General features: G+C 39.3%; 102 protein-coding genes and 3 pseudogenes (1 of these 105 running past the window's edge). 46 read left to right on the top strand and 59 right to left on the bottom strand.

The features are described 5' to 3' along the window. The 11 genes from H6G68_RS10960 to H6G68_RS10910 form a co-directional block, all read right to left on the bottom strand. Positions 1-457 carry the 5' portion of a DUF4126 domain-containing protein gene (locus tag H6G68_RS10960; RefSeq protein WP_190906681.1) on the bottom strand. 89 nt of this gene lie to the left of the window's left edge, so 457 of the gene's 546 nt are visible here — the first part of the coding sequence; its start codon is at positions 455-457; its stop codon lies off the left edge, out of view. A gap of 209 nt (positions 458-666) precedes the next feature. Then, positions 667-2,310, bottom strand: a complete 1,644-nt coding sequence (locus H6G68_RS10955) for an acetolactate synthase large subunit (RefSeq protein ID WP_190906680.1) — start codon at positions 2,308-2,310, stop codon at positions 667-669. A 143-nt stretch (positions 2,311-2,453) separates the two neighbouring features. Continuing rightward, positions 2,454-3,821 (bottom strand): NAD-dependent succinate-semialdehyde dehydrogenase, encoded by a 1,368-nt coding sequence (locus H6G68_RS10950; protein WP_190906679.1) that lies wholly within the window; start codon positions 3,819-3,821, stop codon positions 2,454-2,456. A gap of 353 nt (positions 3,822-4,174) precedes the next feature. Beyond that, complete coding sequence (gene mutS / locus H6G68_RS10945; RefSeq protein WP_190906697.1) at positions 4,175-6,841, bottom strand: DNA mismatch repair protein MutS; 2,667 nt, start codon at positions 6,839-6,841, stop codon at positions 4,175-4,177. 148 nt (positions 6,842-6,989) lie between these two features. Next, positions 6,990-7,502 carry a hypothetical protein gene (locus tag H6G68_RS10940; protein WP_190906678.1) on the bottom strand — a complete coding sequence of 171 codons (513 nt, stop codon included), beginning with the start codon at positions 7,500-7,502 and terminating at the stop codon, positions 6,990-6,992. An 8-nt stretch (positions 7,503-7,510) separates the two neighbouring features. Further along, positions 7,511-8,761 (bottom strand): AAA family ATPase, encoded by a 1,251-nt coding sequence (locus H6G68_RS10935; RefSeq protein ID WP_190906677.1) that lies wholly within the window; start codon positions 8,759-8,761, stop codon positions 7,511-7,513. Positions 8,762-8,977: 216 nt separating this feature from the next. Next, on the bottom strand, positions 8,978-9,235 hold the full coding sequence (locus H6G68_RS10930; protein WP_190906676.1) for a hypothetical protein: 258 nt from the start codon (positions 9,233-9,235) through the stop codon (positions 8,978-8,980). Next, entirely contained in the window at positions 9,229-10,431 is a 1,203-nt protein-coding gene (locus tag H6G68_RS10925) for an AAA family ATPase (protein WP_190906675.1), read from the bottom strand. The genes H6G68_RS10930 and H6G68_RS10925 overlap by 7 nt, the downstream gene beginning before the upstream one ends. 57 nt (positions 10,432-10,488) lie before the next feature. Beyond that, a complete protein-coding gene (locus H6G68_RS10920; RefSeq protein WP_190906674.1) occupies positions 10,489-11,583 on the bottom strand; it encodes an AI-2E family transporter in 1,095 nt (364 codons plus the stop codon). A 108-nt stretch (positions 11,584-11,691) separates the two neighbouring features. Continuing rightward, positions 11,692-12,135 carry an NUDIX hydrolase gene (locus H6G68_RS10915; RefSeq protein ID WP_190906673.1) on the bottom strand — a complete coding sequence of 148 codons (444 nt, stop codon included), beginning with the start codon at positions 12,133-12,135 and terminating at the stop codon, positions 11,692-11,694. A 2-nt stretch (positions 12,136-12,137) separates the two neighbouring features. After that, positions 12,138-12,560, bottom strand: a complete 423-nt coding sequence (locus H6G68_RS10910; protein ID WP_190906672.1) for a hypothetical protein — start codon at positions 12,558-12,560, stop codon at positions 12,138-12,140. Between the two features lie 139 nt (positions 12,561-12,699). Here H6G68_RS10910 and folD point away from each other — a divergent pair, with 139 nt between their 5' ends. The 3 genes from folD (at position 12,700) to H6G68_RS10895 (ending at position 15,315) form a co-directional block, all read left to right on the top strand. Further along, on the top strand, positions 12,700-13,578 hold the full coding sequence (gene folD, locus H6G68_RS10905) for a bifunctional methylenetetrahydrofolate dehydrogenase/methenyltetrahydrofolate cyclohydrolase FolD (RefSeq protein ID WP_190906671.1): 879 nt from the start codon (positions 12,700-12,702) through the stop codon (positions 13,576-13,578). A 176-nt stretch (positions 13,579-13,754) separates the two neighbouring features. Next, positions 13,755-14,684, top strand: coding sequence for a geranylgeranyl diphosphate synthase CrtE (gene crtE / locus H6G68_RS10900; RefSeq protein WP_190906670.1), 930 nt, complete (start codon positions 13,755-13,757; stop codon positions 14,682-14,684). Positions 14,685-14,859: 175 nt separating this feature from the next. Then, positions 14,860-15,315 (top strand): divergent PAP2 family protein, encoded by a 456-nt coding sequence (locus H6G68_RS10895; RefSeq protein ID WP_190906669.1) that lies wholly within the window; start codon positions 14,860-14,862, stop codon positions 15,313-15,315. A 43-nt stretch (positions 15,316-15,358) separates the two neighbouring features. Here H6G68_RS10895 and H6G68_RS10890 read toward each other — a convergent pair whose 3' ends face one another. The 4 genes from H6G68_RS10890 to H6G68_RS10875 form a co-directional block, all read right to left on the bottom strand. After that, positions 15,359-16,057 carry a hypothetical protein gene (locus H6G68_RS10890; RefSeq protein ID WP_190906668.1) on the bottom strand — a complete coding sequence of 233 codons (699 nt, stop codon included), beginning with the start codon at positions 16,055-16,057 and terminating at the stop codon, positions 15,359-15,361. A 354-nt stretch (positions 16,058-16,411) separates the two neighbouring features. Then, positions 16,412-16,741 carry an MgPME-cyclase complex family protein gene (locus tag H6G68_RS10885; RefSeq protein ID WP_127056061.1) on the bottom strand — a complete coding sequence of 110 codons (330 nt, stop codon included), beginning with the start codon at positions 16,739-16,741 and terminating at the stop codon, positions 16,412-16,414. Positions 16,742-16,805: 64 nt separating this feature from the next. After that, positions 16,806-17,525: a SnoaL-like polyketide cyclase gene (locus tag H6G68_RS10880; protein WP_190906667.1), complete on the bottom strand. Its 720-nt coding sequence runs from the start codon at positions 17,523-17,525 to the stop codon at positions 16,806-16,808. Positions 17,526-17,653: 128 nt separating this feature from the next. After that, positions 17,654-18,376 (bottom strand): pyridoxine 5'-phosphate synthase, encoded by a 723-nt coding sequence (locus H6G68_RS10875; RefSeq protein WP_190906666.1) that lies wholly within the window; start codon positions 18,374-18,376, stop codon positions 17,654-17,656. 146 nt (positions 18,377-18,522) lie between these two features. Here H6G68_RS10875 and H6G68_RS10870 point away from each other — a divergent pair, with 146 nt between their 5' ends. The 3 genes from H6G68_RS10870 to H6G68_RS10860 all read left to right on the top strand — a co-directional run bounded on the left by H6G68_RS10870 (position 18,523) and on the right by H6G68_RS10860 (position 20,820). After that, positions 18,523-19,161, top strand: a complete 639-nt coding sequence (locus H6G68_RS10870) for a Uma2 family endonuclease (protein ID WP_190906665.1) — start codon at positions 18,523-18,525, stop codon at positions 19,159-19,161. A gap of 39 nt (positions 19,162-19,200) precedes the next feature. After that, entirely contained in the window at positions 19,201-19,899 is a 699-nt protein-coding gene (locus H6G68_RS10865; RefSeq protein WP_190906664.1) for a Uma2 family endonuclease, read from the top strand. 339 nt (positions 19,900-20,238) lie between these two features. Further along, positions 20,239-20,820, top strand: a complete 582-nt coding sequence (locus H6G68_RS10860; protein ID WP_190906663.1) for a pentapeptide repeat-containing protein — start codon at positions 20,239-20,241, stop codon at positions 20,818-20,820. A 173-nt stretch (positions 20,821-20,993) separates the two neighbouring features. Here the strand turns inward: H6G68_RS10860 and H6G68_RS10855 are convergent, their stop codons facing one another. Beyond that, positions 20,994-21,776, bottom strand: a complete 783-nt coding sequence (locus H6G68_RS10855) for an ABC transporter permease (protein WP_190906662.1) — start codon at positions 21,774-21,776, stop codon at positions 20,994-20,996. 250 nt (positions 21,777-22,026) lie between these two features. On the opposite strand from H6G68_RS10855, the pseudogene H6G68_RS27895 reads away from it, so the two are divergent. The 3 genes and pseudogenes from H6G68_RS27895 to H6G68_RS10840 all read left to right on the top strand — a co-directional run bounded on the left by H6G68_RS27895 (position 22,027) and on the right by H6G68_RS10840 (position 29,076). Next, a pseudogene (locus H6G68_RS27895) lies at positions 22,027-22,669 on the top strand (exopolysaccharide biosynthesis protein). A 251-nt stretch (positions 22,670-22,920) separates the two neighbouring features. Next, complete coding sequence (locus H6G68_RS10845; RefSeq protein WP_190906661.1) at positions 22,921-24,645, top strand: ABC transporter ATP-binding protein; 1,725 nt, start codon at positions 22,921-22,923, stop codon at positions 24,643-24,645. Between the two features lie 144 nt (positions 24,646-24,789). Beyond that, positions 24,790-29,076: a PAS domain-containing protein gene (locus tag H6G68_RS10840; RefSeq protein ID WP_190906660.1), complete on the top strand. Its 4,287-nt coding sequence runs from the start codon at positions 24,790-24,792 to the stop codon at positions 29,074-29,076. Positions 29,077-29,280: 204 nt separating this feature from the next. On the opposite strand, the gene H6G68_RS10835 is transcribed toward H6G68_RS10840, so the two are convergent. Beyond that, positions 29,281-30,243, bottom strand: coding sequence for a diguanylate cyclase (locus H6G68_RS10835; RefSeq protein WP_190906659.1), 963 nt, complete (start codon positions 30,241-30,243; stop codon positions 29,281-29,283). Between the two features lie 773 nt (positions 30,244-31,016). Between H6G68_RS10835 and H6G68_RS10830 the strand changes: the two genes are divergently transcribed. After that, complete coding sequence (locus tag H6G68_RS10830; RefSeq protein WP_190906658.1) at positions 31,017-32,240, top strand: bifunctional sterol desaturase/short chain dehydrogenase; 1,224 nt, start codon at positions 31,017-31,019, stop codon at positions 32,238-32,240. Positions 32,241-32,555: 315 nt separating this feature from the next. On the opposite strand, the gene H6G68_RS10825 is transcribed toward H6G68_RS10830, so the two are convergent. Continuing rightward, entirely contained in the window at positions 32,556-33,437 is an 882-nt protein-coding gene (locus H6G68_RS10825) for a 2OG-Fe(II) oxygenase (RefSeq protein ID WP_190906657.1), read from the bottom strand. Positions 33,438-33,791: 354 nt separating this feature from the next. Here H6G68_RS10825 and H6G68_RS10820 point away from each other — a divergent pair, with 354 nt between their 5' ends. The 3 genes from H6G68_RS10820 to H6G68_RS10810 all read left to right on the top strand — a co-directional run bounded on the left by H6G68_RS10820 (position 33,792) and on the right by H6G68_RS10810 (position 36,389). Continuing rightward, complete coding sequence (locus tag H6G68_RS10820) at positions 33,792-34,994, top strand: alpha/beta hydrolase (RefSeq protein WP_190906656.1); 1,203 nt, start codon at positions 33,792-33,794, stop codon at positions 34,992-34,994. Between the two features lie 43 nt (positions 34,995-35,037). Next, positions 35,038-35,442, top strand: a complete 405-nt coding sequence (locus H6G68_RS10815) for a hypothetical protein (RefSeq protein ID WP_190906655.1) — start codon at positions 35,038-35,040, stop codon at positions 35,440-35,442. 173 nt (positions 35,443-35,615) lie between these two features. Next, positions 35,616-36,389 (top strand): hypothetical protein, encoded by a 774-nt coding sequence (locus H6G68_RS10810; RefSeq protein WP_190906654.1) that lies wholly within the window; start codon positions 35,616-35,618, stop codon positions 36,387-36,389. A gap of 207 nt (positions 36,390-36,596) precedes the next feature. On the opposite strand, the gene H6G68_RS10805 is transcribed toward H6G68_RS10810, so the two are convergent. Then, positions 36,597-37,088: a DUF6174 domain-containing protein gene (locus H6G68_RS10805; protein WP_190906653.1), complete on the bottom strand. Its 492-nt coding sequence runs from the start codon at positions 37,086-37,088 to the stop codon at positions 36,597-36,599. A gap of 99 nt (positions 37,089-37,187) precedes the next feature. Continuing rightward, entirely contained in the window at positions 37,188-38,540 is a 1,353-nt protein-coding gene (gene tftA / locus H6G68_RS10800; RefSeq protein WP_190906652.1) for a hormogonium tapered terminus morphoprotein TftA, read from the bottom strand. A gap of 187 nt (positions 38,541-38,727) precedes the next feature. On the opposite strand from tftA, the gene dnaG reads away from it, so the two are divergent. After that, the gene (dnaG, locus tag H6G68_RS10795; RefSeq protein ID WP_190906651.1) at positions 38,728-40,611 is read left to right on the top strand and encodes a DNA primase; all 1,884 of its coding nucleotides are present in this window, start codon (positions 38,728-38,730) and stop codon (positions 40,609-40,611) included. A 618-nt stretch (positions 40,612-41,229) separates the two neighbouring features. On the opposite strand, the gene ureG is transcribed toward dnaG, so the two are convergent. The 7 genes from ureG to H6G68_RS10760 form a co-directional block, all read right to left on the bottom strand. Continuing rightward, positions 41,230-41,826: an urease accessory protein UreG gene (ureG, locus tag H6G68_RS10790; protein ID WP_190906696.1), complete on the bottom strand. Its 597-nt coding sequence runs from the start codon at positions 41,824-41,826 to the stop codon at positions 41,230-41,232. Positions 41,827-41,963: 137 nt separating this feature from the next. Beyond that, positions 41,964-42,647, bottom strand: a complete 684-nt coding sequence (locus H6G68_RS10785; protein WP_190906650.1) for an urease accessory protein UreF — start codon at positions 42,645-42,647, stop codon at positions 41,964-41,966. Beyond that, complete coding sequence (gene ureE / locus H6G68_RS10780; protein ID WP_190906649.1) at positions 42,628-43,065, bottom strand: urease accessory protein UreE; 438 nt, start codon at positions 43,063-43,065, stop codon at positions 42,628-42,630. Before ureE ends, H6G68_RS10785 begins: the two co-directional genes overlap by 20 nt. Before the next feature lie 132 nt (positions 43,066-43,197). Continuing rightward, on the bottom strand, positions 43,198-43,539 hold the full coding sequence (locus tag H6G68_RS10775) for a cupin domain-containing protein (protein WP_190906648.1): 342 nt from the start codon (positions 43,537-43,539) through the stop codon (positions 43,198-43,200). 170 nt (positions 43,540-43,709) lie between these two features. Further along, positions 43,710-44,102, bottom strand: a complete 393-nt coding sequence (locus H6G68_RS10770) for a hypothetical protein (protein WP_190906647.1) — start codon at positions 44,100-44,102, stop codon at positions 43,710-43,712. Between the two features lie 99 nt (positions 44,103-44,201). After that, a complete protein-coding gene (locus H6G68_RS10765) occupies positions 44,202-45,308 on the bottom strand; it encodes a DJ-1/PfpI/YhbO family deglycase/protease (RefSeq protein ID WP_190906646.1) in 1,107 nt (368 codons plus the stop codon). A gap of 99 nt (positions 45,309-45,407) precedes the next feature. Beyond that, positions 45,408-45,785 (bottom strand): DUF2267 domain-containing protein, encoded by a 378-nt coding sequence (locus tag H6G68_RS10760; RefSeq protein WP_127055857.1) that lies wholly within the window; start codon positions 45,783-45,785, stop codon positions 45,408-45,410. Positions 45,786-46,658: 873 nt separating this feature from the next. Here H6G68_RS10760 and H6G68_RS10755 point away from each other — a divergent pair. Next, complete coding sequence (locus tag H6G68_RS10755; protein ID WP_190906645.1) at positions 46,659-46,880, top strand: hypothetical protein; 222 nt, start codon at positions 46,659-46,661, stop codon at positions 46,878-46,880. A gap of 726 nt (positions 46,881-47,606) precedes the next feature. On the opposite strand, the gene shc is transcribed toward H6G68_RS10755, so the two are convergent. Next, complete coding sequence (gene shc / locus H6G68_RS10750; RefSeq protein ID WP_190906644.1) at positions 47,607-49,538, bottom strand: squalene--hopene cyclase; 1,932 nt, start codon at positions 49,536-49,538, stop codon at positions 47,607-47,609. A gap of 271 nt (positions 49,539-49,809) precedes the next feature. Here shc and H6G68_RS10745 point away from each other — a divergent pair, with 271 nt between their 5' ends. Further along, positions 49,810-50,991, top strand: coding sequence for a glycosyltransferase (locus H6G68_RS10745; RefSeq protein WP_190906643.1), 1,182 nt, complete (start codon positions 49,810-49,812; stop codon positions 50,989-50,991). Between the two features lie 379 nt (positions 50,992-51,370). Here the strand turns inward: H6G68_RS10745 and H6G68_RS10740 are convergent, their stop codons facing one another. Continuing rightward, positions 51,371-52,042: a 5'-methylthioadenosine/S-adenosylhomocysteine nucleosidase family protein gene (locus H6G68_RS10740; protein WP_190906642.1), complete on the bottom strand. Its 672-nt coding sequence runs from the start codon at positions 52,040-52,042 to the stop codon at positions 51,371-51,373. A gap of 39 nt (positions 52,043-52,081) precedes the next feature. Then, complete coding sequence (locus H6G68_RS10735) at positions 52,082-52,315, bottom strand: hypothetical protein (RefSeq protein ID WP_190906698.1); 234 nt, start codon at positions 52,313-52,315, stop codon at positions 52,082-52,084. On the opposite strand from H6G68_RS10735, the pseudogene H6G68_RS10730 reads away from it, so the two are divergent. The 5 genes and pseudogenes from H6G68_RS10730 to hpnH all read left to right on the top strand — a co-directional run. Next, positions 52,251-52,552, top strand: a pseudogene (locus tag H6G68_RS10730) (efflux RND transporter permease subunit); the annotation flags it as partial. The gene H6G68_RS10735 and the pseudogene H6G68_RS10730 sit on opposite strands and share 65 nt — an antisense overlap. 172 nt (positions 52,553-52,724) lie before the next feature. After that, entirely contained in the window at positions 52,725-55,469 is a 2,745-nt protein-coding gene (locus H6G68_RS10725; protein ID WP_190906641.1) for an efflux RND transporter permease subunit, read from the top strand. A 626-nt stretch (positions 55,470-56,095) separates the two neighbouring features. Then, positions 56,096-56,533 carry a DUF29 domain-containing protein gene (locus tag H6G68_RS10720; RefSeq protein ID WP_190906640.1) on the top strand — a complete coding sequence of 146 codons (438 nt, stop codon included), beginning with the start codon at positions 56,096-56,098 and terminating at the stop codon, positions 56,531-56,533. A 199-nt stretch (positions 56,534-56,732) separates the two neighbouring features. Next, the gene (gene hpnA / locus H6G68_RS10715) at positions 56,733-57,719 is read left to right on the top strand and encodes a hopanoid-associated sugar epimerase (protein ID WP_190906639.1); all 987 of its coding nucleotides are present in this window, start codon (positions 56,733-56,735) and stop codon (positions 57,717-57,719) included. 108 nt (positions 57,720-57,827) lie between these two features. After that, on the top strand, positions 57,828-58,847 hold the full coding sequence (gene hpnH, locus H6G68_RS10710) for an adenosyl-hopene transferase HpnH (RefSeq protein ID WP_190906638.1): 1,020 nt from the start codon (positions 57,828-57,830) through the stop codon (positions 58,845-58,847). Between the two features lie 152 nt (positions 58,848-58,999). Here hpnH and H6G68_RS10705 read toward each other — a convergent pair whose 3' ends face one another. From H6G68_RS10705 to H6G68_RS10685, 5 genes are all read right to left on the bottom strand, one after another. Continuing rightward, positions 59,000-60,043, bottom strand: coding sequence for a hypothetical protein (locus tag H6G68_RS10705; RefSeq protein WP_190906637.1), 1,044 nt, complete (start codon positions 60,041-60,043; stop codon positions 59,000-59,002). A 4-nt stretch (positions 60,044-60,047) separates the two neighbouring features. Further along, positions 60,048-61,145, bottom strand: coding sequence for a ParB N-terminal domain-containing protein (locus H6G68_RS10700; RefSeq protein ID WP_242045220.1), 1,098 nt, complete (start codon positions 61,143-61,145; stop codon positions 60,048-60,050). Between the two features lie 78 nt (positions 61,146-61,223). Then, a complete protein-coding gene (locus H6G68_RS10695) occupies positions 61,224-61,466 on the bottom strand; it encodes a hypothetical protein (protein WP_190906636.1) in 243 nt (80 codons plus the stop codon). Positions 61,467-61,483: 17 nt separating this feature from the next. Then, positions 61,484-61,960, bottom strand: a complete 477-nt coding sequence (locus H6G68_RS10690; RefSeq protein ID WP_190906635.1) for a GNAT family N-acetyltransferase — start codon at positions 61,958-61,960, stop codon at positions 61,484-61,486. Continuing rightward, a complete protein-coding gene (locus H6G68_RS10685) occupies positions 61,957-62,781 on the bottom strand; it encodes an FAD-binding domain-containing protein (RefSeq protein ID WP_190906634.1) in 825 nt (274 codons plus the stop codon). The genes H6G68_RS10690 and H6G68_RS10685 overlap by 4 nt, the downstream gene beginning before the upstream one ends. 141 nt (positions 62,782-62,922) lie before the next feature. Between H6G68_RS10685 and H6G68_RS10680 the strand changes: the two genes are divergently transcribed. Beyond that, a complete protein-coding gene (locus tag H6G68_RS10680; protein WP_190906633.1) occupies positions 62,923-64,842 on the top strand; it encodes a lipoxygenase family protein in 1,920 nt (639 codons plus the stop codon). 311 nt (positions 64,843-65,153) lie between these two features. Then, positions 65,154-65,678, top strand: coding sequence for a thioredoxin-dependent thiol peroxidase (gene bcp / locus H6G68_RS10675; RefSeq protein ID WP_190906632.1), 525 nt, complete (start codon positions 65,154-65,156; stop codon positions 65,676-65,678). Between the two features lie 157 nt (positions 65,679-65,835). Here bcp and H6G68_RS10670 read toward each other — a convergent pair whose 3' ends face one another. After that, complete coding sequence (locus H6G68_RS10670; protein ID WP_127055840.1) at positions 65,836-66,072, bottom strand: SPOR domain-containing protein; 237 nt, start codon at positions 66,070-66,072, stop codon at positions 65,836-65,838. A 552-nt stretch (positions 66,073-66,624) separates the two neighbouring features. On the opposite strand from H6G68_RS10670, the gene H6G68_RS10665 reads away from it, so the two are divergent. After that, complete coding sequence (locus H6G68_RS10665) at positions 66,625-67,623, top strand: cyanophycin synthetase (protein ID WP_190906631.1); 999 nt, start codon at positions 66,625-66,627, stop codon at positions 67,621-67,623. Between the two features lie 138 nt (positions 67,624-67,761). On the opposite strand, the gene H6G68_RS10660 is transcribed toward H6G68_RS10665, so the two are convergent. Together H6G68_RS10660 and glsA are read right to left on the bottom strand one after the other, a co-directional pair. Continuing rightward, positions 67,762-68,112: a hypothetical protein gene (locus H6G68_RS10660; RefSeq protein ID WP_190906630.1), complete on the bottom strand. Its 351-nt coding sequence runs from the start codon at positions 68,110-68,112 to the stop codon at positions 67,762-67,764. Between the two features lie 676 nt (positions 68,113-68,788). Further along, complete coding sequence (glsA, locus tag H6G68_RS10655; protein WP_190906629.1) at positions 68,789-69,757, bottom strand: glutaminase A; 969 nt, start codon at positions 69,755-69,757, stop codon at positions 68,789-68,791. A gap of 811 nt (positions 69,758-70,568) precedes the next feature. Between glsA and H6G68_RS10650 the strand changes: the two genes are divergently transcribed. Both H6G68_RS10650 and H6G68_RS10645 read left to right on the top strand, forming a co-directional pair. Beyond that, the gene (locus H6G68_RS10650; RefSeq protein ID WP_190906628.1) at positions 70,569-71,675 is read left to right on the top strand and encodes a septal ring lytic transglycosylase RlpA family protein; all 1,107 of its coding nucleotides are present in this window, start codon (positions 70,569-70,571) and stop codon (positions 71,673-71,675) included. Between the two features lie 129 nt (positions 71,676-71,804). Next, positions 71,805-73,496: a bifunctional pantoate--beta-alanine ligase/(d)CMP kinase gene (locus tag H6G68_RS10645; protein WP_190906627.1), complete on the top strand. Its 1,692-nt coding sequence runs from the start codon at positions 71,805-71,807 to the stop codon at positions 73,494-73,496. Between the two features lie 442 nt (positions 73,497-73,938). Here H6G68_RS10645 and H6G68_RS10640 read toward each other — a convergent pair whose 3' ends face one another. Next, positions 73,939-74,130, bottom strand: coding sequence for a hypothetical protein (locus H6G68_RS10640; protein ID WP_127055834.1), 192 nt, complete (start codon positions 74,128-74,130; stop codon positions 73,939-73,941). A 203-nt stretch (positions 74,131-74,333) separates the two neighbouring features. On the opposite strand from H6G68_RS10640, the gene sodB reads away from it, so the two are divergent. The 4 genes from sodB (at position 74,334) to H6G68_RS10620 (ending at position 78,911) form a co-directional block, all read left to right on the top strand. Then, the gene (gene sodB, locus H6G68_RS10635) at positions 74,334-74,933 is read left to right on the top strand and encodes a superoxide dismutase [Fe] (protein WP_071191799.1); all 600 of its coding nucleotides are present in this window, start codon (positions 74,334-74,336) and stop codon (positions 74,931-74,933) included. Between the two features lie 381 nt (positions 74,934-75,314). Then, positions 75,315-77,045 (top strand): asparagine synthetase B family protein, encoded by a 1,731-nt coding sequence (locus H6G68_RS10630; RefSeq protein ID WP_190906626.1) that lies wholly within the window; start codon positions 75,315-75,317, stop codon positions 77,043-77,045. Positions 77,046-77,049: 4 nt separating this feature from the next. Next, positions 77,050-78,309, top strand: coding sequence for an AAA family ATPase (locus H6G68_RS10625; protein WP_190906625.1), 1,260 nt, complete (start codon positions 77,050-77,052; stop codon positions 78,307-78,309). Between the two features lie 17 nt (positions 78,310-78,326). Next, the gene (locus H6G68_RS10620; RefSeq protein ID WP_190906624.1) at positions 78,327-78,911 is read left to right on the top strand and encodes a hypothetical protein; all 585 of its coding nucleotides are present in this window, start codon (positions 78,327-78,329) and stop codon (positions 78,909-78,911) included. 24 nt (positions 78,912-78,935) lie between these two features. Here the strand turns inward: H6G68_RS10620 and H6G68_RS10615 are convergent, their stop codons facing one another. The 4 genes from H6G68_RS10615 to H6G68_RS10600 all read right to left on the bottom strand — a co-directional run bounded on the left by H6G68_RS10615 (position 78,936) and on the right by H6G68_RS10600 (position 83,937). Then, positions 78,936-80,240, bottom strand: coding sequence for a toprim domain-containing protein (locus H6G68_RS10615; RefSeq protein WP_190906623.1), 1,305 nt, complete (start codon positions 80,238-80,240; stop codon positions 78,936-78,938). Positions 80,241-80,429: 189 nt separating this feature from the next. Continuing rightward, entirely contained in the window at positions 80,430-81,641 is a 1,212-nt protein-coding gene (locus H6G68_RS10610) for a diaminopimelate decarboxylase family protein (protein WP_190906622.1), read from the bottom strand. After that, on the bottom strand, positions 81,611-83,314 hold the full coding sequence (locus tag H6G68_RS10605; RefSeq protein WP_190906621.1) for an asparagine synthetase B family protein: 1,704 nt from the start codon (positions 83,312-83,314) through the stop codon (positions 81,611-81,613). Before H6G68_RS10605 ends, H6G68_RS10610 begins: the two co-directional genes overlap by 31 nt. Positions 83,315-83,316: 2 nt before the next feature. Beyond that, complete coding sequence (locus H6G68_RS10600) at positions 83,317-83,937, bottom strand: DUF3859 domain-containing protein (RefSeq protein WP_190906620.1); 621 nt, start codon at positions 83,935-83,937, stop codon at positions 83,317-83,319. An 87-nt stretch (positions 83,938-84,024) separates the two neighbouring features. Here H6G68_RS10600 and H6G68_RS10595 point away from each other — a divergent pair, with 87 nt between their 5' ends. The 3 genes from H6G68_RS10595 to H6G68_RS10585 all read left to right on the top strand — a co-directional run bounded on the left by H6G68_RS10595 (position 84,025) and on the right by H6G68_RS10585 (position 86,461). Further along, the gene (locus H6G68_RS10595; protein WP_127055828.1) at positions 84,025-84,231 is read left to right on the top strand and encodes a hypothetical protein; all 207 of its coding nucleotides are present in this window, start codon (positions 84,025-84,027) and stop codon (positions 84,229-84,231) included. 72 nt (positions 84,232-84,303) lie between these two features. Beyond that, positions 84,304-85,326: a phosphoribosylformylglycinamidine cyclo-ligase gene (purM, locus tag H6G68_RS10590; RefSeq protein WP_190906619.1), complete on the top strand. Its 1,023-nt coding sequence runs from the start codon at positions 84,304-84,306 to the stop codon at positions 85,324-85,326. A gap of 448 nt (positions 85,327-85,774) precedes the next feature. Beyond that, positions 85,775-86,461 (top strand): PHP domain-containing protein, encoded by a 687-nt coding sequence (locus tag H6G68_RS10585; protein WP_127055826.1) that lies wholly within the window; start codon positions 85,775-85,777, stop codon positions 86,459-86,461. 288 nt (positions 86,462-86,749) lie between these two features. Here H6G68_RS10585 and H6G68_RS10580 read toward each other — a convergent pair whose 3' ends face one another. Both H6G68_RS10580 and H6G68_RS10575 read right to left on the bottom strand, forming a co-directional pair. After that, positions 86,750-87,289 (bottom strand): retropepsin-like aspartic protease family protein, encoded by a 540-nt coding sequence (locus tag H6G68_RS10580; protein ID WP_190906618.1) that lies wholly within the window; start codon positions 87,287-87,289, stop codon positions 86,750-86,752. 449 nt (positions 87,290-87,738) lie between these two features. Then, complete coding sequence (locus H6G68_RS10575) at positions 87,739-88,128, bottom strand: hypothetical protein (protein WP_127055874.1); 390 nt, start codon at positions 88,126-88,128, stop codon at positions 87,739-87,741. A gap of 261 nt (positions 88,129-88,389) precedes the next feature. On the opposite strand from H6G68_RS10575, the gene queA reads away from it, so the two are divergent. Then, positions 88,390-89,574: a tRNA preQ1(34) S-adenosylmethionine ribosyltransferase-isomerase QueA gene (queA, locus tag H6G68_RS10570; protein WP_190906617.1), complete on the top strand. Its 1,185-nt coding sequence runs from the start codon at positions 88,390-88,392 to the stop codon at positions 89,572-89,574. Positions 89,575-89,914: 340 nt separating this feature from the next. Beyond that, positions 89,915-91,018, top strand: a complete 1,104-nt coding sequence (locus H6G68_RS10565) for a tetratricopeptide repeat protein (RefSeq protein ID WP_190906616.1) — start codon at positions 89,915-89,917, stop codon at positions 91,016-91,018. 185 nt (positions 91,019-91,203) lie between these two features. Here the strand turns inward: H6G68_RS10565 and H6G68_RS10560 are convergent, their stop codons facing one another. Further along, entirely contained in the window at positions 91,204-91,899 is a 696-nt protein-coding gene (locus tag H6G68_RS10560; protein WP_190906694.1) for a potassium channel family protein, read from the bottom strand. 206 nt (positions 91,900-92,105) lie between these two features. Next, on the bottom strand, positions 92,106-93,440 hold the full coding sequence (locus H6G68_RS10555; protein ID WP_190906615.1) for a TrkH family potassium uptake protein: 1,335 nt from the start codon (positions 93,438-93,440) through the stop codon (positions 92,106-92,108). A 117-nt stretch (positions 93,441-93,557) separates the two neighbouring features. Between H6G68_RS10555 and H6G68_RS10550 the strand changes: the two genes are divergently transcribed. The 7 genes and pseudogenes from H6G68_RS10550 (at position 93,558) to H6G68_RS10515 (ending at position 100,442) form a co-directional block, all read left to right on the top strand. Beyond that, the gene (locus tag H6G68_RS10550; protein ID WP_190906614.1) at positions 93,558-94,400 is read left to right on the top strand and encodes a methyltransferase domain-containing protein; all 843 of its coding nucleotides are present in this window, start codon (positions 93,558-93,560) and stop codon (positions 94,398-94,400) included. Positions 94,401-94,480: 80 nt separating this feature from the next. Beyond that, on the top strand, positions 94,481-95,422 hold the full coding sequence (locus H6G68_RS10545; protein WP_190906613.1) for a homogentisate phytyltransferase: 942 nt from the start codon (positions 94,481-94,483) through the stop codon (positions 95,420-95,422). 4 nt (positions 95,423-95,426) lie between these two features. Then, complete coding sequence (locus H6G68_RS10540) at positions 95,427-95,894, top strand: tetratricopeptide repeat protein (protein ID WP_190906612.1); 468 nt, start codon at positions 95,427-95,429, stop codon at positions 95,892-95,894. A 3-nt stretch (positions 95,895-95,897) separates the two neighbouring features. Further along, positions 95,898-97,657 (top strand): annotated as a pseudogene (gene cobA, locus H6G68_RS27890) (uroporphyrinogen-III C-methyltransferase). 137 nt (positions 97,658-97,794) lie between these two features. Beyond that, positions 97,795-98,406 (top strand): dephospho-CoA kinase, encoded by a 612-nt coding sequence (gene coaE / locus H6G68_RS10525; RefSeq protein WP_190906609.1) that lies wholly within the window; start codon positions 97,795-97,797, stop codon positions 98,404-98,406. Beyond that, positions 98,403-98,819, top strand: a complete 417-nt coding sequence (locus H6G68_RS10520) for a hypothetical protein (protein WP_190906608.1) — start codon at positions 98,403-98,405, stop codon at positions 98,817-98,819. Before coaE ends, H6G68_RS10520 begins: the two co-directional genes overlap by 4 nt. A 222-nt stretch (positions 98,820-99,041) precedes the next feature. Continuing rightward, positions 99,042-100,442, top strand: a complete 1,401-nt coding sequence (locus tag H6G68_RS10515; RefSeq protein WP_190906607.1) for a TldD/PmbA family protein — start codon at positions 99,042-99,044, stop codon at positions 100,440-100,442. Positions 100,443-100,667: 225 nt separating this feature from the next. Here H6G68_RS10515 and H6G68_RS10510 read toward each other — a convergent pair whose 3' ends face one another. The 3 genes from H6G68_RS10510 to H6G68_RS10500 form a co-directional block, all read right to left on the bottom strand. After that, on the bottom strand, positions 100,668-101,483 hold the full coding sequence (locus H6G68_RS10510; protein WP_190906606.1) for a Tab2/Atab2 family RNA-binding protein: 816 nt from the start codon (positions 101,481-101,483) through the stop codon (positions 100,668-100,670). 233 nt (positions 101,484-101,716) lie between these two features. After that, a complete protein-coding gene (locus H6G68_RS10505; protein WP_190906605.1) occupies positions 101,717-102,736 on the bottom strand; it encodes a tRNA dihydrouridine synthase in 1,020 nt (339 codons plus the stop codon). Between the two features lie 180 nt (positions 102,737-102,916). Then, positions 102,917-103,234 carry a hypothetical protein gene (locus H6G68_RS10500; protein WP_190906604.1) on the bottom strand — a complete coding sequence of 106 codons (318 nt, stop codon included), beginning with the start codon at positions 103,232-103,234 and terminating at the stop codon, positions 102,917-102,919. A 79-nt stretch (positions 103,235-103,313) separates the two neighbouring features. Between H6G68_RS10500 and H6G68_RS10495 the strand changes: the two genes are divergently transcribed. Beyond that, positions 103,314-103,526: a hypothetical protein gene (locus tag H6G68_RS10495; RefSeq protein ID WP_190906603.1), complete on the top strand. Its 213-nt coding sequence runs from the start codon at positions 103,314-103,316 to the stop codon at positions 103,524-103,526. Positions 103,527-103,647: 121 nt separating this feature from the next. Here H6G68_RS10495 and H6G68_RS10490 read toward each other — a convergent pair whose 3' ends face one another. The 4 genes from H6G68_RS10490 to holA form a co-directional block, all read right to left on the bottom strand. Then, positions 103,648-103,824: a hypothetical protein gene (locus tag H6G68_RS10490; RefSeq protein ID WP_190906602.1), complete on the bottom strand. Its 177-nt coding sequence runs from the start codon at positions 103,822-103,824 to the stop codon at positions 103,648-103,650. Positions 103,825-103,879: 55 nt separating this feature from the next. Beyond that, the gene (locus H6G68_RS10485) at positions 103,880-104,710 is read right to left on the bottom strand and encodes a squalene/phytoene synthase family protein (protein ID WP_190906601.1); all 831 of its coding nucleotides are present in this window, start codon (positions 104,708-104,710) and stop codon (positions 103,880-103,882) included. Positions 104,711-105,248: 538 nt separating this feature from the next. Beyond that, the gene (locus H6G68_RS10480) at positions 105,249-105,725 is read right to left on the bottom strand and encodes a DUF4168 domain-containing protein (protein ID WP_190906600.1); all 477 of its coding nucleotides are present in this window, start codon (positions 105,723-105,725) and stop codon (positions 105,249-105,251) included. A gap of 153 nt (positions 105,726-105,878) precedes the next feature. Further along, complete coding sequence (gene holA / locus H6G68_RS10475) at positions 105,879-106,868, bottom strand: DNA polymerase III subunit delta (protein ID WP_190906599.1); 990 nt, start codon at positions 106,866-106,868, stop codon at positions 105,879-105,881. A 108-nt stretch (positions 106,869-106,976) separates the two neighbouring features. Here holA and H6G68_RS10470 point away from each other — a divergent pair, with 108 nt between their 5' ends. The 3 genes from H6G68_RS10470 to H6G68_RS10460 all read left to right on the top strand — a co-directional run bounded on the left by H6G68_RS10470 (position 106,977) and on the right by H6G68_RS10460 (position 110,084). Then, positions 106,977-107,765, top strand: a complete 789-nt coding sequence (locus H6G68_RS10470) for a DUF1868 domain-containing protein (protein ID WP_190906598.1) — start codon at positions 106,977-106,979, stop codon at positions 107,763-107,765. A gap of 382 nt (positions 107,766-108,147) precedes the next feature. Further along, on the top strand, positions 108,148-108,942 hold the full coding sequence (locus tag H6G68_RS10465) for an endonuclease/exonuclease/phosphatase family protein (protein WP_190906597.1): 795 nt from the start codon (positions 108,148-108,150) through the stop codon (positions 108,940-108,942). Positions 108,943-109,130: 188 nt separating this feature from the next. Next, positions 109,131-110,084 (top strand): hypothetical protein, encoded by a 954-nt coding sequence (locus tag H6G68_RS10460; RefSeq protein ID WP_190906596.1) that lies wholly within the window; start codon positions 109,131-109,133, stop codon positions 110,082-110,084. A gap of 29 nt (positions 110,085-110,113) precedes the next feature. On the opposite strand, the gene H6G68_RS10455 is transcribed toward H6G68_RS10460, so the two are convergent. The 5 genes from H6G68_RS10455 to H6G68_RS10435 all read right to left on the bottom strand — a co-directional run bounded on the left by H6G68_RS10455 (position 110,114) and on the right by H6G68_RS10435 (position 115,028). Beyond that, a complete protein-coding gene (locus H6G68_RS10455) occupies positions 110,114-110,758 on the bottom strand; it encodes a Uma2 family endonuclease (protein ID WP_190906693.1) in 645 nt (214 codons plus the stop codon). Positions 110,759-111,100: 342 nt separating this feature from the next. Further along, on the bottom strand, positions 111,101-112,891 hold the full coding sequence (gene typA, locus H6G68_RS10450) for a translational GTPase TypA (RefSeq protein ID WP_190906595.1): 1,791 nt from the start codon (positions 112,889-112,891) through the stop codon (positions 111,101-111,103). A 169-nt stretch (positions 112,892-113,060) separates the two neighbouring features. Next, a complete protein-coding gene (locus tag H6G68_RS10445; protein WP_190906594.1) occupies positions 113,061-113,525 on the bottom strand; it encodes a type II toxin-antitoxin system VapC family toxin in 465 nt (154 codons plus the stop codon). After that, positions 113,526-113,789 (bottom strand): hypothetical protein, encoded by a 264-nt coding sequence (locus tag H6G68_RS10440; protein ID WP_190906593.1) that lies wholly within the window; start codon positions 113,787-113,789, stop codon positions 113,526-113,528. A gap of 42 nt (positions 113,790-113,831) precedes the next feature. Then, a complete protein-coding gene (locus H6G68_RS10435) occupies positions 113,832-115,028 on the bottom strand; it encodes a ribonuclease III domain-containing protein (RefSeq protein ID WP_190906592.1) in 1,197 nt (398 codons plus the stop codon). Positions 115,029-115,343 lie beyond the last annotated feature (315 nt).

Below are 115,343 nucleotides of genomic sequence, written 5' to 3'. Positions count from 1 at the left end.
CTTTTCGGGGATCATCGACGGCACAAATCACCAGTACAACACACAAGCTATCTTGAAGAAATACTGCCCACAGTGGTAAGCCACGCAAGCGATAAAACCAACCTGATAGAACTAGTTGCAGTACCAAAGCCAATAAACCCCCGATTAAGGCAATTAACCAGCTGGGAGTTGCTGTGGCCGAAGCCACTGCTAACCCCATAATTGCTCCCACAAAAGGAGACAACAATAACTGAACTTGTTGTACTATTCTTTGCCCAATCAGCTTTTTGGAAGCAAATAACTCAAAACATGACCAACTGGTGAGTAGCCCAATCAAAAGATGGGGTGAAATGTTGGATAAAATTGGTACTTGAGACCAGAGGGTACTGCCCTGTAATAAGCCAATGATTAGCAAGGGCGTACCTACTCTCATTCCGGCAGATGCTGACGCAGACAGTGTGGCAAGGATTTCAATCATCTGTATATCCCTAGCATTAATAATTCAGTCAAGGGGCTGGATTAATATTTACTCTTCCTAAAAATAGGTTGCCCACAAAACTGACAGAAATTAGCATTGCTATAGTCTCTAAAAATTTTTACCCATTGGGCTAGGTGATATCAGACAGTTTATACCTGCAATCACTGTTAGACCCCAGAATCCCCACATTTGAAGTGCGGAATGTGGAATCAAAGTTCACAATGTAAGTCACCAGCTTTTTGGGTAAAGCGACGATTTTCCCGATAATCTACTCGACAATCTATCACCGCAGGCACATCTTGAATTAAAGCTTCTTTGAGTACAGGAATTAAATCAGTAGCAGATTCCACTCGATAACCTTTTAAACCCATACTTTCAGCAAATTTGACAAAATCAGGATTACCAAAATGCACAAAAGAAGAGTTACCTTTACCAAATTGATTTTCTTGTTTCCACTCAATTAAACCATAGCCACCATCATTAAAAATTAATGTGACAAAGGGTGTACCTACACGTAAAGCCGTTTCTAATTCTTGGCAATTCATCATAAAACCACCATCACCAGTGGCCGCAACAACTTTCCGTTCAGGATTCACAAGTTTTGCAGCTAAAGCGCCAGGAATTGCGATTCCCATAGCGGCAAAACCATTAGAAATAATACAAGTATTAGGACTATGGCAATGATAATGTCTCGCAATCCACATTTTATGTGCGCCTACATCAGAAATAACAATGTCATCAGGCCCCATTACTTGCCGTAAATCATAAATTAATTTTTGCGGTTTAATAGGAAAGCTATCATCATGGGCATATTCTTCGTAATCAGCGCGAATATTAGAACGTAAGCTGATAGCGTAGGGGTTAGGTTTACTCTGTCTGTCTGCTAATTTTAAGAGTTCATTCAATGAATCAGAAATATCTCCCACTACTTCTACTTTGGGAATATAACTACTGTCAATTTCTGAAGAAGTTGCCGCAATATGTACAATCGGAATATTTCCAGTAGGATTCCATTTTTTGGGAGAAAATTCAATTAAATCATAGCCAATAGCTATGACTAAATCTGTATTATCAAAGCCGCAGGTAATAAAATCTCGTTGTTGTAATCCCACTGACCACAAAGCTAAGGGATGAGTATAGGGAATCACTCCTTTACCCATAAAAGTATTAGCAACGGGAATATTCATTTGGGTAGCAAATTGCGTGACAGCATCACTAGCTTTGGCGCGAATTGCTCCATTTCCAACTAAAATGATGGGATTAACTGCCTGGGAAATTGCGGCAGCAGCAGCGCGAATACTCGCAAAAGAAGCATAGGTTTTTTCGCTATTATCCTTATGTAAGGGTTTGCCTTCTACAGGCATAGCCGCAATATTTTCAGGTAAATCAATATGAACTGCACCGGGTTTTTCGGTTTGCGCTCGCTTGAATGCCTTCCGCACAACTTCAGGTGTAATACTCGGTCGTACAATCTGCTTATTCCACTTAGTTACAGGTGCAAACATTGCCACCAAATCTAAATATTGATGGGATTCAATGTGCATTCTATCTGTTCCCACCTGCCCTGTAATTGCCACTAAAGGCGCACCATCTAGGTTGGCATCTGCCACCCCAGTCATTAAATTAGTTGCCCCTGGACCCAGAGTAGAAAGACATACTCCCGCTTTTCCAGTTAACCTACCATAAACATCGGCCATGAAAGCTGCACCCTGTTCATGACGAGTAGTAATAAATTGAATCGATGAATTTTTTAAGGCTTCTAGAACGTGTAAATTTTCTTCACCAGGAAGTCCAAAAACATATTGCACTCCTTCGTTTTCTAAGCACTGGACTAACAATTCTGCGGTATTCATTTGATTTCCTCAAAACTAATAATTAATAGGGAATAGGGAATGGGGAATAGGGAATAGGGAATAGGGAATAAGTAGGAAATTCACCAATTACCAATCACCAATCACCAATCACCAATCACCAATTACCAATCACCAATCACCAATTACCTAACCCAAACTGTCTTAACATTGACAAATTCGTGTATGCCTTGAATACTTAATTCTCGGCCATATCCAGAACGCTTAATCCCACCAAATGGTAATCGAGGGTCAGATTTAACCATGCTATTAATAAATACTGCACCAGCTTCAATTTCTTGAATTAGGTGATTTTTCTCTTCTTCATTTGTAGTCCAAGCACTTGCACCCAAACCAAAGGGTATGTCATTAGCTAATTTAATTGCAGCATCAATATCCCGAACCCGGAATAACAAAGCTACGGGGCCAAAGAATTCTTCCTTGGCAATTTGTGAGTCTACAGGAATATCTATGATAATTGTGGGCGGATAAAAGTTCCCCGGACTATGTGCTAAAGGAGATCCACCTGTGAGGATTTTTCCACCACTTTTTACGGCTGTGTTTACCTGTTGGTGTAAATCCTGGAGAATATCAGGAGTTGCTAGGGGACCTAAATCTGTATCTGGTTCCATAGGATCGCCAACTTTTAGAGATTGGAATTTATCTAACAGCAGTTTTTCAAATTTATCCGCAATTGTTTCCTCTACAATAAAGCGTTTAGCTGCAATACAAGATTGTCCATTGTTTAACATTCGCGCTGTTACTGCGTTGGTAACTGCTGCTTCTAAATCTGCACTTGCTAAGACAATAAATGGGTCACTGCCCCCCAATTCTAAGACAGTTTTTTTAATTTGTTTACCAGCAGCAGAGGCAAGAGAAGCACCTGCGGGTTCACTGCCTGTTAATGTAGCAGCTTTCACCCGTTCATCAGCCATTAAGTCAGCAACTTTGGCAGCACCAATTAACAGAGTTTGAAACACACCTACTGGAAAACCCGCGCGACTGAGAATGTTTTCGATTGCCAAAGCACACTGCGGCACATTAGAGGCGTGTTTGAGTAAACCAACATTTCCTGCCATCAATGTCGGTGCTGCAAAGCGGAAAACTTGCCAGAAGGGAAAATTCCAAGGCATGATGGCGAGAATTGCACCCAAGGGCTGATAACGGACAAAACTATGATTAGCATCGGTTTTGATAGTGACATCAGCTAGGAAACCTGGTGCATATTCGGCATAATAGCGACAGACGAGGGCGCATTTTTCCACTTCAGCTATAGCAGCTTTGAAGGGTTTGCCCATTTCCATAGTCATCAATTGGGCAAAATCTGCCTTTTCTTGTTCTAAAATTGTTGCTGCTTGTTGCAACCAGTGCGATCGCTCAGAGAAACTAGTCTTACGGTACTTCTCAAAGGCCTGTTGTGCCAAATCTAATTTGGCAGCAATTTCTCCATCCTTTAGCGGCTCAAAGGTTTTGATAGTTTCCCCATTGGCGGGATTAATGGTGGCGATAGCCATGACCTGACCTCCCGTTAAAAAATAGCTTGAGGTAGCTTCCTAGTGTTACACAGATTAATCACGGAAGCTACCACCAAATTTTAGTCTTTCAGTCTAGAACTTTTTGAGTCATGCTCAAGAATCTGAATAAAATCTTAACGGCTCTAACGGCTGCTCTCATTCTCACCAGCTTGACTGGTTTACCAGATGCTTTCTCCTGATCAAGGAACTGTCCCATCTCTTCTCAAAATCTTATAAAATCTAGATTCCGGTTTTTCACACTGCATCAAAAAATAACCTGTCAAAAATGCCCGAAACATATTTTGGGTAAGGATTACGGGGAATGCGTTCGCGGGACTTGTGAGAAATGCGGGTTAAAGTCCTTCACGCAAACCCATGGCAATTTTACTATGCTTTTCAATTTGTCCCATTACCTGTTTTGCCCGTTTAATTACCACCGCCGGTAAACCTGCTAATCTTCCTGCTTCTATCCCATAGGATTTATCAGCACCACCGGGTTGAACTTGATGTAAAAAGATAATTTGGTCAGGTAACTCTTTTACCGTAACTTGATAATTAGCAACATTAGAAATAATAGTAGCCAATTCATTTAACTCATGATAATGGGTAGCAAAAATAGTCCGAGATTTAATATCAACAGCTAAATATTCAGCCACAGCCCAAGCTATTGATAACCCGTCAAATGTTGCTGTCCCACGCCCAATTTCATCTAATAAAACCAAAGATTGAGCAGTTGCATGATTGAGGATATTTGCAGTTTCATTCATTTCCACCATAAACGTAGATTGACCAGTAGCTAAATCATCTACAGCCCCAACACGAGTAAAAATGCGATCGCATATTCCCAATTTAGCAGAACGCGCCGGCACAAAACTCCCCACCTGTGCCATTAATTGAATTAACCCCACCTGTCTTAAATAACAACTCTTCCCACTCGCATTTGGCCCCGTGAGAATCACCAAATCAGGAGAAAATAAACTCTTCTTCCCTTCTTCCTTCCCTTCTTCCTTCTCTTCTTTCTTCGCGTCCTTTCCTTCGGAACGCTGCGCGAACGCGCCTTCTCTTCGAGACGCTTCGCGAACGCGGTTCGTTTCCTTCCCTCCTAACTCCGTCGAATTCGGGACAAAAAACCCAGCAGGTAAAGACTGTTCCACCACCGGGTGACGACCATCAATAACCGCAATTTCCCGTCCTGTCAGCATTTCCGGGCGACAGTAACCTTGATGTACAGCCAAATCAGCCAAACCACATAATACATCTGCGGCGGCGACAGCGCGGGAAATATTGCGGATTATTTCGGCATGATTGCCCACTTCATCCCGTAATGCGTCAAAAATCTCATATTCCAACTGATTTAAATCATCTCGCGCTGTGAGAATTCGCGCTTCTCGTTCTTTCAAATCAGGAGTAATGTAACGTTCCTCATTTGTCAGAGTTTGTTTGCGAATGTAATTATCGGGAACTTGGTCAGATTTACTGCGGGAAATACTGATATAATAACCAAAACTTTTATTAAATCCTACCTTCAAAGTCGGGATTCCCGTTCTCGTTCTTTCATCAACTTCTAAATTTGCAATCCACTGTTGATCACTTTCGACAGTAGCTTTTCTTTCATCCAAAAGCGCATTAATTCCTGCCCGAATTAAACCACCTTCTTTGAGATGTATAGGTGGTGATTCTACGATGTGAGCGTGTAACTTTTCTGCTAGTTCTTCTAGGATGGGTGGAACTTTTTGTAAAGCTTTCAAGAAAGGGGAATGAGCATCTTCAACTAAGCGAGATAATTCAGGTAAACGGGAGAAAGAATCAGCTAAAGCCACTAAATCCCGTGCATTAGCTCTACCAGAAGCTGCTCTGACTGTTAAACGTTCTAAATCGTAAATTTGCCTTAATAACTGCCGCAAATCTTGACGCAAAGGGGTATTTTCTACTAATTCTTGAATAGTATCTTGGCGGGATTTAATTCCTTTAAGATCAAGTAGCGGTTGTAACAACCATCTTCTTAAAGCCCTGCTGCCCATTGCGGTGCGAGTTCTATCTAACGCCCATAATAGGGAACCGTGAAATGTGCCATCACGGACTGTTTGAGTAATTTCCAGGTTACGGCGGGTTTGATGATCGACAATTAAATAATCAGTCAGGGTATAGGTGCGTAATAATTGCAGGGAGACTGGATTGGCTTTTTGAGTATCTTCGATGTATTCCAAAAGACCACCAGCGGCGCGAACTGCGAGGGGAAGATGTTCGCAACCCAAACCTTCAAGCGATCGCACTTTGAATTTCTGTAATAATTTACTTCTAGCTTCGGCTTGGGAAAAGGGAACTTGCGATCGCAAACTATAACAAAATGTAGGTGGTAAACATTGGGGAAGAGAGGGCGAAGTTTCCCCTGGACGCAGTAAACTACCTAAATCGGGGGCGTTAGTGGGAAACAGCACTTCGGAAGGTTGTAAACGCATTAACTCCTGCGTCAGATGTTCTAAATCACTACCTTGAGATGTGAGAAATTCCCCAGTTGATATGTCTGCATAAGCTAAACCCCAATGATTGACAGCAATTACCACAGCCGCAAGGTAATTATTACGACTTGCTTTCAGCATTCCCTCTTCTAATAAAGTCCCAGGTGTGAGAATGCGTGTTACTTCTCGCTTAACTAAACCAATAGCATCAGCCGAGTCTTCTACTTGGTCGCAAATTACCACAGCGTAACCTTTTTCCACCAGCAGGGTTGTGTAGCGTTCCCAAGCGTGATGAGGTACACCAGTCATAGCGACACGTCCGACTTCACCACCGTGTTTACTGGTTAAAACTAATTCTAGTTCTCTGGAGATGGTGACAGCATCTTGGAAGAAAGTTTCAAAAAAATCACCTACTCTGTACAGCAGCAACGCATGAGGATATTTATCCTTGACTTCTACGTAGTGCTGATACATTTTACTCAGTTTGCTACGGTCTTCTACCAGATTTGTATCGGTAAGTGGTGTGTTTGGGGGATTTGGTTCTGGTGTGGAAGTCGTCATGGTAGATGCTGAGAATTTAGGCACAGATTAGGCACTCTATGCGATCATAGCTTGATGTGGGGTGCGATCGCTTAAGGTTTTTTAATTTTTTTCTCACGCAGAGGCGCAGAGGCGCAAAGAGGAAGAGAGAGATTATGATCTTCTGCTACTACTGCGTGCGGCGTTTTCGTGGGGGTGTAGCTGGTTCATAAGCTTTAAGTCCACCATCACCCGTAAAAATTTCCACTTGGAATGTACTACTAGTTTTAGCGTAAAATTCAGCCACAGTCTTAATTGTCGCGTCTCCAATAGAAATCTTTCTAGCTGCTAGAGTAGGCCATTCAGCAGCCAACTGTTTTAATTGTTCGGTGTTCCAAAGTTCACCCACTTGAGTTGTAAAAATTTCCCAAGGTATAACGCCATCTGCTACTTTCATTAAAATAGTAGAGAAAGTTTGAGCAATTTCATATCGGTTAGATTTGGCTTGGGCAATATGATTACCAGTTTCTATAATAGTTGCTAATGGCAGTATAAACTTCGTTCCTTGTTTTTCTTCTTCTTCAAAACGAAATTTAACTAGTTTTTGATCCCATTTTTCATTATCATTACCACAGGTTTCTTTACCAGAAACACCAAGATAAACACAAAGTATTGATGTATCAATAATCAGAATCTTTCTCATAATATGCTTTACTTTTGATTAGAAAGACTCTTTTCAATTGCGCCTTTAGTGGCTAATCTTCCCAAAGTACCTGATGCTAGTAACAGGGGCAGATTTTCAATATCTTCTAAAAGTGTAAGTTTACTTTCTCCGGTTTCAGAATCTCGATGTGCAACAACTACAAAGGGAACTATTTCCGAACCAAAAGCATCCAGTAAAGCTGGGTTATGGGTAGTTAGTAAAATATCAATATTGCGTTTACTACCAATTTCTTTTAATATTTTCACCAGTAATGCTGCGCGGGAAGGATGTAAACCATTATCTATTTCTTCAATTACAATTTGACTACCTTCTGGGCGTGTAAGTAATGCTGTGAGTATTGCTAAAAAGCGTAATGTTCCATCTGACATACTTCTAGCATCAATTTCTGTAATTTCTCCAGGTTTCCATTCTTCCTGACAATAAAGCATCGCATCTGTTTTCAGTCTTCCTACTGGTTCCGCAAATACTTTTTTAATATCACCTTCTGGTAAATCTTTGATGTAGTAAGATAGATTTGATTCAACTTCTGCTTTTTGTTCTTCTGGTAATGCTGCTAAAACACCAGCTATATTTGAAGCATCGCTTTCTATGTTTTCAGAAAGTCGTGAAAAATCACGCATTTTGGAAGGAATGGGATTTAAAATTAGAATATTTGCAATTGTTGGACGAATTACATTATTAATTAAAATAGACAAGTTTTTATCATTAAAGTCAAATTTCCTTTTATGCGATTTTTCATTTTCATCATTTAGACCATCTATTCTGAGGTTAAAAAATTGACCTATTGTACAGCTTTGATAATTTGCTAAATAACTTCTAACTACAAAATTATATCCATTTAGAGAAAAAGATTGGCACAAAATACGATTATTATCTTGATAATCATAGACAGTTATATTTTCTTCTAGAAGATGAACAGGATTGTCTGTACATACTTCAATGGAGTGAAGATAATCAATTTTATTATTATCTCCCTGAATTAGTGTCTCCAAGGTAAATCGGTATTCACCTTGATAGCCAGCCCATTCTAAACCACCACGAATCGAAGAAAGTGTTTTATCTCCTGCTAAAGCTGTTTCAATGTTTTCACCATTAGCTATTCTTTGTAAAAATTCCAAAGCTTCAACCACATTAGATTTACCACTTGCATTAGTTCCAATCAGAACCGTTAAAGGATCAAGGGGAAGTTCAGCATAACGGAAGCTTTTCCAATTTTCGAGAATGAGTTTTTTTAGCATAATCAACACCAAATATATTTTAGTTTAATCAAGCAGGGAATTAATTCCCTGTCTCATAGCTGAAGTCGGTTTTAACCGACTATTTCTATCTCCATAAATTATAATATATATAGTAGGTTTTAACCTACTTGAACTATTAGCAAGGAAATTCATTTCCTTGCGGGTGTAGCAGCTAACAGAAGAATTTATATACTTTTAATATAAATCAAATTTTCCTTATTCTGCGTCAGTGTTATTGGTTGATATAGTCATTTTTGATATGATGGTTGTAAAAATGCGATCGCAATATGGAGAACCTTGACGAACCTTAGCTGCATCTAGCAATTTTAACAGTTTATAAACATGATTTATCTTGTGACTTCTTGCTATATCAGCAATAGGTTTTAAAAAATGACTAAATCCTTCTTTAATCAATTTTTTTGTACTTTTAGTATCACCACCACCTTCTATATAAATCCGAATTTCCTTTACCATCTATTTCCTCCAATTTCCCCCATGCGCCAAAGTTCACCAAGAGTATAGTTCTCTAACCATTTTTTTAGTCTTTCAGGTTCAAGCCGACGGAGGTGAGTTCCTGTATCATCTCGTTCACAAACTATCACTGATTCAGGATATTCACCCAAAGCAGAAACTAAAGTATCAGAGTGAGTAGTCACAATTAATTGTGTTCTCTGAGAAGCTTCTATTAACATTTCGGCAATTGTTGGTAAAATATCTGGATGTAAACCAATTTCTGGTTCTTCAATACAAATTAAAGGTGGTGGAGTAGGATCTAAAAGTAAAGCCATTAAACATAAATAACGTAGTGTTCCATCTGATAAACGAGTTGCAGGAATTGGTTGAATTAAACCTTCTTCACGAATGAATATTTGTACCGTACCGCCATATATTCTCACATCTAATTCTTCTGCTTCTTCATAGAATTTTTTCAAACTTTCAATAATTTTTCTATTACCTAATTGATATTTTAAATCATTTAAAACCAGACCTAAATTACTGCTATCTTCTAATAAAGGATGTTGGGGTAAATCAGCTTTTTGAGCATTTCTTGGTTCTGAATATCGTCCCATTTGCCAATGACGATATAAACCTATCTTAGAAAATTCTGTACTCAGATAAGAAAGTTCAGGATATAAATCAGGATCTTTCCTCTGAGATAAAACTGACTGATCTGGAATTAAGTCTTCTCTGCGGAGATGTCTTTCAAATCTTTCACTATCATCCTTAATCTTATTGATATTTAAGACAGGACGGCCATTTTGATAACGATAATAAAAATATACATCTTTTTGACCTTCATAAGCTTCTTCATTTTGGAGAAATTCATCTACTAATTCCAGCCTTTGTCCTACTTCTGTTAGACTTAATTGGTAATGTAAATTTTTTTCGTGTCTTTCTGGATAATTTAAGATCACATCTATATTAGCTATAGAACTACTTTCCTTACCTTTCCATAAAAATTCATTGATACCTCCACCTTGCCGAAATGGTGCTGGTAAATCTGTTGGCGTTGCTTTTAAAATACTAATAGCTTCTATTAAATTAGACTTCCCAGCACTGTTACGACCAATTAGCACATTTAGCGGTTGTAATTCAATTTCTTCCCCCTCACTTCCATAGGAAAGAAAGTTTGTTAATTTAATTTTGTGAATAAATCGTTTACCGTCCATTTACTTCTCCTATTTACTCATTTAAACTTTATTAAAATTTTCACCCTCAAACAAACCTCAGCGAACCTCTGCGTTAACCTCAGCGCCCCTCTGCGTTTCAATTACCTCCTCAACCTTCCTCAACTCACCCACCCGCCAACTATCAGCAACATCCTTAATAAAACTAGCGATAGGAATAGCCACCAACAAACCCAAAACACCGCCCAACTTCGCACCCAACAACAAAGAAATCACCACCCAAACTGGATTTAAACCAGTCAAACTTCCTAAAAGACGTGGTGCGACAATATTAGAATTTACTTGATCAATAGCCACAGCAATAGCCGCAACTTCTACACCTTCCCAAAAATTTTCTAAAGCCACCAACAAACTAACAATACCAATACCAATCCCTGTACCAAAAGGGAAAAGAGAGAAAAAGCCAATAGCAATTCCAAAAAGTAAAGCTAAAGGAACTCGCAGCGCCACAAATGCTAATGTTACTGTCACCGCTAAAACAGCCCCTAATGTCGCTTGTCCGATGAAATAATTTTGGAAATCTTCCCGGAGTAATTCCCTCACTTTTGTACCGATATGGGGCGGAAACCATTGATAAATTCCATCCCACAAACGTTCACCATTCAATATCAGGTAAATAGTTAATACTACCGCCAGCACAATATTAACTAAAACCCCAATAGTATCAAAAGCAAAACCCAGAATTTTACCAGTAAAAGACTGAAATTGATTAGAAATTCTTTCTAGGATTTGAGTGGCTAAACCACTGACATTTACAGGTAACTGTTGTGTAGCTGCCCAATTGAGGAAAGCATCTAATTGTTGATTCCCTGAATCAATCCAAGCAGGGAGAATATTAACGAATTCATTAAGCTGTGCAAAAATTAGCGGCAGCAAGATAACTCCTACAGCCCCTAAAATAACTACAGCTAATAGTAATACTCCCACAATTGCTAAGTTACGCGGTACACCACGTTTATGAAAAAATTTAATCGGATAATCCAAGACAAAAGCTAGTAAAATAGCACTAGCAACTAAACTTACCAAAGGTTGAAAATACTGTACAACCTGAATTAATAACCAACCGTTAAGAATGGCAACGGGAAAGGCTAATCCCACACTTAACCAGCGGGGTAGTTTGTTGACTGTTTGCATTAGGTTCACTCCACCACATTTATAAGTTTATTGGGGTATCAGATGACTGCTTCCCTGTGTAATATCATTGTTTTATTAACTTAACCTCTCCCTCTTGCAGCAGATTCTTTAATTGCTTTCGGGAAAACTTTTGTTAATAAAGTCCAGCATAATGCGTTGGTGCATATCTCCAAATGGCCGCACTTCACCGGCTATGGAAGAATAACAACTACCCTGACGAATATCATCTGGTGTCAATAAACCCATATCCCAGCCTTCGTTTAGCACTAATTGATCTAATCCCACTAATAAAGGTGCTTGAAAAACATGGCGAATGGCTTTTTCATTGGGATAAACGCCAAATTTGGTAAAAGAAGGTAACTCATAACCGATTTCTTCGATAATTTCTCGCACAAGTGCTATCTCTGGCGTTTCACCGGGTTCGAGATGTCCGCCAAACAGCCCCCAAGATCCAGGATAGTTAATACCGGGAATGTCGTCTCGCAATTGCATGAGACATTTGCCATTTTGGTAGAGAATAGCGATCGCTACATGGGGTACTTGATTGCTCATAATTATTCTTCTTCTAGGTAAACTTCCCCGTACTCTTTGCCAGCTAAAGGGATACTTTGGTATCTTACCTTACCCTTAAATATTACCTGCTGTCCCACTTGGAGATTGTTTTGATGAGTGAGAACCCAGATTTTGCCTGTTGAGTCGTTAATTTGATAAGCTTTCTGCTTAATTAGGGGAGCTTCCTTCTCTACCTTACCTTGGATGTAAACTGTAGCCTGATTCTTTGGTGCTGGTTTAATTTCTCGAATCGGCGTGGCATTAGCACTAAGTATCAGATTACTGGTATTAGTACCAGAATTTCTCGAATTACTACAACCATAAAGTTCAAATACCAGCAAACAAGCCAATACTAGATAACAGAACCTTAGAGAAGAAATTTTTGCTTGTTGCCTCAAACCAAGCCATTTAAATAATTTTTCCATTTATGCTTACCTTATCGCCAGGTTCCATTTATCCTAGCCATAGATTAAGCTGTTGGGCTGACAAATTGAACTTTTCAGCAAGCTTCACTTGGGGGCTGCTAGGGATTTAAAATAAAGGCCGATCCTCTCTGCAATTGTCATGGAAACAAAAACTGCCAAAATGCTCGATGGTAAAGCATTAGCGGAAAAAATTCACAAAGAACTAGCTGCTACTATTGCAGAATTAAAACCCAAAATCGGTCGTCCCCCAGGTTTAGCAGTGCTAATGGTTGGTGATAATCCAGCCTCAGCAGCCTATGTCCGCAACAAGGAAAAAGCCTGCGCGAAAGTGGGTATTACCTCCTTTGGTAAGCATTTTCCTACCGACACTACCTTCACAGAACTAGAAGCGGTAATAGCACAACTTAACCAAGATGAACAGGTAGATGGAATTCTGGTACAGTTACCTTTACCTGGTCATTTAGATAGCATCGCTCTTTTACATCAAATAGAACCCGACAAAGACGCAGACGGACTACACCCGGTTAACTTAGGACGACTGGTGCGAGGGGAAGCAGGTTTACGCAGTTGTACCCCAGCTGGTGTCATGCGACTACTGGAAGAATATAAAATTCCCCTGGAGGGAAAACAGGCAGTAGTGGTAGGACGGAGTATTTTGGTAGGTAAGCCCATGGCCTTGATGCTATTAGAGGCTAATGCTACAGTTACTATCGCTCATTCGCGATCGCAGGACTTAAAAACTATCACCCAAAATGCTGATATTCTCATTGCAGCAGCAGGTCTTCCCGGACTAATCACTGCTGATATGGTGAAACCGGGCGCTGTTGTGGTAGATGTGGGGATAAATCGTCTCACTGATAGCAGTGGCAAAAGTCGTTTAGTCGGTGATATCGACTTTGCAGCAACTGCTAGGGTGGCAGAATATCTTACCCCAGTCCCTGGTGGCATTGGACCGATGACAGTCGCTATGTTATTGCAAAATACAGTATCTAGCTATTTACAAGCCACAAGCCATTAAGGAGTGATAATTCCTCACTAACTGTGCCGATTTTAGATTTTTTGTAACTGCCCCTAGTTTCAACTATGGAATAAATCTAAAATCCAAAATTGAATCATGAGTGAGTGTTTATGCCCCAGCACACCGTAAAATTGTCACACATATCTCAAGCAACCGAAAATTTTAGGATCTGAAGAATGGTAGCAACGGATAACTTTCAAAAAACAGCAGAAGCAGCCAGGTTTAACCTTGCTGCCTATCTCAAAGAACGACAAAAGCTGTGCGAAACTGCCCTGGATTTGGCGATTCCTGTCGTTTACCCAGAAAAGATTTACGACGCAATGCGTTACTCCCTCTTAGCCGGTGGTAAGCGCGTGCGTCCCATTCTTTGTCTGGCTACCTGTGAAATGATCGGTGGCACAATCGAAATGGCCATGCCTACAGCTTGTGCTGTGGAAATGATCCACACTATGTCGCTGATTCATGACGATTTGCCAGCAATGGATAATGACGACTATCGTCGCGGTAAATTGACAAATCACAAGGTCTACGGCGAAGATATTGCGATTTTGGCAGGGGATGGCTTATTAGCCTTAGCTTTTGAGTTTGTCGCTACCCAAACACCCCAAAATGTCCCTAGAGACCAAGTTTTGCAGGTGATTGCTCGTCTCGGTAGAGCGCTGGGAGCGGCTGGTTTGGTGGGCGGTCAAGTGGTAGATTTAGATTCAGAAGGTAAGTCAGATATTTCCCTGGAAACTCTGAATTTTATTCATAACCATAAAACCGCCGCCCTGTTAGAAGCTTGTGTCGTTTGTGGCGGAATTTTGGCCGGGGCATCAGCTGAAAATATCCAAAAATTAACTCGTTATTCTCAAAATATTGGCCTGGCTTTCCAAATTATCGATGATATTCTGGATATCACTGCTACCCAAGAGCAACTAGGCAAAACCGCAGGTAAAGACTTAACAGCCGAAAAAGTCACCTATCCCAGCCTGTGGGGAATTGAAGAATCACGTTCTAAAGCACAACAACTAGTTGAGGCAGCTTGTACAGAATTGGCATCCTTTGGAGAAAAAGCCCTACCTCTCCAAGCGATCGCTCATTATATAGTTAGTCGCAATCACTAGCGCCATTTGTCAGCAGGCAAAAGGCAGAAGACCGCTATGCTGAAGGATTTCCAAAATATCTATCTGTAAGCGTGATTTCTGCTTTGCTAGGTAGATTTGGGATTTTGAGTTCTACCAAACATCGTTCCTCAACACACAACCGCTGCTCATAATTTAATCACCTAACCAAAATACCATGCAGGACATAGGCGACATTTTCAACAACCGGGTGCTGCTGGTTGCCCTTGTAGCTTGTTTTGTTGCTCAAGCATTAAAACTCATTGTTGAGTTAGTCAAAAATCGCAAACTGAATGTGCGTGTTTTAGTGACAACCGGCGGAATGCCCAGCGCCCATTCAGCTTTAGTGACAGCCCTCGCAGCTGGTGTTGGACAAACTATCGGTTGGGCATCTGCTGAATTTGCTTTAGCTACTATTTTTGCCATCATCGTCATGTATGATGCAGCTGGAGTTCGCCAAGCCGCAGGTAAGCAAGCTCGAATACTCAATCAAATGATTGATGAGTTATTTGATGAAAAACCAGACTTTAGCCAAGACAGGCTCAAGGAACTACTTGGACATACTCCCGTTCAAGTCATAGCTGGTTCTGCTTTGGGTATAACTATTTATTGGTTGGCTAGGACTGCTTATTAGTCATTGGTCATTGGTCATTGGTCATTGGTCATTGGTCAACTGATTACTTTACACTTACCACTGAGCGCAGCAACATCACTTTTTTTCCATCTGCTAAGAGGGCAAAAAAACCATTTTCGCTCAGTTTTTGTAATGTCTTGTATGCTTCTTGTTGATTGGTCGTATAAACAGCTAATAAGTAAGGGCGCTGTCCATAGGAAACAAGACCTACATTTCCTCCTACTGTTTTTTGCACACTGCTTGCTATTTCCGGGCGGTTGAAATAATCTACCAGTACGGCAAAACCATCTCCTAAGACTTTGGGATTATAGCTGACTGTCTGAGATGGTATTGTTGCTGTTGGTATTGTTGTTGTTGGTGTTGTTGGTGTTGTTGGTATTGTTGCTGTTGGTGTTGTTGGTCTAGTAGTAATAATGGCAGACAAGCCCACAATATTGTTAACATACTTAGCCCAGCGGTTGGCATCATCAATTTTGTTAAACCCACCAATCCGCGTTACTGTTTCGTTAAGATATTTGCAGGTAACGGTCTTGAGATCAGATGGTAAGGCGCTACGCAACTGTTTTTGATTATTAGCTGTGGGACTGACTACTAATAAAAGATACTCTCCTGCACTGGGAGGTTGACAAGTAGGAAGAGTTTGTTGAGCAGCAACTGGACTAATGCTACCAATGAAGGGAGCTATCGCTAATAATAAAATACTGGGTAAAGTCGGAAATCTTTGCACAAACTGTATATACATAAAATTGTAGGTTCTCAAAATATTTCTCAAAATCTCTTTTCTCTAGGGACTTCCAAATCAAAAATATCTAGTTCCTTTGGGTTCAATATTCCTAGATTTGCAGTAGCAGTAGGAGATCAATTAAATGAATATTTTTAATTGATCTGCTCTACTTACGTAAGCGCCCAGAACATAATATATAGCCGTGGACAGGGTGGTTAGGACATCAATTGATAATGAAACTCCCATTACAAGAGGGTTTTACTCCTGACTCCGGTCACTGAGCGTAGTCGTTCGCGAAGCGTCTCGTTCACGTAGTGTCTCCGACAGGAGAAGAGAAGTGCTGACTCCTGACTCCTGACTCCTGCCATACTATTATGAAACTGGAGTTAACGTAGCTAAAGCATCAGGAATCGTTGCTGAAGGCGCTTTAAATTCCCCGGTGATGACATATTCTAGGCGCAATTTCAACCAAGTAATAAATTGTGAGTTGGTAGAAATAATTGCCACAGGAGGCTTAGGACACTTCGCTTTTATATTTGCCAATTCCGGTGCTTCCAGAAAAGCTGGTTGCTTGACTAACCAAAAATCAATTTGTTTTTCTTGTTCGTGGTAATGACGGGTGCGTTCCTTCAAAACTTCGTGTATTGGTTCTTCTTCGAGCAGAAAGTGTTGACTAGCCAAAACGTAATAGTATGTTTGCATCTTCATCCCTTGGTTACTATTTAATAATTTATAGGGTACAGGAGTCTGACTGTACCCTAATAAGTTAACTTTTCTTTAATCCCTTAAACCAAGAACTGAAGGGACAGCCACCACCCTTATTTTCACTATTTACCTGTTTACCACCTGCTGTCAGCTTTTCTAAGAACAGGTTGTTGTCAAAATAGTGTTCTAAGGAAAGAACCTTTAAATCATCGGTTACATGAGCTACACTCATACCAATAATTTCTACGGTTTCTCCAGTCGGTGCAAAGTCTTTATATGCACCCTGAAAATGTCCCCAGTGTCTCCACTTGAATGTAACATTAGGTGGACCAGAGTAAACTTCCAACACTTCCCAGGGAAAGCCTTGCGGAAATGTACTGTGGAACAGTTTAGCTGATGATTCAAAACTTTCTTCTGAAGCTTTGTAATGTTGGGAATCAGCCATAAAGAGATTGTAAGTACCTTGGGCAGATAAATCTGCTGCTGTATACTCCTTACCTCCGTTGGTACTTACACGAAGCTGATCATTCACCACAGATAACCATTGTTGAGGGTTACTTTTGAAAGATACCTCCATTTCAAAGGTTCTGACCAAGTTTTGGACGATCGCTTCTAGTGTACCTTCAACATGATTGCGGGTACTTTCTTTAGCCAGATTTTCTTTGGAACGGCTATAATCCGGTGGTGTCTGATAACGCCATTCCGCATGGGTACTGTATGCAATCACTGTATCCCGATCCTGTACCCAAAGAGGCAGGTTGTTAGACTGTGTGGAGGTCATAGAAGTCTGAATTTACAAATGTGACTCTAGATTTTTCAGGAATTACGCAGCTAACACCCCTCTAGTGTGAGGAGGCAGGGGGCAGGGGGCAGGGGGCAGGAGGCAGGTAAATATTTACCAATTACCAATTACCCATTACCAAGTATGGCTTGTTTCATCTCTCGGACGGCTTTTTCTATTCCTACTAAAGCTGCCCGACTGATGATAGTATGACCAATGTTGAGTTCTTCCATGCCTGGAAGCGCCGCCACAGGGTAAACATTCCAGTATGTGAGTCCGTGTCCAGCATTTACTCGCAACCCTGCTTTAATCGCTTTTTCACAGCCTTGAGCCAATAATGCTAATTCCCGCTGGCGGGTTGTTTCGTCTTTAGCCTCCGCATACTGCCCTGTGTGCAGTTCAATAAACTTAGCTTGCACCTTGACAGAAGCTTCAATTTGCGCTGATTCAGCATCAATAAACAGACTCACGGGAATGGCAGCATTTTGCAGTTTATCAACTATCTCTCCTATTCTAGCAATTTGCCCGACAATATCCAAACCGCCTTCTGTGGTTACTTCTTCGCGTTTTTCGGGTACTAATGTTACATAATCGGGTTTGATGTCGAGGGCAATTGACAACATTTCATCAGTAGCAGCCATTTCTAAGTTTAGGTGCGATCGCACCGTTTGCCTTAAAATTCGCACATCTCTGTCTTGAATATGTCTTCTGTCTTCCCGTAAATGTACGGTAATTCCATCTGCACCTGCTAATTCTGCCAACACCGCAGCCGCTACGGGGTCGGGTTCTACTGTCCGTCTGGCTTGGCGAATGGTAGCGATATGGTCAATATTTACACCTAGTGTTGGCACGCCTGGTTTCTCCTATTTCACTGTCTTCAGATGTTGATTTTACAGGAAATACCAATTGGGTGGTGAACGTGAAAGTTAGATTGTTATTTTTGGTCGTATTCTTAAAGAAAGACAATTCTCAAAAAATTGACAATCTCTGAGGCAATATGCTTTTAGAACTGCAACAAATTATTGTCAACCCAGGCCAACAAATGTTACTCAAAGATATTAGTTGGCAGCAATTAGAAAATATTTTAGAAGAAATGGGAGAAAGGCGTGCAGCACGTATTTCTTATAGTGATGGCTGGTTAGAAATTATGGTTCCTTTACCTGAACACGAAAAAGATAAAGAACTTATTGGTGATTTAGTTAAACTTTTATTAGACCAACTGGAAATTGATTTTGAGCCTTTTGGTTCTACAACACTTAAAAATGAGAGAATGCGACAAGCCGTAGAACCAGATACCAGTTTTTACATTCAAAATCAAGCTGCTGTTATTGGAAAAAATCGGATTGACTTAAATATAGATCCACCACCAGATTTAGCTATTGAAATTGATATTACTTCTCGCACTCGATTTGATAATTATGAAATTTTGGGAGTTCCTGAACTTTGGCGATATAAACAACAAGGTTTGGAGATTTTTTTGTTACAAGAAGGAAAATATGTAAAGTCCCAATCTAGTCCTAACTTTCCTAATATCCCCATTGTGGAATTAGTTAATGAGTATGTTCAGCAGTGTTTAACTATTGGGAGAAGTCAAGCGATGCGGAATTTTAGGAGTTGGGTTAAGGATAATTTATAATAGAAATTTACGGCTTGATGAAAAAGGTGATAATTGCTCATGACTACCGAAAACAATCTAGCCATTGTGGACTGGGAATCCCATAACCCACCTACAGATTTAATATTTGATGATGGTGAACCCTTGGAATCAAATCGACATCGTATTGCCATGAATGTTCTGATTCGGTCATTGCAGCAGGCTTGGTGCGATCGCAATGATTATTTTACTGGGGGCAATATGTTTATTTACTACAGCAGTACCCAGATTCGGAATCGTGATTTTCGTGGCCCTGATTTTTTTGCTGTTCTCAATGTTGATGGTACAAATTCTAGACAAGGTTGGGTAGTCTGGGAAGAAGATGGTCGCTATCCTGATGTGATTGTGGAATTAATGTCACCGTCTACAGCAGGAATAGATAAGGGAATTAAAAAAGACCTTTATGAACAAACTTTCCACACCTCAGATTATTTTGTCTACGATCCTTTTGATTCTAATTCTTTACAAGGATGGCATTTAGATGATAATCAACAATATCAGCCTTTAATCGTTAATGAAAATGGTTGGTTATGGTGTAGACGTTTGGGTTTTTGGTTGGGAACTTGGGAAGGAACTATAGATAGAGAAACTGCGATTTGGGTGCGGTTTTATGATGTTGCTGGAAATCTAGTTTTATTACCAGAAGAAGCAGCTAAATCACAAGCAGCTAAATTGGCTGCTAGATTAAGAGAACTGGGTGAAAATCCAGATATGTTGTGATGTAGCTTCAATGTAGGTTGGGTTGACGCAAGGAAACCCAACATTAATCAACTATAATTAACTGTAAAAATATTTCTACATTATCAATATCCGCCTCAATTATTGATAATTTGATAGAATTTAAACCAACACAATATTTTGATATTTTTCACTCACGCCCCACATAGTCTGCAAATTCTAACTTAATATTCAGTCGTAGTTGGTGATTTGGGCTTCTGCTAGTTGTCCTGTGGGGAGGTCGGTGATTTGGAGGGTTAGGTTGAAGGTGGGGTCGAAGAGGGTTTGCCAGAGATTGAGTGAGTTATCTTTAAATGTGTTAGTTGATGCGGAGGTGTATAGATGAGGATAACTGTTGAGGAATTGCTTCAACGGTATGCTGCTGGGGAGAGAGATTTTAGAAGGGTTAACCTGGAGCGGATGGATTTGAGTGGAATTAATTTGCCTGGAGTTAACTTCAATAGAGCTGATTTGACTGAAGCCAACCTCAGTAGGGCTAATTTGTCTGAAGCCAAATTGAGGGATGCTTGGCTCCATCAAGTTAACTTGGAAGGGGCTAACTTGTCCAAAACTGATTTGACTTCTGTTGTTTCTCAGGAAGCCAACTGGAGAGGAGTCAATTTGGATGGTGCTTTTTTGCAACAAACTTACCTTGTCTCCGTTGATCTGGAAGGGGCTACTTTCCGAGGTGCCGAAATGAGTAATGCCGAGTTCCAGCACTGCAATATGAGAAACGTCAACTTGGAAGGAGCTACTTGGGATATGCTTGATATCGGAGGGTTGTTTAACGTTGATTTGACTGGAGCTATCGGGGAGCTTGACCTTGGCGATTTTATTGGAGTTGGTATTATTTTGCCCAATGGAGAGTTCCTCGAAGCCACTTGGGAGTTCATTGATAGAAAATGGAGAACTAAAGGAAACTGATGAAAACTGAGTTTCAGTATCTGCTAAAAGAGATGCGTTAAGTATAAAACTTGTATTACGACGGGCTTCGATAGTGGAATCGCAATTCCTCGTAGGTTGGGTTGAGGAACGTTCACGTAGTGTGCCGGAGGCATAACCCAACATTAATCAACTATAATTAACTGTATTCATAACTAACTTGAAGCACTAGTATAAAAACGTAATGCAAACCGCCAAAACCAAGCGGAAACCCAAAACAACACTGCCGCTAATACTACTGCACCTATCAACCAGGTAGATTCACCTTGACCTAACATCGCTTGAGCAGGAACGGTTGTTAAAAATGCTACTGGAACTACAAAGGTAAAAAATACGCGATAAGCGGCGGGATAAGCTATAATTGGATATCTTCCAGCTTCCAAAAACCCTCGTAAAACTTCCGTAACGTTGTATATTTTAACGAACCAGATAGTAGTTGCCCCCAGCATAAACCACAAGCTATAGAGAATCACTAAACTGCAAAATAACGGCAATATACTACTCAGGTACTTTTCGATTCCTAAACCGAGGCGTTTACCTGCATAGCCAATAATGATACAGCCAAAGATTAAATCTGGTAGTCCCCACGGTGATAGGGTGTGAGTGGAAAGCCAAAACTGACTGCGGATAGGTTTTAATAATACAAAGTCTAATGTCCCTTCCTGGACATGACGGACAATGCGGTTTAAGTTGGGAGCTAGGAAAGTGGCAGAAAAGCCTTGGAGTAATGTAAAAATTCCCAAGACTATCAAAGCTGCTTCCCATGACCAGCCACTAAAAGTGTAGCCAGTGCGGTAAAACAAGAATAACCCAAATACACTACCCGCTAGATTGCCTATGCTGCTGAGGGCGGCTAATATAAAGTTAAGGCGATATTCCAATTCGGCTGCGATCGCTGCACTCCAAAAAAGCCGTAGCACTTTCAAATATCTTTGCATCTTGCTTGTCTAACCCCGTGTATGCCGAATATAAGATAACTTCATCTAAACTTAATATTATTCTGAAAAATTACATATACATAGCGTTAAGATGTTGGATGCCACTTTTTAGCGAGTTAGATTCTATGCACTGGGTTACTTTGAGGTATAGGGAATTATCTATGCTGAATCTGGCTTCAGGTAAGATTTTTTTTGATGTATAACAAAAACTGAATTGTAATAATTTCTAACAAGATTCTGAAAAGATTATATGGCTAAACTTTCTAACGAATTACAACGCTATTTTTTTGAAGAAGAAAGACCGTAAAAAGTAACTTTGGCAGATATTTTGCTATTAGCTGGAGAAAGAATTTTTGGGTTTTTGCTGGTGATTTTGTCTCTACCTTCAGCTTTACCAGTTCCTGCACCTGGTTATTCAACTCCTTTTGGTGTGCTGATTTTTCTGTTAGCTATACAGTTAATTGCAGGTGCGAAAACCCCTTGGCTACCTCAGAAGATGTTTAATCATCCTCTACAACTATCTACAGTTCAAGGATTTTTGAAAGCGGGACTACCTTGGTTGTGTAGGATTGAAGCGATAGCGAAGCGCTCCGTAGGAATCGCACGTCCACGTTTATCCTATATCTATTGGTAGTGCGATAGCGAAGCGCTCCGAAGGAATCGCTCTCATGGCCATTTCCATGATGATTCCCATCCCTGGAACCAATACTCTACCCGCAATGGGCATTTTCGTGACAGCCTTTGGTTTATCAGAAGATGATGGTGCTATTAGTTTAGGCGGTTTAGTCCTCTGTGTGATGGGAGCAATTTTAACTACCTCAATTCTGTTCGCTTTGATGTGGGGTGGTTCTAGTTTGTTAGATGTGATCAAAACTTGGGAAGGTAGGGATTGAGGAGATGGGGAGATGGGGGGACACGGTGACACGGTGACGCGGAGAGTTTGTTTGATCAGCAATTAAGTAGAGTAAAACCCTCTTTCTCCCTGCACCCTGCACCCTGCCCCCTGCCTATTTATTCCCTGTTCCCTGTTCCCTGTTTACGAATTACAAATTACGTATCCCTAGCGGGACCGGAGGCACTATTACGAATTACCAAAAACTGGTAGCTTCAAACAAGGGAAAAATATTTTTTTGGAAGTTAAGACTTGAAAACACGTTCTAATTATTGGTTATTGTTACCCTATATCCGCACCCAATGGGAAACTGTCGCTAAGGGATTTGTGGGTATTTTGGGATATGTATTGGCAACTTTAACGTTAATTAATCTAGCGGGTAAATTGGCAGTTCCCTTTGGACAGGGTAATGTAGTAGCGATCGCTCAATTAGCAGGAGTCTGTGCTTTAGTATTTCTTGTCCGTGGTTTTTTTCAGTCCATGCAAGATTTATACATGGCACGTGCAGCTTTAAGAATTGCTTTTAATCTCCGTCAACAGGTTTACTCACATTTACAAAAGCTCAATCTCAGCTATTTTGAAACTGCAAAAGCTGGTGATTTATCTTATCGTCTCACCGAAGATGTTGACAGGGTTGGGGAAGTTATCAATAAGCTTTTTCATGATTTTGTTCCCTGCATTTTGCAATTAGTAGCAATTCCCATTTACATGATTTACTTGAATTGGCAACTCACGCTGGCTACAGTGATTGTTGCGCCAATTATGGGAATTTTAATTGGTTGGTTTGGGGAACGTTTACGTAAATATTCTCTCAAAAGTCAAAATCGGATTTCCGATTTATCAGCTATTCTCACAGAAGTATTCAGCGGTATTCGTTTAATTCAAGCTTTTGCCGCAGAAGACTATGAAATTGCTAGATTTAGTCATGAAGCAGAACGCAGTTTAAGAGCTAAATATTCAGCAGAAAAGTTAAAAGCAATTCAAATTCCCATTGTGGGATTTTTAGAAGCTTTAAGTGCTTTATCTTTACTGATGGTAGGAACTTGGCAAATTTCTCAAAACAATTTAACAGTAGGAGCGTTTTTCAGTTATTTAGCAGCAGCAGCTTTGTTAATTGATCCCATCGGACATACTACTAATAACTATAATGAATTTAAACAAGGAGAGGCATCAGTTGACCGGGTTTTTGAGTTGTTAGCAATTCAACCAACAGTCTTAGAAAAGCCAAATGCAATTAGTCTTCCGGCTGTAAATGGCAAAGTTGAATATCGTGATGTGACCTTTGCTTATAAAGTCGGTGAACCTGTATTAAATAATATTAATTTATTAGTAATGCCAGGTCAAGCGATCGCACTTGTAGGTGCTTCTGGTGCTGGTAAAACTACTTTTGTCAATCTTTTACCCCGATTTTATGATCCTGAAATTGGGAAAATTTTCATAGACGGTGTAAATATTCAAGATGTCACCTTAAATAGTTTAAGAAAACAAATTGGGATTGTTCCCCAAGAAACAATTATGTTTTCGGGAACAATTGCCCAAAATATCGCTTTTGGACAAAAAGCTTTTGAACTCAGCACAGTGGAAGAAGCAGCGAAAATTGCTAATGCTCATCAATTTATTCAGCAACTACCAGAGGGTTATAATACTTGGGTAGGTGAGCGGGGTGTGAATTTATCTGGGGGACAAAGACAGAGAATTGCGATCGCACGTGCTGTACTGTTAAACCCGCAAATATTGATACTAGATGAAGCGACATCTGCCTTAGATTCTGAATCAGAAGCCTTGGTACAGGAAGCTTTAGAAAGATTGATGGCAAACCGCACAGTATTAATTATAGCTCATAGGCTATCGACGGTTCGCAAGTGCGATCGCATTTTAGTGTTAGAAAAAGGGCAAATTGTCGAATCGGGAAATCATCAAGAATTGTTAGCTTTAGAAGGGAGATATGCGCGGTATTATGCTCAACAATTTTCTTAGTCATGCACCATCTAAGTAGCCATCATGAACTGCGTACACCAGGACACATGAAAAACTTCTTATCCCCCTCCACGAAACAGCGGGGTTAGGGGTGGGGTCTTATTTTCAAGTCAGGTTGTAGGAATATCTTCTCAGGGGTTGATTATGGAATCTACAACACCGTCACTAGATTATTTCACTCAAGATTGTATTCAACGCCACTTTGTTGTTGTCAATCCAGATGCATTCCTACTGGAAGCAGTACAAATGATGAGTCAAATAGGGAAGACTGACTCTAGCTCAGATTCTCTGTACACCAGTTGCTTTTTTGTCTTAGATAACCAAAAATTAGTTGGCTTACTAACAGAACGAGATTTAGTGAAACTAGCTGCACAAGAGCGCAATTTCAGAACAACCAAAGTTGCGGAAGTCATGACAAGGGAGTTGATTACCTGTCAAGAATGGCAAGCAAAAGAGCCAATCACAGTCATAGAATTACTCCGACAGCATCGAATTCGCCATTTACCAGTTCTCAACGAACAGGGACAACTGGTGGGATTGGTAACACTGAGTAGCATTCACGCCATGTTGCAACCTGCAAATTTACTCAAGTGTCGGTATGTCAAGGAGGTAATGACAGAAAATGTAATTCATGCTCCTCCTACAGCTACGGTGCTGGAATTAGCGCAACTGATGTCCTCTCATCATGTCAGTTGTATTGTGATTGGCAATCTCGTTGCACCCAGGAAAATCCGTCCTTTGGGCATCATCACAGAACGGGATATTGTTCAATTCCAAATCCTGGAGTTGAACTTGAGCAAATTGCCATGTGAACAGGTAATGAGTTCCCCTCTGTTTTTAGTGAATCCTGATGATTCCCTCTGGAACACTCATCAAGCAATGCAGCACCACAAAATTCGGCGATTTGTTGTCGCTAATAACGAAGGTTATCTGGTAGGAATTTTGACACAGACAGGCATCTTACAATCTGTAGATGTTAAGGAACTGTACCAAGTTATTACCCTATTACAAGAACAGGTGCAGCAGCTAGAGAATGAAAAAGTTAATTTGCTAAAACGCCTTAATTCTGATCTCAACGAACAAGTTAGCCTCAAGAAAGCCAAGCTACAAACGCAGACTCAACGCAATCAACTTATAGCCGATACCGCTTTTCGCATTCGTGCCTCTTTAACTTTAGAAACAATTCTCCACACAACCGTAACAGAAATCCGGGAATTACTACAGGTTGAGCGTGTAGTTATTTATCGCTTTTATCCTTCAGGGGGTGGACAGGTAATAGTGGAGTCAGTGGAGACACCCCAATGGTCAATTTTAGATAGGATAATTAAAGGTGAGTGGTGCGAGACAAATTGGCTAGACCTTGAGCAACACAAATGTTCTAAAGCTATTGCCGATATTCATCAAGCTAACTTGAGTCCTTGTCACATTGAATTCTTAACACAGTTTCAAATCAAAGCCTATTTATTAGTCCCAATCATATTAGATAATTCACTTTGGGGATTGCTGATTGCCCACAGCTGTATAGATGTGCGTCAGTGGCAACCTGATGAAATAGAGTTTCTAGAACACCTATCAATACAAGTAGCCAATGCTATTCAACAAGGAACTTTACTAGAGCAAGTCCAAAAAGCGAATATAGAACTGGAAGCGAAAGTAGCCGAAAGGACTACTGAATTACAAGCCGCAAATCAACGTTTGCAACAAGAGTTAGTCCGCGCTCAACAAGCCGAAGCCGCACTGAGGGAAAGAGAGGCAACAGTGCGGAGCTTTTATGATTCTGCACCGATGATGATGGGTGTGGTGGAACTACTAGATGATGACATCTTACATCTATCTGATAACTCTGCATCTGCTCAATTTTTCAAGACTACCCCAGAGCTACTGCAAAATCAACTTGCCAGTCAAATGGGTACACCTCCAGAATATATTCGCCTCTGGATAACTCACTATCGAGAGAGTCAACGCACAGGTCAACCAGTTCGGTTTGAATATCAACACACCACAGATGGAAAAGTAAAATGGTTGTCTGGAACAGTTTGTTACATTGGCCTTGCCAATAGCAATCGCCCTCGTTTTTCTTATGTTCTCGATGATGTCAGCGAAAAAACGCGGCTTGAAGCCGAACGCAAACATACAGAATCAGCCCTCCGTGACAGCGAACAACGGTGGCAACTGGCTCTACGTGGCAGTAATGACGGAATTTGGGATTGGAATCTGCAAACCAACGCAGTTTTCTTATCAGACCGTTGGAAAGAAATGCGTGGTTTTCAAACCCATGAGTTAACTGACTTTATGGAGAAGTGGTTCAGGCACATTCATCCAGAGGATATAGAAAACGTCAGCCAGAGGCTTAACGATCACCTCAACCGAAAAACACCATTTTTCAGCGTAGAGTACCGTGTACAGCGCCGAGACGGCAGCTATATGTGGATTCTTGATCGGGGGCAAGCACTCTGGGATCAAGCAGGTAATCTCATGCGAATGGTAGGCTTAGAAACTGATATCAGCTATCGCAAACGAGCCGAAGCCGCACTGAGAGAAAGTGAGCAACGCTATAGAATTTTAGTCACCCATGCACCCGTTGGGATTTTTCAAACTGACGACCAAGGTAACTGCTCGTATATCAATCCCCGTTGCTCAGAATTGACCGGAATGTCCATGCTAGAGGCTCTAGGTAAGGGCTGGATTCAGGCACTTCATCCCGATGACCAAGAAAAGATTATGACTGAATGGAATAGCGCTATCCAACAAGGGCGTGCTTTCTCAATGGAATATCGTTACTGTAAGCCTAATGGAGAGATCATTTGGGTATCTGGCCAAGCGGTAGCTTTATCCAATGAAGCAGGTGAAGTTATTCGCTACTTTGGAACTGTTATGGACATAACGGCTCGCAAACAAGCTGAAGAAGAACTGACCCTGAAAAACTTGGCACTGGAGGAAGCAAAACGGCAAGCAGAAACTGCTAACCAAGCGAAAAGCGAATTTCTTGCGAATATGAGTCACGAAATTCGTACTCCGATGAATGCTATTTTGGGTTTTGCCGACTTATTACAATCTGCTGTCACAGAAGCTCCTATCGCCGCTTATGTTGAAGCAATTACTACCAGTAGTAGAACTCTACTCGCATTGATTAATGATATTCTTGACCTTTCTAAAATTGAAGCTGGCAAACTTGAACTCCACTATGAACCTATAGATTTACGGGCATTAATTCAAGAAATATTACAAATATTTAACCCAACTGCAACCGCAAAGAATTTAATTCTTCGCTCCAATATTGAGGACACATTACCTCAAGCTGTTTATATTGATGAAATTCGTTTGCGCCAAATTCTTTTTAATGTTGTCGGCAATGCGTTGAAGTTCACCGAAAAAGGACATATTCAAATATCTATTCGCGCTCATCCCTATTGTACAAATAATGTCGAAAAAATCTGGTTAGAAATTGCTGTTGAAGATACAGGTATTGGTATTGAACGTAGTCAACAAAAGAGCATTTTTGAGGCTTTTGTTCAAAGTGCCGGACAAAGCAACCGCAAATATGGAGGTACAGGTTTAGGACTAGCAATCACTCAACGATTAATTAATATGATGGGGGGAATGGTGACAGTCCAAAGTGAATTGGGAATAGGTAGTATTTTCACTTTCGTTTTTCCAACAGTTTCACCTGCGCTTGAGTTGACACAAATAGTTACAGAATCTTACCAAGATGACCATTTGAACCAATTCAACCCCAGTACAATTTTAGTTGTGGATGATGTAGATTCAAATCGGGAATTAATCAAGGGATATTTTGATAAAACTCATCATCTGGTTCTGCTTGCAGAAGATGGACAAAAAGCCATTCATTTAGCTCAATTACACCAACCCGATTTGATTTTGCTGGATATAAAAATGCCCTACATGGATGGAAAAGAAACCGCAAAACATCTCAAACAAGATGAAGAAACCCAAAATATTCCTATAGTGATTATCACTGCTTCATCTCAGCCCCAAGAGCAGTATGAACTTGAGCGAATCTGTCAGGGGTTTTTATGCAAACCTATTAGTCGTATCCAACTTTTAACAGAACTGAGGAAACATTTACAACCGCTGAGTATAGTTGAAAATCAGAATCAATCAGATAGCTTTCACAGTCATATTAATAGTCATAAATTATTAAGAGTTCCGATAAATTTATCAGAATTATTAATTAAATTAGAACAAGAAGAAGAAATGGTCTGGAATACTTTACGTAAAACTCTTAAAATTCGGCAAATAAAGCAGTTTATTCAACGATTAGAGGCATGGGGACAAGAGTATGACTGTCAATTATTAGTGGATTATGCTAATTCTCTGCACAGTAACTTGGATGCTTTTAATATGGATCAACTACCATTAATAATGGAGCAATTTCCATCTGTACGAAAAGCACTAGAAACTTTGATTTAAAGAAATCACGCAATTTTGGATTTTAGATTTTAGTCTGTAGTGTACCCCTTTGGAGAAGCAAGCTACAGCCCTACTTTTTTAATTTTGTCCGACTACTTATAGCAACAGACAGGACGGTTAGGACACCAACTGATTATAAAACCTAGACACCAAAAGACTCTTCAGACTGTCCCCTGTCACCTGCTATATATCCAACTTCTTTCCCTATTCCCTATTCCCTGCTGTATCAGCAATTACGCGGTTGCGTCCTTGATTTTTGGCTTGATAAAGTGCCTTATCGGCTCGTTGAATGATAGTATCAATAGTCTTGTCTGCCGAGTTATAGCTGGCTATACCAATACTGACTGTAATTGATACTTTTTTTTCTCCGACAAAAATATATTGATTGTTAATATTTTCTCGGATACGTTCAGCTACTATTATGGCTGCATTGATATTCGTTTCTGGTAATAATACTACAAATTCTTCACCTCCAAATCTACCAAAAGAATCTACTTGACGCAAATAACTGAGGACAGTTTTGGTCATGAATATAATGACTTCATCTCCTATACTATGTCCAAATGTATCGTTAATTCGTTTAAAATAGTCAATATCTATTAAAAGAACAGCAAAAGACAAATAATATCTTTGACTACGCTTTATTTCTTGTTCTGCTATCATTAAAAGATAACGACGGTTCCAAACCCCAGTCAATGGATCTGTATTGGCTAATGTTTCTAATTTTTTGACCAATTCTCCTTGTTCATGTAATAATTTTTTCAATTCTTGCCGTGAATATTTTAGTTCTAAATGCATTCTCACACGAGCTAGAAGTTCCGCTGCATAAAAGGGTTTTGTAATGTAATCAACTGCTCCTTTTTCAAAAGCTTGCAGCAAATGATCTTGTTGTTTACTAGCAGAAATAAAAATAATCGGAATTTCCGATAATTCAGGATTATTTTGAATTTGTTCACATACCTCTAAACCATCCATTTCTGGCATCATTAAGTCTAATAAGATTAAGTCTGGACGAGCCGATTTGGCACGTTCTAAAGCTTGATTACCATTGGATACTAAGGTATATTCATAGCCAACTTTATCTAGAATATTGGCTATGACTTGCAAATTTAGTTTGACATCATCGACCACTAAAATTAAACAATCTTCTGGATTAAATAATGTCATAATATAGCAATCCTGTCTGTGTGAAAATAAGTTTGAAAAGCAGATAAGCTGTGGAGCATGAAGAAAAAATAATTATGACCACATGATTAAGAAAAACTTGAATTTTTATCTAAGTCCCGTTAATCAGCAAAATATAGATTATACAATTTTGTTGGGTATGTTAACTGTCGAATATCAATTGCAGACTGTCTAGTTGACCCGATTAGTTGGAACGCTTTAGTTCGGCAGTCCCTAACCCGCCATAATTATTCATATTTAATAATATTTATTTTTATGAATAAACTAGTAAAGTTGATACTTGATTTTGTTAAACTTATCAAAAAAGATATTTACCCAAGTTGCTGGTACCGCAGGGCAGAATTAAAAATTAAAAAATTTAAAAAGCAGATTGTATAAGCTTTTCAGGGATTTTTAATAGTTGGTTGACGGCTACCCTTGTGTACTAGTCATCTAGTTTAGGCTGGTAATGGGTAATTGGGAAAAAGGTTTAATTCTTGATTAAACTCCGTTGTCTTCCTGTCAAGAGTCACCTGTGCTGATTCAAAAGTGACGACTTCATACACTTAAGTACTAGCGCATTTAAATACATTCCAATATTATTGAAAGCGATTTATATATTTAATCCTCGCTTTGTAGTGACATGGATTGGGCAGGAAGCAAGCATATTCAAAACCTCAAAAAATTGGGGATTGGAAAAAAATTTTACCCATTACGTCTTACCTATTATCTATTATGAAGAATAATTAAGAATAAATGGTGTCAACAAAAACGTGATGAGACTGGCTGAAAGCTTAACAATTGATTGGGTTTTAGTAAACACCTGCGTGCAGTTTGCGGCTTGGGGGTTATTCTCCCTATTACTCGCAGAAATATTAAGGGACAGCTACCATGCTTTGTGTCACCAGGTAACTTGGCTGGCTAAATGGCACAATAAGCACCATGCGGCTTATCGTCGGGATTTATCGTTAGTTTCCCAGAAAGCTTATCTGGATTCCCAGCTTTACCATGACATATTAGAGTCGAGTTTACTGGTAGTCATATTAACAGCACTTGCCTTACTCGGCCAGCAATGGGGGTTATGGTTGGGAGTCATCTATGCTGTAACTTTTTTGTATGGTGCATCTGGGCGCTATTTCCAAGGAACCATTGATACAGACTACAACCACCTACCTGGACCTTTGCAGACAATTCCTTCCGTTTGGCTGGTGAATAGAACTTATCATTGGCGACATCATTTTGATGATGTTAACGCTTATTACAGTGGTGTCTTTCCTTTAGTGGATAAAATATTGGGAACAGGACTTTCTGTCAAAGGTAAAACCGTGGCTTTGACGGGTGCATCTGGTGCTTTAGGACAAGCATTAGCGGCAGAATTGCTGAAGCACAATGCTACAGTTGTGGCATTAAGCACCAATCCCGACAAAATACAGCCGCAAGCTGGGGTGAAAGTGCTGGCTTGGGAATTGGGTAATGAAGCGGAACTACAAGCCAGATTAGAGAAAGTGGATATTCTAATTATCAATCATGGCGTGAATGTTTATAGCGATCGCACTTCGGCAGCAATTCAAAATTCCTATGAAGTGAACACCTTTTCGGCGTTGCGGTTGATAGATATATTTTCTGCAACTGTTACAGGCCCATTCGCCAAAGCAACTAAGGAAATTTGGGTGAACACTTCTGAAGCGGAGGTTTCCCCAGCCTTGAGTCCCCTGTATGAACTCAGTAAAAGAGCCTTAGGGGATATTATTACTCTCAAGCAGCTAGATAGAGTTTGTGTAATTCGCAAGTTAATCTTGGGACCGTTTAAGAGTCAACTAAATCCTTATGGTGTGATGTCAGCAACCCAAGTAGCACGAGGGATTTTGTTTTTAGCCAAGCGGGATTTTAGGAATATTATTGTCACGGTAAACCCGCTGACATATTTGCTGTTTCCCATCAAGGAATTTACAACTTGGTTGTATTATCGCATTTTTAGTAAAACCTTAAAAACTGACTGATTTTACAGCAATTAGCATTTAAATAAGCCATCTTGTAGAGAAATTTCCTAATCTCTACATGGTGGTATGGCGTAAGCCATTGATATAGCAATTACCATTCAAATGAGGTACAAGCTGTAATAATTAAACGCAGCGAAAAGTTCCTCGAAGCCGGGTTTCCCGGCGTAGGAAACTTTTCAAGACAGATGGACGCAGATAAACGCAGATGATTTTGTACTTCACCAGACTAGGAAACGCTATAAAACCTAGATGCCAAAAGACTTTTCACACTGTCACCTGCAATACTTAGAAATTGGTTGTTCATTCATCGATTTTTTATTGCCAAAGAATATGCTTTTTTTGTGATTCTGAAAAATTTTCTGCTAATAAAGTTAAGTCTTCATAGGGCAAGGATATACTACTATAAAATGAATGCTTTTTACTTCGGGGTGTATAATCAAAAAAGAGAGTAAATCTATCTGATGTTATGGGTATTTTCCCACGATGAAATATACTGTCTGTAGCAGCAAATATCACTGTACCGTTAGAACCAAGACATGAATTATAATTTTCCGAAGATATAACCTCTTGCATGGTTTTGTCGAGAATATAACCACATACATATTTTAAAGAATGAGCTATGTGTGAAGTTAAAGACTGAGAAATATATTGAAATGGTCCTTGGTTCTCATCAACATCATTTAAATAAATGATAATTTTCATGACCCTTCGAGCTTCACTATCTATATGCCATAATCTTGAACCTTTCTCTAATTGATTGGTGATATCTCTACGAAAATATACACCATGATAGGCTACTGGAAAACCAAAGTAATTCTCAACAATGTTAAGTAAACGTTGTTCTAGTCCCCACAAAAATATTTCTGGATATTGCATTATTTGCCGGGAACTAGCATGAAAAACAAATTGTTTTTCATGACTATGAACATTTTTTTCTAATCTGGGCATAATATTTTTTACGCCATCTAGTAATCGATAGGTAGATGGTATAGCTAATTCTTCTAATGAAGTAATTACAACACCTTCCTTTTTCATTGTATTTACTAAATCAAGATCACTTTTTGAAAGATGAGGCAGATTGATAATATGTTTTTTTACTGCTTCTTGATAAGCTAATTCACCTTGATATCGTATCAAGGGAATTGTATTAATCTTTTTTAAGAGTTTATTGTGAGCTATCTGGTGAAGTTTATACATTATTTTGTATCCTCAGATTAATTTAGATGTAAATATAACTATTGCAAGCAATTTAATTATCTTTCTTTAGTTAGAAAGGTACTTGATTTTGAATAAGTAATCGGCATTATGGCTGGTAATTATTGCTATTTAATACCTTTTCGGTTGTGATATAGTTAACTACAAAATTAAATTATATGTATATGGATATGTATATGGCGGTAAAAATGACACCAATTGAGAGCATAATTATCACAGAGCAATACACGCAAGGCTGATTTTGTAGATATTTCTATTCCCTTCGCATTGGCGTAGTCTATCAGTATGAATCAACGTCAAAAATGGTATAAAATAGACTAAATTGGTTGATGTTAAATGTTCTATCAAAGTAAAATATTGTTTTCCTTGCTCGCATTATTACTAAGTTTAATTAGTCTATTCCTCAGTGCTTGGATTATTATTCCTGCTCCCAATATGTTTTTACTTAAACTGGCAGTAGGAGCGCCAGAAGTTAGTCCTTGGTTGTTGATATTAAATGTACTTTCTTTATTGCTTTCTTTTTTTGGGATTCGTCAGCGTAAAATACAGCGTCTGGCATACATTTTTAGCTGCATAGGATTGTTATTTTGTTCATTGGTGCTAGTGAATATTACAACAACTCAAATGCAAATAGAGCAAGGGATGAAACAAGGGTTAGGTGCCAATTATTTAGACAAAATTCCTATCCAAGTCAGCACCAAGATGCAACCCAGTCCTTTTAGTTTAATTAATACTTTCCGAGGTATTCCATTAGGTAAAACTCGTCATCAAACCGGGATTATTTTTGCTAATCCGGCAGGAATGGCTTTAAAAATGGAAGTTTATCAACCTCAAGCAGTGGGGAAATATCCAGCGCTGGTAGTCATTTATGGTGGAGCTTGGCAATATGGCAATCCTCATGCAAATTCTGAATTTAATCAATATATTGCCAGTCGCGGATATACGGTATTTGCTATTGATTATCGACACGCACCCGAATATAAATTTCCGGCTCAATTAGATGATATAAATACAGCCCTAAATTTTATTCGCAAACACGCTGCTGAATATGAAGCAGATTCAGAACGCATGATATTATTAGGACGTTCTTCGGGAGCGCACTTAGCGATGTTGGCGGCTTATCAACCAAATGCACCATCTATTTTGGCTGTGGTAAACTATTACGGCCCTATTAACTTAACTGAAGGATACAAATCACCACCACATCCTGATCCTATTAACAGTCGCGCAGTTTTAAAAGCATTTATTGGTGGCTCTTTAGCAGAATTTCCTCAACAGTATAAAATTGCTTCACCGATAAATTACGTTACTCGTTCTTTACCACCAACTTTATTAATTTATGGTAGTCGTGATCATTTAGTAGAAGCGCGATTTGGTAGACAGATGTATGAGCGTTTACATAACTCTGGGAATACTGCGGTTTTTCTAGAAATTCCTTGGGCTGAACACGCTTTTGATGCGGTTTTCAATGGTGTTAGTAATCAATTAGCGTTATATTACACTGAAAGGTTTTTGGCTTGGGCTTTGTTTAGCCAGTAATTTCAGCATCTTGATCATCAAATTTTACAATTTTTAGAAGCATATGGTGCGGTTGTTTGTGACAGTGATTTTAGTTTTGTTAACAGCTTGTAGTAGTATTGTATTGCTACCGACTTATGATTTAGTCCAAAAAGCGATCGCACTCCAGGTAGAACAAACCCAACAGCAACTTAGCCAAAAGCTAGATTTAGACTTCCAAGCATTTGACATCCAGGGACTTTCAATTACTCAACAAAAACCCCTAACGATTGAAAATTTACCTGCTTACCGTGTGCGCGGAACCTATAATCTCATAGTCAAATTACCAAAACGCAGCTTTACCCAAGCGCAAAAACCCTTTGAACTTTATTTGCAAATTCAGAAAGAAGGTAAAAGCTGGAGGTTGCTGCTTCCAGACAAAAATAGTCAAAATACTCACCCAATTTGGCGTAGTTATCTGATTCTTTAGTTGGTGTGTGCTACTGCAAAAACTATCACAAGTAAGCAGACTAAAAACTCAAGTTCAAAATCCCAAATTTCTATAATTACCATGTGCTATTAGAAAAACCAGCACAGGGACAGAAGTATAACAGCTAACCTGTAGCCATGATGGGGATAACTGTTTTACCAAAGATAAAAAATATGTATTTCAACTTTTTTATCAGTTCTATTGTGGGAATTGTTGTCACAGTATTACTAGCTTTTGGGGTTTTGCAATGGTTACATATACCTGCTGGTAATTTTCTCGATTGGGTAATTGGTGGTGCAAGTTTTTGGTGGTTATTAGTAATTGTCACAGTTCCCTGGAATGTGCATTTTCAAGCTAAAGAAGTTTTAGTAGAAGCAGCAGAATCAATTGAAAAAAATATTCCCGTAGATGAAAAACAAGTTAAGTATGTGAAAGTTTTGGCAAAGCGTTCCTTCTGGCTGGCAATTGGTTTACACTTAATTTCAGCCGTTGGTCTTTATATCTTAGCCGCTACTGGTATTAGTGCTGTAGGATATATCAGTTCTGGTGCAGCTTTGTTATTAACTTTACTGCGTCCAGCTATCAGCGCTTATGAATATTTGTATGCTCGGTTGAGAATGATTCGCCAAGCATTTACTTATCCTCGTGAAGATATTTTGGAACTTCGGAATCGCTTTTCTGAAATTGAACAAAAAATCCAATCTTTAGAAGATCAACTCAATCCAGAACAGTCTTATTCTTTAGTAGCTAATCAACAACGGTTTTCGGAAGAAACCCGCCGAGAACTAGCGCGAATTATGGCTAATTTAGAAGAATTACGGGCTACAAATCAATCTGAACATGAACGTCTATCGAGAGAAGCCAGAAATGCGATCGCACAACTTTCTAGTGATGGACAATTTCTCGATCATGTTCGGGAAATTATCAGATTCTTTAAATCAGCGTGAACATACAGCAGGAAACAGCAGTAAAACCAGCTTTTTATTTACCTTTGTAACTAAATCTTGTATTTCATTTGCCTGGAATACGCTGTAAATTAAATGATCACAATCATGAAAATTAATACAGAGACGGTTCCGGAAACGTCTCTATAGTATTTCCAAGTTAAACAGGTTTTAATTGATAAAGCCTATTGTGACAGCGAAATAGATGAGTTATTGCAGCACCTTAAAATTTTCAACTGTCAAATATAATTCTTCATCTGCCATCTGTGCGCTATAATCAATGTTAATTTGAGTTGGGTAGCCAAGTTTGGGGTTGTATTTCACCGTCAAACTATCTGCTTTACGAGCGATCGCATCTTTAACTACACTAAACAGTTTAGGGATAGTATCATATTGTTTGAATAATTCTGGATCAACAGGGTTGCCAGTTTCTACAGAAATCACAGAAGTTGTCATACCATTATTAACTTCAATAATCACAGGTCCTCTAGCTTCTTTTGTGCAGAAACAACTTCGCGTCAATTGATAGCTATATTTAGATACATTTTGACGATTCCATAGTTTTTTATTAATTCTTAATTTTTTGACATTTGAGTTAGATGATTGTGCTTTTGCTACTTGAATAGGTGGTTGAGAAATTAATGGTAAATACGACCCAAAAGAAATTAGTAATCCCGCACCGATAGCAATAGGTAAGCGCATAAAAATCCTCGTCTGTTGTAAATAATATTTGTGATTTGAGTACATTGGTATAGACGAGCTTTAGGTGCAGAAGTTTCAGAAATATCTCAAATTCATCAATCAAAGCAATCCGGCTGATTCATAAAGTCGTTTAAATAAGGCTTTAATTTTTGTACCATAATCTAAATCTGCTGACCATCTTCCTGATAGTTTATCAACTGATGGAGCAATACCCCTGGTGACAAATCTAAATCGGGGATCTACTTCTTGTTGTACTAAAGGTTCTAAACTGGCGTAGGCTTTCAAATGTTGAATATGCGCTCTGACACCAATTCTGGCACTAGGAAAAGATGCTGCTTGTGCGCCACCACCTATCGCTCCTAATCCAGCAAAGTTATTTTGTTGAGGTTTGACATCACCACCAAAACGTAAGAATCCAGTTTCTAAACACATTTGACAAAAGGCAAGATCATGGTTTACTCCTTCGAGAGCAGCTTCTTCTCGATAAAGTTTCGGCACATCAGGAAACTGGGTCAAGGCGTTTTCATTATTGTTCTTTAAAAAGATTTGTAGCTGTATTTCTGAGGTATAGCCATAGGCAATAATTTTGTCACTCTGTCCTGGAGAAACTGTTGAAATTGAGCGTAATTTGACAGCACTATTGGCACTATCCCAGGCAACAGAAATATTAAAATCTCGAAGTTCTATGGCTTTGATATAAACTATGCGGCGATAGGTAATACGGCGGACATTAGGCGATTTTGATAAATCAAGCCCTAACCGATCTACTAAATCAATGGGGATATAAGAGTTGCCATTAATCAGTACTCCTTGCTCTGCGTAATTTTGTCCATTGATATTGATATTAATTGGTGGATAATTTGGTTCTACGGGACTTCCAGGATTGGGATCAACTGCTCGACTCCAAGCTATTAATCCATCAACAATTCCTAAAGCAAAATCACGGCGACGAGTTTGTAGTAAAGTTCGATCATCTGGACTGCTAATAAAACCTACTTGTAGTGATAATGCAGCGATCGCAGTCTGACGACAAAATCTTAAACTACCTAAGCCACTATCTGTATCAGGTTTAACGCCACGATTGGGTAATTGAGGCACACGGCGCAACAATCCCATCAGCAACATCTCTGCATTTTGCTTGCGGATATTGTTGTTGGCAATATAGAAAACACTAGCCCCCCGGACACTAGGACTACTAGCCGCATCAGAGTGAATTTCTACCGTCACATCAGTGGAACGAGCGCGAGAATTAATCCAGGTAATAGTTTGAGCAGCACTTAAATCATCAGGAACAGCTAACACTTCCACAGTCCGGGATCTCAGTTCTGTAACAATCAAATCCCGTAAAAGAATCATTTCTTTCGCTTCAGTAGTACCACCTGCGATCGCACCAGAATCAATTCCGCCCGCTTCTTTGCCCCCATGCGCCGCCGAAATAAAAATACGTCCCATTTTTGATGTTTCCCGTTGTTAAGCTCTTTTCTTTTGCAATTTTATCGATTATTCGGGTTCTCACAACAAGAATATAATAGTCATTAGTCATTGGTCATTGGTCATTGGTCATTGGTCATTGGTCATTGGTGATTCCTCCGCGTCCCCGTCCCCACCCCGCGTCCCCATCCCCCCCATTACCTAAAAAATGCAAATCCCCCGCTTACATCCAGACACAGTTGAAGAAGTCAAACTCCGTGCTGATATTGTTGATGTGGTTTCGGAGTATGTAGTCTTACGGAAGCGCGGAAAAGATTTTGTCGGTTTATGCCCTTTTCATGATGAGAAAAGCCCCAGTTTTACTGTCAGCCCCAGTAAGCAAATGTATTATTGCTTCGGTTGTCAAGCTGGAGGTAACGCCATTAAGTTTGTCATGGATTTGAGTAAACGCCACTTTACGGAAGTAGTACTAGACTTAGCGCGACGTTACCAAGTCCCTGTACAAACCTTAGAACCAGAACAAAGGCAAGAATTACAGCGCCAGTTATCTCTGCGTGAGCAGTTGTACGAGGTTTTGGCTTCCACAGCCCAATTTTATCAACACGCCCTCAGACACACGCAGCAACAAAAGGTAATGCAGTATTTACAGGAGAGTCGCCAACTTAAAGAAGAGACAATTCAACAATTTGGTTTAGGTTATGCACCCTCTGGTTGGGAAACCCTGCATCGGTATTTGGTGGAAGATAAACGTTACCCAGTGCAATTGGTGGAAAAGGCGGGTTTGATTAAACCGAGGAAAGAAGGAGGTGGATATTATGATGTATTTCGGGATCGGTTGATGATTCCTATTCGTGACGTACAAGGGCGAGTAATTGCTTTTGGTGGGAGAACACTGACAGATGAACAACCCAAATATTTAAATTCCCCAGAAACAGAACTTTTCAGTAAAGGTAAAACCTTATTTGCTCTAGATCAAGCTAAAGACGGAATTGCTAAACTAGATCAAGCTGTGGTAGTTGAGGGATACTTTGATGCGATCGCTCTCCATGCTGCGGGAATTAATAACGCCGTCGCTTCTCTGGGAACAGCTTTAAGCATAGAACAAGTCCGTCTACTCTTGCGTTACACCGATTCTAAACAACTAGTACTCAACTTTGATGCTGATAAAGCTGGAACCAACGCCGCCGAAAGAGCGATCGGTGAAATTGCGACATTAGCATATCAAGGCGAAGTGCAATTAAAAATTCTTAACTTACCCAACGGTAAAGATGCTGATGAATATTTACATAGTCATACAGCAGCAGATTATCAGCAATTATTAACCAACGCCCCATTATGGTTAAATTGGCAGATTGACCAAATTATTCAAAATAGAGATTTAAGACAAGCTACTGACTTTCAACAAGTCACGCAACAAATAGTAAAACTCTTGCAAAATATAGTTAATAGTGATACTCTTAATTACTACATTTCCTACTGTGCAGAAATACTCAGCTTAGGGGACGCTAGACTTATTCCTCTAAGAGTTGAGAACTTACTAACTCAAATTGCTCCTACTAAGGTACAAAGCCCAAGTGCAAGAGTACGCAAACAGGAGCCTAAAACGCCAAAGCTATCTCTAGTAAATACAGAACGTAGTCTACTAGAAAGAGCCGAGGCGTTATTATTACAAATTTATCTCCATTGTCCAGAACAACGTCAAGTAATAATTAACGAATTAGAAGAGCGAAATTTAGAATTGAGCCTTTCTCATCACCGTTTTTTATGGTTACAGATTTCCGAATTAACAGACGAAGCTGATTTAATTTCCAGTTTGCAAAATCGATATTTAGAATTATCAGAAGAATTAGTATTAGTTGCTCATTTATTTCATTTAAATGAGAAAACAAAACTTGATATAATACGTACTCCTCATGTTGTAGAAAAAATTCTTGTATGTATGGAAAAAATGATAAGAGAAAAACGCTATCAATACTTTTGGGAACAATGGCAACAAACTGGCTCTACAGTTTATGGTGAAGCCTTTACATCTGAAAAAAAGCGACTCCGAGAACTAGATAAACAACGAGAATTTTCGATTACAGAATTGTAATCTAGCAAGAAATAGGGAACAGGGAATAGGGAATAGGGAATAGGTTTGAAAGTTGTGTAGTTGTGTAGGGTGGGCAATGCCCACAAAAACGGGAGCATCCCAATTTTGCAAAAATATACGCAACTAACCCAAAAAACCTGTTTTACCTCTTACCTATGCCTTCGGCACGCTACGCGAACGCGCTCTTCGCGTCTATCCCTACGGGACGCTACGCGAACGCGGTTCGTTTATTTTATGCTTTGTATTCAGTTGGAAGCTCAGATAAAAAATAAACTTACACATTTGGGATGCTCCCACAAAAACTAGACAAACAACGATAATTTTCGATTACAGAATTATTGTAATATCACAGGGAATAGGGTTGAAACTATAAACGGTGTTAGTCGTATAGCTCACCAAAACCCGCTTACGGTGGGCAATGCCCACCCTACTTATATTTCAAAAATCAAATAGGATTGCTATATAAAATTTGTGAAAGTTTTATAACTCAATAGAGTTCAGCTAAACAATTTCTTCCTTTTCTTCCTTCTCTGTGTCCTCTGCGCCTCTGCGGTATGGCTAACGCCACGCTTCGCGAACGTTAAAAAAAAGACTTTAACAAAGAGTAATAGTCTTATTTTAGCAAATGTGCGTGGTAACAAATTCAATGACATCTGCTAAACCGGCTTGAGTTTTCAAATTCGTAAAAATGAAAGGTTTTTCATCGCGCATTTTTTTTGCATCTCGTTCCATCACACCTAAATCAGCACCAACATAGGGTGCAAGGTCGGTTTTATTAATAACTAATAAATCAGATTTAGTAATACCTGGGCCACCTTTGCGAGGAATTTTATCACCAGCAGCCACATCAATCACATAGATTGTTAAATCAACTAATTCAGGACTAAAAGTAGCAGCTAAATTATCACCACCACTTTCTAAAAACACCAAATCTAAATCTGTGAATTTTTCTTCCAGTTGTTCAATTGCGGCTAAATTCATGGAAGCATCTTCGCGGATAGCAGTATGGGGACAACCTCCTGTTTCTACACCCAAAATGCGATCGCTCTCCAACGCCTGAGAACGCACCAAAAACTGGGCATCCTCTTGAGTATATATATCATTCGTCACTACTGCTAAGTTATATTGTGCGCGTAAAGCCTTACACAAAGCATCAACTAAAGCCGTTTTCCCCGAACCCACTGGCCCTGCTACCCCAACTCGAAATGTATTCATAAAATTAGTCATTAGTTATTAGTTATTAGTCATTAGTCATTAGTTATTTGTGAAATTATCAAATATTCCCTATTCCCTATTCCCTATTCCCTATTCCCTGTCACCTGTCACCTGTCACCTGTCACCTATTCCCTGATTTAACTTCTAAACAACCTAGTATACTGGGTTTCATGCTGCATACTAGCCAAAGATAACCCCCAACTACAACAAGCCAAATCATCATCCTCCAAAGCCAGAATTTCCACCATTGCAGCAGTTAATAATTCTTGTAACCCAAGTAATAATTCTTGTCCAGCAGTTTGACCTAGAGGAATAAGTTTAACTCCCGCAGTAATTAAATTATTTGCCCAACTATGGAGATATGCTAATGATGCAACTTCTGTGCTAATTTGCCAATGAGCGCCAGCAATGCCAAATGCGATCGCATAATTGCAAGGATAACCCACAGATGTAGCTAATGGTAAAGTTGCTGGTGCGAGTTTACCTAATAATTGTATGAGCGATCGCCCCATTTGCCAACTAGAAGCGCGTAACTCTTCAGTATCTCTCACCGCAGATAACCACAAATTCCATCGACGTAAAGCTTCCACATCATCGATATTAGCAGCATTGAACCCTCTTACCATTACAGCGGTATCTAGCCGAATTGACCCATAACGTAACTCAGCTTCTAACCAATGTTTGAGATTTTCCACATTAGCAATAGTGCCATTTTCCACCAACATTTCCAAACCTTCTGAATAGCTATAAGCTCCCACCGGTAAAGCTGGACTAGCTAATTGTAAAATAGATAAAAAATTACTATGAGTGAGAATGTCCATAAGCTCCTAATTCTGGTTGAAAAGGTATAACTTCTTCCTTAATTTCTAAACCTAATTGTGTCAACATAGCCTGTAAAACTGCATCAGGTGACAAGCGTAAATAAGTTGGAGTAATTTCTACAGGTACATGACGATTTCCCAAATGATATGCAGCCCTTAATAATAAAGGTGTGGCAGCAAACACAGTCAAAACAGGTTCAGGTTTAGCAATAATTTTGATTAAATTACTTTGACTTTCATCAGCGAGAATATCACCATCATGTAAAACCGTACCTCTCGGTAAACGCAAAAACACAACTTTACCATCCTCCAATGTAAATCGGTGACGGCTGCGGGTGCGTTCTTCTGCGGTGAGTGCGAGAGTTAAATTAACTACAACATTGGAGTCAGTTCGTTTATATTGCGTCAAAGTTAGCATAATTTATTCATCAATACATATCTTGATGAATTTTAAACCTTTCTTGTCCCACAAAACTATAAATCTATAAAAAACCTCCTTACTTATTAAGTAAGGAGGCTAGTAATTAGATATTTAAACTATTTAAACAGTTTAATGTTCATCTCTTGCATGAATGTGAGCCGGCGGACTAGTCGCCTCAATTGCAGTAAATGGTTCCAGAATCTTATAAGAATGCCTCGCACCCTTTGGTACTACCCAGGAACTTCCCCTTTCCAACACAATTTTTTGTCCCTCAATATCCAATTCCGCCCGACCATTAATTACAAACCCAACAGTTTCATATTCTCTTTGAGTTGGCTGCTTATCATTTTCTGGTTGTTCGTCTTCCCACAAACGCATGGAAACATTTTTACCAGAGGCAAGATACTTCTGACCGAGTTGACCTTTTGGAGAATAGGCAGAATCTACTTTTTTAACACTGGTATCACTCATGTTTTTACCGCCACAATTAATCAATGTGAATTCAGAAATATGCCAGAAAGTTGTTAACTGACTTGAAATTAAGACCCCACCCCTAACCCCTCCCCGCTGTTTCGTGGAGGGGAATAAGAAGTTTTTTTTCATATGTTCTGGTGTATGCAGTTCATGATGGCTACTTATTGTTATTTTGATTTTTCAGGGACATTTTCTTGATAAAAACCGCGTCGATTACCCGTAATTGGCTCTACAGTTTTTTCAACATTTGTTTTTACATCTTCTAAAAACTCTTTTGTCGCATCGGGAACTGGTTCATCAAGATTTAGTCTTTCTTTGATGTTTTCAGCCGTCTCTTTCAGTTTTTTCGGAGCGTTTTCTACTGACTTGTCATTTCTGATTTTTCCCGTGTCGGGAGTACCTTTGTAATAGATACCTTCTGGAGTTTTCACAGTATCTGCTTGCGCCAGAGAATTACTATAATTCAAAGCAGGGAAACCGAAAAAAGTAAAAGTCACCAGAGAAATTACCACAATCGAAGGGAAAAATTTTCTTTGTAGAAAATTCAAAAACTGATTCATAAAAAACCTCAAATGTATGATATTTTGACTCAACATTTAACTTGACCACAGATCAAATCAAAATTTTGGATGTTTTGATTACTCTCCAAAATCTCAAATCTAACCTAGAGTAACAGCCGCCCCAGAAGTTGGTGTAGGAGGCTTAATACCAGCAGCAATCCGCGCCCGATAAAGTTCTATTAATCGCTGTTCATCTTTACCTAAATCGTTGTGAATTTCTTTGAAAATTGCTGTGGCTACGGGGTCAGTATACATTGCCGACAAATTGCTAAGATCACCAATACCTGTTTGGATATCACCTAATGCACAACGTATTTGATAGATATCATCACTACCAGTTAAGGCTGTTTTAAATTGGGCATATTGATTAGCGATATTAGCAGCCAAAGATGGTTTTTCGTGCAATATATTCAGATAAGTTTCCAGCTTTTTAATGTGGTGCTGTTTATTCAAAATCATTTCTTGAAACAGCGCGCTTACTTCCTGATCAGATTCTTTTTCTAAATAATGTTCTAAAGCTTCCATCGAATAACGTTCACCAGCTAAAGCCGTATTCAAACCTTTCAGAATTTCATTCTTTGTTGAACCACCCCAAGCATCAGCTAATTTCCACCATTCAGCACTTGTGTCTTTCTCATCAGGTAATCCAGCCTCTTTACCACCATAACCCAAACGATTTAATAGTGCTGTTGTAAAAATTGCCAAGTCACCAGGTTCACGGGATGTAATTAAATTACCGTCTACAACTACTGGCTCATCTATATAATTTGCTCCAGCATTACTGATGTCTTTGCGAATAGCAGTAAATCCTGTTATTTGTTTATCTTTGAGTAAATCACCTTCAATTAAAACTTGTGGTCCATGACATACAGCAGCTATCAATTTACCTTGCTTCATTGCTTCTCTGACAAAGCAAACTGTATTACAATTAAGCCGCATTTTATCAGGAGCCATACCACCAGGAATTACTACCGCCGCGAATTCATCAACTATAGCTTCTGTTGTGGTTGCATCAGCTTGTTTGCTCAGTTTTCCTCGTTTACCTTTATATTTTTCATTCATCCGAGAACCAAGGACTACTACCTCAATTCCGGCTTGCTTTAATCCATTATAAGGTACTATAAATTCTAGATCTTCTACTCCTTGTTCAATGAGAATAGCGACTTTCTTATTACCAGAATTACTCGAATTATTATTGTGTGTCATGGATTTACCCCTGGTTATTTGTAAGGATGAGTTGAAAAATTGTTATTGATACCAAAAAGATGTGATGATATTTGATGAAATTTATTGCTATCTAGGTAGTTAAATAGCAAATAATTCTTCGTAATCATGTGAGAAAAAACTATGAAATTTCAGAAACTTTTCTGGTGTAATAGCATTTTGTAGCACCGCAAAAACCGCACGTACATGAATAGCGCTGGTAGTGGGGTCTATATTTTCTTTTTGACTTGCACGCTCAATAAATTCTTGCAAATGAAATGATTGATTAGCTTCTATCTCGCGCTCACGTAAATATTGACCTAATGCTTCTGGTAGTTGTGCAGCTAATTCTTGTATTTCATCATTAGGAATAAGTTCCTTAATGGTTGCTAATGTAGCTTGAGTAGCACGTTCAGCCTCTTCACGAGAATTAGATTGGGTTAGACTTTGTACATGAGTAATAAACTCTGTGTATTCCATTTTTCACCTCCGTTGATAAAAACTAATCATGTAAATAACGTAAGTTGCTCGTTAGGGAAAAGGTGAATTTTGACGAAGAAACAAAGGATTTAAATAATCTTCTTACCCACTTAGCAATTACTAACTGAATTAAAAGCAAAATTAACTAAGAGATAAACACAGAGTAAACACTATGCTTGTTACTCTGTGGTTGCGGTTGTGATGATTGGGGCAGCTGCACCCTTAAATCCTTACGCCCTTTGCTTCTTATTGACTAGTTTACGTTTATTTATATTTAGCTTCATCTGTCTTGGGACTGGTTTAAATATGCTAGTTTGTAAATTACAAATCTATCTTTTTATAGTGTTTTTATAAACTACTACTTACTAATAAAAATAAAAATGGAGACCTTAAAAAGTGTTAATTCTTTGGAAGAGAAAGTTTTACAATGTAAGTTTAATTACAAATTATGAGATTCTCACTGCTGCTGGAGGTTGTATTTTAACGAATTATCGGGGGTTTAAATCTCCGTCACAACCATTAATTACGAATGATTTGAAGTAGTATGGCGTAATTAAACTTTAGATAGAGCTAATTCCCAACCAATTCCCTACTAGGAGAGAGATTTTATATTTAAGGCTCTACCGTATTTGTTATTTAATTGGTATTACTTTAAAAATACACTCCTCTGTCTGAGCTTATCAAGACTTAAACTATATCTCGCTCGATGAAAATCCCTGTCTAAATAATAGCTAAGTTTTGAGAGTATGTATGATTATATAAAACTGTGTTGCTTCTAGTTGCATATCGTATTGACTTACTGTTATTAGTTTTTCTACTATTTAAATTAAACGCGGCTTTAGCAGTTCTAATAAAAGTAAGGATACTTCTACAATGTCTAATCTATTATTCACCAATTTACCTGTTGAACAACAAGAAATTATAGTGGGTGGTGCTGATTCTGATAGCGGTATAAACTCTGCTACTGGCAACCCTAACATAATTCCCGATGTTGTGAACAGCAGCTTATCAAACTTTTTTGACGTGAACAATTTTTTAGGTAGTATGAATGGATTATTAACTAGTTTTATCCCAAATTCAGTTCCGTTGGGTTGACGCAAAGAAACCCAACATTATTAAACCTGATTATCAAAAATTTTGTTGGGTTGCGCTGTCGCTTAAGAGGTTGTTTGAAAAGTATTAGATGAAACCAATAATTTCCAAGAACCTAACCCCCCAGCCCTACCCCTCCCTGACCCTCCTGCCCTACAAGGGGAGGGAAGCGGAACAACTTTTGTTAGCTGGAATGGGGGTTTCAAAGCCTCTCCCCGCGTCGGGGAGAGGTTTGGAGAGGGGTTTATTTATATAGCAGGAGTCAGGAGTCAGGAGTCAGCACTTCTCTTCTCCTGTCGGAGACACTACGTGAACGAGACGCTTCGCGAACGACTACGCTCAGTGACCGGAGTCAGGAGTAGAACCCTCTTGTAGTGGGAGTTTCATTATCAATTGATGTCCTAACCACCCTGTCCACGGCTATACATTAAAAACTTTTAAAACATCCTCTAAGCCAACCTACATTGCTTATCTTATATTGATGATATGGCATCAAGTAATTATAGGTTGATTGTAGGATTAATTGTCTGATAGCGTAGCTTGGCGTAGCCATATCAGGTTTAACAGAATTTGAAGATTAATAGGATTTTGTATTTATCAAAAGCAGTTTTATGAATCAATGAGAAGGGGGAAAATGTAAAGACGTTACCCTGCGGGAAGCTTCCGCTACATGAAAAATCTCTACAGTTTTCCTCCTTTCTGTCACCTGTTAACTCTATTTCTTAATAGTTAACCTATAATTGCTTGATATCGCCCCAACGCAATTAAAGGAAAATACTGTTGATAGAGGTGATACTTCAAATAAAAATGACAAGGAAAACCCGTTCCTGTAAAGTATGATTCATCCCAAGTACCATCAGATTTTTGAGTTGTTAATAGATAGTTGATTCCTTTTTCAAGGCTATCAGTAGCTAATTTACCCGTTGCTTCACCTGCGGCTATTAAACCAATTAACGCCCAAGCCGTTTGGGAAGCTGTGCTGTCTCCTTTTCCTTTAAGGTGGGAATCGTTGTAACTAAAACAAGTTTCCCCCCAACCACCATCATTATTTTGAACTTTGACTAACCAAGCTGCACCTCTTTCTATATTTACTTCATATTTTTGAGGATTTATCAAAGCTAAAGCTGATAAAACGCCACTAGTTCCATAAATGTAATTTACTCCCCAACGTCCAAACCAACAACCTTCTGATTCTTGTTCATCTAATAGATAAGTTAGCGACTTTTCTAAATTCTCTGGTTTAATTGATAAATTACAAGCCCCCAACATTTCTAATACTCTAGCAGTGACATCTGCTGTATTGGGATCAATCATGGCTTTCAAATCACCATAAGGTACAGAATTAAGCCAATCTTGATTATTATCTACATCAAAAGCTGCCCAACCTCCTGGTTGACATTGCATCGATGCTATCCAATTTAAAGCCCGATTAATAGCTTGTTTTTTTAGTTCTTCATTTGGCAATTTTGTTTGATGTAAAGCCATGACAACCACAGCCGAATCATCAACATCGGGATAGAAGCGATTGTCAAATTCAAACGCCCACGCGCCGGGTTTTCCTTGGTGATTTTTAACAGACCAATCACCATAATCTAAAATTTGTTTTTCTATTAACCATTCTCCAGCTTTCACCACCGCAGAATTATCTGGTGAAACTCCAGAATCAATTAAGGCGCGAATCGCCCAAGCTGTATCCCATACAGGTGAAACACAAGGCTGTACGCAGTAATTATTTTCTGTTTCTATGACAAAATTATCAACTGCTTTTAAACCCCGATATACAATCGGGTCGTTAGCGTCGTAATTTAAACACTTTAAAGCTAATAAGGAATTCAACATGGCGGGAATAATTCCCCCCCAATCTCCTGTAGCTTCTTGACGTTCTAAAATCCATTTTTCTGCGGCTTTAATTCCTTCTTCTCTAAAAGGTACAAAATTTAAGCTTTCTGCTAATTTAAAACCATCATCGAGGATGTTAAATATATCCGACCAATCACCATTTTTTGGTAATTCCCATTTGACATTATTCACACCTTCGGAATATAATTCATCTAAATTGATCGGGTTGTCAATTTGAAAGATGGGTTTACGATCAAAGACAATTAATAATGGTACTGTACTAGAACGCGCCCAACTAGAAAGTTCATAAATATTAAATGGGAAATTATTGGGTAACAGCATTACCCAAGATGGTAAAGAAGGAAGTCCGCGCCAATTGTAACAGCCAATTAATGCCAGATGTAACTTGGTAAAAATGCGAGTTTTGCTGATTCCGCCTTTTTCTAGAATCAGAGATTTCGCTTTCACCATTGCGGGATCATTTGCGGGTACACCTAACAACCTCAACGCCATATAAGCTTCTACGGTTGTACTCAGTTCCCCTCCATCACCATAAAACAGTTCCCAACCGCCATGTTCTCGTTGTTGCGATCGCAGATATGCTTCAACTTTGTGTAAAGGTCTGGTTTTGTCTGTTCCCCAAATCTTATGCAGCAGAACGGCTTCAGACGTGATGGTAACATTAGATTCTAACTCCGCCCACCAGTAACCATCTGGATTCTGAATTGAAAGCAGATGTTTTTGACTCGCTGCGATACCTTCGGTCAGCTTCGCTATCGCTTCAGTAACTTGCTTGACTTTCACCCTGTCTTGTGTATACATCAAATACTCGCCTCAGCACCAATACTTAATAATATCGTATCCGGTTGGGCTGACGCGGATATGGGGTGATGGGGTGATGGAGACGCGGGTAGGGGAAGACGCGGAGACAGTGGGACGCTCTTACGCGGAGAGTTTGTTTGATCAGCAATTAAGTAGAGTAAAACCCTCTTTCTCCCTGCACCCTGCCCCCTGCCCTGCCTATTTATTCCCTGTTCCCTATTCCCTGTTCCTGTAGTATTCTGTCTGAGTCACTGAGAATTTGCAATAGGTCATGGCGGCAATTGTATTGGGGTTGATGCTTTTATCCTTGGCAATTTGGTTATTTTTACTGATGTTTTGGGGGCAGTTTTGGCGAGTAGATCAACAGTTAGAGACAAGAAAAGAGGTTACACAAAAATACTTACCGACGGTGTGTGTGGTAATTCCAGCGCGGAATGAAGCTGATGTCATCCCGATTAGTTTGCGATCGCTCCTCCTCCAAGACTATGCTGGTAATTTCCAGATATTTTTGGTAGATGATCAGAGTACAGATGGTACAGCCAACTTTGCCCAAGGAGTAGCCTATGCCGTCAACAAACCCCAGCAATTGCATATTGTCTCTAGTCAAGATTTACCTCCTGGTTGGACTGGTAAACTCTGGGCTATGGAACAAGGTGTACAAGCAGCTATAAAGACCTTTCAGGAAACATCCCTACAATTACCCGACTATTTTTTACTTACTGATGCAGATATAGAACATGATCCCAGCAACCTGCGGCGATTAATTACCAAAGCCGAAGAAGACAACTTAGACTTGGTATCTGTCATGGTGCGACTGCGTTGTCAAAGCTTTTGGGAACAATTGTTAATTCCTGCTTTCGTCTTCTTCTTCCAAAAACTCTACCCATTTCGCTGGGTAAATAACCCCAAAAAAGCCACCGCCGCCGCTGCGGGAGGATGTATCTTAATTCGCCCCGAAGCTTTAAACAGAATTGGTGGTTTGCAAATAATTCGCCAAGCCTTAATTGATGATTGTTCTTTAGCACAAGCCGTCAAATCTAGTCAAGGGCGCATTTGGCTAGGATTGAGTACCGTAACTCACAGCTTACGCCCTTATGATTCCCTGAAAACGATTTGGGATATGGTAGCCCGTAGTGCCTATACTCAACTCAATTATTCTCCCTTTCTGCTCATTGGCAGTGTGTTGGGAATGATTTTAGTTTATTTATTGCCACCTCTAGGAATTATCCTTGGTTTAATATTGGGGAATTGGGCTATTACCCTCACAGCCTTAACAGTATATTTATTGATGACTTTTGCTTATTTCCCGATTATCCGCTTTTATAAATGTATCCCTTGGTTCGCCTTCAGCTTACCAATAATTGCCCTTTTCTATACCTTAATGACCGTAGATTCCGCCATCCGTCACTGGCAAGGGCGTGGTGGTGCTTGGAAAGGCAGAGTTTATCCGTAACTAGGGCTTGCTGTTCGCGTAGCGTGCCGTAGGCATAAAAGTCTTTTCGTGAGGGCTAGGAGTCAGGAGTCAGGAGACGCTTCGCAGACCTTCGGTTCAGGAGTCAGGAGGAAGAATAAGAAGGAGGTAAGAATAGTCTCGAATCTGTAAAAGTGATAGGTAAATGAATGGTTTCAACGCCTATTCCTTGCACCTGATTCATCCTTTTCAACCCTGAAAGTGTTAATATATAAAGGTTTTTGGTTTATTCAGCAAGCCCTACTTATCTTCTTCCTTCTTCCTTCTTCCTTCTTTCTTCGCGTTCTTCGCGTCTATCCCTACGGGACGCTCCGCGAACGCGGTTCATTTAATCCGTATTCTTCCAGTGGGAAGTGCCTAACTATAAATTTGTAGATGAATCAGCAAACAGTAATTGAGTTATTTCCGTTAAAACTTTGAGTCCTCTCAAAGATCCACGAATGAGTCGAGTAGCGGCTATAGGTTGACGCAGTAGCTGCCAAGCTAGAGGTAAAACTTGCAATGAACCGTCAGGACTAATAGCTGATGTCAGATTAGGTATATCGTGAGCAGCATCATCGCTAACTACTCGCAGTATGGCCACAGATACCCCAATTTGCTGGAAAAATTCCAAGGCTGTAAATCCTTCCATATCTACGACATCAGCCCCTGATATTTTACCCAAATCACGCTTTTCTGCCGCTGACCAAATCACGCGATCGCTCGTTAAGCCTTTAACAAAAGACACATGATCCCCAATTTTGGTATGTATATCTGCGGTGAAGGAGCGATCGCACTCTTGCAGATTTTCTTGAAAAAGGCACTTTTGATATAAAACAATATCTCCAACGGTGTAACGCTGATTTAAACTGCCACACAAACCCATCATCAGCACTCGATTTTCTTGATGATGGGGAATATTTTTTAAGTATTGTCGCAGTGGCTGCATACCCACGGGAATTGCTAAGACTTTTGGTTGGGAACTGGTGACGCGACTTAAACCACGACATACAGCTTTGTATTCTGCACCCTGTGGGACTAAAATTGTGTGCATAAGCACTAATCACATTAAAAAGTTTTAAACTTCGGGCAATTATTGTAGCATGACCTTAGCTAGTGTTCCTGCTCCCCGACTATTGGCGCAAGCAGAACCAGGACAACTACCAGAACCAGGAAGGCTACCGGGACAAGGAGAAACGAACATAAAAGGCCAAAGTAATTCCTCTTTTGCTGCTGCTTTAGCTGCTTTAGCTGCTTCATCATCTTCAATTCCTATTCCCAATCCGTTAAATGATTCGCGGGATGTCGCTAAGAAACTGGAAGCCATGGTGAGAAAGTGTCTACAGTAGAAACTGTGTTTACTGCTGTGGCTTCTCGTGAAGGTGAGCCGATACGTACGTTGTATGTGAAGCTGAAAAAAGAACGAATAATTGTAACGTCGGCACTGCAAGACCAACTTCGCTCTAATTTGCCTAATCTGCCTGGGGTTACTCTAAGTGTAGAAGATATTCCATTTGTAGATATGGGGGGTCAGAAACCTTTACAGTTGGCTTTACAAGGTAATGTTTTTTAAATTAGACATCGGCACTGCAATCCGCGCGATAGCGTAGGTATCGCTCATCTTCCACCATCCAGAACACTAGGATGTAGCCATTTGGAAAACTGACCAAAATGTGGGTCATTAATGTAGCATGACTAAATGATTGTGTCAGCGGTAGAATGATTGATTTTCCAAGATGGTACAGACTAATAACTCAAAATCCGCACGCGAAGTTTTTAATATCTCCAGATGGGCAATTAAATTTTCGTGGTTGACGGTATGTTTTTGGATAGCGGTGACAGTAGCGGGTATTCTCGCTTTTGGTTCTCTAAAGTACGCTTTGTTTCCAGATATTACCTTTCCGGTGGTGGTGGTAAATGCCCAAGCACCCTTAACTTCTGCTTTAGATACAGAAACCAAGTTAACTAAACCACTGGAAGAAAGCCTCAAGTCTCTGGAAGGAATTGATAATATCCGTTCCTCAACTTATCCGGGGCAAAGTGCTGTAAGCCTGTTGTTTGCAGTTGGTACAGATTTAGAAACTTCTACTAACAAAACGAAGAGCGCACTGAAGGAGTTAAAACTACCTGAAGGAGCTAATTATAAGATTATCCCTTTAAATCTGAATGAGTCATCAGTGATTAGCTATGCCATTGAGAGTCAGTCAGGAAATTTAGGTGAGTTGCAGAAATTGGCCAATGAGAAAATTTTACCAGCGATCGCTAAATTGCCAGGAGTTCTCAAAGTCTCACTTTTGGGCGCTCCTCCAAAATCTCCTCCTCTCAATGCCACCAATGCAACTGCGGCTTTAACAGGGGGAGCAAATTTAATCAGATTTAATGGTCAAGATGTACTAGCATTTCAAGTCATCAAGCGTGGCGATGCTAACACTTTAGAAGTAGTGAGTCGAGTCGAACAGGAAGTACAAAACCTGCGTTCTACTTTAAAAGATGTCAAACTTACCCTAGCAGCTACCCAAGCAGAATATATCCGCCAAGCTACCAAATCAACCATAGATGCGTTGATAGAAGCTATCATCTTGGCAGTTGTAGTAATTTTCCCATTTTTATGGAATTGGCGAGCCACTTTGATTTCTGCTTTGGCAATTCCCACATCTTTGTTAGCGACGTTTATCGTCATGGCGATTTTCGGCTTCAACCTAGAAACAATTACGTTGTTAGCTTTGGCTTTAGTTATTGGCAGCGTCATTGATGATGCCATCATTGATGTAGAAAACATCTTGCGGCACATCGAAGAAGGGCAAAGTCCCCGCGAAGCTGCACACTTAGCTACCGATGAAATTGGCTTAACAGTCGTCGCCACAACTGCCACAGCCGTAGCCGTATTCTTACCTATTGGTTTGATGGGTGGAGTAGTTGGGCAGTTTTTTGAGCCATTCGGAATTACAGTTTCCGCCTCCTATATTGCTTCTACATTGGTAGCTCGGACTTTATCACCAGTTTTATCTATTTACTGGCTCAAACCAGCTGCAAAAACTTCCCAACGCAAAGAAAATAAAATTGGAGTTTATTTTACCGACGCTTATCGAAATTTACTCTCTTGGTCTTTAAACCATCGCAAAATAGTTATTGCCTTAGCTGTACTCAGTTTTATTGCCGGAATTGCCATAATTCCCTTTATTCCCAAAGGATTTATCCCCAAATTAGATCGCGGTGAATTCAATATTACTTACACTGCACCTCTGCCGAAAATGCCGGATTTGGCAGCGTTGCAGCAATTAGGAGATAGGAGGCAGGGAGCAGGGAGCAGGGAGCAGGACAGCAGGGAGCAGGGAGCAGGGAGCAGGGAGCAGGGGGGAAATAACTTCCCAGTCCCCCAATCCTCAATTCCTATTCCTAACCCTCTGAATGACTCTTTAGAGGTGGCGAAAAAACTAGAAGCAGAGGTGAGAAAATTCCCAGATGTGGAAACTGTTTTTACTACTGTCGGTTCTCGTGGGGGTGAGCCAAATAAGGGAACTCTCTATGTCAAATTGAAAAAAGACCGCACGATTAAAACGGCAGAAATACAAGACCAGTTACGCCAAACTTTGCCTAAACTTCCTGGTGTGACTACCAGTGTGGAAGATATTCAATTTGTGGATACTGGTGGAGAAAAACCTTTACAGGTAGCACTTCGCGGTAATGACCTCAAAGCTTTGAATCAAGCGGCTAAGTCTATTAAAGATCGCATTACTAAAATCCCAGGATTTGCTGATGTCACTGTTACAGGGGACACAAATAACGAGAGTCAGGTTTTTCAAATTGAACGACTGAACCAGCAACGGGTAGCATACATCAGTGCTAACTTGGGTCAGGGTTTAACTTTGGGTGATGCTACAGACAAAATAGTTGCGGAAGCTAAAGGAGTTTTACCTGCTGATATCACCTTAGGTTTAGGTGGAGATTCTGCCCGACAAAATGAAGTTTTTGGTAGTTTTATTTCAACGTTGATTTTATCGGCGTTGTGTATCATCGTTGTGTTGATTCTACTGTTCAAAAGCTGGGTAGATCCTTTGGTGATTGGCGTTTCTTTGCCTTTAGCTGTGGTGGGAGCGATGTTAGCATTGCTCTTGACTAAGAGTGATTTTGGCATGATTTCGCTGATTGGTTTTGTGTTCTTGCTGGGACTGGCAAATAAAAACGCTATTGTTTTGGTAGATTACATTAATCAATTACGCCAAGCAGGTTTAGAACGCACGGAAGCAATTCTCAAAGCTGGGCCAGTTAGACTTCGACCAATTATGATGACTACTGTCTCTACTCTTTTAGGGATGTTACCGATAGCTTTGGGTTTTGGTGCGGGTTCAGAATTGCGATCGCCTATGGCTGTGGCTATTGCTGGCGGTTTGGTGACTTCTACTATCCTCAGTTTGATTGTTGTACCTGTAGTCTACGCCATCTTAGATGATTGGTTTCCCAGGAAGAAGATGACTCAATAACAGCTTTTAGGGTGCGTCAAAAAGTTAATTTTACAATTCACTAATTGTAAAAATTGACGCACCAAATTCAATTGTCTGATAGCGTAGCTTGGCGCAAGCCATATCAGGATGTCCAGGATTTGAGGATTTACAGGATGTTTGTGTTATGATTTTTTCGTCTGAATCCTGATTCCGACGTTTTCAAGTTTCAAAAAAATTTCAAAATTTCAAAAAAAATTTCGTTTTTTGGGGTCTAACCCCGTTGACTTTTTTGCCTAGACTTGATATTTTGATAATGGGAATGTGTGCATTAATAAAAATTTTGCTTACACTCTATTATATTAATATAACTATCCTACCACGTTGACCCCGACTGCAACCCCTAAAAAAAACATTTTTTTTTGAAAAAACTTATTAAAAATGAATAAGTATATAAAATATACTTATTAGATAGAATGATGCTCAGGTGGTTCATAGAACCTGAAAATCCTGATTCTGACATGAGTTAAAATTGAATTAGGAATAAATAAACTTAGGACTTACGCAAAACAGAACCAAAGTAGCGGTAATTCATGAATTACCGCTACACAGGAATAAGGTTTTCAGTCACATCTTGCGTAAGTCCTAAAACTGATGAAACTTAAAAAATGAACACCTTGGAAATGTACACAAAAGACTTCCATGCTTGGACACAAGCACAAGTTAATTTACTAAAAACACAACAATGGGATATATTAGACACCGTTAACCTGATTGAAGAATTGGAAACCTTGGGAAGAAAAGAAAGACAAGAAATCAGAAATAGATTAGCGGTGTTATTAGGACATTTATTAAAGTGGCAATTTCAAGCAGAGAAACGTACTAATAGCTGGTTAAGTACAATTAAAGAACAACGGATTCAAATCAAATTACTTTTAGAAGATAGTCCTAGCTTAAAACCTTATTTAGAAGAACTTTTTCTGACTGCTTATGAACTAGGTTTAGCTTTAGCAATTAGAGAAACTAAATTAGGTGAACAGGTATTTCCCGATCTATGTCCTTACACTTTAGAAGAAACTCTCAATTCCGATTTTTTACCAAATTAGTTATACATTATATAGCAGGAGGCAGGAGGCAGAGGGCAGGAGGCAGGAGGGAAAGCCTTATTATATCTAAGTTTCAAGGATTAATAATGTCCTAATTATCCTGGCTACAGCTATAGTAATTCAACGCAAAGATCCCTGACTTCTTGAAGGTCGGGGATCTGAAATAATAATGAAATCTTGAGGAGTGAGAGGTCATTGAATGCGGGCTTTTGTGACTGGTGGTACTGGTTTTGTAGGTTCTCATGTAGTGCGATCGCTGTTGGAGTCAGGATACAACGTTACAGCTTTGGTGCGTTCGAGTAGTAATTTGGGGAATTTACGGGGTTTAGAGATAGATATTGTTAAAAGTGATTTAAATGATCCGCATATCTGGAAACAGATGGAGGGTTGTAACTACCTGTTTCATGTCGCTGCTCATTATTCTCTTTGGCAAAAAGACCGAGAATTACTCTATCGTCATAATGTGGAAGGAACGCGCAATCTCTTAGCAGCAGCCCAAAAAGCTGGAATTGAACGCACTGTTTACACCAGTTCTGTAGCGGCTATTGGAGTGGGAAAATCTGGTCAAGTTGTTGATGAAACCCATCAGAGTCCTGTAGAGAAGTTGGTGGGAGACTACAAAAAGTCTAAATTCCTAGCTGAACAAGTAGCGATCGCAGCTGCGAAACAAGGACAGGATATTGTGGTAGTTAATCCTAGCAGTCCCATTGGAACTATGGATATTAAACCCACACCCACAGGTGATATTATCCTGCGGTTTTTGCGACGACAAATGCCGGCTTATGTAGATACGGGTTTGAACTTTATTGACGTGAGAGACGTTGCTAGAGGACATTTGCTGGCTTTAGAAAAAGGGAAATCAGGCGATCGCTATATTTTAGGTCATCAAAACCTCAGTCTCAAGCAACTGCTAGAAATACTCTCCGACATCACAGGATTGAAAGCACCGCAAATATCCGTTCCGGCTTTGTTACCTTTAACTGTGGCATGGGTAGAAGAAAAAATACTCGCACCTTTAGGAAAAACCCCCTCCGTCCCCATAGATGGAGTCCGCATGGCACAGCAACCAATGTATTATGATGCTTCCAAGGCCGTCCGCGAACTTAGTCTACCTCAGTCCCCTCTGAATGTAGCACTCAAGGACGCTGTTGATTGGTTTGTGTCTAATGGTTATGTGAATAGGTGACAGGTGACAGTAAGAAGACAAGAGTTTATTCTTCCCAATTACCAATTACCAATCACCAATTACCAATCACCAACTTAAGTGGTGTTATCAACAGAGGAGAATAGTTAAATGGCGATTAATCTACAGCAAGCAATTGATATTGGGAAGTATTTAGTTACGCAGCGTCTATTAGGGCGTAAACGCTTCCCTCTGGTATTAATGTTAGAACCGCTTTTTCGATGCAACTTAGCTTGTACCGGTTGTGGAAAAATCCAACATCCCACAGAAGTACTCAAACAAAACCTTACCCCAGAACAGTGTTTTGCTGCTGTGGAAGAATGCGGCGCACCTGTGGTTTCTATTCCTGGAGGAGAACCCTTATTACATCCGCAAATTGATGAAATTGTTAAAGGTTTAGTTGAACGCAAGAAATATGTTTACTTGTGTACCAATGGTTTGTTATTAGAAAAGAGTCTCCATAAATTTCAACCTTCTCCTTATCTGAGTTTCAGCGTTCACCTCGATGGAATGCGAGAATGGCATGATAAATGTGTAGATAGAAAAGGCGTTTTTGATGTTGCTGTCCAAGCTATTCGTGCTGCTAAAGCTAAAGGTTTTCGTGTCACTACTAACACGACTATTTTTGAAGGTTGCGATATTCAAGAAATGCAGGAGTTTTTCGACTTTCTAGAAACTCTGGGTACTGATGGAATGATGATTTCTCCTGGTTACGGTTACGCATGGGCCCCAGATCAGGATCATTTTCTCCAAAGAGAACAAACTCGTGCTTTATTCCGTGAAATTCTCACACCTTACACATCTGGTAAGAAAAATTGGAATTTTAATCACAATCCCCTATTTTTAGATTTTCTCATTGGTGAGAAAGACTATGAATGCACTCCTTGGGGTAGTCCTAGTTATAGTGTTCTCGGTTGGCAAAAACCTTGCTATCTCTTGAATGAAGGATACTATACAAGCTTCAAACAGTTGTTGGATGAGACTGATTGGAGTAAGTACGGACGCGCTAGTGGTAATCCTAAATGTGCTGATTGCATGGTTCATTGTGGTTATGAACCAACCGCAGCGATGGATGCTATGCAACCGCAAAATATAGTCCGTTCTATGGGGACTGTGTTTGGTAGGGGGTAATTTTAAGATTGTCTGAATCAGGATGAGCAGGATTAAAGGATGTACAGGATAAAATAATAGTTGAATCACATTTTATCCTGTTTATCCTCAAATCCAGTAAATCCTGATTCAGAAGATGAAAAGTTTCTGATTTCTTTAAATTTTATGCGATATCAAGTTAATAAGTCTTGATTGGCTTTATAAAGTTCTTGAACTATTGTTAGCATATCAAATATTAAAAGATTCCAATCATCAATTGATTTGGGTAATAAATCATTCTTTTGATTTGGACGCAAATGAACGATTTGATTTCTAAGCTTATATAAATAAGATCCAGAATTAATATTGTGTTTTTTGGCATATTGGTAATTTATACTTATTGATCCGAGTAGCTTATTTAAGGAATCTTCTAATTTAGGTTCTAATTTTGTAGTTTCATAAAAATCACTATAAAAATTCTGGAGAGATTTACCTGTCAATGCCAATTGATCATAAAAAGCCTTTAAAAAATAGAGTGGCTGTAATGCTTCTATGCACCTGTACAAATCCAAATAAGCAAATTTAAAATCAGAAGCTACATAACTCGCTAAAATATTTTCAAAAGGAATATATTTATTCCCATTTTCAAAGGTATTTTTAAACTCTTGCAACACTTCTGTACTATATGGTAGCAAACAATAACTATTGCTTTCGGTTAAAGCAATGCCTGTAATTTGATTTAATTCTTCTTTTTGAGTAAATCTGTCAATTATTTTATATAAAGCAATTCTTGGAAAGAAATCTTTTAGCGTATATCCATTAATTTCTTCCTCAATATTAACTGATTTAAATTCTTCTCCATTTCTAGTTTTCTCAGTTTTCCATTCGTTGTCCAAAATTTCTTCTAATATTGATATGTCAGCATCTTTTTTAATAGATAAGTCTAATTCGTCAATAATGACTACCCAAGCACCTGAATTAAGAGTTTCTTCTTGCAAAAAACTTGGAAATTGAGATGAAAATCCCCGATTGACTAATACCAAATAATGAGAATTTTGACAAGTTAGCCACGCACTATAAAAATCAGGAAATAAACGTATTTTATTGTCAATTTTTAGATGTGTTAACCAATCTTCAGAAGTATCATCACCATAAATGCTATAATTTCCTTCTGTATTAATGAGAGCTTTAATTTTTCTTACGACTCTTTTGATTGATTCTGTAATATTTCTGCTCATAGTTTTAGTACATTTTATTCCAGCAAACAGCAAAAGAGTTGATTTCAGGTTCAGAAAAAATCACTTTAAATCCATCCAAAAAAGCCTGTCCGTGTTTATCTTTAGGCAGAAACCGGATCTTTTCTGTCAAAATATCCAAAGCTAGAAAGTAAAAATTTTCCTGGATATTCTGAGATTTAATCTTATCTCGTACTTTATTTAATTTAATAATTAAATCTTGAAAATTATGTTCTACTTTTTCATGTTCTTTTTCCATATTACTTCCCAATAAACCAAATATTTTTTCTGCACAAGCTACCATAAAACTAACTCTTACATTTTGATTAGTGAAAACATAGCGATCTTCAATTTCTGAAAGTAGCTGATCAATTTCAATCATGATTGTAAAAACTTCTTCAAATTTATAAATTGTGCGTCCTGATTTTTCTCTAATTAAACTCATGATGTCTAAAGCAGCATGATATTCAGCTAATTGTTGCTTTTTATCAATTCTAAGTTTTCTGGAAGTAAATGCTAAAAATAGTTCCACAATTTCCGACTGTTTATATAAATTTCTGGCAATCAAATTATCTAAATGAGGAATGTCATATCTCCATTTCTTGAGAATTGGTTTAAAAACTACCTCCAATTGTTTATCAAGTCCCCAAGGAATTTGACCAGAATTAAGTATTAGCATTCTATATAATAAAGCTGATTCATCTTGAGTAAACCAAAATTCAACACGAATATTATGATAAAGATACATAGCATCTTCTAAGGCTTGTATTCTTTGCATACCATCTAAAATGCTAATCTTTTCTTGATTTTCAATCAACCTAAAAAAATTATCTTCATTTATTATTTCTGTGTCACAAATAATTCCTAATACAATAGGAGGTAGTATTCCCCCTTTTCGCAAATCTTCGACCATTTGATTACGAATAATTTTCGCAGACCTGCTTTGCAAAACTTCTCTCTGCTCATCAAGGTTGCCTTTTTCTTCATGAATAGGTTTAACAAATTCTAGAAAATCAGGGATGCTAACTACTGTAAGCACAGAGTAGCAATTAAGATTTGTATCTTCTTGAATATCAATTATTTTGAATTTCATAGATAGATCCATATTTTGTGGTACTCAAATTATATCTTACCAGTTTCCTGATTGAGTAAAGCTAAAATAGCAGAAGCATCGACAACAACTTCACTCACTTAAACTCTCCAATCGTCTTTCCTGAATTAACTCTTCAGAAAGGTTTCTACTAGCAGGAATATATTTTCTAAAAAGAGCCTGAGCATTTTGCACAGAAGTCTGGATGCTATCCTGAATTGGTTTATCTTCTATTACAAGCACAGCATCATATTCCCCCACTGGCATATCTACAGGAGAATTAACTAATAACTTACCATCGCCTGTTATGGTTACTTTTATTCCTAATGCTCTCATAAAACCTCTAACCTTTTTCACCCTTCATTTAAATTCATCATCATCTCGTAAGTCGCTACATTAAATCCATTAGCTTCAAATAGCTTCTTAGCAAATTCGTTTTGTGCAGCCACTTGAAGTATCAATATTCGTGAACCTAACTTCTTTGCCGCATCTATTGAAGCATCTAACAGCAATTTTCCTGCTCCCATTCCCCGCACCGATTCATCAATGTAAATATCATGAAGCCATGCTGATTCAGGGGCAATATCAACCAAACTGCTTTCTTCTAACCTTGTAAATGAGTAACCAACAATTTCATTTTCTGCTTCCAGAACTAACACAACTGCTTTTGGGTTGACAATCTCTGCTGCAAAAAAATCAAAAAGCTGTTCTTGATGATTTTCAAATTCAACAAACCTTAAAGGATTGAAATTTTTATGTTGATGAACAAGTTTAAGTGCGTACTTTAGCACACATTGATGATCATTTATGGTTGCTTGTCTAATTATCATTTCTGCCAAGTTCGACTATTTGCTTGTTTACTAAATTGCCCTTTCGGAAAAAGTCGCTGTTCTAATTCTTCATAACTGCCTTCAAAATCACATTTTCCATAAAGTGGACATTGACGACAATAAACGCCTTTAGTGTAACGTTCTAAATTCTCGCGGTTGAAGAAATAGGGTTTGTGGCTAAATGTACTTGCTACCCACTGCCATGACATATTATTACTGGCTGGATCACCATCAAGCAAGTGCTGTAAAAACCATTTTGCACCAGCTTGCCATTGAATACGTCGCCAATGGACAATATAAGCGGCTAACCACATTCTGATGTGATTGTGCAGGTAGCCAGTTTCCTGTAACTCTCGGCTAAAGCTGTCAATGCAAACGCTACCAGTAGTTCCTGTTGTAATATCTTGGGGTAAGGCTGCTGCATAGTCTGCTAATTTGTAGCCAGTTTTGTATTCTTCTTGATTTTGCCAAATACCGTTTCCTAGTTTGATGTATAGCCTTTGCCAATAATCACGCCAAGCTAATTCGGTAATTAGTTTAGTTGCTTCGTCGGAATTCTGGACTTTATCAAGAATGTAATCTCTAATTTCTCGCAAACTCAAAACGCCATAACGAATATAAGGTGATAGTCTTGTGACTGCACCCGTTAAAAAATTACGTGTTTTAGCGTATGATACTGGGTCTATTTTATGTAATATTTGTTTGGCGGCTTTCCGTCCCCCCACAGTGATGCTGATGTGATCATCTCGCTCTGCGGCTTGGGGAAATTGTTCGCGCAGATACGCTACTAATTCTTCACGACTGGTAAAATCACGTAACATAAATTTATTGGTTTAGACTTAATTGTAGTGCCAATCTCGATTAGCAAGCGTTTAGATGGTAATACCCATTTTAAACATGATTGCCTCAAGTGGAACGTCCCTAGCATTATTTACAATCTAAAATCTAAATAGGAGTAAATTATGACAAAATACACATCTTTAAAGGAACAACAAGGTTACTATCGCTATCATCCCTATGGCTTAGAACAAAAGGGTTCTGCACGGTTATTTCCCTACACTGGTGAAGATGGTACTGTGCGCTACGTCTTGACTAAGATTTATCAAAATCTTCTCCAACAGGGAAAACTCTCAGAACCTTGGAGTTTGTTGCTGACAGAGGTAGAGAAAAAAGTTAGCAAGTTAGAGGAAGATTGGTTAAATATATCAACTTTGTTAGTAGACTGCGAAGTTTTTCAGTCGGGATGGTTTAATTTTAATCTACCACCAAATGAACAATTTAATAGTAGTTATATCCGCGAAAGAAAGAAGTTATTACAAACGATAATGGCTGTAAATAAAGCAGTCGCAACTGTAGATAAAAATCTACCTACACTCACAAGAAATGAGCAGCAAAGAAAGTTATTTTTTCAAGCTTTAGCAAAGGATGGTATTAATCCTCCCATTGTGAGTATAATTCATCAACGGGATGGGGGTTTAAGCGATAAGGAATTTGTCCGGCAAAGAGTAGCTGGTGCAAATCCTACAGTATTGCGACGAGTGCAAGCAATTGATCAAGGTTTTCTGCAAGCTTTGGCTACTCAACCTTACAAGTTAGTTAATAACGGGGCGATAGATTTAATCAAGTCTGCAAGTGAAAACCGTTTATTTATTGCTGACTATCCACTATTAAGAGATTTGAAAGTTACGGATTTACAACCTGGTAAATATGTAGGTAGTCCAGTAGCTTTATTTCACCACACAGATAAGGGTTTAGAACCGGTACTCATTGAAGTTGAAAAAGGCAGAGTTGTGACTCCAGGAATTACTGGACAAGCAGCAGATGATTGGGAAAGAGCAAAATTATACTTTCAAACTGCGGATGCCACTCATCACGAATTGATTGCCCATTTGAGTTATACTCATTTAGCCATGGAAGCTTTGGCTATTGCTACTCCCAGACAATTACCAAGTAATCACCCAGTTTATCAGCTTTTATCTCCCCATTTTAAGTTTTTAATTGCTATCAATAACCGAGATAATACTATCTTCTTTGCAAAAGGTGCAGCAATTGATAGTTTGATGGCTCCAACTGTGGAAAGTTCCTCAAGGTTGATCAATAAGGCTTATCGAGAAAAGTCATTTTGGTATTATTCCCTGTTGAATGATATTGAAGTACGGGGAATTGAACCGCAATTATTGCCAGATTTCCCTTACAGGGACGATGCTTTGTTATTATGGGAAGCGATCGCTAAATATACAACACGCTATTTACAACGCTACTACCCAGACGACAAAGCCGTACAGCAAGACCCCTATTTACAAGCTTGGGCTGATGAATTAAGCGCACCTTTAAACACCCGTCCCAAATCAGATTTCCCCCAAGTACCTGCATGGTTTCCCAAAGAATTGGTAGCAGAATCAGGAATTGAACCCCAAGAACTACCTTCCTATCCCCGCGTACCTGGGTTTACAAAAATTGGGAGTTTGCAACAATTAATAGATATTGCAACTATCACCATCTTTACCTGTGGACCCCAACACGCAGCCGTCAACTTCAGTCAATACGATTACTTTGGTTATGTTCCTAACGCACCCTTAGCAAACTATAGCCGACCAGATACACCAGCCAGTTTAGAAGAATTTCTCCCCTCAACAGATAAAGATTTACAGCAAATGCGATTAACTTCTGCATTGAGTGGAATTTATTGGGGTAACTTGGGAAGTTCTGATTTAATTCAGTTTGCAGATAAAATTGATAGACAAATTCTCGCTCAATTTCAAAATGATTTGTTGGAAATTGAAAACAAAATCAAAGCCCGAAATCAGCAACGGTTAACAGACAGCGGTGTTGAATATCCCTATCTTTTACCTTCTCGCATCCCCAATAGTATTAATATTTAAACATAGGAGTTGAAGAAGGAGTCAGGAGTCAGTAGCCAGGAGCGGAGCCGGAGACGCTCCGCCTCCGGTCAGAATCAATCAGTCGAGGATTGGAACCTGCGACTGATTAAAGACCACCAAATCGTAGATTTGGTGGGGGTCTTAAACCCGGTTATTCATCCGCCACTCGCACAGAATACCCTACTGAATTCTGACTCCTGACTCCTGAATTCTGTTCGATAAAAAACTACCGCAGATAGAGGCTGACATGGTAATGTATCTGCGGTTAAAAAATTTAAATCCTGATTTTTGCAACTCATCTAAATCCCATCATGACCGAAATTCCCCAAACTGGACAACCAGCACCAGACTTCACCACTCCAGATCAAAACGACAAACCAGTTAGCCTTGCTGACTTCAGTGAATGGATAGTCCTTTATTTCTACCCCAAAGACGATACTCCAGGATGCACCACAGAAGCAAAAGACTTCACCGATTTATCTCCACAATTCACTACACTGGGAGCTAAAGTCATCGGTGTCAGTCCAGATTCTGGTAAAGCACATTGCAAATTCATCGACAAACATCAATTATCAATTACCCTATTAAGTGACCCAGAACATCAATTAATAGAAGCCTATGGTGCTTGGAGATTAAAGAAGTTTATGGGTAAAGAATATATGGGTGTGGCTCGGTCAACTTTTTTGATTTCACCTGATAAAACCATCGCCTATGCTTGGCCAAATGTCAAAACTAAAGGTCATGCTCAAGCAGTGTTAACAAAATTGCAGGAATTAGCAGCTATAGCAGGAGTCAGGAGTCAGGAGTCAGGAGTCAGGAGTAAAACCCTCTTGTAGTGGGAGTTTCATTATCAATTGATGTCCTAACTACCCTGTCCACGGCTATATTTAAGAGGATGTTTGTTAAGTATCAGGTTTGAGGTTTTGATACATCAATGATCACTTTGAAAACATCCTCTCAATTAACTCAACTGCGATCGCCTAGCCTCAAAGCCTAAATCACCACTTCTTCCTGCTGACAATCAAAGACAAGCTCAAAAGAAGCATTCGGTGTCAGCTGGCGTAAGTGTTGCATATAACCATCAGCGTTGGAACGGCTGCGGAATCGCCCGACAATCACCCGTTCCTGATTTGCAACCACACGAGCGATCGCCCAACCATTCAGGCGATTTCTGTAAGCAAGTGCTTGAGTTTCTGACTTTGTATCTTTGTAATCAGTATTTTGTGGCATGATTATATTAACCGTATGAAATTCAGTGAACAGCGTTAGTGTGTCTCTTCGGGGGGATACACTAGCGCCTTTAATTGATGATGCCACCTTGTTATTACATAATTTTTGAATTGTCAATACTTAGTGTGACAAAATAGCTTCTACTCAGCAGCAAAACTGAGGTGAATAGAGTTTACGCAGTTTTCAAGATACACAAACCAAGTCTAATGTACTAATCTAAGTTACTAATACCGCCCGGAATAAAAAATTAAAAATTAAAAATTAAAAATTAAAAAAAGCTTTTGACCTAGGTGTTAGGTTTAATTTGTAGCTTGCTTCCCCGTAAAGGTATGGTAGCTTTATTTGCGCCGGGATGTACTAGTTAACTAGTTGAGGCTGGTAATTTGTAATTGATAAAATTATTACTTGTTGCCTTTTCCCAGTTACGAGCCACCAAAAGAGCAACTTACGTTAGTACAATATTACCCATACAGTGCTGAATGTGATTATTACTTTTTTACTCAGCACTGTTTTGGTAAAATGATTGCGTACTTAGAATATTGGTAAATAAAAATGCCATTAATCACATCAATACTGCAAAAAGTAGCATCTCAAATAGGGGCAGTAATCTTAGTAGAACCAGAATATGAATTAGTCGGACATATTACCTTTAAAAATGGTAAAAAATCTTGTTTTAGTAGTACTAAATTAAATATTAATGGCTTTGGTTCAGCATATCTAGCTAAAGATAAAGCTTACTCCAACTTTTTTCTCAATAAATTTGGATATAAAGTTCCAGAGGGAAAAACCTTTTTCAATGCTCAAATATGTAATAAAATATCTAACCCCAGAAATATTGATGATGGATTTAATTATGCAAAAGAACTGGGATTTCCACTAATTGTCAAACCGCTAAATCTCAGTCAGGGAATATTAGTAGCTAAGGTTCACAATCAGACAGAATACTATGAAGTTGCCGAAAAAATATTGCAGATCAACTCAGGATTAATTGTTGAGAAGTTCTATAGTGGTAACGATTATAGAATCGTAGTCTTGGATAACGAAGTTATAGCAGCTTATCAAAGGATTCCTTTATTTATAACTGGAGACGGCAAATCAAATATCTTAGAACTCATGCAGCAGAAGCAAGAGCAGTTTATAAAAAATGGTAGAAAAACAATTATTCACTTTGATGATTTCCGAATTGATAAAAAACTACAAAAGCAGAATCTAAGTTTCAGTAGAGTTATTCCTAAAGATACTATTGTTTATCTTCTCGATAATGCGAATTTATCAAGTGGAGGTGAAGCCATAGATTTAACTGAAAGCATCCATCCTGATTTTCAAAAATTAGCCGTCAATATTACAAAAGATATAGGACTAAGATTAGCAGGTGTAGATGTAATTACCAGCGACATTACAAAGCCGATGGTAGATTATACCCTGCTGGAAGTAAATGGCTCTCCTAGCTTATCTCACTATGCTGCCAGTGGTGAAATCCAAACTAAGAGAGTAGAAGATTTATATTTGAAAGTTCTCAAAGCCTTAGAAAGCGAAACCATTATCGAGTAGTACTGATAAGCTGTCGCACCTGCAAATTGCTCATGATTTTGGTCAGCGCAGCCATAATTTTAGGCAAAACTTGCAAATCCTCTGCTGTCTCAATGTGCAGAAAATAAATAACAACAGCTGATCAGGCAAAATGTGAGGTTACCAATTTTTACCTAGTAGTGATTCAAATTCAGCTTGCAAAGCTTGTATTTCTGCCACTCTTGCTACTACTAAATTATCTCTTCCGGCATCTTGTAACCTGGATTTCCAATATTGAATACTCTCCGAGTTGTTCAACCAAAATTGAATTACCGTATCTACAACTGGATCTAGATTCCAATTTAACTTTGGTAAAACAGATTCCACAGATTCTAGAAACCCATCGAGTGTACAAGTATGGGTTCCCAGATATTCCACACCAGGCGGCTGAGGTTTTTGCCAACTCTGCTGTTGGTGATTAAAAAAGTACAAAACTGGAGATACTCCTACAATATCGAAACTAAATTTCATTCCAGTCCTCCCTATCTATTTAATCAATTCCAAATCAACCTGATGTTTTGGCAAATTATGGTCGAAAAAATAGTCAACTCCAGCTAGAAAAAGTAGAATGTTTGCCTAGTCCATAGGTTGAAAAAGTTAGTCGAGAATTAGCACTTGTTAGCCGAGAGTGCTAATTTTTATTCAGTTGTTTAATGTCTTATTAAAGAGTTTCCAGCATTAATTAAGGAATACTGATTATTTTTAATAACTTCTTAATTATTGCTGCCACTAAATAGGTGGGCGTAAATAATTATCGTTGTGACAAGACAGGGGAGCAGGGAGCAGGGAGAAAAGGGTTTTAACCTTATTTACTTTTATCGAACAGAATTCAGGAGTCAGGAGTCAGAATACCCTTTCAGGGAAGCAAGCTACAGAATGAATGCTGTGCGAGTGGCGGATGAATAACCGGGTTTTAGACCCCCACTAAATCGTAGATTTGGTGGTCTACCCTTCGGGAACGCCAACGGCGAACAATCAGTTGCGGATCCCAATCCCCGACTGATTGATTCTGACCGGAGGCGGAGCGTCTCCGGCTCCGCTCCTGGCTACTGACTCCTGACTCCTTCTTCAATCACACATTTTGGTGATCTCACGCTCACCTACTTAATGAGGTGAATTATCAGTAGTTGGAGAAAATTAAACAAAATTAAATTCCTTCCTGACGCGAACAATCAAACAGATGTAAACCCAACCGTTGAGACAGTTGCTCACATACCTTCACCCCGCGCACACTGTTACCCCGAACATCTAGCAGAGGTGAAAACACTCCAATCCCCATTTGGTTGGGAACAACGGCAATAATTCCCCCACAAACGCCGCTTTTTGCCGGAATTCCTACATTGTAAGCCCATTCACCCGCAAAGTTATACATCCCGCAGGTGTACATCACGCTCAATATATCTTTGATATAACGGTTATCTACCGCTTTTTCCTTCGTAATTGGGTTAATACCTTTATTGGCGAGAGTTGCAGCCATCACTGCCAAGTCTCGACAATTAACCATGACAGAACATTGTTGAAAATATAAATCCAAGGCTTCCTCAATATTTTGGTCAATCATGCCAAAATTTAGCATCAGGTGCGCTGTAGCGCGGTTGCGATGTCCCGTACTGCGTTCTGAGGTAAACACAGAAATATCCACAAATACATCCCGCCCAATATAGCGCCGATACATATCTAGCAATCGATTTAGGCGTTCAGTTGGACCAGAACCCTTGATTAAACTGGTGGTAGCTATAGCCCCGGCGTTCACCATAGGATTATAAGGTCGCTTTGATTGCTCATCCAGGATAATTGCATTAAATGCTTCTCCTGTCGGTTCCACCCCCACCCTAGTCAAAATATAATCCCGTCCATGATCTTCTAGCGCCTGTCCATAGACAAACACCTTAGAAATCGACTGAATAGTAAATAGTTGTTGATAATCACCGACTTCATAAATCTGGCCATCTACAGTAGCAATGCAGATACTAAACAAGTTGGGATTGACTTTTGCCAGTTCGGGAATGTAGTTAGCTACCACACCTTCTTCCAGAGATTTGTACTGAGAATGCAAATCTTTGAGAACTTCTGGAAATGATGATGGAACTATTTCTAAATCTTCTGGGTTTCCCATGAGGCTAATAGCTATTTATTAAGCGTTAAATTGGATTTACTAGGTTGGGTATGCAAGAGTCAGAGTGATTTTTGCTACAGTTTAAACTTGTCTCCACAAACTCACCCCCTTTTTTCATTGTCTCATTATTACTTTTTTTTGGGTGAGTAAAATACTTACTGGAGTAGTAACTGATTTTTTCTGCGTATATTTTTCTGAAAAATTTTATTTAATTTATACTAGTTTTTCTAAAAACTTTTAGGTGCATAATACTAAATTTTTTGTATTATATGTATCTTTGTTTTTGCTAATTTTTAATCTGTCGAATAGGTAATTATTAGTTTTTAAGACTAGCTAAATCATACTTTTCTCTAGTTTTAAGCAAATAAACTATGTAAGTAGTTAGCATGATTTTTTTAATTTAAAGACAGGAATTTTGACAAAAATAAAATTTTCTATTCGGTTAAATATGTTACAAAAATAGCGACAAGGGCTATCAACAGATTCAAGATCCTACTTGCTTCATTGAGGAACAACCTAATATTAACTTTTCATAAGAAATTATTGACGATCAGAAAAAAAAGGTTACACAGCCAAAATCCGCAGTTGAACAAGGTTCTGCCCTAGAAACCAGAATTTAAATTTGGCTAAATGACCAAAACCTACGCTAAATCCCTGATCCCCAAGCCAAAAGGTTCATGTTAATGTGTTGCAGTTATAAACAAAAAGTGAAATCGGAACGAGTTCGAGTTTTAGGGAGTATCACTATCACTGGTGAAAAACCAACGAAATTATAAGACTTAAGTTCTACAGTCGCTTTAAAATCGGACGCATGAATCAAAGACATTTGTGGACTATTGTCGCCCTGTTTCTGGCTGTTTTGGGTGTACCCTCAGTCGGTCGTACTCAAACCATCAAGGGAACCTCTCCAGCGAACCAAGCATTACCGACAGGTGATGCAGTGAAAGTAGGAGAGTACCAATCCTCTACCCAGAAACCTACTTCTAATACTGTGAATGCAGAAATTCATCCTCACAGCATTGGAGACCGTCAGGCGGCAACCCTTTACATCAAGAATATTCCCGTTCTCACCTTTTTGAGTTCTGCCCCAGTTGCTAGTACGGAAACAAAAATCGGCGCAATTGGAAATAGTGAGGGACTAAAATATTCTGAATATTCAGCCCTTGTCTCTACTAACTCCAAAAAGGTCGCTAGTTTTGGGAATGCGATAGATGTGAGCAACCAAATTAGCTCCATTGACAATGACCCGGTAAAAAGAGCTAGTGTAGTAGCTTCTAGAATCAACCAACTGATTCAGGAGAACGTGGACGCGAGTCAAATTACCGTAAGTTGGAAAACAGAAAACCAATCTCCAGTCAATAATAAAGCCCAAAACAAAAGCGACTCTGTTCAACAGCCAGATCGTTACTCCATCAAAGTAAATGATCAAGAATTGGTAGAAATTAATCAAGGCATCCAATTAGCAGACAGCACCAAGAATCTAGCTCAGGATGCTTTACAAGCGACCAATCGCCTACGCAGACTCATAGGCAATGCATCTCCCATCAATGAGATTGCTAACTTACCAGTAACGCCAGTATCCCTACAAAAGCTACCACAACAGATTGCCATTGGGGGATTAAAAATCAACTTCAAGGGCATAGCTTCTTGGTACGGCTATGATTGGTCTGGTAATAAAACTGCCAGTGGTGAAAGATTTAATCCCGAAGCATTCACAGCTGCCCATCGCAGTTTACCCATGGGTACAAAAGTTCGTGTTACTAACACCCGCAATGGTCGCTCTGTGGTTGTGCGAATTAATGACCGGGGTCCATACATCGGTGGTCGAATTATTGACCTTTCTGCCGGTGCTGCTCGAATTTTAGGCATGATGAGCAGTGGCATTGCTCCAGTGCAAATTGAGGTTCTGGGAAGATAACCAATTTCCTACTCTCTACTCTTTTCTCGCTCTTCACTATTGCTGAATTCCCCTAGTTCATTCATCCCTGACTCCGTTTTCAGATATAAACTAACGGGGGAGAGGATCGAGAATAACTAGGGGTATTTTGTGCGCTTGCTGACAACAGTTGCAGCTTTACGCTGCTATTTAAATCAACGTCGCTGCCTAGCGGCAAGGCTTGCGTCTACAGAAAGCAATCTCACGCTTTCTGAGGAGCTATTATTTGATGATCAGACTACTTGGGAGCAGACAGAAGTCGGGTTGGTGCCAACGATGGGAGGGCTGCATCAAGGTCATCTCAGCCTCATTGAACGAGCGCGACAAGAAAATTCTACGGTGATTGTGAGTATTTTTGTCAATCCCCTGCAATTTGGACCCAATGAGGATTTTCAACGCTATCCCCGAACTTTGGAGCTAGACCGACAACTTTGTGAACAAGCAGGAGTAGATGTGATTTTTGCCCCTACTCCGGAAGAAATTGGAGTACCGCAGAATAGTATACAGGAATCTCAGGTTACACAAGTGATCCCTCCATCTGCTATGATATCAGGCTTGTGTAGTCTTTCTCGGCCAGGACACTTTCAAGGTGTGGCGACGATTGTCACCAAGCTTTTCAACTTGGTACAACCTGATCGAGCCTACTTCGGTCAAAAAGATGGTCAGCAACTGGCAATTATTAAACGGCTAGTGGCTGATTTAAATTTGCCGGTAGAGATTGTTGCTTGTCCAACGGTGCGGGAAGCGTCAGGCTTGGCCTTGAGTTCTCGCAATCAATATTTGACTGCAACGGAAAAAGAGCAAGCTACAGTGTTATTTAAAGGTTTGCGGCAAGCTGAAGCGGCATTTGGTGCTGGCGTTCGTAACAGCAGCGAACTGATAGCATTGGTGCGGCAAGAAATAGCAAAAGTCAGCACTATCTTTGTGGAATATATTGAATTGGTTGAACCGAGTACGTTGATGTTTTTAGAAAAAGTTGAGGAAGAAGGAATGCTGGCGATCGCAGCACGTCTAGGTTCTACACGGTTGATCGACAATACTATTTTGTGCGATGTCTACGACGGGCTACGCCAACGCCAAGCGATCATCGCCATTGATGGCCCTGCTGGTGCTGGTAAATCTACAGTGGCTCGCCAAGTGGCAAACCAGCTAGGTCTAGTGTATTTAGATACGGGAGCTATGTACCGAGCTATCACTTGGCTAGTGCTGAAAAATGGCATTGTTTTAGATGATGAATGTGCGATCGCAGAAGATGCGCGTTGCGCTATCGCTGAATTAGCTAATCAGTGTAAAATTGAACTTACTCCCAGCCCTAACCTCGAATCTCCCGTAGGTGTATGGATTAATGGTACTGATGTTACCCAAGAAATTCGCACAATTGAGGTAACTTCAAAAGTATCTGCGATCGCAGCCCAAAGCGAAGTGCGAAAAGCACTGGTAAAACAACAGCAAAGCTGGGGTAAACGCGGTGGCTTAGTGGCTGAAGGCCGGGACATTGGTACTCATGTGTTCCCCGATGCTGAAGTGAAAATCTTCTTAACCGCTTCTGTTGGTGAACGCGCACGTCGCCGTCTGCAAGACTTTAGAAAACAAGGTCAACCCGAAGTTACTTTAGAGCAGCTGGAACAGGATATTGCTGAACGAGACTTGAAAGATAGCACTCGCAAGGTTTCCCCCTTGAAAAAAGCAGCTGATGCAGTGGAAGTTCAAACTGATGGTTTAAGCGCCTCTGAAGTGGCTGCACAGATTGTTGACTACTATCAAAAGGGTTTACTCACTTCCCACCAGAAGAATAGCGATTAAATCTAGACGCACAGAGAAGGGGACACGGGGACACGGGGACAGAAATTGGACTCCGATTGTAACCCCGCCCAATTTCCAGTGTCTGAATCTTCGATTTAGGGTTTGCTGATAGCGTAGCTTGGCGTAAGCCATAAAAGTTGTTCATTTTGTGGAGTTCTCTTAAAGTCAATTATTGTAAAAACAACATATTAAATAATTCGTAATTCGTAATTCGTAATAGAGCCTACGGTCCCGCTAGGGATACGTAATTAAGTTTGGTGACGCGGATTTAGACCCCGACCCAAAACTTGCCGGTTATTGAACCGGGGAATTTAAACCCAAGGTACTCGGTTAAAAATATTAGAATTAGGGTTTATTCATCTATCCATAGGTAGATTTATAAAGATTTCATTAGCAATAAAAACTCAATTCCATTTGAATAGACGACTCTTTTAATTAACCATTATCTAGAGAGATTGACAGGGTAGATAATTGCTTTATCCAAGGATAATATTTCTATGAAAAAAGAATGGGAACCCAAGGCAGAAAGACGCACAAAGGCGGTGATTGATGTGTAGGATGAATGTATGAAATCGGTATGAGACATATTTTCTGTAAATTGCTCATGGGACTTTGGCGATGAAGTATTAGCCATTTTTATTCATAGTTCTAAATCCATAGAGATTTGGCTTATTGGAAAACTACTTGGTCTGAATGTTCACTTTGGTAGTAAAATAAAATTGTTAAGTTTTATGTCCCGGAATTAAGGATATAAAACAGCTAAACACAAAACCTATAATTTTCTAAGCTTTTGCAATAGCTTTCCCCGGAAAACCGATCAAGAGAGGATTTCACAAAATGGCATTTACACAAGCTCCCCTACCCTTCGACTTTAATGCACTAGAGCCATATGGCATGAAAGGTGAAACTTTCGAGTATCACTATGGTAAGCATCACAAAGCTTATGCAGACAACCTGAATAAGCTCACTGACGGGACAGAACTTGCTGATAAGTCCCTGGAAGAGGTAATTCAAATCTCCTTCAAAGACTCCTCTAAAGTTGGCATCTTTAACAACGCCGCACAAGTTTGGAACCACACCTTTTTCTGGAATTCTTTGAAACCCGCAGGTGGCGGCGCACCTACAGGCGCATTAGCTGCTAAGATTGACCAAGATTTTGGTAGCTTTGACAAATTCAAAGAAGAATTTTCTAACGCGGCTGCAACTCAGTTTGGTAGTGGCTGGGCTTGGTTGATTGATGATGGTGGTACACTTAAGGTAATCAAAACCCCAAACGCAGAAAACCCTTTAGCACATGGCAAAAAGGCACTTCTCACTTTAGATGTTTGGGAACACGCTTACTACATTGATTACAGAAATGCTCGTCCTGCATTCATCAAGAATTTCTTAGATCAATTGGTTAATTGGGAATTTGCTGCTGCAAATTTTGCTGCTTAGTCAACTGCAAACGATAATTAGTTAATTTGCAAGAATTCAGCAGTCATGAGTATGATCGTGACTGCTTTTTCAGTTATCATTTTTTCCCATATTACAGCAGAATTCAGGAGTCAGGAGTCAGGAGTCAGGAGTCAGGAGTCAGGAGTCAGGAGTCAGGAGTCAGGAGTCAGCACTTCGACTACGCTCAGTGACCGGAGGAAGAATTAGAAGGAGGTAAGAATAGTCTCGAATCTGTAAAAGTGATAGGTAAATGAACGGTTTCAACGCCTATTCCTTGCACCTGATTCATCCTTTTCAACCCTGAAAGTGTTAATATATCAAGGTTTTAGGTTTATATGGCTTACGCCACGCTCCGCTATCAGCAAGCCCTATATAGTCTTCATGCTATTTAATTTTTTTAAAAGTCCTAAATCTCCTAATGCTAAGATTCAAGTAACTCCTAGTTGGTGTGTAGCTTATGGAAAATTAGATAATTTAACCAAAGATGTAATTTGGCAAGATCAGCAATTTGCGGTTATTTCTGCACCAGCACAATTTGCACTGAGTCATACAAAAAGATTTGTAGTAGTTGGGGATATTTGGCTAAGTAACCGAGGGGAACTCCTGCAAAAATCGGGAATTGATATTAATGATAATTGCAGTAATCAAGAACTGGTTGCACAACTTTGGGAGAAATACAATTCTGAATGCTTAACTCTATTAGTGGGAATGTTTGGGTTAGTAATTTGGGATTGTGAGCAACAGGTATTATGGTTAGTGCGCGATCGCATTGGTAGCCGCACTTTATATTATACTACCACTGGTCTAACTCGCTGGATTGCCCCAAAATTAAGCACTCTTGCACCCTATCGTTCTCATGATTTAGACTTGGTAGCATTGCGAGATTATTTTTGTTGTGCTTTTGTGCCTGGAGAAAGAACACTTTGGCAAGATGTGCGGGAAATTCGTCCCGGTACATTCATGAAAATGCCAACAGCACAAGTTAAGCATTATTGGCAACTACAAGAACAGATTATAGACACAAATCAACCTTTAGAATGGTATGGTGAAAAACTGCGTTCTTTACTTGAGCAAGTTGTCAAAGAATATTTACCCGAAAATCAACCCGTTGGTGTTTTCTTATCTGGTGGTTTAGATTCTAGCAGCATCACCGCATTAGCAGCACAACTTCATCATGCACCAATTCACACCTACTCAATTCATTTTGGTACAGAAACTGCAAATGAATTAGAATTTTCTAATTTAGTTGCACAACATTGCCAAACTCAACATCACATATTAGAAATCACCTTTCGGGATATGTGGGAACGTCTCCCCGAAACAATGGCTTATTTAGATGATCCTATTGGTGATCCTTTAACAGTACCAAATTTGCTAATAGGAAAAATGGCAAGGGAGAACGTACAGTTTACACTAAATGGAGAAGGTGGAGATCCTTGCTTTGGTGGCCCCAAAAATCAACCGATGTTGATTAATAATATTTATAATATTATCACTAACCAAGATTCTTTACAAGCATATTTAATGGCTTTTCAAAAGTGCGCTTTAGACTTACCGCAACTTTTCAAACCAGAACTTTGGCAAAGTTTAAAAAACGAACCATCTGTATTCGCTGCTGATTTAAATTCCAACGCTAATTATTTAAATAGATTAATGGCATTGAATATTAAATTTAAAGGTGCAGATCAGATATTAACAAAAGTGAACAACTTAACACAAGCGGCAAATTTGCAGGGTTTATCACCGCTTTTTGATCAGCGCGTAGTAGATTTGAGTATGCAAATTCCACCAGAATATAAACTTTCAGGAGTAGAAGAAAAAGCCGTTTTGAAAAAAGCAGTTAGTGATATTTTACCAGAGGAAATTATTCATCGTCCTAAAAGTGGAATGATGGTTCCCGTACAATTGGGATTTAGGAAATATTGGCAACGGGAAGCGAGGAAATTGTTGTTAAATAGAAAAAGTGAAATTTCACCTTATATTAATCAGGATATTTTGCGTAATTGGTTAGATTTCAAAGGAGATATTTGGGGAAGATATGGTGTTAAACTATGGTTATTGGTAAGTTTAGAAATTTGGTTGCAGGTAAATAAATCTACATTAGAGAAGTAGTCAAATGCTAAAAGAACTTCATTTAAGGTCTGTTGGACCATCTCCTCAATTTGATGTTGAATTTGCTGATAGAGTCAACATTTTTACTGGAGATAATGGATTAGGTAAAAGCTTTTTACTGGATGTTGCTTGGTGGGTACTTACAGGAAATTGGGTAGAACAACCCGCTTATCCGCAAAGAAATACAAGTCAATTACCGACAATTATATCCAAGCTTGATATACAAAATAGTGGATTACTTTTTTCCGAAATAGATGTCCAAAGTGAATTTGATTCTTATGAGCATAAATGGCAGAATAAATCGCATTTAGGTGATTTTTTAAAAAGCTTAAAAAGAGTAGTTATTTTTGTTCGCGTTGATGGAGGTTTTTCTGTTTTTGATCCTGTTCGTAACCATAAAAATGCCTATAATTTTAGCCGAGATACACTTTGGAATGGATTAAAGTCAAAGGGAAAGGTTGTTTGTAATGGTCTAATTCAAGATTGGGTAACATGGCAAAATCAACCACAAAAAATGCCATTTCAACTTTTATCTAATGTCATCAAACAACTTGCTCCTCATTCTGATGAGTGGATAGAAATAGGAGAACCAACGCGAGTATCTGTAGATGATGTGCGCGACATTCCTACAATTAATCTTCCTTACGGTAATATTCCCATTACCCAAGGATCAGCAGGAATGAAGCGTATTTTGGGACTTGCTTATTTATTAGTATGGACTTGGTATGAACACGAAAAAGCTTGTGAACTAACCGAGCAAGAACCGATGAATCAAATAGTTTTATTAGTTGATGAAATTGAGTCTCATTTGCATCCTCGCTGGCAAAGAGTCATCTTACCATCAATTTTATCAGTAGTAAATCAGTTAAAACCCAATATAACAATACAAACTTTAGTTACTACTCATTCTCCACTTGTTTTGGCTTCATTAGAACCAATTTTTGATGAAGATAAGGACAAATTATTTTTATTTGAAATGCAAGGAAAAGACGTTGAACTAAATGAAGTTTTCTGGACTAAACAGGGAGATACAGTAGGATGGTTAACTTCGGAAATATTTGGACTAAAACAAGCGCGTTCTCAAGAATCAGAAATAGCTATTGAAGCCGCAGAAGCGTGGATGCGTGATGATGAGATGAATGCTTTTCCTGAACATTTAAGAACACAGTCACAAATTCATCAGGAATTGCAAAGGCTTTTACCAGGACATGATCCATTTTGGCCACGCTGGATAGTCACAGCAGAAAAAAGAAATTCAAGGTGATCAAATTCATAGTCAATATGTTAAAGTTTAATCCTCCCCCAGAACCGCAAGATTTTGATGTAAAAGCACGACAACCAGGTAATAATTGGTTAGCAAAAAATACAGATCCTAAAAAAAGACCAAGAGATTATTGGTCAAATTTCAAAAGCGATTTAGCTGATGGCTTTGGTAATCTTTGTGGTTATAGTGCAATGTATGAACCTGTAGGCACTGTAGACCATTTCCTGTGTTGTGACAATCATCGTCATTTAGCTTATGAATGGAGTAATTATCGTGTTGCTTCTGGTTGGATTAATAGTAGTAAAGGTACTCTTGATAACCAGATTCTTGACCCGTTTGAAGTTGAAGATGATTGGTTTGAAATTTTGTTACCTTCCTTGCAATTAATAATAACTGATGCAGTACCAGCGGAGAAACGCCAAAAGGCTGAATTTACTTTACAAAAATTGCATCTACGGGATGATGAACGAGTCCTTCGTCAGCGTCAAGCATGGTATCAGATGTATCTTGATGGTGACATTACTTTAATAGGATTAGAAAAGAAAGCTCCTCTCATTGCTCGTGCAATTAAAAAACAACAAGCAAATTCTCAGTTAGAATAATTATCAGTAAAACTTACTTTTAAATTATCCAAAACTTTCCACCATATAAATATCATTCCCAGAATCACCAATTAAAATCATACTACTATCATCACCTTCCAAATTAGAACTTCCAGAAATACCACTTTGTAGAACTTGAATTAACCTTTGTGGGGTAAAAGATTCCAATTCCACAAAATTACCAGCATCTAACCAAGCTAATTCTTCAGCAGATAAACTCTGACGAATTTCTTGACTTAATTTTTTAGCTTCTGTTGTTATGGAGGGTGTATTTTGAATAAACATTCCTCGCTTAGTTGCGATAATTTGACGCGGTAATAATCCCACATCAATAATTGTCACATTACTGTCAAGAAACCAACTATCACTACTGCGAAGACGATGGACTAAACTAATGCCTCTGGGAGTACAATCATGTAGTGCATACACCTTTAAATCAGGGTTACGATGCAGCATTTGCATTGTTGTATTGAAAATACTTTGGGGATAACCAGTAATGCTGAGAATTGCACAGTTATTTTCAAAATGGAAATTATTAGCAATTAGTAATTGAGCAATAGTAGAACTATCACAAACCACTAATCTATCAAAACTGTAAGCAGTGACTTCAGGATTGATTGTAGCTGGTGCAATTTCTTGTCGTGGTGAAGGGAGGATTTTGGGAAGTGAACCATTAATTTGTTGCCATCTTTCTAACCAACCTTCTAAATATGATTGAGAAATTAAAAATTCCTGTGGTAATGAATCAACCCTTCCTAATTGTCGAGTTCCTAAAAATATTGAAGACATTCCTAGAATTACGACAATAATAAATAGAATGTAGGAATTAAATACAAACAGACTTGCCAATATTCCAACAACTAAAATCAAGACTCCTAGTCTTTGTAAAGATTTAGCACTTGCCTTCCGACTGGCATTATTTAATTTAGCAGAATTTGTGTTATTAAACAAATAAATAACTATGCAAATTTGATAAATTAAATTTGCAGTTAAAAAAGAATTAGATTCCAGTATTGCGCTTAAGATACCACCAACAAAGCCTGTTACCCAAACATTAAAGAAAATATAAAACCCAGCAAATCCTAATGATTTGAATGATTTATTTCTGAGACGACTATCTAAAAAGTAAAGCAGTTGTTTTGGTGTAAAAAATAAAGTGTTATTAGCTGATATTTCTGCCAATATTTTCGCAAACATGGGATCTGTAATTTTGACATTACCCATACTTGTAGGTTCAAAAGCAAAAGGATGATTACATTTTTGACATCTTCCTTGATTTGCTGTTCTGTCTTTTAAATTATTATCAGTTCCGCAGTTAATACATTTCATATATCAATCCGATTCGATTTGGGATTTATTAGTTGAGACAGGGAATAGGGAATAGGGAAGAAAAAGAGTAGATGTAGATAATATACTCGACTTATTTTTTATTCTCTGAATTACTCATTATCTTCCTTTGGGAACTTTGCGGTTAATTCATAAAAAAATTGGAACATAAAATGGGAAATCGGGGATATGTTAGACTATGTGATTGTTAAGTAAAACGCTGTAATCTTCCCGTTTTCTAATTAAACGATGAGTATTATTTTCTAGTAACACTTCGGCTGGTTTGGGACGATGTAAAAAATGTGAAGACATCGCATAACCATAAGCACCAACATCTAAAATGGCGATAATATCGCCAATTTCTAAAGCGGGAATTTGACAACCTTTCCCTAAATAATCTCGTGAGTAAGTTGTATTTCCACAAATATCAGTTGTGTACTTTTCAGAAATTGGATTTTTCCAAGTAACGATTTCTCGATAACCTCCATGTACAGCAAGAACAGAAATATTAGCGACAGTAGAATCAACACCAACAACTTGTTTTTTACCTTGCCATTTTACAGAAACAACCTTAGCTAACATTATTGCACAACCTGCTATAGCAGAACGTCCTGGCTCAATTACCAAATTAATTTTTCTGTCTAAATTGCCAATTCTGGTACTTAACTCCTTACCAAACAATTCCCAATCAAAAGCTGCACCATGATGATAATATGGATAACCAAAACCACCACCAAAATCCAAATATTGCCAATCTTGTAACTTTTGTGCAATTGCTAAAACCGAATCAATAACATCAGTAAAAGCAGAAGTTGCATTAGTTCCCGTACCCCGATAAAAATGTAAACCTGTAAGTTTTAATCCCGCAGCATTAGTAATAGAAATAGCCTCATCAAAATCTGCCAAAGTCACACCAATACGACTATCTTCCGAAACATTCAACCTTAAACCAAGACGTAACTCCTCTTCCTCTCCGCGTCTCTGCGACTCTGCGTGAGATAAAAAAACCTCACAACACAAACGCAACTGAGAAATACTATCCAAATTGAGAGTAGTAATTCCCCAATCTAAAACCTGAGACATTTCTTCCCGACTTAAATTACTGCCACTATAAACAATATCACCAGGAAGAAAACCTGCATTTAAACCCAAATAAATATCCCCTGGAGTATTAGCATGAAGTCCCCAACCAGCAGCTTGAAAGATTTTTAATAAGGCAATATTGCCATTTGTCACACTAGCGAAATGAAACTTAGTGCGGGGATAACTAAAAGATTTAGTAATATGTGCAATAGTTTGGCGTAAAATATCCCCATCATAAACATACAAAGGAGAACCGTAAATTTGCAATAACTCCTGTGCAAGTTTGAGTTCTAAATTTGGTATTGCTTGTACTTTTTCCATAACCAACTAGGTAAGATAAATGGATGATTCCAAGACTTTGTCACTAATTTTGCACCAAAAACGTGGTAACGCCAAAGTTGCCACATTATCAGTAACCACAGACTTTCACCCACGCGTCTTCCTTGAATTGCTCCCCCCAATTCGCCTGTAACAATTTGTAAGGCAATATCAGGAAAAAAGCATTTCTCAGAACTCAGTATACCTGGATTTAACCAATTACCGATATCATGCCAATAATCATTTAAACACCAAGAGGTTAAGGGAACACCCATACCGCGCTTTTGTCGCCAAACAATTTCCGCTGGTAGCCAATTTTCTACTGCACGTTTGAGGATATACTTCTCACAAGCACCATGTAGACAGAGTTCTCCAGATAGCTGAAAAGTCCATTCTGCTAAAAGTAAATCACAAAAAGGCGATCGCACACCCAACCCATGAGCAAAACCCAACGCAGTCGCACGGGGATGGATATTCTGCGCTCCTTTTAACATCAAACTAGCACGACGGAGACGATGTAACAACGAAGGACAAAAACTGGAGTCAAGAGCATCTAACAGCCATTCCTGAGCATTTAAACCCCGTATCTGTGCATATATTTCCGGTTGATAAACCCTCGCTTCATAACCCCAAAGACGGTGAAAAGTGCGGAGATATTGCTGAAGAAAATTTTCCTCTCCGTTGGGATTTTCAGCTTGATAAATACCAGCAGCAATTAAAGGTTTATTAGTCCAACCGGCAAATAATTGATCACCACCTTCACCATTAAAAATCACCTGAGTTTCTTGAGAAGCAACTTGATTAAGGAGATATAAAGGAACAGTTACCCCGTCACCAAAAGGTAAATCTAAAGCTTTGACAGTAGGAATCAGCGCATTTTTAATTTTATTTGGACTTGCGTCAACTTTCACCAGAGGAATATTGAGAAATTCCGCAACTTTTTCCGCATAAGGATATTCAGGAATTCCCACATTACCAAAATCCAAAGTGTAAGCGCGAACCTTCACACCAGCTTCTACCAACAAAGCCGCAACAACTGAAGAATCTAAACCACCAGAAAGGAAAACCCCCACTGGTTCATCTTGTAAATCAGCAATTTGCTTTTGAATTGAATTTTTTAGTAAAACTTGCAATTGTTCAACTGCGGTATTTTCATCTTTAATTTGTTCTTTTGATTCACACCATTGATAAATCTTGCGAAATTGAGGATCACCGACATCTTCCCAAACTACTTCAGTTCCCGCAGATACAGCATAAATTTTATCAATAGGACTTAAAGGATTTGGAACATAAGAAAAACAACTATAACCATATAAACCAGAAATACTAACTTCCTGTTTTTCAATAACTTCTAAAAGTAATTGTAATTGAGAAGCAAACCAAATCACATCTTCTTGCTGAGTCCAAAATAAAGAAACCCTTCCAAAAGCTTCCCTACCCAAAATCAACTTATTTGATTCTAACCTCACCCAAACATCAGAACAATCAGAAAATCCACCCGCAGAAATAGCCGCAATCCTATCTTCCGGTAAAGATGGTACAGACTCACAACCAACATAAACAACATCCCAAACAAACTTTTCCCCCTCACCTCCTCTCTTTGCGCCTCTGCGCCTCTGCGTGAGAAACTCTTGTTTATCCTTACCCCAATAGCCCATAAAATGATAGGGAAACATAACTATTGAAGCACAAAAGTTTCATCGCTAATTTTCCGACCATCGAGAAACATTTCGACTTTCCAATTTCCCGCCGTTGCAGTAGAATTAATAGTATAACGACAAAAAGTATCCCAAACAGAAGTTGTAACTTCGCGGGTTTGATAATTATTTTGCTTAACAAGTTGTCCACTGGGATCAATCCAATTACAAGAAAGATCAAGTTTTTTACCGATAGGTGCATCTTTCAAAGTGACACGATAAAAAAGTTCTGCATTAGATTGACGGGAGACATTTTTCAAATTTCCATTATTTGATTCTAGAGTAATGCGGTCTTGCTGTGCCGAAACATTAGCCAGTAAAGAACCTTGTTGTTGATGAAAAAATATTGTTAATGCTATCCCTAAAATAACAGCCCCAGCCACACCAAAACCAATCAATTTATTTCGGCGTTGTTGCACTTCCAAAGCTTGACGACGACCTAACTGAATCAAGGCTTCATCTAATAACTCAGGTGCTAAATTCAATTCTTGTAAAATGTCCTTAACCTGCTGTTGATCAAGTTCTGCTTCTTGACGCAATTGCAGTCCTTGGACTTCAGCGATTATTTGGTTCAATTGCTCTTGAGTCAGTCGCTGGTTCATAGGTTTGGGTAACTTTTGGTAAAAACCTTTCTCTGCTTCCTTTCTATATCTTAGAATTAATCGACTACTATAAAAATCTCCAATTCTATGGATAGCAAAACACTCGCTCAATACCTAGAAGCTACAGATAGCATCTCCAAACCTTGGCTATTGGTACAACTACGCCTGAAAAAACTAGAAGAACGGCGCGATACCATCTCATCAACAGCCTACGCCGAAGAACTCGCAGATATTCACCAAGATTTGATGAATTTGGGCGAATGGTGGCGCGGAATTGAAGATCAAGTTTTTTAATGCAGATAGCGCCTAAATTGTGTGATGATAATAGCCTATGTTTGTAGCGGATTGATAACGGTGTAACTAGGCATGGATTATAGGGATGCAGGCGTTGATGTTGAAGCGGGTAGAGCCTTTGTAGACCAAATTCGCAATTTGGTTCACAGCACCTTTAGGCCGGAAGTTCTAGGTGGACTGGGTGGCTTTGGTGGCTGCTTTCAACTACCCACAGGTTACAAAGAACCCGTTTTGGTTTCTGGGACAGATGGTGTAGGTACAAAGCTGAAAATAGCCCAAATTCTCAACCGCCATGACACCGTTGGTATTGATTTGGTGGGGATGTGTGTTAACGATGTGTTGACATCTGGCGCAGAACCGTTGTTTTTTCTAGATTATGTGGCTACAGGTAAGCTAGATAAAGACCAGTTAACTCAAGTTGTGGCAGGAATAGCTACTGGTTGTAAGTTAGCTGGTTCTGCTTTATTGGGGGGAGAAACGGCGGAAATGCCAGGTTTTTACCAAGTTGGTGAATATGACTTGGCTGGTTTTTGTGTGGGAATTGTGGAAAAAGGCCTCATGTTGAATGGTTCCCAGGTACAAGTTGGGGATGTGGCTGTAGGTTTAGCTAGTGCTGGTGTTCACAGTAATGGCTTAAGTTTGGTGAGAAAGATTGTCAGTGACGGTGGTTTTTCCTGGAATGACACCCCACCATTATTAAATGGAGTATCTATCGGCGAAACATTCCTTACACCTACCCGCATTTATGTTAAACCTGTTTTGGCGGCGTTGAAAGCAGGGTTAGAAATTCATGGAATGGCGCATATCACTGGTGGAGGTTTACCAGAGAATTTACCCAGATGTTTAGGAAAAGATCAGTCAATTAAAATTAATCCCAGTAGTTGGAATATTCCCCCCGTGTTTGAGTGGTTAGCTGAAGCTGGGTCTGTCGGTGCTGAAGCTATGTATAATACCTTCAATATGGGCATTGGATTTGTAGTGCTAGTTCCACCGCATCAAGCAGAAGAAGTCATTACCCATTTTCAGTCCCAAGATATTCCCGCTTATGCGATTGGTGAAGTCGTGACAGGTGCAGGTAAATTAGAGGGTTTATGAAGATGGGGTGATGGGGTGATGGGGAGATGGGGTGATGGGGAGACGCGGTGATGGGGAGACGCTCCAGATGAGGAGAAATAATTATCTACTGCCCCCTGCCCCCTGCCCCCTGCCCCCTGCACCCTACCCCCTGCACCCTGCACCCTGCCCCCTGCCCCCTGCCCCCTGCCTATTTATTCCCTATTCCCTATCGTCTTCAGCAAACCATAAATATCAGTATTTATGGAAACTTAGGCAAAATTTTAGACTCTCTTTATAGAAGTAATCAAAAATACTCATGACCATCAGCGTTTAGATTTGCTAACGTAGTCGTAACAAAACTAAAAAAATCATTGAAGTAGCGTAGAGAGTAACAGACAAAACTAGTGGGCTGTATTAGCGATTTCTAGTTTCTAAGTCTGGTGTGTGAATGTATTAAAAATTACGTATTTTCTGTTCAGAGAGGGTTATGGTTATAGATTTTGCCCGGACTACGGCTTCTACAGAACTTTTAAAACAAGTATTCCAGAGCATTGATGCCCAAAGTTGTCCAACTTTATACAACTTTCATATGCACACAGTCCACTCAGACGGAAGGTTGCAGCCGATTGGGTTGATGGAACAAGCGATCGCTATTGGTTTAAAAGGAATGGCGATCACAGATCATCATACAATTGGTGGCTATCAAGCCGCACACGCTTGGTTAGAAGATTGGAAGTGGAATCATCCAGATATACAAACTCCTTATCTATGGAGTGGTGTAGAAATTAATGCCAATCTGTTAGATATAGAAGTTCACATTTTGGCTTATGGTTTTGAGGCAGAAAACTCTAGTCTAAAACCGTATTTGCAAAGCAAAGGGACTACAGGCCAAGACTATGAAATAGCCAATGTCATTACCGCTATTCATGACGCTGGAGGAATAGCCGTACTGGCTCATCCAGCACGTTACAAGCGATCGCTCTTTGACTTGATTCCCGCTGCGGTAGAACAAGGTATTGATGGTGTTGAAGCTTTCTATGCTTACAAAAATCCCAATCCCTGGAAACCCTGCGCGGTGGAATCAGAACAAGTCCAAAACTTAGCTCATGAATTCGGTTTATTTAACACCTGTGGTACAGATACCCACGGTTTAAATCTACTCCAACGGTTGTAAGGCGCAACTCAAGTCGCTTACACTCCAATTAAAAATTAAAAATTATTAATTAAAAATTATTATTCTTTTTAATTTTTAACTTTTAATTTTTAATTAAAAAAATGTCAATTTTAACTAAATTCTGGGGTTTTAAGTCCTCCGCTTCTACAAGCGACAAGTAGGTTAGGCGAAGTCTAAATCTCCATCACAAAACTTATAGCAGGAGTCAGGAGGCAGAAGGCAGGGGGCAGGGGGCAGGGGGCAGGGGGCAGGAGAATTGTAATTACGAATTACGAATTACGAATTATTTTAACGCTGTTGAAATTCAACTTGTTTTTCTAAAATTTTGACATCATAGTTGCCAAAAAAATCGTGTCCAAGTAGCCCAATTCTCGCTTTGGGAGCTATGGCTACTGTGGCATTATTAACTACAGCACCACTAACGGCAATTGTTGGCATCTTACCAGTTTGGAATTCTACCACGCTACCGTCTGCGATCATGGCGCTTATTTTTCCCGAAGGTTGAACTTTCAGGGCTGTGGCCATTCCTTGAGTAATCAGAATACCACTGGCACCAGTATCAACAATCATCTCAAAAACTTGATTACCATTAAAATTAACATCTATAATCGGAGTCCTGCCGCTACGACGCTTAATTGGGACTCGAAACACTCTTGGACTTGGTTGATTTAGTTGATTTACCCCGCATAGTTGCCCCAGACTGACAGTTTTACCTGATGATGTCACCATAAAACAAGCACCAGGATCATTAGCTTTTGCTACGTAGGGTACTGTTAAAAACATCATCCCAAATATAGATGCAATTCCTATCCTCTCAACCGCTTTCATTGTTTATGGTTTCTCTAAATTGCTCGAAAATCCTCTAAATCTAGAATAATCGAAAATCTGGACTATACCTACAACAAAAATTTTTCGAGTTACTGAAAGAGCAGATGACAGGAAATTTTGAGCCAATGTGAGTATTTGTGAGCTTATGTTAAGAAAACAGTAACTAGCTACTAACCCTTTCCTAAAGTACGGCTGATTCCGCCACGCTCTAAGCCTCAACTTCAAGGGTTTTCAGCCTTTTTTATTATAAAATGGTGTTAGTCTATACGTAGCTTGTGTGACCCTGCTTTAAGTAAGCTACAGACTCTTATTTAGACCTCGACTGTATCCCTTACGACAGCCGTAGGCATAACAGTTTTGAATTTTGTATCCCTTACGTACGCCTTTGGCTCTATTTTGAGTTGTTGAATTGTTGAATCGTCTTGTAAAAGCTTGATCATCAATCGAGATTAAGCTAGTGTTTCTGGACAATAGCCCAAACCCCGAACAAACTGTTGCCGGAAAGCCTCAATTTCCTCTCTCTCAGGACTACCATGAGATACAATTGCTACTTGATAGCGGCGCATCACATCCACAGGAAACTGTCCCGCTTCCAAACTCCAAAGTGCCATTTGCACTCTCATGGGTGGTTCGTAGCTGATTCCTAATTCATTGAGAAAAGCTCGAAAATCACCATCGTCTTGGGGTGAAAGTGGCTCTCTGAATTTGATCCTCACTACCCAACCATCTATTTGATGAATTACGGTGATGAAGGAAATTGGGTTTTCGGGTCTGCCATGCAGATGTTGAACAACCCTCAGAGTTAAACTGGCATTTGCTAGGTAATATAAATATTCCATCATGGTGTTTGGGATTGAAGCTAATCCTACTTCTCTATCTTCGTAAATAAAGCATAGTTCCCGGTAGGGTAAAAACCCCCGTTTTTATATGGGGAGATTTACCCAATTTTGATTTTAGTGTTTTTGTTTTTCTCAATAGTATCAATGCTAAAGTCTGGGGATGAAAATAAAAGATAATATTTTAAAGTTCTATGAAGTAAGTCAGCAAAATAAAACCCTTTTTCCCCTATTTCTGATCCCCTATCCCCAATTACTCTATAAATGGAGCAACAAATCACACCAACCAATTTGCACTTAACGTCTAGCCTAGAAGCAGAAAATGTTAATTTAGATCGTTTGTTATCTGGGTATGACTACGAACTACCAAACGAACTGATTGCCCAAAATCCGGCTGTTCCTAGAGATAGTTCACGGTTACTGGTGGTTAATTCTCCCAGTATAGGTCAGGAAATATCACCGCTAAACCATGTTTTTCGGGATTTACCTGAACTACTAAAACCTGGAGATTTGTTGGTCATGAATAATACAAAAGTCTTATCAGCACGTTTGTATGGCCGCAAGTCAACAGGGGCAGAAGTGGAAGTTTTGCTGTTGGAAGAAAGACGGCATAACTGTTGGTTAGCTTTGGTAAAGCCAGGAAAACGCTTTAAAGTCGGAACACAGATTATCTTTGATGGTTCTAAAGATTTATATGGCGGAAATAAGGTCAAAAGTAGAGCCTCAATCTCAACATTGACAGCTACGGTTGTGGAATCAGATCCAGACACAGGAGGCAGGTTATTACAATTTGATTTGCCAGAAAAAATCTCTTTGATAGAGGTTTTAGATCAATTTGGGGATATTCCTTTACCACCTTATATCAATAGGTCAACGGCTGGGGGTGAACAGTATCAAACGGTGTACGCCCAACAACAAGGAGCGATCGCAGCACCCACGGCAGGATTACACTTTACACCAGAACTGTTGGATAAATTGCGCGATCGCGGTATTAATCAAGCTTTTGTAACGCTGCACGTTGGTGTCGGGACTTTTCGCCCTGTGGAAGTCGAAGATGTAACTACTCACCAAATGCATGAAGAATGGATTGAAGTCAGTGCTACGACAATTGAGCAAATCCGGGCTACTAAAGCCGCTGGGGGGCGCATTATTGCCGTCGGAACCACGGTAGTTCGCACTTTAGAGGGTTTGGCTCAATTTGGGGATTTGCAACCCTATGTAGGCAAAATAAACCTGTTTATTTATCCTGGCTATCAATGGCGGGTAGTTGAGGGTCTAATTACTAATTTTCACCTGCCACGTTCGAGTTTATTGATGCTGGTAAGTGCTTTAATTGGGAGACAGAGGTTATTGAAGATTTATCAACAAGCGATCGCTGCTCAATATCGTTTTTATTCTTTTGGTGATGCCATGCTCATTTTGCCTGAAGGAACTCTGACTGCTGAGTAACGAGTACCGAGTACCGAGTAGAAAGTACCGAGTAGGGAGTAAGGATGAAAAAGATGGATAAACAACTGATCAATGCCCAATGACTATAGGACTTACGCACAAGTCACGGAATAATGAACCACGAAGACACGTTCACGGAGTGTCCCGATAGCTTGCGTAGCGACGTAGGAGCTATAGGGATAGAACACGAAGGAAATAGGGTTTGAGAGATATTTTGCGTAAGTCCTGGACTAATAACTAATAACTAATGACTAATGACTAATGACTAAATTGTGAATTTTTGATTTAGTTATGGGTACTCTGAGTTTGGTAAGGATATATGAATACCGGGTGACAATTCATGTCTAAAACAATTCAGAGTACTCCGTGCTTACACAGAGTCTTTAAAGCATCATTTTCCAAAAATTATGCACAGCAATTAGGAATAGTATTAGCTTCTTCGGCGTTTCTCTTGTTGGGTTTACCGACAATTACTGATTTACCTGGTAGTAAGTTGTTGGCACAAAATGTCGTTTCTCAGGATTTAGACGCGGCTATCTTGTATCAATTGGGAGTGACACGTTATCAGCGCCAAGATTTACAAGGTGCAGAATCTGCATTTCGTCAAGCTTTGCAGCGAGATCCTAAAATTGGCATGGCGCGGAATTATTTAGGCAATATCTTTTTGGAGCAAAATCGCCTAGATTTAGCTGTCCAAGAATATGGAGAAGCGATTAGACTGAATCCCAATTTAGGTGATGCGTATTACAATTTGGGGTTGGCTTTACAAAAACAAGGACAAAAAGAAGCAGCGATTACTGCTTACCGTCAAGCGTTGGTAGCAAGTCCGACAATGGCGGTGGCACAGTATAATTTAGGTTTGGTATTATACGAACAAGAACAGCGACAGGAAGCGATCGCAGCTTTTCAACAAGCAATTAATTTAGATGGTAGCAACTCTAATGCTTACTTTAATTTAGCGATCGTATCTCAACAAGAAGGTCAAGTAGAACAAGCCATCACAGCCTATCGTCAAGCCTTAAAGCTAAATCCCAAGAATACGGTAGCTTACAACAATTTAGGTAGTCTTATGGTAATTCAGGGTCAACCCTCCCAAGCTATTACCATTTATCAACAAGCTATTCGCCAAAATCCCAAAAATGCTTTAGCTTACTATAACTTAGGGGTAACTTTATACAATCAAGGCAATCTCAAAGAAGCTGATCAAGCATTAAAACGCGCTCGTCAAGAATATGCTCAACAAGGTAATACTGAGCAATTCGCAAAAATTGACCAGATGACACAACAAATTGCCCAGTATTTAACAACAAAAAAACCTGAAGTTAGTCAAACAGCAACCCCAACTCCTACTTCTAACAGTGATGTATTACTACCAGCACCTGAACAAGCAATGCCAGTTAACTTTACTGACGTGCCTAACACAGTTGAACAACAGCCGAGGTGATGGGGTGACGCGGTGATGGGGTGATGGGGTGATGGGGTGACACGGGGACGCGGAGATGAAGAGATGGGGAGACGCGGTGACGGGGTGACGCGGAGAAATAATTACCTCCCCCCCCTGCACCCTGCCCCCTGCACCCTGCCCCCTGCACCCTGCACCCTGCCCCCTGCACCCTGCACCCTGCTTCCTCAAATTGGCAAGCGGTTAATATCTTTATTGCAGCCAATAACTACCATTGCGGAACCACGTTCTAAACGCTTGGTGGTGTCAGGATTAATCTTAAATTTACCATCCTGACTCACTGCCAACAAATTTAAACCATAACGATTACGAAGTTGGATTTCTGAAACAGTTTTGCCGTGAAATTCATCAGGGACAATTACCTCAACAATACTATGGTCTGGGTCGAGATCAAATCGGTCTAGAATAGATGGTTTAGTCAGCGTCCTTGCTAAAGCACAACCTGCTTCATATTCTGGGAAAACTACATGATCTGCTCCCACTCTTTTTAACAGCTTGCGGTGAACTTCACTAGAAGCTTTAGCAACTACATGAGGTACACCAGCTTCTTTCACATTAAGAGTGGTGATAATACTTTCCTGGATATAGTTACCAATTGCCACAATTACTGTATCAAATTCAAAAATACCAGCTTCTTTGAGTGCGGCAGGTTCTGTTGAGTCTAGTTGCACAGCATGACTAACAATTTCTTCAGTTAATGCTTCAGAAACAAGCTTTTCATCAACATCTGTAGCCAAAACTTGATAACCCAAATTATGTAATGTTGAACACACAGAACGACCAAACCGACCCAAACCTATTACAGCAAATTGCTGGTTATCGTGACGTAAACTGCGAAAAAACTTTAATGATGAAAGATTCATAATTGGTGATTGGTAATTAGTGATTGGTAATTGGTAATTAGTGATTGGTAATTGGTGATTGGTGATTGGTGATTGGTGATTGGTGATTGGTGATTGGTGATTGGGAATAGATAATTAAGTTATTCTTCATTTTCTCCGCGTCCCCACGTCCCCGCGTCTCCCCATCTCCCCATCTCCGCGTCTCCCCATCTCCGCGTCTCCCCAAACTATCCTACGAGTAAATTTTCTTCGGGATAGTGAACTCTGGTAGGACGGGGATCACCTAATATAGCTGACATAAATAATAAAACACCGACGCGACCAATATACATTGTGAGAATTAAAATCAGCTTGGCTCCTGTGGAAACAGTACCAGTAATACCTGTAGATAGACCAACTGTAGCAAAGGCTGAAACTACTTCAAATAGAATTTGAATAAACTCTAATTTAGGGTCTGTAAGACTAATTAAAATAGTCGCCATAATCACGGTTGTTATGGAACCCACTAATACACCAACCGCTTTCAAAATTAATGAAACTGCTATTTTACGCTCATATAGTAAAACTTCCTCTTTTCCTTGGAGAATTGCTTGTGTACAACTAGTAAGGACTCTGAGAGTGGTTGTTTTCATACCTCCTCCTGTACCACCTGGACTTGCACCAATAAACATCAAAGCAATGGTAATAAATAAACCAGCATCGGTCATTTTGCCAATATCAATGGTGTTAAATCCAGCAGTTCTGGGAGTTACTGATTGAAACCAAGCTGATAATAATTGGTTAGTAAAACTCAAATCACCAAATGTTTGAGGATTCCTGATTTCTATACATAAAAAGGCTACTGTTCCCAATACTAAAAGTATCAAAGTGGTACTGGTTGCCACTTTGAAATCTAGAGAGAATATTATAGCATTGGTTTTTCTTACAATTCTATCGCGCAGCCAAAGATATAGATCCAAAATTACCTGATAACCTATTCCTCCAAAGATAATTAATCCACTAATTGTGAAAACTACTAACCCTGAATTTTGATAACCTATTAAATTATCTTTAAAAAGACTAAAGCCAGCATTATTCCAGGCATTAACACTATGAAATATTGCCAACCATAGTCCTTGATTCCATCCATATTGGGGAACAAAAGCTGGCAGTAATAACAATACGCCAGTAATTTCAAAAATCATCGTTGTCGCAATTATTGAACGAATAATTTGCGTGCTACCACTCATTCCTGGTCGGTCTAAAGCTTGTTGAATTGCTACTTTTTGTCGCAAGTCAAATCTCCGCCCAATTAATAAAATTAGGAAGGTGGTAGTTGTCATATAACCTAAACCACCAATTTGAGCTAAAAGTGCAATAAAGAATTGACCCCAAAAGGAAAAATAAGTACCAGGATCAACTACGGATAAACCTGTAACGCAAACTGCGGAGGTTGAAGTAAAAAGTGCTACAATCAGGTTATTCCAACTACCATCGCTAGTTGAAAAAGGCATCATCAACATCATGGTTCCTAGCAAGATAACAGCCAGAAATCCCAAACAAATTGTCCGAGCAACAGTCATAAGTAATTCAAAATTTGCTTCTGGAAGCAAAATACTCTTATCTAATTAAAAACACACATGGTAGCCTACCAAGTATGTTTTTTTTTCAATTCGGCTTTTTCTTCATCTGGTGTATTCATGAGTTCAACGCTTTATCAGCAAATTCAACAATTTTACGATGCTTCCTCCGGTTTGTGGGAACAGATTTGGGGAGAACATATGCATCATGGCTACTATGGTCCTACGGGGAACCAGCGGAAAGACCGTCGTTTAGCGCAAATTGATTTAATCGAAGAACTGCTGAAATGGTCAGAGGTCAAGGGTGCAGAGGATATATTAGATGTAGGCTGTGGTATTGGTGGCAGTTCTTTATACTTAGCAGAAAAGTTTGGTGCTAAAGCAACGGGAATTACACTAAGTCCTGTACAAGCCGCTAGAGCCACAGAAAGAGCAAGAGAAGCTAATTTGAATACCAGAACTCAGTTTCTCGTGGCCAATGCTCAAGAAATGCCTTTTGCTGACAATTCTTTTGACCTGGTGTGGTCTTTAGAAAGTGGTGAACATATGCCCGATAAAACCAAGTTTTTGCAAGAGTGTTACCGCGTGTTGAAGCCCGGAGGTACGTTGATTATGGTGACTTGGTGTCATCGACCTACTGATAAGAAACCTTTGACTGCGGATGAACAAAAGCATTTAGAGGATATTTATCGGGTTTATTGTTTACCTTATGTGATTTCGTTGCCAGAGTATGAAGCGATCGCTCGTCAACTACCATTAAACAATATCCGCACGGCTGATTGGTCAACCGCTGTGGCTCCATTTTGGAATCGGGTAATTGATTCAGCATTTACTCCCCAAGCTGTTTTGGGATTACTGCTTTCCGGTTGGAGTACAATTCAAGGGGCGCTTTCTTTAGGGTTAATGCGTCGGGGTTATGAACGGGGTTTAATTAAATTTGGGTTATTGTGCGGAAATAAGTAAGCAAATTTAAACGCTTTTTAGGGCGGGGTTCTCCCGTCCTTTGTAGTTTCCCACATAACAGAAAACGCAGAGAGTAAAAAATGAATCAGTTTTATCAACAGAATTCTCCGATTTTTCCGGGAAAGTGGCTTTATGCCTTTTGGAAGTTTTCCCGTCCTCACACAATTATTGGCACGAGTTTAAGTGTGTTGAGTTTATATTTGATTACCCTGGGAGTCACTTCCACAAGCTTATCTAGTATTAATCTTGGTCAAGTTTTGGGAGCTTGGATTGCTTGTATATGTGGCAATATCTACATTGTTGGTTTAAACCAATTAGAAGATGTTGATATCGACAAAATCAACAAGCCTCATTTACCCATAGCTTCAGGGGAATTTACCCCAGAACAAGGACAATTAATTGTCATTATTACAGGAATTTCGGCACTGATTGTTGCCTGGTTGAACGGACCATTTTTATTGGGAATGGTAGCGCTGAGTTTGGCAATTGGGACAGCTTATTCTTTACCACCAATTCGCTTAAAACAGTATCCCTTTTGGGCAGCATTATGTATTTTTTCTGTGCGGGGAACAATTGTTAATTTAGGCTTGTTTTTTCATTTTAATTGGCTATTGCAAAAAAGCCAAGGCATTCCCGCAGCAGTATGGGTTTTGACGGTGTTTATATTGGTGTTTACCTTTGCGATCGCTATCTTTAAAGATATTCCTGATATGGAAGGTGATCGCCTTTACAATATCACAACTTTTACCCTGCAAATGGGACAAAAAGCAGTATTTAAACTCGCACTTTGGGTGTTAACAGTTTGCTATTTAGGGATGATTATTGTGGCTTTGTTCAAGATGGCAGAAGTTAACTCAATATTCCTAGTAATTACGCAGTTAGTAACCTTGATTGTCATGTGGTGGCAAAGTGCAGGGGTTGATTTACAAGATAAAAGTGCAATTGCTGGATTTTATCAATTTATCTGGAAACTGTTTTTTATCGAATATCTAATTTTTCCTATTGCCTGTATTTTGGCTTAAAATCATGTTAGAAAATTCACCGATTAGTAATATTGTTGCTATATGTTTAGTAATTTCCAGTCTAGGAATTCTCCTTTATTTCTCCTGGAAAACATTGATTACCTCAAACTCATTTCAAAAAGGAATTAAGCTTTTTCAGGCTAAAGATTATGAAGGTGCAGAATCAGAATTTCGTAAAGTAATTGCCATCAACTCTACTAATGATGTAGTCAGGTTGTTGTTGGGTGATCTTTTAAATCACAAAGGACAAATTGCAGAAGCAAAAGAATTATTCAGCGAAGTAATTAACCGCAGTCCCAAAAATGCCGATGCTTACCTACGCTTGGCAAATATATTGTTACTAGAAAACAATCAGGAACAAGCAATCAATAATCTCCAAACAGCAAAAGACTTATTCCAAAAACAGCGTCAACCTGAAAAAGCAGAAACAATAGCTAAAATTCTCCAGGATATTAACAAGAATAATAAATGACCAATGACTAATAATAAAGTTTACCTTGTTGGTGCAGGCCCTGGAGATGTGGCATACTTGACTGTTAAAGCCTATCGTCTCTTGGCTACTGCTCAGGTCTTAGTTTATGATGCTTTAGTAGATACCCAATTATTAGAATGTGTATCACAGGATTGTCTAAAACTAGATGTGGGTAAACGCGGTGGTAAACCCAGCACTCCCCAAGCTGAAATTAACAATTTGCTGATCAAGTATTATCAAGAAGGGAAACAAGTTGTTAGGCTAAAATCAGGTGATCCATTTATTTTTGGGCGTTGTATTTCCGAAATTGAAGCTTTAAAATCTGCTGGTTGTGAATTTGAAGTTATACCGGGGATTTCTTCAGCTTTAGCAGCACCTTTATTAGCAGGAATTCCCCTCACAGATCCGGTTCTTAGTCGCTGTTTTGCTGTTTTGACAGCACATGAACCAGATGCCTTAGACTGGGAAGCACTGTCAAGGTTAGAAACTTTGGTAATTTTGATGGGGGGACAAAATTTAGCCGAGATTGTGCATCAGCTGCTACGATATGGGCGCTTGTACTCCACACCCATTGCTATTATTCGTTGGGCAGGAACTCCCAGTCAAGCCATCTGGGTAGGTGAATTAGGCAATATTTTGGCACAAACAGCGGGTTTATCACTCTCTCCTGCGGTAATAGTCATTGGTGAAGTTGTGGGATTACGCAAATATAGCAGGAGTCAGGAGTCAGGAGACGCTTCGCAGACCTTCGGTTCAGGAGTCAGGAGTAAAACCCTCTTGTAGTGAGAGTTTCATTATCAATTGATGTCCTAACCACCCTGTCCACGGCTATACCTTTGAAAATTAAGAATTAAGAATTAAGAATTAAAAATTTCTCAATTCCGGCGTTTTTAGCCTATTTTCTTATAAACTATTCTTAATTACCCACAATTCTGAATGAGAAAATCGTGGATAGCAATTTACCCTTATCTCCCCTCGCAGGAAAAACCATTTTAGTTACACGTTCAGTTGGACAGTCCAGCCAATTTAGCGATCGCTTGATTGCCGCAGGTGCTACAGTAATCGAAATGCCAGCTTTAGAAATTGGACCTCCTTCAAGTTGGTTTGCTTTAGATGAAGCGATCGCTAATTTATCCAGTTTCCACTGGTTAATTCTCACTTCCAGCAACGGAGTAGAACACTTTTTTACTAGACTCCACACCAAAGGTAAAGATAACAGTTCCTTAGCTGGGGTAAAAATTGCGGTTGTCGGTGAAAAAACAGCCCAAAGTTTGAAAAAACAAAATATCCGTCCCGATTTTATTCCTCCCCGCTTTATTGCTGACTCTTTAGTGGGAAGCTTTCCCGAAGAATTAGCGGGTAAAAAGATTTTATTTCCCAGAGTAGAAAGTGGTGGAAGAGACGTTTTAGTCAAAGAATTAACCATCAAAGGTGCAAACGTCATAGAAGTTCCCACCTATGAATCTTGCTGTCCTCAAACTATTCCCCCGGAAGCAGAGTTGGCTTTGCGAAACCGCACTTTAGATGTCATCACTTTTGCTAGTTCTAAAACTGTACAATTTTTCTGTCTATTAACCGCAAGTAAATTTACAGATGGAGTAACACATTACTTAGACAAAGTTTCCATTGCTTCTATCGGTCCCCAAACTTCCCAAACTTGTCATGATTTATTTGGACGTGTCGATATAGAAGCCGAAGAATATACCTTAGATGGCTTAACCAACGCTATTATAAAATGGGCAAATCCAGGAGAATTAAAATAATTCGTAATTTGTAATTCGTAATTAAGTTTTGTGACGGGGATTTAAACCCTCGCTACTCGGTTAAAATTCTCAACTTCGATCATTTATTAATTAAGAATTACGAATTATTTTAATATGTTTACTCTTTGCAATTACCAATGACCAAACGTTTAATCGGTTTAACAGGTGGTATAGCTACAGGTAAAAGTACAGTAGCTAATTATTTGCATAGTGCTTATAATTTGCCAATTTTAGATGCAGATGTTTATGCTAGAGATGCAGTATCTATTGGTTCACCAACTCTCGCACAAATTGCCGCAAGATATGGTAAAGAAATTTTACTATCCGATGGAAATTTAAATCGTCAAAAGTTAGGAGAAATTATTTTTCAACAATCAGAAGAACGAAATTGGCTAGAAAGTGTCATACATCCTTATGTGCGAAATTGTTTTTCTCAAGCTATTAATGAATCATCTGCAAATACTTTAGTTTTAGTGATACCTTTGTTATTTGAAGTAGGTTTAGAAAATCTAGTTAGTGAAATTTGGGTTGTATATTGTTCACCAGCACAGCAACAGCAAAGATTAATCCAGCGCAATCATTTAAACAGCGAACAAGCCGCAGCCAGAATTAATAGCCAATTACCAATTGCAGAAAAAGTAGCCAAGGCTGATATAGTATTAGATAACTCCTCTACCTTAGAATCACTTTTAGAACAAGTAGATGTAGCAATCAAGAAAAATATAGATATAACAAAATTACCAATATGAATAAACCAATTATTTGGATACATGGAGATTGCTTAAGTCCCCAAAACCCCGCATTTCAAGAATATCCTCATACCCCGGCGATTTGGGTTTGGGATGATGCTTTAATTGAGGAATGGCAACTTAGTCTAAAACGCCTTACCTTTATCTATGAATGCTTGTTAGAATTACCTGTGGAAATCCGTCGGGGGAATGTGGCAGAAGAAATTATCAAGTTTGCGAAAGAACATGATGCTAAATTAGTTGTCACCACAGATAGTCCTAGTCCCAGATTTGAGGAAATATGCACCCAAATTGATCGTTCTTTAGAGTTGGAAGTTTTAGAAATAGAACCATTTTTTGATTACGATGGTTTTATTGACTTAAAGCGGTTTTCTCGTTATTGGAAAGTGGCAGAAAAATACGTTTTTGAATAATCAATAAAAAGCTCAAAAAACTCCGACCATCTACATGATACCCAAAATAACAAAATTGACCTAAATAGTTGGAGAATAAATGTAAGTAGGTAGGCAGAATAAAACTAAACTGTGTAAAGAAAAGTAAACAAGGCTAAAACCCTTTTTCCCCCTGCCCCCTGCCTTATCCCAACGACAATTTTTAACGCCAACCTACTTAGTTCGTGATGATCACTCACAACAATGCCAAATACACTTACTGACGTACAAAATTTACTCTCAGAGTTAATCGCCCGTTATTCCCACCGTGTAGATTATCTGATGATTCGCCTAGAAGAAGCAGAAGGAACAGATATCTTGTTGCGTGGTGACAAGGTAGAAACCCTCAGCGAAGGTATTTCTATTGGTGGCCATGTTCGCGCTTGTTATAAAGGTGGCTGGGGGTTAAGTAGTTTTAACCAGTTAGCGACGATTAAGGAACGAATCGAAGAAGCGATCGCAGCGGCGCGGATAGTGGGAGATGAAGAAACCATACTCGCACCCATTGATCCCATACAAGCTATATGTAATTTACCCCTAACAGGTATCGATCCACGCACCATTTCCCTAAAACAGAAAAAAGAATTGTGCGATCGCTATACCGACTTACTCAAAAACGTTGATTCCCGCATCACCACCACCTCAGTCCGTTATAGTGACAGCGCCCAAAGAGTCATTCTCGCCTCCTCTGAAGGAACTCTCATTGAGCAATCTTGGGTAGACATGGAAATGCGCTTTGCAGCCACAGCCAGAAACGGCGACACCGTACAAACTGGTAGAGAAACCACCGGCTCTCGCAAAGCATACCAAGACCTAACTGATTTAGATACCCAAGTCAAGAGCGCCGCCCAAAGAGCCGTTACCGCTTTATCCTTACCACCAGTCAAAGGTAATACTTATACCGTAGTTATTGACCCAATTCTCAGTGGTTTATTTGTTCATGAAGCTTTTGGGCATCTTTCCGAAGCTGATATGGCCTATGAAAACCCAGACTTACTGGAAGTTATGACCCTTGGTCGTCGCTTTGGTTCCGAAGAACTGCAAATTTTTGATGGTGCAGCCCCAGAAGGTCATCGTGGTAGTTATTTTTACGACGATGAAGGCACACCCGCCACAACTACGCAATTAATTGAAGATGGAGTTTTAGTCGGACGTTTGCATTCCCGTGAAACTGCTGGCAAATTAGAAGAAGCACCCACAGGTAATGCTCGCTGTCTGAATTATCACTTTATGCCCATTGTGCGAATGACAAACACTTGGATTAAGAGGGGTAATACACCAGTTGCAGACTTATTTACTGACATCAAAGAAGGAGTCTATGCCCGAAATTGGTTAGGTGGAATGACAAATGGGGAAATGTTCACCTTTAGCGCCGGTGAAGCATGGATGATTAGAAACGGCAAAATTGCAGAACCAGTCAAGGATGTAACACTTTCAGGTAACGTTTTCCAAACCCTAGCGGATATTGAAGCCATCGGTGATGATTTTTACTGGGATGAATCAGGTGGATGTGGTAAAGGTGGACAAAACGGTTTACCCGTAGGTTGTGGTGGCCCAAGTCTGCGAATCAGAGATGTCGTCGTCGGAGGAGAAGCTGATAATTAAGAATTCAAGAGACACGGGGATGGGGAGAAAGAAATAGGGACGCGGGGATGGGGAGAAAGAAATAGGGACGCGGGGATGGGGAGATGGGGAGAAAAAAAGAGAGAAAGAGGGACGCGGGGATGGGGAGAAAGAAAGAGGGAGATGGGGTGATTAATTATATAAAGTCCGGCTAATTACTTATCAAAAAAACTCGACCCGTTCCCCGCGTCACCCCATCTCCCTATCTCAACCTGACACAATATCTTCATTCTCCGCCTGCAATAACCAAAAACCACTGTAAGTCATCCCCGAATCATCCGGTTGTATCAATAAAAAATGCAATCCCTTACTTAACTGTTTTCGCTGTTCATATACCTGTGCAGCCGCCGCAACTTCAGTATCTTCAAAAGTCGCCAAAATCCATCTATCTGCCAAACCAGCTTCTAAAATCAAGCCATCAGGCGCACCAGCAATGTAATTTAACGATACAGCATCAGCTTCCTGTAACCACCGCGCTAAACGCATAGACTGCCGTCCACCATAAATTACCACACCAGGAACAGACACAGTTGATGCTAAACCGAGATTAATCGGTTTCAGAAATTCTGGTATATGAATAACAGGAATAGGGCGCTCTGTAAACTCATCCAAGAGATTACCTGCAAGAATTGTAGCAAAACGCCACTCTTCCCCCCAAAGATTTTCTGGTAATGGTGCTGGAGGTGGTTTATCTACAACGACAGGATATTGCTTTGCTGCCAACCACTGTTTTAGTGCCAAAGTCTTGCGGGTAGGTTCAACATTAATACCCAAATTGCGTCCAGCCGCTGCAATTAAACTCAAAGACTGGGGGCGAAACACCTGAATTACATCTGGTAACTTTTCACCACCTGCTAACTGAAGTTGTTCAGTCACCCAACGCGAATTAGCTTGTGACTGGGGACAGGTAGCCACGAACTCAAAGCGGCGAGTCTCGTCACAAATCAACAACTCCCACAATATCTGCCCTTCTGCATCTCGCAGTGGACTACGATAAAAATCAGCCTGCCAAACCAGACCCATTCTCAATACTCTTCCTCTGCGTTCTTTGCGCCTGTATGCTTCAACTCAATTCCTAACACAAAAAGGCTAAGTTAATTTATCTTGTTTTCTGCGAGATACCCCATCTAAGTAGGTTGGCGTTAAAAATTGTCGTTGGGATAAGGCAGGGGGCAGGGGGCAGGGAGCAGGGGGAAAAAGGGTTTTAGCCTTGTTTACTTTTCTTTACACAGTTTAGTTTTATTCTGCCTACCTACTTACTCGCTCAAGGAGGGTGCTAGGGCTAAAGTTTTCGTTCCTTCAGTAAGGAGAAAGCGATCGCACAAATTAAACATTTCTACCTCAGTCTGCACCCGTCGCATCAGCCGTAGAAAATGACCTTCAGTGTCAACACTTAAGGCAATGTAATTAAGGAACATTTTCAGGTAACTTACCCGCGCGCGCTCTGGTATAGTTGAGGCTGTGGGAGTTTGCCATAAACGGTCAATATAGTTGCGTACCTCTACCAAAGGAACAGGTGTGATCTCCTCACCTCGCAAAGCCTGACGAATTTGATTAAAAACCCAAGGATTCCCAATTGCCCAGCGTCCCACCATCACACCCGCAGCACCCGTTTGAGAAAGCACTTCTAGAGCAGTTTTCGCCGAGTTGATATTGCCATTAGCCAGCACTGGACAATTAACCCGTCTCACTGCTTCCGCAATCAAATCATATTTCACCGCCCCGTGATACATATCTTTCACCGTGCGACCATGCAAACTCAGCAAATCAATGTTGTGGCGATTGATTATATCTAGTATTTCATAAAAATTATCTGTATTTTCAAAGCCTACGCGCATCTTCACGGTTAAGGGTTTATCGTTCACAGCAGAACGCAGTTCTCCCAAAATCTGATCTACTTTTTCCGGTTCCCGCAGCAATCCACCCCCAACATTTTTGCGATAGATTCTCGGTGCTGGACAGCCCATGTTTAAGTCTACTCCCGCGATATTATATTTGCAGAGTTCCTTTGCTGTTCTTACTAAGTCAGGAATGCTTTCGCCAATCATTTGAGCAAAAATGGGGCGACCGGTATCGTTTTCGGTGATTGCGGCCAGAATGTTACGATTGAGCCGTGAGGTATCATTGACGCGGAAATACTCGGTAAAAAAGTAGTCAGGACTGCCGTAGTGGGCAATGACCTTCATAAACCAGAGATTTGTAACATCTTGCATGGGCGCAAGAGCGGTGAGCGGTAGGTCTTTCTGAAGCGATTGGGGGAGCGATATCTGGGACATAGAGATTCCACCGTTCAACAAAGCATCACTGTATCAAAATATGGTTACTGAGCTTCATCTTCAATCAAGTTATACTAAAAACGGTTAATATCTCGACTTTATGAGGATAACAAAATTCAAAGCGAAAACTTCAATAAAAACTCTGCGTCACTTTGCGTTTACCTCAGCGAACCTCTGCGTTTAAAAGTAAAGTTTCCAACTGTTTTTAGTATCAAATAAATTATACTTCCTTCCCACTAAAAGAATACGGATTAAATAAACCGCAAAGACGCGTTCGCGGTAGCGTTGCGTTCGCGCAGCGTCTCCTACAGGAGAAGCAAAGAACGCGTTCGCGTTAGCGTTGCGAAGCAAAGGAAGAAGGAAGAAGATAGCTAATCTTACACTGGGAAGGGAGTAGGCATTCCCCATTATGATTGAGTCTGCGGATTTTGTACAAGGATTGAAAATCCAGTTGACGCAGTGGAAAACAAGACTAAAGACAGATAAAGAATCTGCCATAACCAGATTGTAGATAGATATATTTGCACTGCTTCACTGATTAAATTAATGTGATGCCTAGATTATTTGGAATGTAATTATGAGTGCAAAAACTAAAAAACAAAAATCTGATTCTCAAGAGAATACAGAGAATACAGCCACTGCTTCAGGCGGTTATCAAACCCCCCTCCAAGAAGATATTCGTAAAACTGGCGACGCTGAAAAAAGTGATGCTAGACCCACAGCTAGACCAGAAGCACCAGGAGAAGATTCTGTAGCTGGTAGTCCCAATCAGGGTACGGAGTCGCGTTAAGTGAAAATATTCTCATAGGGTGTGTTTTAATTACCCTATTTGATGAAGTAGGTTGGCGTTAAAAATTGTCGTTATGACAAGGCAGGAGGCAGGAGGAAAGAGGTTTTTGGGAACTTTACGTTTAGTTACATAGTACTCTTCGAGAAGCCGCTGCGCGTCTACAGTTTTTTAGTGCCTTTCTACTTAACTGACCAATAATTCCTTGATTGTACAAGCCCCCGGATTTATCCGTGGGGTCAATCCAAAATCCAAAATCCAAAATCCAAAATCCAATGACTACTCCTGCGTGTTGTGCCATTGGCACAAACGCGGGTTTTTGCGTCTGTGCTAATTTGAACAAATTTCCCAGGCTCTTAACTAGCTTTTACATTGATACCCATCAGGTTTTCAATCAGTGCATAAACATCACTGCGGCTGAGTTTTTCCTTACCACTAACCAAAGCGTCAAGAGTACCATGAGCTAAGGCCAGCGGGATTTGGCAAAATTGCAAAGCCGGGCCTGCCGGCAGGGAGTTAGTATAAGCATCTGCCAAGAGGAGATTACGACGTGCATATTCTTGGAGATTGTCGTTATTCCAACCATCTGGGAAAAAGTCTACACCACGGGTTAAATCTTCAGTATTATTACGGAGGATATTCACTGCTTGTAAACCGCGCCCAAACCCAATCGCTTGAGTCCGGTTAGTTTGTGTGCCATCATACCAAGACCATAAATCCGATAGTAACAAGCCGACTGCACCTGCTACCCCAAATGTATATCGGTCTAAGTCAGATTCGGTTTCAATTGTCCAGTTTTTCTCTGCCCAGTAAGCCATTCTATCTGCCATTGCGGCTGTTGCATCCCAAATCCGAGGAGCAATGCTCTCCGGTGCTAATATTGACCATTCTCTAACCCGTAGACTAACTTCTGCTAGAGAATTCTCGTAGCCGCTAAATGCTACTGAAAAAGCATCTACCGGAAAACCATCAACTCCTGCTTGTAATGTCAAACTAATATTTCGCAACAGCTGGGTCTTAGTGGCATTATCCAATTCTGGATGATCTTCAATTTCGTCAATTGCACGCATACACAAGTATGCTGAGGCAACGGCTTCTTGTAATCCTGACGGTAAAATACTAATTGGGATATAAAAAGTTCGACTAGTTTCTTTGAGGATTTGCAATGCATCTCCACGTAAATCCATTTTTTCACTCCTCTCTTTATTTTCACACCACATAAAGTTCGCGTCTTTTGATGATACTGGATTTAGTTTTTACTCAAAAATATGAAAAACTATCTAGTATTTCATCTAAAAATTAATAGTTTATGGTATCGCAATTAACAAAAATCTCAAATTTAGCAAATTCTAGTCTAGTATATAGGTTTTTGGTGACAACAAAGTTTTGTTGCCAAGTTTGATCTAGGCTGATGTAGCAGTCCTATGAGTTATCTGGTGAAAAAGAATGGAGAGACTAAGCATGACAACTCTCGATAAGTGTTATGGATAACCCATATTGAATTTTCACTCCTATGTCTATTGGATTGATGAACAGGACTTACGCAACTGGCTCGCTTTGTAGGGTGCGTCAGATGTCGAAAATATGTTGATTTTTACCGAATTATCGAGTCTGACACATCCGTAAGGGATACACAAAAGTCAAACCAGAATCCTCTATAGCTTGTTTCTCGGTTCGCAATACAAAATATCTAAGTTTTCTTCAGTAATATCACTGTAATACTACTTACTTTTTTTCAGATGCCTTTTGCAGACGCAATAATGTATTGTATACCTGCCGCTTTAAATCACTGTTGTTTTGGAGTTCTAAAGTAATTGCATTGAACCGCTCAATGCTAAGTCCATGATTTTCGACAATTTTCTGAGAGCGGTTACAATAATTAACCGCAATGTCCCTAGCTTTACTGGGTAAAGAATTCATACTGCTGGAGTCGTTACAAACTATCTTGGGTATTTCTTTCTCTCCAATCAGTTTTTTAATTTCATCAAAGGCTTGCTGACGGTCTGGTTCCATTTTTAATACAGATTGGGCATAGTTAGTGACTTCTGTATTGTTAACTGTGATGCTTTGAGCAGCGGCTTTGGAACTAAAACCTAAAGTGCTAAAAATCACACCCGCACTGGTGAGGGTTGCAAATACCAAGGAGTGAGACAGGATTCGTTGGATAGGAATTGGGAACAAGACAAAGTAATTTTCCTGCATAGGATAGGTGACACAGAACTATAGTAAGGATATGATAATAGGTTTGATTTATTTTAGGTGTTTTAAGTTCCAGTGGAAGTGAAATTCGCCTAACTTTTAGAGAATCAGGATAGAAATTTTTTTCTCCCCCAGTCGTAAAACTGCTGACTGAATTTAATTTCCTTGACAGACTTGACAAAGTTCTATGACTTTAGTTTGGAGTGCAGATGTTTCTGAGGCTCCTTGTTTAAGGCTAACTTCTAATTCCAGAAGCAGGGGTAAAGATGAGATTAATTGCTGTACTGAGAGAGACTTGACTTCTTGCTGTAAAAAATAGATGCGTTTGGGGTTATTGATTTCAGCAGCTTGAGCGATCGCTTGAGGATTGCGCTCTCCTGCTTCCATCATCATCTTTACCAATAACCAAGTCCGAAATTGACCGATCAAAGTGGCAACTATCCGCAATCCCGGTTCGGAAGCATTAATCAAATCAGCAACTATTCCCAAGGCTTTGGCTGTATCTCCAGTTCTGATGGCTGCTGATAATTGTAGGGTATTTTGTGTAGTATTTCTAACTAAGGCGGTTACTGTCTTTACGTCTAAAGGTTTGTTGCTACCTGCGATGTAAAGCCGCAATTTCTCCATTTCATTGTACAGAAGCCTGGTATCATTACCCACAGATTCCGCTAACAGTTCCGCCGTCTGGGGAGTTAATTTCACCCCCACAGTTTGAGCAGCTTGATTGACAGCTTGCACCAACAATTCCGTTTTCCAGGGGGGAATGAGGGGAAATTCTCGGAATTCCAGCGCGAATTGTTTCAAAAATTTTGTGGCTTTCAGGCGTTCATCCGGCTTGTTCCGGCTGGTAAGTAATAAAAACGAGTTTTCGGGAATAACGGATAAAGTGCGTTGTAATTCGGCTAAAACATTTTCTGGACAGTGTTGACAAAGGGTAGTATTGATTAACCACACCAAACGCCCACCTGCGCCAAAAGTCGGTGTCATGACTTGATTTAACGCCTGAATCACAGCATCGACTTGTTCTGGGGGGAAAGCAGTATAATTAAAACTGAGCCAAAGAGGATCGAGAATGCGATCGCGCAAAACTGTCACTGCTTTTTCAATGGCAAAATCATCCTCACCCCAGTAAACATAGATTGGCATAGCAATTAAAAGTTAAAAGTTAAAAATTAAAAATTAAAAACCAAATTAATTTGGTCAAATTGAGTAAATTTCCCTACAATCTATCAAGAGAGCGCGAGGCGATGAAGATTGGACGACAACTACCAAACCTACTTAAATCGGGTAGCAAGAATGATGCTACCAGAATTTTACAGAACCCAAGTTCAGCATATCCAGGAATCTTCTAAATTTCAGTCCAATTCTGGAATCAGAGAACCAGCACCTTTTCCTGGCTATACGCTGATTACCCCACCGGCGGGAGAAGATACAGAAAATGCTGCTTTCTACAGCCAAATAGAGACTTATCAGCGATCGCTTTTAGAGTTACCAGTCAACAGTGATTTGATTGTACCTGTACCTCCTGCCAGCTTTCATTTAACCGTAGCAGATTTGATTTGGGATCATGCTTTCCATCATGCCACTCAAAAAAATCCCCAATTTGCTGAGGAATTGAACTCTTGCTTAGGTGATTTGTTTAAGCAACATCAAGAATCCAGGACAAAGGCAGCTAATCCCATTTCCTGGCAAATGCTGGGACTGTTAGTTATGCCCAGGGCTATAGGTGTGTGTTTAGTACCCAAAGATGAACGCTCCTATGAGGAGATTATTCAACTCCGTAGGCTAATTTATCAAAATCGTAAGTTAATGGGCTTGGGGATTGAGCAACACTATAACTTTACAGCCCATATTACATTAGGCTATTTTGGGGAAATTCCCGCTGAACCAGACCGCATCGAACTCAGTACTATGTTATCTGAGTTAAATCAACAATGGCTGTTAAATTTCCCAGAGATTTTAATCAACCGGGTTGAATTGCGGAAGTTTGACAACATGACACATTATTATCGTCAACCAGACTGGATAAGTTTAGATTTTTGAGTAATTTCTAATTCGTAATTCGTAATCCGTAATTAATCATGAATTACGAATTAGAAGTAATATACAGCAGAATTCAGGAGTCAGGAGTCAGGAGTCAGGAGTGAAACTGGCTTGGTGTCTAGGTTTCAAGTTTGATTTTGTACCTCATTGATCTGCAATCTGCTGTATCAGTTTTCAGATCACTACAAAAACAAAGTCTGCCTATTCCTTCTCTTCTCCTGTCGGAGACGCTGCGCGAACGCGGACTCCTTAAAACCCACCCAGCTAACCATCTGGTGGGATGGGAGAGCATTTGACGACTAGATTTTGATCCAAGGCTAAGAAAATTGATACACCCAAAAGAGGACGTGTCGAGTTTTTGTGAAAAAATGACAATAAAAATATGAAAATCATCACGATTAATATTCTTTTTAAACTGAATTATTGGACACAACGCAGACAATTATTAATAGATGGACTCAAAGCCGAAAATCCTGATATCATTGCTTTACAAGAAGTCAGTTTATCAGAAGATACAGCTGCTTGGATAGCAGAACAATTAAATATTCCCTATATTTATAAAGCTATACCCAAAGAGGTATGTGATAGTGATTTACCCTTTGGTTTAGCTATTCTCAGTCGTTATCCGATTGAAAAAACAGCAGCACTAAATTTAGAACATCAGGGAAGAATAGCCCAATATGCACAAATTAAGTTTGATGATAATAAATCAATAGTAATTTGTAACGGTCATTATTTTTGGCATCCCGGTTCTCACAAAAAACGCAATAAACAAATACAAATGATGTTAAATTGGTTATCAGAATTTCCTGAGACAATGCCAATTATATCAGTGGGAGATTTTAACGGTACTCCTGAAACATCAGGAATTGCATTAGTTAAGGAAAAATATCAATCAGCATATCAAGTTTATCATGGAAAAGAGCCAGAATATACTTGTCCGACGATGTTAGATCAAATTAGTTGGAAAAAACGAATCAGACAATTTTGGAGGACGTTAATTTTTAATAGAAGTTGGAAACCTTGGAAAGGAACTTTAGATTATATTTTTATTAATCAGCGTTTACAGGTGCGAGACTGTCGAGTTATTCTTAATCAACCAGCAGCGAATAATCGTTATCTTTATCCTTCTGATCATTTTGGCATTGTTGCTGATTTAGAGATTGTTGATAATTAGATTACAGCAATTTTTGGGTAAATGAAACAATTTTTTTTTATTTCACGCAGAGACGCAGAGGCACAGAGAGAGATTAATTGGATTTTACAAGTGAGCTTGATTTGCTTGCTTAATTACATCACAAGATTAATTAAAATAGCAAATTTCATAGAAAAAGTCAAAATTTTATAAAGTTTTAGGTGAATATCATGAAACTAACCATGTCAGCTATTAGTAAATATAGTTTTGAAGAATTATATGAAATAATGGCAAAAAATAAATTAGAAACAATCTTACAGATTAAAGTTGGTGATTATTATACATCTAATTTAGATTGGGCTGATGCTTACTTATGGGCTTTATTTGTTGGAGAGAGTATAGTCGAGTATTGTGAATTTATTACTGCTGATAGCGAAGGAGACTATATAAATTTTACATTTAAACCACAAGATTTAGTTAAGTTAATAAATAAACTCAAATGGTTCACATTAAGTTATGAAGAAAATTCAACGCAATATTTAGAATTTGAAAATATCTATGATAATTTTAAGGATAGCTTAGAAAAAAGAAAACTATACTTTCCAGATATAGCAGATAGTTATCTTGGTAATATTATGTTAGGTATGTGTGATCTGGGAGATGAAGCAATCCAAAAATTATATACTGAACATCCTGAATTAAAACATGATTTTTTTAGATCATCTGCCAGTAATAATATTGGTTATGATTTTTATGTCTCTGAATCTTCATGGATAGTTCCACTAAACCAAAATGTTCAAGAATTACTTAAACAATATGGTGGACTTAAGAATAAATTGCATAATTTCGAGGAAGCCTATTTTTTATCAGTTATAAATATAGAATTTCACACACCGGGAAGACTTGGTAAACCTTCTGTTAAATGGATTGCACAGTGTAAACTAATTAGAAATGGAAGTTCACTATCAGCTAGCAAAGTTCAGAATATTACAGATGTATTGGTTCAATATGAAGCTAAAGGATTTTGTATAATGACTAGTGGCATCATTGACAGTACCCTATATGATAAACTGGATGCAATTAAGAAAGAAATGGGTATAGAAATAGATGATTGGTGTAATTTAAAAATAGAAAGATTTCTTGCAAATCATCCAGTAATTCGCAATAGGTACTTTCAAATATAAATTTTATATTCCCATGATTTTTTCGTACTTTACTTTGATAAATGCTGTCTTACCCAATTCCTAAAACTTTTAATAGTCGCATTTCTCCCAGCAGTTTTACTCTTCTCCAAAAATCGAGGAATCACTTCAATCAAAGGTAAACCGGGAAAATTCAAACTTGACTGAGACTCAACATAATTACCATCTTCTAAAAGATTAATTTGTAACTTACCGTTCTCAAACCTCCACAACTCAGGAACTTGTAAAGCTTGATGTATATTTGTATGAGTGCGGGAAGTAATATCAATTTCTAAAGCTAAATCTGGAGGAGGATCTATTGTTAAATCTAATCGCTTTTTCCCACGAATTAAAGCTTCATTTTTAATATAAAAACATTGATCAGGTTCTATACCTTTCTCCATAAATTGATTTTTAAAAGTTGTAGAACCAAGACATCTAAATTCAATATCCAATTCTTCCAACAATGCCTTAACTAAATCGCTAATAATTTCTTTATCGTCTTCATGTTCTGGCAAAGGAGCCATAATTTCTAACATTCCTCTGTCATAAGCAATTCGCGCAGCACGATGTTCTCCTAATTCTTCCAGAATTGCTTCTAACTCTGTCCAAGTGACATCTTCCAATAAAACTCTTTGTCCAGGGGGTACATGAATGCGCTTTAATTCCAACAACATCATTTCCACTCCTTGGAAAATATCAAATATTCTAAAACTAGTATAAATCTCTCTTTTCTCTCTCCGCGCCTCTGCGTCTCTGCGTGAGAAAAAATCTGAAAAACAAAATATCAATCCCTTGGGATTTTAACTAAATTTACCAAAAAGTCAGAACAATGTCAATATCAATCGCTGAAAAAACCAAACTTCGTAAAATAATTGAGAATAGTATCAATAATATTGAGAATATAGCCTACTTATTGCAAAAATTGCCAAGTCCACAAATTTTATAAAAATTGATATAAGCAAAGTTGATTAACTGCCAATTAAAGAAAGAGGGTGGGGAAACCCCACCCCTACGGATTAACGTTTTACCAATTTCTTCGCCATCTTGCGGAGACGAATAGATTCAGGTGTAACTTCCACCAATTCATCTTGAGCGATGTACTCTAACGCCCGTTCCAAACTCATGTCTATGGGTGTTTGTAACTGGACAAGTTCATCACCACCAGCCGCACGGTGGTTGGTTAATTGCTTGGTTTTACAAACGTTCAATTCCAAGTCTTGAGGACGATTATGTTCACCGATAATCATGCCTCTGTAAACCTTAGTTCCTGGACTGATAAAGAATGCGCCTCTATCTTCAGCATTTTTCATGGCGTAGAAGGTAGAAACACCTTCTTCAAAGGAGATTAAAACGCCTTTGTTCCGGGCTTCAATATCACCAGATAAGGGACGATAATCAAGGAAACTGTGATTCATGATGCCTTCACCACGAGTCATCCGCATGAATTCACCACGGAAACCAATTAAACCACGAGCGGGAACGATAAACTCTAGTTGAGTGCGATCGCCACCTCCGGGCTGCATATCTTGCATTTCCGCTTTCCGTTGTCCCAACCGTTCAATACAACTACCAACTGCATCGGCGGGAACGTCCAATGCTAGAAGTTCGTAAGGTTCGCAAGGTTGACCGTTAACTGTGCGGTAAATTACTTGAGGTTGAGATACTTGAAACTCAAAACCTTCACGACGCATGGTTTCGATTAAGATGCCTAAGTGTAATTCACCCCGACCGGAAACCAGGAATTTATCAGGTGAGTCGGTTTCTTCAACACGTAACGCCACGTTGGTTTCTAACTCGCGGAATAAGCGATCGCGAATTTGTCGAGAAGTCACCAACTTACCTTCTTGACCTGCAAAAGGTGAATCATTCACCCAGAAGGTCATTTGTAAAGTTGGTTCATCTACCTTAATTAAGGGTAAAGCTTGGGGTTCATTGGGATCTGTAATAGTTTCCCCAATGTAAGCATCAGCAAAACCAGCCACAGCCACAATATAACCTGCGGTGGCTTCTTCCATGTCTACCCGCTTCAAGCCTTCAAATCCCATCAACTTGGTAATTTTACCCTTAACAATGCTGCCATCTTCTACCACCAAAGCAGCTTGTTGTCCGGTACGGATAGTCCCATTGTGGATTTTACCAATGATAATTCGTCCTAAATATTCAGAATAATCTAGGGTAGTAACTTGCAATTGCAGAGGTTTGTTGGGATCTCCCACTGGTGCGGGGACATGGCGGAGAATTGCATCAAATAGGGGCTGCATATCTACCCCTTCTGCTTCCAAAGTTTCTTTAGCGAAACCAGCCATACCGGAAGCAAACAGATACTTAAAGTCGCACTGGTCTTCATCTGCTCCTAATTCCAAGAACAGATCCAATACTTTATCAACAGCAACGTGAGGGTCAGCTTGGCCCCGGTCGATTTTGTTAATAACTACGATAGGACGCAGACCTTTTTCCAACGCTTTTTTCAACACAAAGCGGGTTTGGGGCATGGGGCCTTCGTTGGCATCGACAATCAGCAGACAACCGTCAACCATGCCGAGTACCCGTTCTACTTCACCGCCGAAGTCAGCGTGTCCAGGGGTATCAACAATATTGATTAGGGTTTCTTTGTAGCGAACCGCTGTATTTTTAGAAAGAATCGTAATCCCTCGTTCCCTCTCCAAAGCGTTGGAGTCCATGACACAATCCGGAACGTCTTCGCCTTCGCGGAAAATGCCGGACTGTTTGAGGAGAGCATCAACCAAGGTGGTTTTACCGTGGTCAACGTGAGCGATGATGGCGACGTTACGAATTGGGAGCGTCATAGAGGCTTGGGGTGAACTTTAGGGTTTTTAGATTAAGAAGCTAAATGTTTGGCTGTTGTAACAGAATCGGGGATGATTTGCCAATTCTGTAACGAACCTTTAATAATTCTAGCGCAATTGTCACAATTATTGTTGTTTTGACAATAACTGGCAAGAGCATTTTTTGGGTTTAGGGATGGTTGTTAGGGTTTTCCACAAGCAAACCTTCACTAGCAGCGGCTGTATTTAATTCTTTATCAGCAGATATAAAAGTCAATAAAGGTAAATTATTTGCTATGCAAAGAGTATTGATGGCTTTACCAGCAGCTAATTGAACTGCGTCATAACCTCGTAAACCATATTTTTCTGCCAATGACATTCCTGAATTAATGATACTGTCTGTAATTTCCAGAACCTGATACTCAGATTGGATATCATTTCTCAACTGATGATATACTGCTGTCGCATCTGTAGAACTGATACTTCCACCACGAAATCGCCTACTAATCGCCGCAGTAATCTCCACAGAGGTAATAGCTGCAATAAACACATAATTTTTTAGGGTAGGATTGAACAAACTCACAACCCAAGCTGAACCGATTTCTGCAACATAGCGTTTAACTAACGCACTACTATCTAAGAAATAAACTGCCATTTAGCGGCGTTCCTCAATGATAGTTTGAGAAACAGGCTTACCCTGTACCTGAATGAGTTTTCTTTCTTGTTCTTGACTGTCAGCAGGGTGCTTAATTTGTTTTACTAAACCAGAACTTAAAAGTGCTTGATGAAATTTTGTGATTTGATGCGCTTGTGCTTTATCAGTCAGACATATTTGGATAGCTTGATTCAGCTGTTGTAGTTCATCTTGTTCTAAACTATCAAGCTGATTGAGAATTTCGTTAAGAATGGTTTGTGGCATAGGTTTTCAAGATTGATGGGGTATATGTTTACTACTTTAGACTCATGTGATTGGTAATAACAAAGACTCTTCAATCTCCCGTTTTGATTCAGGAGATATTTTAGTTTCAGAATTATTCAAACAATCTAATATGCCTTGATTTGCTTTGTAATACTGGTTGAGGATTGTTTTCTGGTCTTTACTAAATTCCAAATCATAATCAATCAATTTTATTACTTTCTTTAGCCAGTCTTGACCATGAGTTTCTCTCCAAACATCAAATGCTTCTTTATCTGTCTTCGGATTGGGTAGTTCAGCCTGAAGTTTTCGCAAAGCTTGCTGTAGTTCCGGCTCAAAATTAATCGTGAAGATGGATGCCAGAACATTAGCCGAGTCATGATTAGTATTATACTTAAATGCGAGGTCAAGACCAATATCAGTCGCACGATTAGTAAAGCCAAGAAAAAACTGACGAACTTTGGAATTACTATTTATATTAGGATCAAAGTTACTGACAAAACCTCGACCAAGGATACGGATGAGAGAAAGATAAAAAGCTCTAACTTTTGTTGGCTGGTCAGAATTAACTAAAGAAGATTTCTTTTGTATCCAAATCAATAGCTGCTGTAATTTCTCATCTTGTGCCACCAAAGCATCTGCTTCTACCTTCTTTTGGCGCAAAAAATCAGCAGATTCCTCAGTGTTCATTGAACTAATTATTGATAAATAGTCCTCTGAAGATTGATTTTCCGTGTATTGATTATCAGTCATTATCTCATCAACAGTTTGCTTAATGAATCGCTCAATAAGCCAATTGCTTAAAAGCTTAAAATTTCGACCATACTCTATATATATTGCGCCAAGTAAAGCTTCAAACATTTCGCCAAAAAGGTCTTTTTGCTGGCATTCATCTTTTTGTTGTGCGCTTCTTCCTAGTAGGCATAAATCACTCAGTTTCAACTTTCGTGCAAATTTGTAACACTTCTCCCTACTTACAATTTGACATTTAATATCTGTGATATAACCTTGATTCAATTCCGAAAAAGAACCATGCAAATAGTCAACAACAATAGCACCTAAAAGAGAATCACCCAGAATTGCTAATCTTCTGTATTCGCGTTCCTGTTGGTCTTTTTGCTGTTGATTTTTATTAGTCTCATAAATTCGTGAAGGATGAGTCAAAGCACTTTCCAGCAACTCTGTCTTTTGAAAATCGGGAATACCAATAACTTGTTTAACTGAATCAATATTTATACTCATGTTTTTATCTGCACCTGTAAATTCTTTTAGCTAATACTACTCAAAATTAGCCATATTCTACCACTTCATTGAAGATATAAGGGTGTGTTAGGCTTCCGTAAGGCACCATCAAAACTCTGCGGTGAAACCATCGTGGTATGCTTCTTTCCGATACAAAAAAGCTAACAAATGCTAACAATTGTCCGCTTTTTCTTCCTGTTTCCACCTAGAAGTGTCGGCACTATCCAGTCTACAGGCTAACACGACTAATCTAGCCGCTTTTTGTCTTAAATTAATAGCAGCATTCAAATCTCTATCACACTCAAAACCGCAGTA

Origin of the sequence: Anabaena catenula FACHB-362 (assembly GCF_014698735.1) — a bacterium.
In the GTDB taxonomy this organism is placed as follows: domain Bacteria; phylum Cyanobacteriota; class Cyanobacteriia; order Cyanobacteriales; family Nostocaceae; genus Anabaena; species Anabaena variabilis_A.
The sequence above is the reverse complement of the archived record's forward strand: the minus strand, read 5'-3'. Positions and strand labels throughout refer to the sequence as shown.

Bases quoted from the DNA above. Each gene is read 5' to 3' on its own strand.
- H6G68_RS10955 (WP_190906680.1), bottom strand. From the start codon at position 2,310: ATGAATACCGCAGAATTGTTAGTCCAGTGCTTAGAAAACGAAGGAGTG.
- H6G68_RS10950 (WP_190906679.1), bottom strand. From the start codon at position 3,821: ATGGCTATCGCCACCATTAATCCCGCCAATGGGGAAACTATCAAAACC.
- mutS (WP_190906697.1), bottom strand. From the start codon at position 6,841: ATGACGACTTCCACACCAGAACCAAATCCCCCAAACACACCACTTACC.
- H6G68_RS10940 (WP_190906678.1), bottom strand. From the start codon at position 7,502: ATGAGAAAGATTCTGATTATTGATACATCAATACTTTGTGTTTATCTT.
- H6G68_RS10935 (WP_190906677.1), bottom strand. From the start codon at position 8,761: ATGCTAAAAAAACTCATTCTCGAAAATTGGAAAAGCTTCCGTTATGCT.
- H6G68_RS10930 (WP_190906676.1), bottom strand. From the start codon at position 9,235: ATGGTAAAGGAAATTCGGATTTATATAGAAGGTGGTGGTGATACTAAA.
- H6G68_RS10925 (WP_190906675.1), bottom strand. From the start codon at position 10,431: ATGGACGGTAAACGATTTATTCACAAAATTAAATTAACAAACTTTCTT.
- H6G68_RS10920 (WP_190906674.1), bottom strand. From the start codon at position 11,583: ATGCAAACAGTCAACAAACTACCCCGCTGGTTAAGTGTGGGATTAGCC.
- H6G68_RS10915 (WP_190906673.1), bottom strand. From the start codon at position 12,135: ATGAGCAATCAAGTACCCCATGTAGCGATCGCTATTCTCTACCAAAAT.
- H6G68_RS10910 (WP_190906672.1), bottom strand. From the start codon at position 12,560: ATGGAAAAATTATTTAAATGGCTTGGTTTGAGGCAACAAGCAAAAATT.
- folD (WP_190906671.1), top strand. From the start codon at position 12,700: ATGGAAACAAAAACTGCCAAAATGCTCGATGGTAAAGCATTAGCGGAA.
- crtE (WP_190906670.1), top strand. From the start codon at position 13,755: ATGGTAGCAACGGATAACTTTCAAAAAACAGCAGAAGCAGCCAGGTTT.
- H6G68_RS10895 (WP_190906669.1), top strand. From the start codon at position 14,860: ATGCAGGACATAGGCGACATTTTCAACAACCGGGTGCTGCTGGTTGCC.
- H6G68_RS10890 (WP_190906668.1), bottom strand. From the start codon at position 16,057: ATGTATATACAGTTTGTGCAAAGATTTCCGACTTTACCCAGTATTTTA.
- H6G68_RS10885 (WP_127056061.1), bottom strand. From the start codon at position 16,741: ATGCAAACATACTATTACGTTTTGGCTAGTCAACACTTTCTGCTCGAA.
- H6G68_RS10880 (WP_190906667.1), bottom strand. From the start codon at position 17,525: ATGACCTCCACACAGTCTAACAACCTGCCTCTTTGGGTACAGGATCGG.
- H6G68_RS10870 (WP_190906665.1), top strand. From the start codon at position 18,523: ATGCTTTTAGAACTGCAACAAATTATTGTCAACCCAGGCCAACAAATG.
- H6G68_RS10865 (WP_190906664.1), top strand. From the start codon at position 19,201: ATGACTACCGAAAACAATCTAGCCATTGTGGACTGGGAATCCCATAAC.
- H6G68_RS10860 (WP_190906663.1), top strand. From the start codon at position 20,239: ATGAGGATAACTGTTGAGGAATTGCTTCAACGGTATGCTGCTGGGGAG.
- H6G68_RS10855 (WP_190906662.1), bottom strand. From the start codon at position 21,776: ATGCAAAGATATTTGAAAGTGCTACGGCTTTTTTGGAGTGCAGCGATC.
- H6G68_RS10840 (WP_190906660.1), top strand. From the start codon at position 24,790: ATGGAATCTACAACACCGTCACTAGATTATTTCACTCAAGATTGTATT.
- H6G68_RS10835 (WP_190906659.1), bottom strand. From the start codon at position 30,243: ATGACATTATTTAATCCAGAAGATTGTTTAATTTTAGTGGTCGATGAT.
- H6G68_RS10830 (WP_190906658.1), top strand. From the start codon at position 31,017: ATGAGACTGGCTGAAAGCTTAACAATTGATTGGGTTTTAGTAAACACC.
- H6G68_RS10825 (WP_190906657.1), bottom strand. From the start codon at position 33,437: ATGTATAAACTTCACCAGATAGCTCACAATAAACTCTTAAAAAAGATT.
- H6G68_RS10820 (WP_190906656.1), top strand. From the start codon at position 33,792: ATGTTCTATCAAAGTAAAATATTGTTTTCCTTGCTCGCATTATTACTA.
- H6G68_RS10815 (WP_190906655.1), top strand. From the start codon at position 35,038: ATGGTGCGGTTGTTTGTGACAGTGATTTTAGTTTTGTTAACAGCTTGT.
- H6G68_RS10810 (WP_190906654.1), top strand. From the start codon at position 35,616: ATGTATTTCAACTTTTTTATCAGTTCTATTGTGGGAATTGTTGTCACA.
- H6G68_RS10805 (WP_190906653.1), bottom strand. From the start codon at position 37,088: ATGCGCTTACCTATTGCTATCGGTGCGGGATTACTAATTTCTTTTGGG.
- tftA (WP_190906652.1), bottom strand. From the start codon at position 38,540: ATGGGACGTATTTTTATTTCGGCGGCGCATGGGGGCAAAGAAGCGGGC.
- dnaG (WP_190906651.1), top strand. From the start codon at position 38,728: ATGCAAATCCCCCGCTTACATCCAGACACAGTTGAAGAAGTCAAACTC.
- ureG (WP_190906696.1), bottom strand. From the start codon at position 41,826: ATGAATACATTTCGAGTTGGGGTAGCAGGGCCAGTGGGTTCGGGGAAA.
- H6G68_RS10785 (WP_190906650.1), bottom strand. From the start codon at position 42,647: ATGGACATTCTCACTCATAGTAATTTTTTATCTATTTTACAATTAGCT.
- ureE (WP_190906649.1), bottom strand. From the start codon at position 43,065: ATGCTAACTTTGACGCAATATAAACGAACTGACTCCAATGTTGTAGTT.
- H6G68_RS10775 (WP_190906648.1), bottom strand. From the start codon at position 43,539: ATGAGTGATACCAGTGTTAAAAAAGTAGATTCTGCCTATTCTCCAAAA.
- H6G68_RS10770 (WP_190906647.1), bottom strand. From the start codon at position 44,102: ATGAATCAGTTTTTGAATTTTCTACAAAGAAAATTTTTCCCTTCGATT.
- H6G68_RS10765 (WP_190906646.1), bottom strand. From the start codon at position 45,308: ATGACACACAATAATAATTCGAGTAATTCTGGTAATAAGAAAGTCGCT.
- H6G68_RS10760 (WP_127055857.1), bottom strand. From the start codon at position 45,785: ATGGAATACACAGAGTTTATTACTCATGTACAAAGTCTAACCCAATCT.
- H6G68_RS10755 (WP_190906645.1), top strand. From the start codon at position 46,659: ATGTCTAATCTATTATTCACCAATTTACCTGTTGAACAACAAGAAATT.
- shc (WP_190906644.1), bottom strand. From the start codon at position 49,538: ATGTATACACAAGACAGGGTGAAAGTCAAGCAAGTTACTGAAGCGATA.
- H6G68_RS10745 (WP_190906643.1), top strand. From the start codon at position 49,810: ATGGCGGCAATTGTATTGGGGTTGATGCTTTTATCCTTGGCAATTTGG.
- H6G68_RS10740 (WP_190906642.1), bottom strand. From the start codon at position 52,042: ATGCACACAATTTTAGTCCCACAGGGTGCAGAATACAAAGCTGTATGT.
- H6G68_RS10735 (WP_190906698.1), bottom strand. From the start codon at position 52,315: ATGGCTTCCAGTTTCTTAGCGACATCCCGCGAATCATTTAACGGATTG.
- H6G68_RS10725 (WP_190906641.1), top strand. From the start codon at position 52,725: ATGGTACAGACTAATAACTCAAAATCCGCACGCGAAGTTTTTAATATC.
- H6G68_RS10720 (WP_190906640.1), top strand. From the start codon at position 56,096: ATGAACACCTTGGAAATGTACACAAAAGACTTCCATGCTTGGACACAA.
- hpnA (WP_190906639.1), top strand. From the start codon at position 56,733: ATGCGGGCTTTTGTGACTGGTGGTACTGGTTTTGTAGGTTCTCATGTA.
- hpnH (WP_190906638.1), top strand. From the start codon at position 57,828: ATGGCGATTAATCTACAGCAAGCAATTGATATTGGGAAGTATTTAGTT.
- H6G68_RS10705 (WP_190906637.1), bottom strand. From the start codon at position 60,043: ATGAGCAGAAATATTACAGAATCAATCAAAAGAGTCGTAAGAAAAATT.
- H6G68_RS10700 (WP_242045220.1), bottom strand. From the start codon at position 61,145: ATGGATCTATCTATGAAATTCAAAATAATTGATATTCAAGAAGATACA.
- H6G68_RS10695 (WP_190906636.1), bottom strand. From the start codon at position 61,466: ATGAGAGCATTAGGAATAAAAGTAACCATAACAGGCGATGGTAAGTTA.
- H6G68_RS10690 (WP_190906635.1), bottom strand. From the start codon at position 61,960: ATGATAATTAGACAAGCAACCATAAATGATCATCAATGTGTGCTAAAG.
- H6G68_RS10685 (WP_190906634.1), bottom strand. From the start codon at position 62,781: ATGTTACGTGATTTTACCAGTCGTGAAGAATTAGTAGCGTATCTGCGC.
- H6G68_RS10680 (WP_190906633.1), top strand. From the start codon at position 62,923: ATGACAAAATACACATCTTTAAAGGAACAACAAGGTTACTATCGCTAT.
- bcp (WP_190906632.1), top strand. From the start codon at position 65,154: ATGACCGAAATTCCCCAAACTGGACAACCAGCACCAGACTTCACCACT.
- H6G68_RS10670 (WP_127055840.1), bottom strand. From the start codon at position 66,072: ATGCCACAAAATACTGATTACAAAGATACAAAGTCAGAAACTCAAGCA.
- H6G68_RS10665 (WP_190906631.1), top strand. From the start codon at position 66,625: ATGCCATTAATCACATCAATACTGCAAAAAGTAGCATCTCAAATAGGG.
- H6G68_RS10660 (WP_190906630.1), bottom strand. From the start codon at position 68,112: ATGAAATTTAGTTTCGATATTGTAGGAGTATCTCCAGTTTTGTACTTT.
- glsA (WP_190906629.1), bottom strand. From the start codon at position 69,757: ATGGGAAACCCAGAAGATTTAGAAATAGTTCCATCATCATTTCCAGAA.
- H6G68_RS10650 (WP_190906628.1), top strand. From the start codon at position 70,569: ATGAATCAAAGACATTTGTGGACTATTGTCGCCCTGTTTCTGGCTGTT.
- H6G68_RS10640 (WP_127055834.1), bottom strand. From the start codon at position 74,130: ATGGCTAATACTTCATCGCCAAAGTCCCATGAGCAATTTACAGAAAAT.
- sodB (WP_071191799.1), top strand. From the start codon at position 74,334: ATGGCATTTACACAAGCTCCCCTACCCTTCGACTTTAATGCACTAGAG.
- H6G68_RS10630 (WP_190906626.1), top strand. From the start codon at position 75,315: ATGCTATTTAATTTTTTTAAAAGTCCTAAATCTCCTAATGCTAAGATT.
- H6G68_RS10625 (WP_190906625.1), top strand. From the start codon at position 77,050: ATGCTAAAAGAACTTCATTTAAGGTCTGTTGGACCATCTCCTCAATTT.
- H6G68_RS10620 (WP_190906624.1), top strand. From the start codon at position 78,327: ATGTTAAAGTTTAATCCTCCCCCAGAACCGCAAGATTTTGATGTAAAA.
- H6G68_RS10615 (WP_190906623.1), bottom strand. From the start codon at position 80,240: ATGAAATGTATTAACTGCGGAACTGATAATAATTTAAAAGACAGAACA.
- H6G68_RS10610 (WP_190906622.1), bottom strand. From the start codon at position 81,641: ATGGAAAAAGTACAAGCAATACCAAATTTAGAACTCAAACTTGCACAG.
- H6G68_RS10605 (WP_190906621.1), bottom strand. From the start codon at position 83,314: ATGTTTCCCTATCATTTTATGGGCTATTGGGGTAAGGATAAACAAGAG.
- H6G68_RS10600 (WP_190906620.1), bottom strand. From the start codon at position 83,937: ATGAACCAGCGACTGACTCAAGAGCAATTGAACCAAATAATCGCTGAA.
- H6G68_RS10595 (WP_127055828.1), top strand. From the start codon at position 84,025: ATGGATAGCAAAACACTCGCTCAATACCTAGAAGCTACAGATAGCATC.
- purM (WP_190906619.1), top strand. From the start codon at position 84,304: ATGGATTATAGGGATGCAGGCGTTGATGTTGAAGCGGGTAGAGCCTTT.
- H6G68_RS10585 (WP_127055826.1), top strand. From the start codon at position 85,775: ATGGTTATAGATTTTGCCCGGACTACGGCTTCTACAGAACTTTTAAAA.
- H6G68_RS10580 (WP_190906618.1), bottom strand. From the start codon at position 87,289: ATGAAAGCGGTTGAGAGGATAGGAATTGCATCTATATTTGGGATGATG.
- H6G68_RS10575 (WP_127055874.1), bottom strand. From the start codon at position 88,128: ATGGAATATTTATATTACCTAGCAAATGCCAGTTTAACTCTGAGGGTT.
- queA (WP_190906617.1), top strand. From the start codon at position 88,390: ATGGAGCAACAAATCACACCAACCAATTTGCACTTAACGTCTAGCCTA.
- H6G68_RS10565 (WP_190906616.1), top strand. From the start codon at position 89,915: ATGTCTAAAACAATTCAGAGTACTCCGTGCTTACACAGAGTCTTTAAA.
- H6G68_RS10560 (WP_190906694.1), bottom strand. From the start codon at position 91,899: ATGAATCTTTCATCATTAAAGTTTTTTCGCAGTTTACGTCACGATAAC.
- H6G68_RS10555 (WP_190906615.1), bottom strand. From the start codon at position 93,440: ATGACTGTTGCTCGGACAATTTGTTTGGGATTTCTGGCTGTTATCTTG.
- H6G68_RS10550 (WP_190906614.1), top strand. From the start codon at position 93,558: ATGAGTTCAACGCTTTATCAGCAAATTCAACAATTTTACGATGCTTCC.
- H6G68_RS10545 (WP_190906613.1), top strand. From the start codon at position 94,481: ATGAATCAGTTTTATCAACAGAATTCTCCGATTTTTCCGGGAAAGTGG.
- H6G68_RS10540 (WP_190906612.1), top strand. From the start codon at position 95,427: ATGTTAGAAAATTCACCGATTAGTAATATTGTTGCTATATGTTTAGTA.
- coaE (WP_190906609.1), top strand. From the start codon at position 97,795: ATGACCAAACGTTTAATCGGTTTAACAGGTGGTATAGCTACAGGTAAA.
- H6G68_RS10520 (WP_190906608.1), top strand. From the start codon at position 98,403: ATGAATAAACCAATTATTTGGATACATGGAGATTGCTTAAGTCCCCAA.
- H6G68_RS10515 (WP_190906607.1), top strand. From the start codon at position 99,042: ATGCCAAATACACTTACTGACGTACAAAATTTACTCTCAGAGTTAATC.
- H6G68_RS10510 (WP_190906606.1), bottom strand. From the start codon at position 101,483: ATGGGTCTGGTTTGGCAGGCTGATTTTTATCGTAGTCCACTGCGAGAT.
- H6G68_RS10505 (WP_190906605.1), bottom strand. From the start codon at position 102,736: ATGTCCCAGATATCGCTCCCCCAATCGCTTCAGAAAGACCTACCGCTC.
- H6G68_RS10500 (WP_190906604.1), bottom strand. From the start codon at position 103,234: ATGGCAGATTCTTTATCTGTCTTTAGTCTTGTTTTCCACTGCGTCAAC.
- H6G68_RS10495 (WP_190906603.1), top strand. From the start codon at position 103,314: ATGAGTGCAAAAACTAAAAAACAAAAATCTGATTCTCAAGAGAATACA.
- H6G68_RS10490 (WP_190906602.1), bottom strand. From the start codon at position 103,824: ATGGCACAACACGCAGGAGTAGTCATTGGATTTTGGATTTTGGATTTT.
- H6G68_RS10485 (WP_190906601.1), bottom strand. From the start codon at position 104,710: ATGGATTTACGTGGAGATGCATTGCAAATCCTCAAAGAAACTAGTCGA.
- H6G68_RS10480 (WP_190906600.1), bottom strand. From the start codon at position 105,725: ATGCAGGAAAATTACTTTGTCTTGTTCCCAATTCCTATCCAACGAATC.
- holA (WP_190906599.1), bottom strand. From the start codon at position 106,868: ATGCCAATCTATGTTTACTGGGGTGAGGATGATTTTGCCATTGAAAAA.
- H6G68_RS10465 (WP_190906597.1), top strand. From the start codon at position 108,148: ATGAAAATCATCACGATTAATATTCTTTTTAAACTGAATTATTGGACA.
- H6G68_RS10460 (WP_190906596.1), top strand. From the start codon at position 109,131: ATGAAACTAACCATGTCAGCTATTAGTAAATATAGTTTTGAAGAATTA.
- H6G68_RS10455 (WP_190906693.1), bottom strand. From the start codon at position 110,758: ATGTTGTTGGAATTAAAGCGCATTCATGTACCCCCTGGACAAAGAGTT.
- typA (WP_190906595.1), bottom strand. From the start codon at position 112,891: ATGACGCTCCCAATTCGTAACGTCGCCATCATCGCTCACGTTGACCAC.
- H6G68_RS10445 (WP_190906594.1), bottom strand. From the start codon at position 113,525: ATGGCAGTTTATTTCTTAGATAGTAGTGCGTTAGTTAAACGCTATGTT.
- H6G68_RS10440 (WP_190906593.1), bottom strand. From the start codon at position 113,789: ATGCCACAAACCATTCTTAACGAAATTCTCAATCAGCTTGATAGTTTA.
- H6G68_RS10435 (WP_190906592.1), bottom strand. From the start codon at position 115,028: ATGAGTATAAATATTGATTCAGTTAAACAAGTTATTGGTATTCCCGAT.